This is a genomic window from Tistrella bauzanensis, from assembly GCF_014636235.1.
GTDB classification, from domain to species: Bacteria; Pseudomonadota; Alphaproteobacteria; order Tistrellales; family Tistrellaceae; genus Tistrella; species Tistrella bauzanensis.
In genome coordinates this window covers 1-96251 of sequence record NZ_BMDZ01000013.1, presented here as the reverse complement: position 1 = coordinate 96251, position 96251 = coordinate 1, and the positions used below count along the sequence as shown (strand labels likewise).

85 protein-coding genes, 1 tRNA gene and 3 pseudogenes are annotated in these 96251 nt (G+C 67.5%); 45 read left to right on the top strand and 44 right to left on the bottom strand.

Going from position 1 to position 96251, the window contains the following annotated elements:
* The first annotated feature begins 181 nt into the window (after positions 1 to 181).
* Positions 182 to 892: a CoA transferase subunit A gene (locus IEW15_RS08075; protein WP_188576610.1), complete on the top strand. Its 711-nt coding sequence runs from the start codon at positions 182 to 184 to the stop codon at positions 890 to 892.
* Between the two features lie 2 nt (positions 893 to 894).
* Positions 895 to 1536, top strand: coding sequence for a CoA transferase subunit B (locus tag IEW15_RS08070; protein WP_188576608.1), 642 nt, complete (start codon positions 895 to 897; stop codon positions 1534 to 1536).
* Between the two features lie 93 nt (positions 1537 to 1629).
* Here the strand turns inward: IEW15_RS08070 and hpt are convergent, their stop codons facing one another.
* The 3 genes and pseudogenes from hpt to IEW15_RS26745 all read right to left on the bottom strand — a co-directional run.
* Complete coding sequence (gene hpt, locus IEW15_RS08065; protein WP_188576606.1) at positions 1630 to 2172, bottom strand: hypoxanthine phosphoribosyltransferase; 543 nt, start codon at positions 2170 to 2172, stop codon at positions 1630 to 1632.
* Between the two features lie 100 nt (positions 2173 to 2272).
* Positions 2273 to 2806, bottom strand: coding sequence for a hypothetical protein (locus IEW15_RS08060; protein WP_229707921.1), 534 nt, complete (start codon positions 2804 to 2806; stop codon positions 2273 to 2275).
* A 30-nt stretch (positions 2807 to 2836) separates the two neighbouring features.
* Positions 2837 to 2932, bottom strand: a pseudogene (locus tag IEW15_RS26745) (zinc-ribbon domain-containing protein); the annotation flags it as partial.
* A gap of 314 nt (positions 2933 to 3246) precedes the next feature.
* Here IEW15_RS26745 and IEW15_RS08055 point away from each other — a divergent pair.
* From IEW15_RS08055 to IEW15_RS08040, 4 genes are read left to right on the top strand one after another with little or no spacing between them, the layout of a single operon-like run.
* The gene (locus IEW15_RS08055; protein ID WP_188576601.1) at positions 3247 to 4071 is read left to right on the top strand and encodes a cell division ATP-binding protein FtsE; all 825 of its coding nucleotides are present in this window, start codon (positions 3247 to 3249) and stop codon (positions 4069 to 4071) included.
* Positions 4068 to 4955, top strand: coding sequence for a cell division protein FtsX (locus tag IEW15_RS08050; RefSeq protein ID WP_188576599.1), 888 nt, complete (start codon positions 4068 to 4070; stop codon positions 4953 to 4955). Before IEW15_RS08055 ends, IEW15_RS08050 begins: the two co-directional genes overlap by 4 nt.
* Positions 4952 to 5650, top strand: coding sequence for a YdcF family protein (locus tag IEW15_RS08045; protein ID WP_229707920.1), 699 nt, complete (start codon positions 4952 to 4954; stop codon positions 5648 to 5650). The genes IEW15_RS08050 and IEW15_RS08045 overlap by 4 nt, the downstream gene beginning before the upstream one ends.
* On the top strand, positions 5647 to 6372 hold the full coding sequence (locus IEW15_RS08040) for a lysophospholipid acyltransferase family protein (protein WP_188576596.1): 726 nt from the start codon (positions 5647 to 5649) through the stop codon (positions 6370 to 6372). Before IEW15_RS08045 ends, IEW15_RS08040 begins: the two co-directional genes overlap by 4 nt.
* Before the next feature lie 321 nt (positions 6373 to 6693).
* On the opposite strand, the gene IEW15_RS08035 is transcribed toward IEW15_RS08040, so the two are convergent.
* From IEW15_RS08035 to IEW15_RS08025, 3 genes are read right to left on the bottom strand one after another with little or no spacing between them, the layout of a single operon-like run.
* A complete protein-coding gene (locus IEW15_RS08035; RefSeq protein ID WP_188576594.1) occupies positions 6694 to 7128 on the bottom strand; it encodes a PaaI family thioesterase in 435 nt (144 codons plus the stop codon).
* Positions 7125 to 7583: a PaaI family thioesterase gene (locus IEW15_RS08030; protein ID WP_188576592.1), complete on the bottom strand. Its 459-nt coding sequence runs from the start codon at positions 7581 to 7583 to the stop codon at positions 7125 to 7127. Before IEW15_RS08030 ends, IEW15_RS08035 begins: the two co-directional genes overlap by 4 nt.
* A gap of 22 nt (positions 7584 to 7605) precedes the next feature.
* A complete protein-coding gene (locus IEW15_RS08025) occupies positions 7606 to 8247 on the bottom strand; it encodes a gamma-glutamylcyclotransferase (RefSeq protein ID WP_188576590.1) in 642 nt (213 codons plus the stop codon).
* Between the two features lie 211 nt (positions 8248 to 8458).
* On the opposite strand from IEW15_RS08025, the gene IEW15_RS08020 reads away from it, so the two are divergent.
* Positions 8459 to 9472, top strand: coding sequence for a DUF2125 domain-containing protein (locus IEW15_RS08020; RefSeq protein ID WP_188576588.1), 1014 nt, complete (start codon positions 8459 to 8461; stop codon positions 9470 to 9472).
* A 41-nt stretch (positions 9473 to 9513) separates the two neighbouring features.
* Here the strand turns inward: IEW15_RS08020 and IEW15_RS08015 are convergent, their stop codons facing one another.
* The 3 genes from IEW15_RS08015 to IEW15_RS08005 form a co-directional block, all read right to left on the bottom strand.
* The gene (locus IEW15_RS08015) at positions 9514 to 10404 is read right to left on the bottom strand and encodes a prephenate/arogenate dehydrogenase family protein (RefSeq protein ID WP_188576586.1); all 891 of its coding nucleotides are present in this window, start codon (positions 10402 to 10404) and stop codon (positions 9514 to 9516) included.
* Positions 10405 to 10481: 77 nt separating this feature from the next.
* Positions 10482 to 11579, bottom strand: coding sequence for a histidinol-phosphate transaminase (gene hisC, locus IEW15_RS08010; RefSeq protein ID WP_188576584.1), 1098 nt, complete (start codon positions 11577 to 11579; stop codon positions 10482 to 10484).
* Between the two features lie 218 nt (positions 11580 to 11797).
* Positions 11798 to 12718 (bottom strand): chorismate mutase, encoded by a 921-nt coding sequence (locus IEW15_RS08005; RefSeq protein ID WP_188576582.1) that lies wholly within the window; start codon positions 12716 to 12718, stop codon positions 11798 to 11800.
* Positions 12719 to 12967: 249 nt separating this feature from the next.
* Here IEW15_RS08005 and metX point away from each other — a divergent pair, with 249 nt between their 5' ends.
* Positions 12968 to 14113: a homoserine O-acetyltransferase MetX gene (gene metX / locus IEW15_RS08000; RefSeq protein ID WP_188576580.1), complete on the top strand. Its 1146-nt coding sequence runs from the start codon at positions 12968 to 12970 to the stop codon at positions 14111 to 14113.
* An 86-nt stretch (positions 14114 to 14199) separates the two neighbouring features.
* Positions 14200 to 14877, top strand: a complete 678-nt coding sequence (metW, locus tag IEW15_RS07995) for a methionine biosynthesis protein MetW (protein WP_188576637.1) — start codon at positions 14200 to 14202, stop codon at positions 14875 to 14877.
* Positions 14878 to 14896: 19 nt separating this feature from the next.
* Here the strand turns inward: metW and IEW15_RS07990 are convergent, their stop codons facing one another.
* Positions 14897 to 16258, bottom strand: coding sequence for a sensor histidine kinase (locus tag IEW15_RS07990; RefSeq protein WP_188576577.1), 1362 nt, complete (start codon positions 16256 to 16258; stop codon positions 14897 to 14899).
* A 369-nt stretch (positions 16259 to 16627) separates the two neighbouring features.
* Between IEW15_RS07990 and IEW15_RS07985 the strand changes: the two genes are divergently transcribed.
* From IEW15_RS07985 to IEW15_RS07975, 3 genes are all read left to right on the top strand, one after another.
* Positions 16628 to 17635 carry a TRAP transporter substrate-binding protein gene (locus IEW15_RS07985; RefSeq protein WP_188576575.1) on the top strand — a complete coding sequence of 336 codons (1008 nt, stop codon included), beginning with the start codon at positions 16628 to 16630 and terminating at the stop codon, positions 17633 to 17635.
* A 114-nt stretch (positions 17636 to 17749) separates the two neighbouring features.
* On the top strand, positions 17750 to 18265 hold the full coding sequence (locus IEW15_RS07980) for a TRAP transporter small permease (RefSeq protein ID WP_188576572.1): 516 nt from the start codon (positions 17750 to 17752) through the stop codon (positions 18263 to 18265).
* Positions 18266 to 18368: 103 nt separating this feature from the next.
* Positions 18369 to 19646: a TRAP transporter large permease gene (locus IEW15_RS07975; RefSeq protein ID WP_188576570.1), complete on the top strand. Its 1278-nt coding sequence runs from the start codon at positions 18369 to 18371 to the stop codon at positions 19644 to 19646.
* Here the strand turns inward: IEW15_RS07975 and IEW15_RS07970 are convergent.
* On the bottom strand, positions 19643 to 20458 hold the full coding sequence (locus tag IEW15_RS07970; RefSeq protein WP_188576568.1) for a methyltransferase domain-containing protein: 816 nt from the start codon (positions 20456 to 20458) through the stop codon (positions 19643 to 19645). The genes IEW15_RS07975 and IEW15_RS07970 overlap by 4 nt on opposite strands.
* 179 nt (positions 20459 to 20637) lie before the next feature.
* Between IEW15_RS07970 and gloB the strand changes: the two genes are divergently transcribed.
* Both gloB and IEW15_RS07960 read left to right on the top strand, forming a co-directional pair.
* Positions 20638 to 21417 carry a hydroxyacylglutathione hydrolase gene (gloB, locus tag IEW15_RS07965; RefSeq protein ID WP_188576566.1) on the top strand — a complete coding sequence of 260 codons (780 nt, stop codon included), beginning with the start codon at positions 20638 to 20640 and terminating at the stop codon, positions 21415 to 21417.
* A 96-nt stretch (positions 21418 to 21513) separates the two neighbouring features.
* Positions 21514 to 22119, top strand: coding sequence for a glutathione S-transferase family protein (locus IEW15_RS07960; protein ID WP_188576564.1), 606 nt, complete (start codon positions 21514 to 21516; stop codon positions 22117 to 22119).
* A 119-nt stretch (positions 22120 to 22238) separates the two neighbouring features.
* On the opposite strand, the gene IEW15_RS07955 is transcribed toward IEW15_RS07960, so the two are convergent.
* The 4 genes from IEW15_RS07955 to IEW15_RS07940 form a co-directional block, all read right to left on the bottom strand.
* On the bottom strand, positions 22239 to 22997 hold the full coding sequence (locus IEW15_RS07955) for an SIMPL domain-containing protein (RefSeq protein WP_188576562.1): 759 nt from the start codon (positions 22995 to 22997) through the stop codon (positions 22239 to 22241).
* A gap of 131 nt (positions 22998 to 23128) precedes the next feature.
* A complete protein-coding gene (phbB, locus tag IEW15_RS07950; RefSeq protein ID WP_188576560.1) occupies positions 23129 to 23854 on the bottom strand; it encodes an acetoacetyl-CoA reductase in 726 nt (241 codons plus the stop codon).
* A 249-nt stretch (positions 23855 to 24103) separates the two neighbouring features.
* On the bottom strand, positions 24104 to 25276 hold the full coding sequence (locus IEW15_RS07945; protein ID WP_188576558.1) for an acetyl-CoA C-acetyltransferase: 1173 nt from the start codon (positions 25274 to 25276) through the stop codon (positions 24104 to 24106).
* 132 nt (positions 25277 to 25408) lie between these two features.
* Positions 25409 to 26893 carry an alpha/beta fold hydrolase gene (locus IEW15_RS07940; protein ID WP_229707919.1) on the bottom strand — a complete coding sequence of 495 codons (1485 nt, stop codon included), beginning with the start codon at positions 26891 to 26893 and terminating at the stop codon, positions 25409 to 25411.
* Positions 26894 to 27449: 556 nt separating this feature from the next.
* Between IEW15_RS07940 and phaR the strand changes: the two genes are divergently transcribed.
* Positions 27450 to 28082, top strand: coding sequence for a polyhydroxyalkanoate synthesis repressor PhaR (phaR, locus tag IEW15_RS07935; RefSeq protein ID WP_188576556.1), 633 nt, complete (start codon positions 27450 to 27452; stop codon positions 28080 to 28082).
* Positions 28083 to 28340: 258 nt separating this feature from the next.
* On the opposite strand, the gene IEW15_RS07930 is transcribed toward phaR, so the two are convergent.
* Complete coding sequence (locus IEW15_RS07930) at positions 28341 to 29057, bottom strand: hypothetical protein (protein ID WP_188576554.1); 717 nt, start codon at positions 29055 to 29057, stop codon at positions 28341 to 28343.
* A 156-nt stretch (positions 29058 to 29213) separates the two neighbouring features.
* Positions 29214 to 33362 (bottom strand): PAS-domain containing protein, encoded by a 4149-nt coding sequence (locus tag IEW15_RS25840; protein WP_188576552.1) that lies wholly within the window; start codon positions 33360 to 33362, stop codon positions 29214 to 29216.
* A 338-nt stretch (positions 33363 to 33700) separates the two neighbouring features.
* Here IEW15_RS25840 and IEW15_RS07920 point away from each other — a divergent pair, with 338 nt between their 5' ends.
* From IEW15_RS07920 to IEW15_RS07895, 6 genes are all read left to right on the top strand, one after another.
* Positions 33701 to 33898: a hypothetical protein gene (locus IEW15_RS07920; RefSeq protein ID WP_188576549.1), complete on the top strand. Its 198-nt coding sequence runs from the start codon at positions 33701 to 33703 to the stop codon at positions 33896 to 33898.
* Between the two features lie 325 nt (positions 33899 to 34223).
* The gene (locus IEW15_RS07915; RefSeq protein ID WP_188576547.1) at positions 34224 to 35222 is read left to right on the top strand and encodes an ABC transporter substrate-binding protein; all 999 of its coding nucleotides are present in this window, start codon (positions 34224 to 34226) and stop codon (positions 35220 to 35222) included.
* Positions 35223 to 35590: 368 nt separating this feature from the next.
* Positions 35591 to 36490: an ABC transporter permease gene (locus IEW15_RS07910; protein WP_188576545.1), complete on the top strand. Its 900-nt coding sequence runs from the start codon at positions 35591 to 35593 to the stop codon at positions 36488 to 36490.
* Positions 36491 to 36492: 2 nt separating this feature from the next.
* Positions 36493 to 37287 (top strand): ABC transporter ATP-binding protein, encoded by a 795-nt coding sequence (locus IEW15_RS07905; protein WP_188576544.1) that lies wholly within the window; start codon positions 36493 to 36495, stop codon positions 37285 to 37287.
* A gap of 81 nt (positions 37288 to 37368) precedes the next feature.
* Entirely contained in the window at positions 37369 to 38004 is a 636-nt protein-coding gene (locus IEW15_RS07900) for an NUDIX hydrolase (protein WP_188576542.1), read from the top strand.
* A 164-nt stretch (positions 38005 to 38168) separates the two neighbouring features.
* A complete protein-coding gene (locus IEW15_RS07895) occupies positions 38169 to 39875 on the top strand; it encodes an NHL repeat-containing protein (RefSeq protein ID WP_188576540.1) in 1707 nt (568 codons plus the stop codon).
* A gap of 37 nt (positions 39876 to 39912) precedes the next feature.
* Here the strand turns inward: IEW15_RS07895 and IEW15_RS07890 are convergent, their stop codons facing one another.
* The 18 genes from IEW15_RS07890 to IEW15_RS07805 all read right to left on the bottom strand — a co-directional run bounded on the left by IEW15_RS07890 (position 39913) and on the right by IEW15_RS07805 (position 57179).
* Positions 39913 to 40521 (bottom strand): septation protein A, encoded by a 609-nt coding sequence (locus tag IEW15_RS07890; RefSeq protein ID WP_188576538.1) that lies wholly within the window; start codon positions 40519 to 40521, stop codon positions 39913 to 39915.
* Positions 40518 to 41471, bottom strand: coding sequence for a signal recognition particle-docking protein FtsY (gene ftsY / locus IEW15_RS07885; protein WP_188576536.1), 954 nt, complete (start codon positions 41469 to 41471; stop codon positions 40518 to 40520). Before ftsY ends, IEW15_RS07890 begins: the two co-directional genes overlap by 4 nt.
* Positions 41468 to 42928 carry a tRNA (N(6)-L-threonylcarbamoyladenosine(37)-C(2))-methylthiotransferase MtaB gene (mtaB, locus tag IEW15_RS07880; protein WP_188576534.1) on the bottom strand — a complete coding sequence of 487 codons (1461 nt, stop codon included), beginning with the start codon at positions 42926 to 42928 and terminating at the stop codon, positions 41468 to 41470. Before mtaB ends, ftsY begins: the two co-directional genes overlap by 4 nt.
* Before the next feature lie 49 nt (positions 42929 to 42977).
* Complete coding sequence (dapF, locus tag IEW15_RS07875; protein ID WP_188576533.1) at positions 42978 to 43886, bottom strand: diaminopimelate epimerase; 909 nt, start codon at positions 43884 to 43886, stop codon at positions 42978 to 42980.
* Between the two features lie 39 nt (positions 43887 to 43925).
* Entirely contained in the window at positions 43926 to 46004 is a 2079-nt protein-coding gene (locus tag IEW15_RS07870) for a sensor histidine kinase (protein WP_188576530.1), read from the bottom strand.
* A 241-nt stretch (positions 46005 to 46245) separates the two neighbouring features.
* Positions 46246 to 47541 carry an adenosylhomocysteinase gene (ahcY, locus tag IEW15_RS07865; RefSeq protein WP_188576528.1) on the bottom strand — a complete coding sequence of 432 codons (1296 nt, stop codon included), beginning with the start codon at positions 47539 to 47541 and terminating at the stop codon, positions 46246 to 46248.
* A 240-nt stretch (positions 47542 to 47781) separates the two neighbouring features.
* Positions 47782 to 48117 (bottom strand): HPr family phosphocarrier protein, encoded by a 336-nt coding sequence (locus tag IEW15_RS07860; protein ID WP_188576526.1) that lies wholly within the window; start codon positions 48115 to 48117, stop codon positions 47782 to 47784.
* Positions 48118 to 48120: 3 nt separating this feature from the next.
* On the bottom strand, positions 48121 to 48528 hold the full coding sequence (locus IEW15_RS07855) for a PTS sugar transporter subunit IIA (RefSeq protein WP_188576524.1): 408 nt from the start codon (positions 48526 to 48528) through the stop codon (positions 48121 to 48123).
* 85 nt (positions 48529 to 48613) lie between these two features.
* A complete protein-coding gene (rapZ, locus tag IEW15_RS07850) occupies positions 48614 to 49570 on the bottom strand; it encodes an RNase adapter RapZ (protein ID WP_188576522.1) in 957 nt (318 codons plus the stop codon).
* Positions 49567 to 50007, bottom strand: a complete 441-nt coding sequence (locus tag IEW15_RS07845; RefSeq protein WP_229707918.1) for an HPr kinase/phosphorylase — start codon at positions 50005 to 50007, stop codon at positions 49567 to 49569. The genes rapZ and IEW15_RS07845 overlap by 4 nt, the downstream gene beginning before the upstream one ends.
* Before the next feature lie 116 nt (positions 50008 to 50123).
* The gene (ptsN, locus tag IEW15_RS07840; protein ID WP_188576518.1) at positions 50124 to 50588 is read right to left on the bottom strand and encodes a PTS IIA-like nitrogen regulatory protein PtsN; all 465 of its coding nucleotides are present in this window, start codon (positions 50586 to 50588) and stop codon (positions 50124 to 50126) included.
* Between the two features lie 170 nt (positions 50589 to 50758).
* Positions 50759 to 51358 (bottom strand): ribosome hibernation-promoting factor, HPF/YfiA family, encoded by a 600-nt coding sequence (hpf, locus tag IEW15_RS07835; protein ID WP_188576516.1) that lies wholly within the window; start codon positions 51356 to 51358, stop codon positions 50759 to 50761.
* 161 nt (positions 51359 to 51519) lie between these two features.
* Positions 51520 to 53169 (bottom strand): RNA polymerase factor sigma-54, encoded by a 1650-nt coding sequence (gene rpoN, locus IEW15_RS07830; protein ID WP_188576514.1) that lies wholly within the window; start codon positions 53167 to 53169, stop codon positions 51520 to 51522.
* 13 nt (positions 53170 to 53182) lie between these two features.
* Positions 53183 to 53941: an LPS export ABC transporter ATP-binding protein gene (gene lptB / locus IEW15_RS07825; protein ID WP_188576635.1), complete on the bottom strand. Its 759-nt coding sequence runs from the start codon at positions 53939 to 53941 to the stop codon at positions 53183 to 53185.
* Positions 53942 to 54051: 110 nt separating this feature from the next.
* Positions 54052 to 54714, bottom strand: a complete 663-nt coding sequence (locus IEW15_RS07820) for an LptA/OstA family protein (RefSeq protein ID WP_188576512.1) — start codon at positions 54712 to 54714, stop codon at positions 54052 to 54054.
* A 14-nt stretch (positions 54715 to 54728) separates the two neighbouring features.
* A complete protein-coding gene (gene lptC / locus IEW15_RS07815; protein ID WP_188576511.1) occupies positions 54729 to 55418 on the bottom strand; it encodes an LPS export ABC transporter periplasmic protein LptC in 690 nt (229 codons plus the stop codon).
* A 3-nt stretch (positions 55419 to 55421) separates the two neighbouring features.
* Positions 55422 to 56426 (bottom strand): KpsF/GutQ family sugar-phosphate isomerase, encoded by a 1005-nt coding sequence (locus IEW15_RS07810; RefSeq protein WP_372402870.1) that lies wholly within the window; start codon positions 56424 to 56426, stop codon positions 55422 to 55424.
* Between the two features lie 141 nt (positions 56427 to 56567).
* The gene (locus tag IEW15_RS07805) at positions 56568 to 57179 is read right to left on the bottom strand and encodes a ribonuclease D (protein WP_188576509.1); all 612 of its coding nucleotides are present in this window, start codon (positions 57177 to 57179) and stop codon (positions 56568 to 56570) included.
* A 330-nt stretch (positions 57180 to 57509) separates the two neighbouring features.
* Between IEW15_RS07805 and IEW15_RS07800 the strand changes: the two genes are divergently transcribed.
* A complete protein-coding gene (locus tag IEW15_RS07800) occupies positions 57510 to 58472 on the top strand; it encodes a complex I NDUFA9 subunit family protein (RefSeq protein WP_188576507.1) in 963 nt (320 codons plus the stop codon).
* Positions 58473 to 58605: 133 nt separating this feature from the next.
* Here the strand turns inward: IEW15_RS07800 and IEW15_RS07795 are convergent, their stop codons facing one another.
* Entirely contained in the window at positions 58606 to 59421 is an 816-nt protein-coding gene (locus tag IEW15_RS07795; protein WP_188576505.1) for an undecaprenyl-diphosphate phosphatase, read from the bottom strand.
* Between the two features lie 816 nt (positions 59422 to 60237).
* Between IEW15_RS07795 and IEW15_RS07790 the strand changes: the two genes are divergently transcribed.
* From IEW15_RS07790 to IEW15_RS07750, 9 genes are all read left to right on the top strand, one after another.
* Positions 60238 to 61683 (top strand): NAD(P)-dependent oxidoreductase, encoded by a 1446-nt coding sequence (locus IEW15_RS07790; RefSeq protein ID WP_188576503.1) that lies wholly within the window; start codon positions 60238 to 60240, stop codon positions 61681 to 61683.
* Between the two features lie 23 nt (positions 61684 to 61706).
* The gene (gene gltB, locus IEW15_RS07785) at positions 61707 to 66257 is read left to right on the top strand and encodes a glutamate synthase large subunit (RefSeq protein WP_188576501.1); all 4551 of its coding nucleotides are present in this window, start codon (positions 61707 to 61709) and stop codon (positions 66255 to 66257) included.
* Positions 66258 to 66548: 291 nt separating this feature from the next.
* Positions 66549 to 67487 carry an EamA family transporter RarD gene (rarD, locus tag IEW15_RS07780; protein ID WP_188576499.1) on the top strand — a complete coding sequence of 313 codons (939 nt, stop codon included), beginning with the start codon at positions 66549 to 66551 and terminating at the stop codon, positions 67485 to 67487.
* Between the two features lie 10 nt (positions 67488 to 67497).
* Positions 67498 to 68166, top strand: coding sequence for an FtsZ-binding protein FzlA (gene fzlA / locus IEW15_RS07775; RefSeq protein WP_188576497.1), 669 nt, complete (start codon positions 67498 to 67500; stop codon positions 68164 to 68166).
* Positions 68147 to 69361 (top strand): tRNA epoxyqueuosine(34) reductase QueG, encoded by a 1215-nt coding sequence (queG, locus tag IEW15_RS07770; protein ID WP_188576495.1) that lies wholly within the window; start codon positions 68147 to 68149, stop codon positions 69359 to 69361. The genes fzlA and queG overlap by 20 nt, the downstream gene beginning before the upstream one ends.
* Positions 69358 to 70380: an NAD-dependent epimerase/dehydratase family protein gene (locus IEW15_RS07765; protein ID WP_322111487.1), complete on the top strand. Its 1023-nt coding sequence runs from the start codon at positions 69358 to 69360 to the stop codon at positions 70378 to 70380. Before queG ends, IEW15_RS07765 begins: the two co-directional genes overlap by 4 nt.
* 56 nt (positions 70381 to 70436) lie before the next feature.
* Positions 70437 to 71222, top strand: a complete 786-nt coding sequence (locus IEW15_RS07760) for a response regulator (RefSeq protein ID WP_188576492.1) — start codon at positions 70437 to 70439, stop codon at positions 71220 to 71222.
* Positions 71223 to 71293: 71 nt separating this feature from the next.
* Complete coding sequence (locus tag IEW15_RS07755) at positions 71294 to 72607, top strand: ATP-binding protein (protein WP_188576490.1); 1314 nt, start codon at positions 71294 to 71296, stop codon at positions 72605 to 72607.
* Positions 72608 to 72691: 84 nt separating this feature from the next.
* The gene (locus tag IEW15_RS07750) at positions 72692 to 73516 is read left to right on the top strand and encodes a MipA/OmpV family protein (protein WP_188576488.1); all 825 of its coding nucleotides are present in this window, start codon (positions 72692 to 72694) and stop codon (positions 73514 to 73516) included.
* 17 nt (positions 73517 to 73533) lie between these two features.
* Here the strand turns inward: IEW15_RS07750 and IEW15_RS07745 are convergent, their stop codons facing one another.
* Positions 73534 to 74376 carry an alpha/beta hydrolase family protein gene (locus IEW15_RS07745; protein WP_229707917.1) on the bottom strand — a complete coding sequence of 281 codons (843 nt, stop codon included), beginning with the start codon at positions 74374 to 74376 and terminating at the stop codon, positions 73534 to 73536.
* 225 nt (positions 74377 to 74601) lie between these two features.
* Here IEW15_RS07745 and IEW15_RS07740 point away from each other — a divergent pair, with 225 nt between their 5' ends.
* From IEW15_RS07740 to lepA, 9 genes are all read left to right on the top strand, one after another.
* On the top strand, positions 74602 to 75852 hold the full coding sequence (locus IEW15_RS07740) for a glycosyltransferase family 4 protein (RefSeq protein ID WP_188576486.1): 1251 nt from the start codon (positions 74602 to 74604) through the stop codon (positions 75850 to 75852).
* On the top strand, positions 75849 to 76847 hold the full coding sequence (locus tag IEW15_RS07735) for a glycosyltransferase family 9 protein (protein WP_229707916.1): 999 nt from the start codon (positions 75849 to 75851) through the stop codon (positions 76845 to 76847). The genes IEW15_RS07740 and IEW15_RS07735 overlap by 4 nt, the downstream gene beginning before the upstream one ends.
* A 269-nt stretch (positions 76848 to 77116) precedes the next feature.
* Entirely contained in the window at positions 77117 to 77695 is a 579-nt protein-coding gene (infC, locus tag IEW15_RS07730; protein WP_188576484.1) for a translation initiation factor IF-3, read from the top strand.
* Between the two features lie 328 nt (positions 77696 to 78023).
* Positions 78024 to 78221 carry a 50S ribosomal protein L35 gene (gene rpmI, locus IEW15_RS07725; protein ID WP_188576482.1) on the top strand — a complete coding sequence of 66 codons (198 nt, stop codon included), beginning with the start codon at positions 78024 to 78026 and terminating at the stop codon, positions 78219 to 78221.
* 105 nt (positions 78222 to 78326) lie between these two features.
* Positions 78327 to 78695: a 50S ribosomal protein L20 gene (gene rplT, locus IEW15_RS07720; RefSeq protein ID WP_188576479.1), complete on the top strand. Its 369-nt coding sequence runs from the start codon at positions 78327 to 78329 to the stop codon at positions 78693 to 78695.
* A gap of 260 nt (positions 78696 to 78955) precedes the next feature.
* Positions 78956 to 80035 (top strand): phenylalanine--tRNA ligase subunit alpha, encoded by a 1080-nt coding sequence (gene pheS / locus IEW15_RS07715; RefSeq protein WP_188576477.1) that lies wholly within the window; start codon positions 78956 to 78958, stop codon positions 80033 to 80035.
* A 19-nt stretch (positions 80036 to 80054) separates the two neighbouring features.
* Positions 80055 to 82460, top strand: coding sequence for a phenylalanine--tRNA ligase subunit beta (gene pheT / locus IEW15_RS07710; RefSeq protein ID WP_188576475.1), 2406 nt, complete (start codon positions 80055 to 80057; stop codon positions 82458 to 82460).
* A 260-nt stretch (positions 82461 to 82720) separates the two neighbouring features.
* Positions 82721 to 84160: an adenylate/guanylate cyclase domain-containing protein gene (locus tag IEW15_RS07705; RefSeq protein ID WP_188576473.1), complete on the top strand. Its 1440-nt coding sequence runs from the start codon at positions 82721 to 82723 to the stop codon at positions 84158 to 84160.
* 94 nt (positions 84161 to 84254) lie between these two features.
* Entirely contained in the window at positions 84255 to 86054 is a 1800-nt protein-coding gene (gene lepA, locus IEW15_RS07700) for a translation elongation factor 4 (protein ID WP_188576470.1), read from the top strand.
* Between the two features lie 30 nt (positions 86055 to 86084).
* On the opposite strand, the gene IEW15_RS07695 is transcribed toward lepA, so the two are convergent.
* Positions 86085 to 86408 carry a hypothetical protein gene (locus IEW15_RS07695; RefSeq protein ID WP_188576468.1) on the bottom strand — a complete coding sequence of 108 codons (324 nt, stop codon included), beginning with the start codon at positions 86406 to 86408 and terminating at the stop codon, positions 86085 to 86087.
* Positions 86409 to 86668: 260 nt separating this feature from the next.
* On the opposite strand from IEW15_RS07695, the gene IEW15_RS07690 reads away from it, so the two are divergent.
* Positions 86669 to 86758: transfer RNA gene (locus IEW15_RS07690), tRNA-Ser, on the top strand.
* Here the strand turns inward: IEW15_RS07690 and IEW15_RS26580 are convergent.
* The 6 genes and pseudogenes from IEW15_RS26580 to mobQ form a co-directional block, all read right to left on the bottom strand.
* Positions 86729 to 88348 (bottom strand): annotated as a pseudogene (locus IEW15_RS26580) (recombinase family protein); the annotation flags it as partial. The gene IEW15_RS07690 and the pseudogene IEW15_RS26580 overlap by 30 nt on opposite strands.
* 61 nt (positions 88349 to 88409) lie before the next feature.
* Positions 88410 to 88718, bottom strand: a complete 309-nt coding sequence (locus IEW15_RS07680; RefSeq protein ID WP_038313315.1) for a HigA family addiction module antitoxin — start codon at positions 88716 to 88718, stop codon at positions 88410 to 88412.
* A 14-nt stretch (positions 88719 to 88732) separates the two neighbouring features.
* Positions 88733 to 89029, bottom strand: coding sequence for a type II toxin-antitoxin system RelE/ParE family toxin (locus IEW15_RS07675; RefSeq protein WP_188576466.1), 297 nt, complete (start codon positions 89027 to 89029; stop codon positions 88733 to 88735).
* Positions 89030 to 89089: 60 nt separating this feature from the next.
* A complete protein-coding gene (locus tag IEW15_RS07670; RefSeq protein ID WP_188576641.1) occupies positions 89090 to 89335 on the bottom strand; it encodes a hypothetical protein in 246 nt (81 codons plus the stop codon).
* Positions 89325 to 89543 carry a helix-turn-helix transcriptional regulator gene (locus IEW15_RS07665; RefSeq protein ID WP_188576464.1) on the bottom strand — a complete coding sequence of 73 codons (219 nt, stop codon included), beginning with the start codon at positions 89541 to 89543 and terminating at the stop codon, positions 89325 to 89327. The genes IEW15_RS07670 and IEW15_RS07665 overlap by 11 nt, the downstream gene beginning before the upstream one ends.
* Before the next feature lie 129 nt (positions 89544 to 89672).
* Positions 89673 to 92497: pseudogene (gene mobQ / locus IEW15_RS07660) on the bottom strand (MobQ family relaxase).
* Positions 92498 to 92678: 181 nt separating this feature from the next.
* On the opposite strand from mobQ, the gene IEW15_RS07655 reads away from it, so the two are divergent.
* The 4 genes from IEW15_RS07655 (at position 92679) to IEW15_RS07640 (ending at position 96148) form a co-directional block, all read left to right on the top strand.
* Positions 92679 to 93005 carry a conjugal transfer protein TraD gene (locus tag IEW15_RS07655; RefSeq protein WP_188576624.1) on the top strand — a complete coding sequence of 109 codons (327 nt, stop codon included), beginning with the start codon at positions 92679 to 92681 and terminating at the stop codon, positions 93003 to 93005.
* Position 93006: 1 nt separating this feature from the next.
* Positions 93007 to 93273: a conjugal transfer protein TraD gene (locus IEW15_RS07650; RefSeq protein WP_188576462.1), complete on the top strand. Its 267-nt coding sequence runs from the start codon at positions 93007 to 93009 to the stop codon at positions 93271 to 93273.
* A 223-nt stretch (positions 93274 to 93496) separates the two neighbouring features.
* Positions 93497 to 95158 carry an enterochelin esterase gene (gene fes / locus IEW15_RS07645; RefSeq protein ID WP_188576460.1) on the top strand — a complete coding sequence of 554 codons (1662 nt, stop codon included), beginning with the start codon at positions 93497 to 93499 and terminating at the stop codon, positions 95156 to 95158.
* A gap of 102 nt (positions 95159 to 95260) precedes the next feature.
* A complete protein-coding gene (locus tag IEW15_RS07640; RefSeq protein ID WP_188576458.1) occupies positions 95261 to 96148 on the top strand; it encodes an NAD-dependent epimerase/dehydratase family protein in 888 nt (295 codons plus the stop codon).
* Positions 96149 to 96251 lie beyond the last annotated feature (103 nt).

The following is a 96251-nucleotide window of genomic DNA, read 5'->3' as shown; positions in this document are numbered from 1 at the left end:
CGATCAGCCGCAAGCGAAAACGGGCCGGATGGTCCGATGAATTCGCAAGGTCGATCATTGGGCAAATGCGATAGCCCTGGGCCGGATGGCGGCATCGATTGACAGCGCTTCACGTGCCGCTTATCAAACACGGACCGGGGGTATCATCGGGGGGAAACCCTCGCGAGAAAAGGCGGTATGCATGAGCAAGAAAGTCTACCCTGACGCGGCGACGGCGCTGGCCGACCTGCTCAGGGACGGCATGACCATCATGTCCGGCGGCTTCGGACTGTGCGGCATTCCGGAAAACCTGATCCTTGCGATCCGCGAATCGGGCGTGCGCGATCTGACGGTCATCTCGAACAATGCGGGCATCGACGGCTTCGGCCTGGGCATCCTGCTTGAGACCCGTCAGGTGCGGCGCATGGTGTCGTCCTATGTGGGCGAGAACAAGACCTTCGAGAAGCAGTATCTCGCGGGCGAACTGGAGCTGGAATTCAATCCGCAGGGCACGCTGGCCGAACGCATCCGCGCGGGCGGCGCCGGCATCCCGGCCTTCTTCACCAAGACCGGCGTCGGCACCATCGTCGCCGACGGCAAGGAGGTCCGCGAGTTCGATGGCGAGGAATACGTCATGGAACGCGGCCTGGTCGCCGATCTGTCGATCGTGAAGGCGTGGAAGGGCGATATCGAGGGCAATCTGATCTATCGGATGACCGCGCGCAACTTCAACCCGATGATGGCGACCGCCGGTCGCATGACCGTGGCGGAAGTGGAGCATCTGGTGCCGGCGGGTGAGCTTGGCGCCGACGCGATCCACACGCCCGGCATTTTCGTGAAGCGGATCGTGGCCGGCCGCGACTACGAGAAGCGCATCGAACAGCGCACGACGCGTGCCCGTGGGGAGGCGTGACCATGGCTTGGACTCGCGAAGACATGTGCCGCCGCGCGGCGAAGGAGCTGAAGGACGGCTTCTACGCCAATCTGGGCATCGGCATTCCGACGCTGGTTGCCAATTATATCCCCGAGGGCGTGCATGTGGTGCTGCACTCGGAAAACGGCATGCTGGGCATGGGACCGTTTCCCTATGACGACCAGGTCGACGCCGACCTGATCAATGCCGGCAAGCAGACCATCACCGAACTGCCCTATTCCAGCTATTTCGACAGCGCCGCCAGCTTCGGCATGGTGCGTGGCGGGCATATCAACCTGTCGATCCTGGGCGCCCTGCAGGTGTCGGAAACCGGCGATCTGGCCAACTGGATGATCCCGGGCAAGATGGTCAAGGGCATGGGCGGCGCCATGGACCTGGTGGCCGGCGTGCAGCGCGTGGTGGTGATCATGGACCACAACGCCAAGGATGGATCGGCCAAGCTGGTTCGTGAATGCTCGCTGCCGCTGACCGGTAAGGCGTGCGTCGACCTGCTGATCAGCGAGGTCGGCGTGTTCAGTTTCGATGACGGGCTGACCCTGATCGAACTGGCGCCGGGCCTGACGGTCGAGGACGTGAAGGCCCGTACCGAGGCGCCGTTCAAGGTTGCTGAAGGCGTCGCCTGACCGTTCGACGTCGGATGACGGAATGGCCGGCATCGCTGCTGAAGCGGTGCCGGCCATTTTTGTGATGGTGCCGCCCTGACGGTTCGCCCGCCCCTAGCCCTGCCGGGGCTCCAGCACGCCGATATAGGGCAACTCGCGGAAGTAATGGGCATAGTCGAGCCCATAGCCGATGACGAACAGGTCGTCGACGGTGAAGCCGACATGATCGGCGTGGAATTCGACCTTGGCCTTGCCGGGCTTGTGCAGCAGCACGCAGGACTTGACCTCGGCGGCGCCACGGGCCAGCAGATGGTCGCGGGCGAAGCGCAGGGTGCGGCCGCTTTCCAGAATGTCGTCGATCAGCAGGATCTGACGGCCCTCGACCGAATCGGTCACGTCCTTGCGGATTTCCACCGTGCCCGAACTGGTGGTGCTGCGGCCATAGCTGGACAGCATCATGAAATCGACCTGCGGCTGCATGCCGGCACCATGCAGGCCCCGGATCAGATCGGCGGTGAACACGAAGCTGCCCTTCAGAATCGCGACCAGCAGCGGCTCGGCACCCATGCAGGACGAGATTTCGGTGGCAAGCCCGTCGACCCGGCGGTCGATCTCGTCGCGGCTGATCAGGGTGCGGATATCGCCTTCCGGACGCATGAGGCAGGTCACTCCGTGAGGGTTGAGGCTTGTGCGATATGGGGGTCAACAGATCGGGGCCGGCGCCTCTGGCGGCCGGCCCCGGATCGGTATCGGGTCTTCATGGTGTCTGCGCGAAGCCGACATCGAAGCGGGTGGCGGCGCGCGGCGGGTTTTCCAGCCGTTCGCTGAAGCGCAGCACCTCGCCCGGCAGCATGCGGTTCGACGAGACGTCGATCACCGACCGGCCCAGTTGCTGGCGGTCGTTGCCGATGAACAGCACCTCGACCGGCGGCACCGCGCGCACCCCGTCGGACAGGTTGTAGATCTCGCCATCCACCACCAGCACCGGGCGGCCGTCGACCACCTCGCCACGGGCGGTGAGGTTGCGGATTTCCAGGCCCAGCACCTCGCCACCAACCCCCAGCCCCAGCATGGCATAGGCGCCGCTGGTGAAGGGCAGGGCGCGCACCACCTGTTCACGGCCGACGATCAACCCGCCGATCATGGCGGCGATGACGATCGCGAGTGCCGTGAAGGCGGGCCAGCGCGGGCTGGCCCGCGCAGGTTCGATCATCACCGCATTGCGGCGGTCGAACAGGGCGGCGGGCTCGTCGGGATCCTCGCCGCGCGGCAGCGGCAAGGGCCGCGGCATGTCCGCCGGGGGATCCTGCTGCCAGACGTGGCCACACTGCGTGCAGCGCACTTTCCGGCCGTCGGGTCCAAGCGACTGCGGGTCGAGCGTGTAGCGGGTTGAACAGGCCGGACAGGTCAGTATCATCGCTCGGAACCGAGGGGGTGTGCAGACGGCAGGACGCGCATTCAGCCGGGCCGCTCCGGACTGATATCGGGCGGAACCGTGGCATACAAAGTATAGGCTCCGCCGTGGCACGCAAGCACGCAGGCACCGAAACACCCGACATCCCTGGGTCCGGACGACCATCCCTGGGTCCGGACGACGGTTGTGCCATGCCCTGGGACCGGTTATAGGCTCCGCCCGGTGCCGGTTGCAAGGTTGCCGGCCCCGTGCGATGCTTCCCGCGGCGCGACATGAGGATAACCCCCTCCGGAACCCCCTCGCAACAGGCAGGATCGATGGCCGACGACACGGCTCTTGTCCGGTTCGACGCCGTCGGTATGCAGTACGACGGCGCCGCCGAGGTCTTGCGCGATATCAGCTTCGCACTCGACCCCGGTTCATACCATTTTCTCACCGGGCCCAGCGGTGCCGGCAAATCGACCATGATGCGGCTGCTGTATCTGGCCCAGCGCCCCAGCGCCGGCCGCATCAGCCTGTTCGGTCGCGAGGCCGACGGCCTTGGCCGGTCGGACCGCGCGCGCATGCGCCAGCGGATCGGGGTCGTGTTTCAGGATTTCCGGCTGTTGCCGCATCTGAGCGCGTTCGACAATGCCGCCCTGCCGCTGCGCATCCTGAAGACCCCGGAAGCGGAGCTGCGCCGCGACGTGATGGAACTGCTGGCCTGGGTGGGGCTGGGCGATCAGGCCGATGCCTCACCCGCGACCCTGTCGGGTGGCCAGCAGCAGCGGCTGGCGATCGCGCGCGCCGTGGTGGTGCGTCCGCGCCTGCTGCTTGCGGACGAACCGACCGGCAATCTCGATGCCGAGATGGGCCTGAAACTGATGCATCTGTTCGAAGAGCTGAACAAGCTCGGCACCACGATCGTGGTTGCAACCCATGACACCACCCTGCTTGCCCGGTTCCGACACCCACGGCTGGTGCTGGCCGATGGCACCGTGCGGCTGATGCCGCCGGCACCGCCGCTGCGCATCGGCCCGGCACCGCGGCTGTCAGCCGCCGAAGCCTTGCGTGGCGCCGCGCGGACCGATGCGGCGGCGGCCCCTGGGACCAACGCTGGCACCGACCCTGGCGCCCCTCCCCGGCCCGAGGTGACGCGATGATCGGGCGCCGCGCGGCCGGCCTGCCGCTGGGGCGCGACCTTTCCGCCCGCTTCCTGCCCTGGCTGCTGGCGCCGATGGCGGCGCTGCTGGCGCTGGCGCTGGTGGCGGTGGGTACGGTGGACCGGGCGATCGACCGCTGGGCGGCGGCGCTGGGCGACAGCGCCACCATCTGGCTGCCGGCGCCCGAGGATGTCGACCACGGCCCCGACCCCCGGCTGATGCCGCTGATCGCGCAGCTTGAAGCCGAGCCCCTGATCCGCGAGATCCGCCCGGTGCCGCGCGCCGAGGCGCAGGCGCTGGTGGCCCCCTGGGTGGGCGCCGAGCTTGCCGCCGGTGACCTGCCGCTGCCGACCCTGGTGGATCTGCGCCTGGCCCCGGCACAGCCGGGCGAGATGGCGGCACTGACCGAGCGGGTGGCACAGACGGTCGATGGCGCGCGTCTGGAACAGCCGGGTGACTGGGTGGAACGGCTGGCCCGCATCGGGCGCGCGGTGCAGGCCGGCGCCGTGGGGCTTGGCGTGCTGTTCGCGCTGGCGGCAGCGCTGGCGGTGGTGTTCGCGGTGAAGACCGCGCTCGCCATCCATCGCGACACCATCGACATTCTGCATGTGATGGGGGCACCCGATGACTACGTCGCCCGCCAGTTCGCCATGCAGGGCCTGCGGGTGGGATTGATCGGCGGTGCCGCGGGCAGCATCGTCGCCGCCCTGCTGGTGACGGGGGCGGGGGCGGCACTGCCCGACACCACGGCCCCGCTGCTGCCCCGGCTGGATCCGGGGCCGATCGGCTGGGGCGGGCTGGTGCTGGTGACACCGGCTCTGGCGGTGGCGGCGGCGCTGGTCGCCCGCATCACCGTGATCCGCCGTTTGAGGGCGATGCCGTGACCCGCGGACGGCGGCAGCAGATCGGGCGCCCGCGACGGCAGCCCTGGCGGCTGCGTGTGCTGATCGCGCGGCTGGTGCTGTTGGTGGTGGTGGCCTGGGCCGCGGGCTTCGTGATCTTCGCCGAAACCCTGCCGGCGCGGACGCCGCCGATTTCCGAGCGCACCGACGCGGTGGTGGTGCTGACCGGCGGCGCCGACCGGCTGGATGCCGGGCTGGATCTGCTGGATGACGGCGCGGCCCCCCTGCTGTTCATCTCAGGGGTCGATCAGCGTGTCGACCTGCCCGATCTGCTGCGCGCCAGCGGCCGCGATATCGGTGCCTATGGTGACCGGGTGGTGCTGGGGTTTTCGGCCGGAGACACGGTGGGCAATGCGCGCGAGACCTATGCCTGGGCGCAGGCGCGCGGGGTGCGGTCGATCCGGCTGGTGACGGCGGCTTATCACCTGCCGCGGGCGCTGATCGAGTTTCGACGCGCCATGCCGGGCGTGGCGATCCTGCCCCACCCGATCATCCCTGAACATGTGAAGCAGGATCGGTGGTGGCGCTGGCCCGGCACGGCGGCCCTGTTCCTGGCCGAGTATCAGAAATATCTGCTGGCCTGGGTGCGGGACTGGCTGCTGCGCAAGCTGCTGCCCCTGCCGCATCCCCCTCTGGCACACCCCTTGGCCGCCCTGCCCGTGGAGCGCGCTGCATGACCCGGATCAGGGCGCTTGCCTTCAATATCCTGTTCTTTCCCTGGTCGGTGCTGGTGATGCTGGCGGCGCTGCCCTTCGTTGCCAGCACCGGCATGCTGTGGCGGCTGCGGCGGGTGTGGCTGGGCGGCATTCTGTGGCTGTTGCGGGTGGTGGTCGGCCTGCGGGTGGAGATCCGCGGCCGGGCGCATCTGCCGCCGGCGCCCTATATTCTGGCCGCCAAGCATCAATCGATGCTGGAAACCTTCGTGCTGGGCAATCTGCTGGATCGGCCGGCCTTCGTGCTGAAGCGCGAACTGACCTTGATTCCGGTTCTGGGCTGGTATCTGAAGCGGGTGGGCATGGTACCGATCGACCGGGCGCGCGGACCGTCGGCGCTCAGGCGCATGCAGGCGGCGGCGCGCGCCTGCGCCGCCGAGGCGCGCCCGCTGGTGATCTTTCCCGAAGGCACCCGCCGTGCACCGGGGGCGGCACCCGATTACAAGCGTGGCCTGACCCTGGTCGCCAGGGCAACCCCGTCGCTGCCGGTGGTGCCGGTGGCGCTGGATACCGGCCTGTTCTGGGGCCGGGGGCTGCTGGAACGGCGGCCAGGGGTGACGGTGATCGAGATCCTGCCGCCTCTGGCGCCGGGGCTGCAGGGCGATGCCCTGCTGGCGGCAGTGCAGGCCGCGATCGAGCCGGCAGCGGCCCGGCTGGCGGCCGAGGCGCCGTCACGGCTGGCCTGACCGGCGACGACACCGGGCCGCGCGGCTTTGCACAGCCTGTGGATATCCGTTCTGTGGATAACTCTGTGCATGATCTGGGGGTGATCGCGGATATCCCGTCAGTCAGCCGCGCGAAAATCCGTGGAAATCGTTGAAATTTTGAGGAGTCACAGGCGCCTTCCACATGTTCTGCAAAATGTGGATGAATTTCGCAAGCGCGTGACGGCGGCGGGGCATGCGAGCGGAAATGCCGTGGCAGCCGGGCGGTCTGGCCAGGGAGCGCTGGCCAAGGAGCGCTGGCCAAGGAGCGCTGGCCAAGGAGCGCTGGCCAGGGGCCGCTGGTCAGTCGATCAGGAAATGGGCGATGGCCGATGCAATCGGCTTCGACCGGTCATCCTGCCAGGCGGTGGTGTGGACGTTCACCACCCGCCGACCCATCTTGGTGATCCGGCTGGCGGCGAAGGTATCCACCGGCCGGCCCGAGCGCAGGTAATCGATGGTGATGGTGATGGTCTTGGGCACGCGGACCTGCTCCATCTCCCAGATCACATGCGAGAGGGCGGCGGTTTCCAGCAGCGAGCCGATAATGCCGCCATGCAGCGCCCGCAGAACCTGATTGCCGATATGCTCGGGCCGATAGCCCATGCGGAAGATCAACTCGCCCTCGCCCTCTTCGGCGGCGAGGTTCAGGAAGCGGGTATAGGGCACCGCGTCGTTCAGCGCGGTGAAGTCGCCATTGCTGCGCGACCGTTCGATGGCGTCCTTCAGGCTGATCATGCGGCGTCCTCGCGGTGGGTCAGCTTGGTGCCGATCATGAAGCTTCCGGCGGCGGTAGCGACCGGCCCGTCCTCACCCTCATGCCATGCCTCGGCGACCACGAAGGCGACATTGGGGGTGACGCGGGTGACCTTGGCCCGGGCCATCAGCCATTTATGTGGGGTGGATGGCCGCATATAGTCGATCCGCAGGTCCAGGGTCGCGATGGGTTGCAGGCGCGGCAGGGCGGTGAACACGGCGATGCCGCAGGCGCTGTCGATCAGCGTGGTCATCACCCCGCCATGCAGAACCCCGGTTTCCGGATTGCCGACCATGAAGCCGCGATAGGGCAGACGCACCACCGCCAGGCCCTTGTCGATCTCCATCACCTCCATGCCGAAATGGCTGATCAGGGGGTGATCCTCGCCAAAGATCGATTTCAGCGCCGGATTGTTGTCGGTATTCATCGGGGTCATCTGATCGCGTCCTGAACCTGTTCTACACGTGATTACCCGACCCGGCCCCGGAAGGCAAATCTGTTGCGGATTCCGGATGCGTCGTGGTGCCATCCACCAGGTCCGCCGCCGGGGCCGGATCACGGCCCACGGACGCCGCCTCCAGCACATGGCGCAGCGGCCCGCCATGCAGGCCCAGCGCCGCCATCCGCTCCAGGGTCTGCGACAGATAGTCGTGGGCGGTGCCCATCATGCCGCTGCCGGCGCGCACCAGCGTCGCCATATTCTCGAAACCCAGCCTTCCTGTGTAACGGGCGCCATTGCGATCCGCGACATAGGTGACGGCCGTGACCCGGCGGCCGTCATCCAGTTGAATTCTCAGAAGGCGGCGCAGATAGACCGTGTCGTCCTGGCCCATCTCGCGCTCGTCAAGATAGGCCAGAACCTGACGGGTCCGGGCGGCGGCGATACGGAAGGCGATGCCCCGGCAGGCCCCGCCCCGGTCCAGCCCCAGAACCAGCCCCGGCCGGTCGGGCGTGCCGCGATAGCGGGTGGAATAGATGCACAACGACCGGTGATAGCCGCGCAACAGGGCCGTGCGGCTCTCCACCGGCTCGAACCCCGGTCGCCACATCAGCGAGCCATAGCCGAACACCCAGACATCCGCGCCATCATCGGCCGGCATGCGAAGATCTCCCTTTGCGAACGGTCGTCCATCCGGGGATCGACTTTACCCCCGCGGGGGCCCGTGCGCAAAGCCTGTCCCCCCGGGCGGCAGGTCGCATGCCGACAAGCCCGGGCACCGCCGCTCGACCCGGAGCCGGGCGGGCGCTATATAGACGTCAGTCCCTTCGTCTCCGCCGACCGGAGCCCTCTGTCATGAAGATCCGCCGCCCATGAAACTGAAGCGCGTTCTGATACTGCTCGCCGTTCCCGTGGTGCTGCTGGCGGTGTGGACGATCTATTGGTTCCGGCTGGCCGACGAGGTCGCCGCCGGAGTCGACCGCTTCGCCGCCGACCAGCAGGTGGCGGGGCACGATTTCAGCCACGGTCCGGTGGTGGTGAACGGCTGGCCGTTCCGGCTGGAGGCGACCGTGCCTGCGCCGGTGCTGACGGCGGGCGGCACGGCGGACCCCGCACGTGTGGCGGCGGAACAGGTGGTGGTGTTCATGCAGCCCCTGCGCCCGACCCATCTGGTGGCGGTGATCACCGGCCCGGTGATGCTGTCGAGCGCCGGCAGCGGGATCACGCTTACCCCCACCCATGCGGCGGCAAGCGTGGTGTTCGACGATCAGGGCCGGCTGCAGCGGTCGGCGCTGGACATGACAGAGGTGACCGGCCGCTTCACGCCCGCGACCGGCCGGCCCGCCGGTTTCACCATGGCCCGCGCGCAGCTGCATCAGCGTCGCGAGGCCGAGGGCGGCATGCGCGGGGCACTGGAGATCGACGGGATGGACCCTGAGGCCGCCGATCTGCCGACCCTGTCGCGGCTGTTCGTCGACCTGACCCGGAGCGGCCCGGTGGCGGAGCCGGTGACGCGTGCGGCGCTGGAGCGGTGGCGTGATGACGGCGGCGTGGTGGAGATGACCCGGTTCGAGGCGATCGCCGACGACGTCACCATGACCGGCGACGGCACCTTCGCGCTGGATGCGGCGCTGCGGCCTGAGGGGGCCGCCGCCTTCCGCATCGCCGGCGCCGAAACCGTGCTGGCGCGGCTGGAAGCCTCGGGCGATATCAAGCCGGCGATGCGGGCTGTGCTCGACCAGATGCTGGGCCTGTTCGAGCGTGTCGACGACGAGGGCCGCGCCGCCGTGCGGGTGCCGCTGACCATCCAGTCGGGCGTGTTGAGCGTGGCCGGCCTGCCGCTGGTGCCGGTGGAACCGGTGCTGCCGCCCGAGACCGCCTCGTGAGCGATCCCGCCCGAGGTCGTCCACAACGAGATCAGGTCTGATCAGGCCTGGCGTGCCTCGATGATCTGACGGCGGGCATCGCGGGTGCGGGTGAACAGCGCCTCAAGCTTTTCGGCATCGCCCCAGCGGATCGCCCGCTGCAGGGCCTGAAGGTCTTCGGTGAACCGGCCGAGCATTTCCAGCACCGCATCGCGGTTGTTCAGGAACACGTCACGCCACATCACCGGGTCCGAGCCGGCGAGACGCGAGAAGTCACGGAAGCCGCCGGCGGCATATTTGAACACCTCCCAGTGATGGTGCTCCTCCAGATCCATCACCGTGCCAACAATGGTGTAGGAAATCAGATGCGGCAGATGCGAGGTGATCGCCAGCACCGTGTCGTGATGCTCCGGCGTCATCACGTCGACATTGCTGCCCAGCGCCCGCCAGAAGGCGGCACAGAGATCGACCGCGGCGGTGTCGGCGCCCTCAGGGGGCGTGAGAATGCACCAGCGGCCGTCGAACAGGGTGGCGAAGCCGTTCTCAGGGCCTGATTTCTCGGTGCCGGCGACCGGATGCGCGGGGATGAAATGGACGCCTTGGTGCAGCACCGGCAGCACATCCGCCACCACCGAGGTCTTGGTCGAGCCGACATCCGACAGGATGGCGCCGGCCCGCATGGCCGGCGCCGCCTGGCGCGCGATCGCCCCCATGGCGCCGACGGGGGCACACATCACCACCATATCGGCATCGGTCACCGCGTCTTCCAGACTGGCGGCGGCATCGTCGATGGCCCCCAGTGCCAGCGCCCGCGCCAGCCGATCGCCATCGGTGTCATAGGCGACCACCCGGGCCGCCGCGCCATACTGGCGCGCGGCACGCGAGACGGAGCTGCCGATGAGGCCGATGCCGAGAATGGCGAGACGGTTGATGACCGGGGGGTTCTTGACCATGACAGAGACGGTTTCCGGGAGAGGGAGGACGTCGGGACGACAAGGATGCCGGCCGGCGCGATACCGGCCGGGCCGGATCAGCCGTTGCGGCCGAGGATGGTGTTCAGGCTTGCGACCAGGGCATCCAGGCTTTCCGGGGCGCCGATAGTGATGCGCAGGGCATTGGGCAGGCCATAGCCGCCCATGGCCCGCAGGATGATGCCATCGGCCATCAACTGGTCGTAGACCGCGGCGGCGGTGTGGGGCCCATCGGCCGGGAAGTCGACCAGAAGGAAATTGCCGTGGCTGGGATGGACCACCAGCCCCATCGCCGTCAGCTCGCCGGCCAGCCAGGCGCGCTTCTCCACCGTATAGGCGCGCACCCGGGCGACATGCTCCTGATCGCGCACCGCGGCGGTGGCGGCGACCTGCGCCGGCAGCGGCACGTTGAACGGGTTGCGGATGCGGTTCAGCACATCGGCGACCGGGCCTGAGCAATAGGCCCAGCCGACCCGCAGCGCCGCCAGCCCGTAGATCTTCGAGAAGGTGCGTGCCATCACCACATTCTGGGCCGCGTCGACCAGATCGACACCGGGGCTGTAATCGGGATCGGTGACGTATTCGGCATAGGCCGCGTCCAGCACCAGCAGCGTCGACGGCGACAGGCCGGCATGCAGGCGACGCACCTCCGATGCCGGCAGCAGGCTGCCGGTCGGGTTGTTCGGATTGGCCAGGAACACGATCCGGGTGCGATCGGTGACATGGGCCAGCATCTGATCGACATCGGCGATCAGCGCCGATTCCGGGGCCTGCATCGGCCGCGCGGCCACGGCCTTGGCGTTGATCGGGTACATCAGGAAGCCGTACTGGCTGTACAGCACGTGATCATCGGGGCCGGCATAGGCGCGCGACAACAGGGTGAGGATCTCGTCGGAGCCGCAGCCGGTGACGATCCGGGCGGGATCCAGCCCATGGACCTCGCCGATCGCCTGGCGCAGATCGTCGGCGCCACCCTCAGGATAGCGGTGCAGCATGCTGGCGCAGGACAGATACGCCTCGACCGCCTTGGGGCTGGGGCCGAGATCGTTTTCGTTCGAGGCGAGCTTGATCACCCGCCCGGCGCCGTCGGCACTGTTCTTGCCGCCGACATAGGGCTTGATGTCCATGATACCCGGACGGGGGGTAAGCGCGGTCATGCTGGTCTCCATTGAGGACACGTCCGCCGGCGCCGGCCGTGCGGGTTGGGGGCGAAAGGGGGCGATGAGCGGGATCGCGGCGACGGGCGTGGTGAGGCGCCTCGCGCGGGGCTGGCGGGCCGCGGCATCCGGTGTCCGCGAGCGCCGCGCCGAAACCCAGGGGGGCAACCGGCGGAACGGGGCGGGCAGGGCGCGAGAAGCGGGTGCTGCCGCCGGCCTCAACTGGCCGGCGGCGCGGGGTATCGCAACTCGTCGAGGGTCAGCGGCGTGGCATAGCCGCCGATCGCGATCACCCGGGCCGCGACATCGGGAAAGCTGTTGCGCAGCCGGCCCAGACGCTCATCATCGGCGGCGACGAATTCAGGCACCTCCAGAAGATGGGTGCGCAGATTGGCGGGGCCGCCGGTGACGTGGCTGTCGATCCAGCGTGCCCGCAGGCCGGCCCGTTCAAAGCCTTCGAACAGGCGGTCGCGGCTGATTTCCGAGCCCTCCAGCTCAACCGCGATCAGGCTGCGGTCGTCGCCGGTGGGCTCGGGGTCCAGCGCCGAGATCACCAGCCCGTCCAGATCCTGCGCGCGGCTGTTGGGCATGCGCACGAAGGGCAGGCGCGCGATCACCTTGGGCGTGCCGGGGCGTTCGCTGAACAGCGCCCGCCACCAATGAGCGTCGTCATTGGCGTGATGGCTGCCGGGCACCGGCAGCACACCGACGGTGGCGCTGCCGGCGCTGATTTCGGTCACGACCTCGGTGGCGCTGCGGTGGGCACGCATCGGCGCGAACGACCCGAAATGGTCGCGTGACAGATCCCAGAACTCGCCATCGCCGCGGCCATCGAACACCGCGACGGAAAACGGCCCTTCCAGGCACAGCGAGCCGATGATCATCTCGCGCCACAGCCGGAGCAGCACCGGGCGCGGGAAACGGCCGCGATGCTGGGCATTGAGCCGGCGGAGCATGCGCGCCTCGCGGCCGGGGCGGATAAAGCTGACCTGCCCCCAGGCATCGCGCTTGATCTCGCCCACCCGCTCGACGAGTTCGGTACGGCGCACGATCAGATCGTGCAACTCGTCGTCGATGGTGTCGATCTGCTGGCGCAGCACGTCGAGGCGTTCGTCTGGCGTCGGTTCCGGGCTGGACATGGTCGGCACGATCTCCAGGAACGCGCCGAGGGCTTGCGGCCGGCGCGGTCGATCCGGGGAAGGGGATGGGCGGGGCAGGGTGGTCGGCAGACGCCGCGGACATGATCCGCAGCGAACGGACGGAACCCGGCGACCATTGATAGTCGCCGTCCCGGCCAAAATCAAAGAAAACGTTGACACGATCCGGGCACGGCTTCTAGCTACGTTGCCTGATCGTTCTGCCACATCCCCCTGGAGAGGGAGGTTCCGATGGGCCCGGATGCCGGGGGTGCCAGCCATATCGCGCGTCTGGCGGTGGACGAGGCCATGCCGCTGGACTGCGGCCGCAGCCTGGGGCCGATCGATATCGCCTATACCACCCATGGCCGGATGAATGCCGATCGCAGCAATGCGGTGCTGATCTGCCACGCGCTGACCGGCGATCAGCATGTGGTGGGCACGCACCCGGTTACCGGCAGGGCCGGCTGGTGGGAGACCCTGGTCGGGCCGGGCAGGCCGATCGACACCGACCGCATGTTCGTGATCTGCGCCAATATTCTGGGCGGCTGTATGGGGTCGACCGGGCCCGCCAGTATCAACCCGCAGACCGGCACGGTCTGGGGCACCGATTTTCCGCTGGTGACGATCGCCGATATGGTGCGGGCGCAGAAGCTGCTGATCGACCATCTGGGCATCGACCGGCTGTTCGCGGTGGTCGGCGGGTCGATGGGCGGCATGCAGGTGCTGCAATGGGCGGTCAGCTATCCCGACCGGGTGTTCGCGGCAGTGCCGATCGCCACGGCGGCCCGCCACTCCGCGCAGAACATCGCCTTTCACGAGGTCGGCCGTCAGGCGATCATCGCCGACCCGCAATGGCATCAGGGCCGTTATGCCGACCACGACACCCGCCCGACCAAGGGGCTGGCGGTGGCGCGGATGACCGCGCATATCACCTATCTGTCGGAAATGGCGCTGCACACCAAGTTCGGCCGCAGGCTGCAGGACCGCCAGCGGATGTCGTATGGCTTCGAGGCGGATTTTCAGGTGGAAAGCTATCTGCGCCATCAGGGCATCAGCTTCGTCGACCGCTTCGACGCCAACAGCTATCTGTATATCACCAGGGCGATGGATTATTTCGACATCGCGGCCGATCATGGCGGCGTGCTGGCCAATGCCTTCCGTGGCAGCCGGGTGCGGTTCTGCCTGATCTCGTTCTCGTCGGACTGGTTGTTCCCGACGGTGGAAAGCCGCACCATCGCCCGCGCGATCAACGCCGTGGCCGGCAATGTCAGCTTCACCGAGATCGACACCGATCGCGGCCACGACGCCTTCCTGCTGGACGAGCCGGTGTTCGCGCGCATCGTCTCTGGCTTCATGGACGGCGCCGCCGCCCATGCCGGGCTGGTGCGGCCATGAGCTGGCGTGCCACCGACCGGCATGGCACGGACGGGCGTGGCACAGATGGGCATGGCACGGATGGGCGCGATCGGCGCATCCGGCCGATGGGGCCGGCGGTGATCCACGATGCCCACGGCTATCCGGCGCTGCGCCCCGATCTGGACCTGCTGGCCGGGATGGTGGAGCCGCATGCGCGGGTTCTGGATATCGGCTGCGGCGACGGCGTGCTGCTGCATTATCTGGACCGGGTGAAGGGCTGCGACGCCCGCGGCATCGAGTTGAGCCAGCAGGGTGTGCAGGAATGCGTGGCCCGCGGCCTGTCGGTCATTCAGGGCGATGTCGATCACGATCTGGATTATTTCCCCGATGATGCCTTCGACGTGGTGGTGTTGAGCCAGACCCTTCAGGCCACCCGCCGGCCGGATCTGGTGATCCGCAACCTGGTGCGGATCGGGCGGCGGGCGATCGTGTCGTTTCCCAATTTCGCCTATTGGCGCTGCCGGGCCTATCTGCTGCTGCGCGGCCGGATGCCGCGCACGGAAGGCCTGCCCTATGCCTGGTACGACACGCCGAACATTCATCTGTGCACGATCACCGATTTCGTGCGGCTGTGTGCGGCATCGGATGTGCGGATCAAGACCGCGCTGGCGCTGGACAGCCATGGCCGGGTGGTGCGGCGCGACGCCCCCGGCGCCTATGCCAATCTGATGGGTGAAATCGGCATGTTCGTTCTGGAACGCGCGCCGCGCATCTCGGGCGGGCTGGACGACACGGACGCTTAGATTCAGAGGACGCTTAGATTCAGAGACCGGCGCCCGACGATGCCGCCGCGTCATTGTCCAGGCGCCGGGCGGGCACCAGCCGGTCGGCGGGCAGAAGCACGCGGACCGTGGTGCCGGCCGTCTCCCGGCTTTCGATCTCGAAGCTGCCGCCATGCAGGTCGACCAGGCTGCGCGAGATATACAAGCCCATGCCGGTGCCGCGGCGCTCGCGGGAATAGACGTTTTCGATCTGCACGAAGGGCCGGCACAGATCGGCCAGCCGGTCGGCGGGAATGCCGATGCCGGTATCCGTCACCTCGAAGCCCGGCCGGCCGTCCTGTGTCAGCAGAAGCCGCACAGTGACGCGGCCATCGGCGCCGGTGAATTTGGTCGCATTGCCGATCAGGTTGATCAGCACCTGAACCAGGGCCCGGCGGTCGGCCTCGACCACCAGCGGGCCGGCGGCGAGATCGGCGACGACGCCGGGGGCATCGACCGGCCCGGGCTGGCCTGCCATCGACAGCGCGTCGCGGACCACCAGCCCCAGATCGACCGGCTCCCGCATCAGCGTCACCCGGCCGGCCTCCAGCTTCGACAGGTCGAGCAGGTCGTCGATCAGGGCCAGAAGATGGCGGCCGCTGGTGGCGATGATCTTGGCATAGTCCAGATAGCGCGGCGACCCGACCGGCCCGTGCATCTCGGTGGCCATGATTTCCGCAAAGCCGATGATGGCATTCAGCGGCGTGCGCAATTCATGGCTCATGCCGGCAAGGAAGGTGGTCTTGGCGGTGTTGGCGTCTTCCGCCCGTCCCTTTGCCTCCAGCAGCGCATCCTCGGCGCGCCGGCGGCCGATGGCGACGGCGGCGAGGGTCGCCATATGGGCGGCGGTGCGCAGATCCCGGCGCAGAGGGCCGCGCGGCTGGTGAAAATAGACCGCGAAGGTGCCGAGGACGCAGCCTTTCGGGCTGCGGATCGGGGTCGACCAGCAGGCCCGCAGGCCCGCGGCATCGGCTGCGTCGCGGAAGTCGACCCAGAGGGGGCTGGAGCGGATATCCTCGACGATGACCTGACGGCCTAAATAGGCGGCCGTGCCACAGGAACCGACGGTGGGGCCGATCTCGGTGTTGTTGATCGCAGCGATATAGGTCTGCGGCAGCCTTGGCGCGGCACCATGCACCAGCCGGCGGCCGTCGGGGGTCAGCAACAGCACCGAGCAGGCGGCATCGTCGATCAGCCGCTCCAGAGCATTGCAGACGATGTTGAGAACGTTTTCCAGCGGACGGCCGCGCGCCAGTGCCCGCAGGGCCGCGCGATCGGCGGCAGCAAGGGTGCGGCGCCAGCGCTGGTCCGCATCAATCGCCGGTCTGGCCGGCGGCGGCGGATCGACCGGAAGACGGGGCATGCCTGCATCCCTCGGGAAATCATGCCTGATCATTGCGCCGGGGCTGTGTGATTGCAATCTTCCGTGCGTGATTGCGGCCTTTTGCACCAAAGATGGCATCCCGGCCGGCCGTCGGATTGACAGGATTGGGGAAGATGGGCGCTCGATCATGATCAAAGGCGCGGATCGACAGAAGACAGGCGAGCCTTAACCGGTTAAAAGGAAAGAGATGGATGCGACGACATGGGCGGGGACGCCCGGTCGGATGCGCCGACCGGAACCAGCCGCGGAGAACGGCGGCACGGTGATGCGGCAGGGGCAGTCTGGACGGCCCCGACCGACCGATCACCGACCGGTCTTGAAGAACCGAGGGAGAGGGAGGAGACCCCGATGAACCTGTCGCTGATCAGGACGGCCGCGACCGCCGTGCTGGGAACGGGCCTGCTGGCCGTGGCGCTGCTGGGTGGCGGTGCCGCCATCGCCGCCGATCCGATCACCCTGAAGCTTGGCTACAGCCTGCCGCCGACCTCGCATTACGGCGTCGGTGCCGATGCCTTCGCCAAGGCGCTGGCCGAGAAGACCGACGGCAAATATGTGGTCGAGATGTTCCCGTCCAATGCGCTGGGCGGTGAGCGCGAGATGATCGAGGGCGCGCAGTTCGGCACCATCGATCTGGTCGTCACCTCGACCGGCCCGGTCGGCAACTTCGTACCCGATACCCTCACTTTCGACATCCCGTTCCTGTTCCGCGACTATGCCCATGCCCGTGGCGTTCTGGACGGCGAGATCGGCCAGGCAGTGCTGGACAAGTTCCCTGAGCGCGGCCTGATCGCCCTGGCCTGGGGCGAGAACGGCTTCCGGCACCTGACCAACAACAAGGTCGCGGTGACGGAGCCCGAGGACGTCAAGGGCCTGAAGATCCGCACCATGCAGAACGACGTGCATATGCGTGCCTTCACCACGCTGGGTGCGCTGCCGACCCCGATGGCCTTCCCCGAAGTGTTCACGGCCATGCAGCAGGGCACCATCGACGGCCAGGAAAACCCGATCCCGGTGATCGTGTCGGGCAATTTCGCCCAGGTGCAGAAGTATCTGTCGCTGACCGGCCATGTCTATTCGCCGGCCCTGTTCATCATGGCGCCGTCGCGCTGGGATGAACTGTCGGATGCCGAGAAGACCGCCTTCAAGGAAGCGGCCAAGATCGGTGCCGATGCCATGCGCAAACAGGTCGAGACCTTCGAGGCCGACGGTATCGCCAAGCTGGAAGCGGCCGGCATGACCGTGGTGGAGCATCCCGACAGCGCGCGCTTCGCCGAAGCCCTGGCGCCGGCCTATGCCGAATACGAGAAGCGCTTCGATCCGGAGTTGATCAAGCGCATCCGCGCGTGGCAGCCGTAATCGCCGACCGATGATCCGGACGGTGTGGACGCCCTGCCTGCCAACGAGGCCTGCGGGTGGACATGCCGTCCATGATCTGTGTCGGAGACCTTCTTTCTGGAAACGGTGCGCCTGATGATCGTCCGCCTCATTCTTGCCGCGGACCGGTTTCTGACCGGACTGGCGGTGCTGGCTGCGATGCTGGCACTGGGGGCCGCGGTCGCGATCGGCTTCTGGCAGATCGTCGCCCGCTTCGTGCTGGCCCAGCCCAGCCCGTGGTCGGAAGTGGCGATCCAGCTGCTGATCGCCTGGATGGTGTTTCTCGGCGCCGCCGGTGCCTTCCGCACCGGTGCGGCGGTGTCGGTCGATCTGGCGCGCCGGGCCTCATCCGGCGTGACCCGGCTGGTGCTGGACGGGCTGATCGCGGTGTCGAGCTTCGCGTTTCTGGGGCTGATGGTCTGGCAGGGCATCATCATCGCCCAGCGGGTCCGGTTCCAGAATCTCGCCGGGCTCGATATTCCGGTCAGCGTCGCCTATGCGGCCCTGCCGGCGGGGGCGGCCTTCTGCATGCTGGCGGTTCTGGCGCGGCTGGTCGATCCGCAGACCCGCCGGGACGAGGCGGACCGGGCCCAGTTGGACGCCCAGGTCTGATGCCGGCGGCCAGCGGCGCGCGTATCGCCCGGTCGTCACGCAAGTCGTCACGCAAGATGTTGCCACCATCACGCAAGATGTCGCCACGGAAACGGGAACACCCATGACCGCCGCCATGCTGCTCGCCATGCTGGTGCTGCTGGGGCTGTCGGTGCCGGTCGGCATTGCCGTCGGCCTGGCCAGCGCCTTCGGCGTCTATGCCTTCACCAAGCTGCCACTGCTGATCGTGGTGCAGCAGTTGTTCATCGCGATCGACAAATTTCCGCTGGTCGCGGTGCCGTTCTTCATTCTGGCCGGCAATATCATGGAGCGGGCCGGTATCTCCTATCGGCTGGTCGACTTCGCCAAATCGCTGGTCGGCGGCATGCGCGGCGGGCTGGCCGTCACCTGCGTGCTGACCTGCATGATCTTCGCCGCCGTGTCCGGCTCGTCGGTTGCCACCACCTTCGCGATCGGCGCCATCCTGATCCCGGCGCTGGCGAAGCATGGCTATCCCCGGCCCTATGCCGCATCGGTGCAGGCGGTGTCGGCGGAACTGGGCGTGATCGTGCCGCCATCGATCCCGCTGATCCTGTATGGCGTGTCGGCGGAAGTGTCGATCGGCGAGCTGTTCATCGCCGGTTTCGGCCCCGGTCTGCTGATCGCCGGCGCGCTGGCGGTGACGGTCGTGGTCTGGTCGCGGATGACCGGCTGGGGGGCGGGAGACGGCCTGGACCGCCTGCCGGTGCTGACCGCCACCCGCCGCGCCTTCGCGTCGCTGATGCTGCCGGTGGTGGTGCTGGGCGGGATCTATGGCGGCGTCTTCACCCCCACCGAAGCCTCGGTCGTGGCAGTGGTGGCGGCGCTGATGATCGGCTTCGGCGTTCATCGCGAACTGAAGCTGCGCGACCTGCCGGTGATCTTCCGCAAATCGGTGATCTCGTCGGCGGTGATCATGTTCATCATCGCCGCGGCGGGGCTGTTTTCCTATCTGATCACACAGGCCGGGGTACCGGCGGCACTGGGCCGGTTCCTGGCCGATACCTTCGCCGGGCCGCTGGGCTTTCTGGTGGCGGTGAACATCGTGCTGTTCCTGGTGGGGATGTTCATCGAAACCTCGGCCTCGATCATCGTGCTGGCGCCGATCCTGGCGCCGGTGGCGATCGGCTTCGGCATTGATCCGGTACATTTCGGCATCATCATGGTGGTCAATCTGGCCATGGGCATGTTCACCCCGCCCTTCGGCGTGAACCTGTTCGCGGCCAGTGCCGTGGCGCAGGTGCCGCTGAACCGGATGGTGCGCTATCTGCTGCCGTTCATCGCCGTGGTCATCGCCTGCCAGATGCTGATCACCTATTGGTCGCCGCTGGCATTGACCCTGCGCGACCTGATCTATCGCTAGTCGGGCCCGGTATCGCCGGCATCGGCCGGTGGCGCACTGGCGACCCCCGCCACACCGCGACCCGGCGCCCAGGCCGGGCGGCGGCGGCCGGATGGCGCCAGGCGGCCGGCCACGGCCACCCGCGCCGGCACCCGCCGGCCGCCGGGCGGCGTTGCCGCATAGACCTGCTTCTGCGCCTCGATGATCACCACACCGCCGACGGCCGGCAGCCAGCGCCGGCCAAAGCGTTCCAGTGGCCCGGCGACCCGCAGACCCAGCCCGCGTTCGGCCGGCGGCGCGAACAGCGCGGTTTCGGCGGTGCCGGTCACGAACATCGACCGGTGCAGCAGGCGGGTGATCTGACCGGCGCTGTAGGGATTGCCATGGCCGAAAGGCGTGCGGTCGACCCGCGCCCAGATGCCCCGTCGATTGGGCACCACCACCACCATCCGGCCGCTGGGCCGCAGCACTCGCCAGCATTCGCGCAGCAGGGTCTGGGCGGCGGGGGCGAATTCCAGCGCATGCACCATCACCAGCCGGTCGATGCTCTGGTCGGGATAGGGCAGTTCGAATTCCTCGACCAGCGCCACCAGATTGGGGCCCTCGGGCGGCCAGACATGGCCACCCTGGGGGGCGGGCATCGCCGCGACCACGCGCCCCGCCTCGCCCAGAAACGGCCGCAGGAACGGCGTGGCATAGCCAAGCCCCAACAGGGTTTCGCCGGGGCCGACCCTTGGCCAGATCCGCCGCAGATCGCGGCGCAGAAGGCGCTGCGCGATCCGGCCGCTGCGCGACTGATAGAAGTTCCGCAGCTCGATGATGTCATGCCACATGGGCGGTCGCGGCTCCTGGGGCGGTCGCGGCTCATGATCGAACCCGAGGGCAGAGATGGGGGCGGCGGTCGCCGCCTGCAAGCGCGGCGCGGCGTCGCGGCGGCGGTCAGCGCGGCACCCCGCACCAGCGCCGTCTGTGATAGAATGACCCTACCGATCGCCAGCTTGAGGACCGCCAGATGATCCGTTTCACCGTCGAACGCGTTGCGTGCCTGTCGGACAATTATGTCTTCCTGATCCTGGTCGACGACGCCGATGGACCGACGGCGACGGCGATCGTCGACCCGGCCGAGGTGGAGCCGGTGGTGGCGGCGCTGGACCGGCTGGGCCGCACCCCCACCCATATTCTGAACACCCATCATCATGGCGATCATGTCGGCGGCAATCTGGCGCTGAAGGCGCGGTACGGGCTGACCATCGTCGGCCCGGCGGCCGACCGGTCGCGCATCCCCGGCATTGATCTGGCGCTGGGTCAGGACGACAGCTATGACCTGGGTGGCGCCATTGCGCGGGTGATCGACGTGCCCGGCCATACCAGCGGCCATATCGCCTTCCATTTCGAACGCCATGGCGCGTTGTTCTGCGGCGACACGCTGTTCGCGCTGGGTTGCGGGCGGGTGTTCGAGGGCACGATGCCGCAGATGTGGCAGTCGCTGCTGAAGCTGCGCGAACTGCCCGACGACACCATGGTCTATTGCGCCCATGAGTACACCGCATCGAATGCCCGCTTCGCCCGGGCCATCGATCCGTCGAACCCGGCGCTGGCGGCACGGGCCGAGGATGTCGCCCGCGCCTGCGCGGCCGATATCCCGACCGTGCCCTCGCGGCTGGGCGACGAGAAGCTGACCAACCCGTTCCTGCGCGCCGACGATCCGGTGCTGGCCGCGACCATGGGGCTGGCCGGGCGGGCGCCCGAGGATGTGTTCGCGGCGGTGCGCAGCGCCAAGGACCGGGCGTGAGCGTGGCGGGTTGAGGGCGCTTGCGGCGGGGGCCGCACCCGCCTAGGGTTTCGTCCGGGAGACGCCCCAACAGCCCAGAACGGGAGACCGCGGACGATGAAGCTGTACTATACCCCCACCTCACCCTTCGCACGGATCGTGCGGCTGGCGATCCTGGAACTGGACATCGCCGACCGGGTGGAGACCACGGTCAGCGATCCCTGGACCGAGACCTCGGGGCTGGCCGCGGTGAACCCGCTTGAGAAGGTGCCGGCGCTGGAACTGGATGACGGCCGGGTGCTGGTGGAAAGCCTGCTGATCGCCGACTATCTGGACCGCAGCCTGGGCGGCAGCCGGCTGGTGCCGCAGGACGATTCCGGCTGGGTGTCGGAGCGCCGGCTGGCGGCGCTGGGACATGGCGTGATCGATGCCGGCGTCGCCCGGCTGATCGAGCGCCTGCGCCGGCCTGAACCCTATCGCTGGGCCGGCTGGGATGCCCGCCAGAAGGCCAAGATGGTGCGGACACTGGACCTGCTGGAACAGGAGGCCGATACGGTTCTGGGCGACACCCCCAGCCTGGGCCGGCTGGCGGTCGCGGCGGCGCTGGGCTATATGGATTTCCGCTTCGCAGACGATGCCTGGCGTGATGGCCGGCCGAAGCTGGCGGCGTGGTTCGCGGTCTTCGGTGCCCGGCCGTCGATGCAGGCGACTATGCCGGGCTGAACCACCGGGTTGAACCACCGGGTATCCCGACGCCTCCATCCGCCTTTGAGCCAGACATGAAACCGCCGCCCGTGACGTCTGTCCCGGGCGGCGGTTTCATGTCCGGCTGTGGCCTGCGATCAGGGCTCCAGCAGCAGCTCGGCCTGAACGGTGAGACGCAGCGTGCGCTCGCCCGGCTCGATCGAGGGGGCGGCCATGTCGGCGCTGGCGGACATGGCTTCCATCCGCTGGACCTTGAACGGGATCGGCTGTGGATTGCCCGGGCCGCTGCCGGGTGCGATGGAGCGGATCTTGACCGTGCGGGTGCCGATCTCGCGGCCGATCAGATCGGCGCGGGCACGGATCTGCCGGATGGCGTCGAGCGTCAGCCGGTCGCTTTCGGCGCGGGCGCGGTCGTCCGAGACATAGGTGTTCAGATCCTGCAACACCAGCCCCATGGCCTGAAGACGCCCGGCCAGATCGGCCAGCGCCACCATGTCGCCGCTGTCGAGCTCGATGGACTGGCGGCCGTTCCAGGCACGGGCCTTGCCCTCTTCGAGATCGACCGGATAGACGCCGTAGCCGCCGGTTTCGACCTTCACCGCCGACACCTCGCGCGCGACTTTCAATGCCGCCTCGATCTTGCGGTTGATCTCGCCCTGAACCTTGACGGCATCGGGGCCGCGCTCCTCGGCGGCGAGCGTGGCGCGGGCACGATCGGCGGCAACCACGGTGGTGGCGGTTTCAGACAGCGACAGCACGGTGGCGCCATCGGGAATATCGCGCTCGGCCCGGGCGCTGCCGGGGGCGGCGGCCACGGCCAGTACCATCAGGGCGGCGCCGGCCAGCAGGGGAGAGAGGGAGAACGCGGCGGTGCGCGAAGAACGGCTGCGAAGCATGGGTGATGTCACCTCGGATCGGGGGATGTCGGTGTTGACCTCCGGCCGGCCCGCGTGAGGTGCCGGGGTGGTTCTCCGCGCCGGCACCACCTGATGGCGATGCCGGCGCGGAGACCGTCCCCGGATGCGGGTCAGCCGGCGATGTACTGAGCGCCGTTGACGGTAAGGGTGGCGCCGGTGATGAAGCCGGCGTCCTCGGCTGCCAGGAAGCTCACCGTGCGGGCGATCTCCTCGGCCTTGCCAAGCCGGCCGACCGGAATGGTCCCGATAATCTTCTGCAACACCGGCTCGGGAACCGCCGCAACCATTTCTGTGTCAACATAGCCGGGCGCGATCACGTTGACGGTGATGCCCTTGGATGCGGCTTCCTGGGCCAGCGCCTTGGTGAAGCCGATCATGCCGGCCTTGGCGGCGGAATAATTGGTCTGGCCGATCTGGCCCTTCTGGCCGTTGATCGAGCTGATATTGATGATCCGGCCATAAGACCGGGCGCGCATGCCCTCGATCACCAGTCGTGACATGTTGAACACCGAGGTCAGGTCGGTGCGGATGACCTCGTCCCACTGGGCATGGGTCATCTTGTGCAGGGTGGCGTCGCGGGTGATGCCGGCATTGTTCACCACCACGTCGACCGGCCCCAGCTCGGCCTCGACCTTGGCGACACCGGCGGTGCAGGCGTCGAAATCACCCACGTCCCATTTGTAGACGGCGATGCCGGTCTCCGACGAGAACGCCTGTGCCGCGGCATCATTGCCGCCGTAATTGGCGGCGACAGTGAAGCCGTCCGCCTTCAGGCGTTCCGAAATCGCGCGACCGATGCCGCGCGTGCCGCCGGTGACGATTGCCACTCGTGCCATCTTCCCTGGCCTCCTGGATCTGTAAGGCTTTTTGATTGCGTCAAATCGCATGACCGCCCGATGGCGGACATGTTCGGCTTCCCCGCCGGCGCGTCGATCGCCATATGACCGACGCGCCGGCGCCCTGGGAAACGATGCTACGTTACGCAGACCAATCACGAAATAAAATGACTTTTTCATGATCATGGTCAACGAATCTGCAAACTACCGAGGAAACCGGGGGTTAGCCCGGTCCCGCCGGTGCCGGTATCAGCGCTCGACGCAGAGCGCGATGCCCTGGCCGCCACCGATGCACAGGGTCGCAAGCCCGCGATGGGCGTCGCGCTTCTGCATCTCATAGAGCAGGGTGGTGAGGATGCGGGTGCCGCTGGCGCCGATCGGGTGACCGATGGCGATGGCGCCGCCATTGACGTTCAGCTTTTCCGGGTCGAAGCCCAGATCCTTGCCAACCGCCAGCGCCTGGGCGGCGAAGGCCTCGTTGGCCTCGATCAGATCCAGATCGTCGACCGTCCAGCCCGCCTTGGCGAGGGCCGCACGCGTCGCCGGGATCGGGCCCGAGCCCATGATCGCCGGATCGACGCCGGCCTGCGCCCACGACACGATCCGGGCCAGCGGCTTCAGGCCACGGCGTTCGGCCTCGTCAGCACTCATGATCACCATGGCGGCGGCGCCGTCATTGATGCCCGATGCCGAGCCGGCGGTGACGGTGCCGGCCTTGTCGAAGGCCGGCTTCAGCTTGGCCAGCATGTCGATAGTGGTGCCATGACGGGGATACTCGTCGGTGTCGATCACCACATCGCCCTTGCGGCCGGCAATGGTGACGCTGACGATCTCGTCACTGAACCGGCCGGCCTTCATGGCGGCCTCGGCCTTGTTCTGCGAGGCGAGGGCGAAGTTGTCCTGCTCCTCACGCGTGATCTGCCACTTGTTGGCGACGTTCTCGGCGGTGTTGCCCATGTGATAGCCGTTGAAGGCGCACCACAGGCCGTCCTTGATCATGGTGTCGACCAGGGCCAGGTCGCCCATCTTCTTGCCCTGGCGCAGCGGTGCGGCATGGGGGGCGTTCGACATGCTTTCCTGGCCGCCGGCAACCACGATGGTGCTGTCGCCGGTCATGATCGCCTGAGCGGCGAGGGCGATGGTCTTGAGGCCCGAGCCGCAGACATGGTTGACGGTATAGGCCGGCACCTCGTTGGGCAGGCCGGCATGCAGCGCCGCCTGACGTGCCGGGTTCTGGCCGACCGCGGCGGTCAGCACCTGACCCATGATCACTTCCGACACATCGGCGGCATCAACACCGGCACGCTTAAGTGCGCCGCGGATGGCGATGGTGCCGAGTTCGGCGGCGGAGAGCGGCGCGAGGGCGCCGTTGAATGCGCCAACCGGCGTGCGGGCGGCGGCGACGATGACGGCGTCGGTCATGGACGAAGATCTCCTGTTCGGTCGCGCGGCTTGGTGGCGCGCAGGGCGCGCGTGCACGGCACAGGATGCGGTCAGCCGAAGCCGGCTGGCCAGATCCGTGTCGGTACTTACTATAGCGACGATTTCTCGCCGTTAAAGCGTGGCGGCTGGTCGCGGGCTACGACTTTTGGCGGGGGTGGCCGCCTTCGCCCGGGTGGCGCGGCGGCGTGGGGCGCCACCCGGGGCGGCCGGAGCCGGCACCGGTTCCTCGCGCAGCCAGTGCGCGAGCGGCTCCCACAATTCGCGCGCGGAGCGGCTGCCGACCATCATGCCGATATGGCCCGCCGCCGGCCGGATCAGCCGGGCCCGGGGCAGGCGCTCGGCCAGGGCGGCGGCGGTGGGCGGCGGCACGATCCGGTCGCGTTCCGGCACCGCGATCAGCACCGGCATGTCGCCCAGCGCCGCCGGATCGATGATCTGGCCATCGACCCGCCATTTGCCATCGGCCGGCTGGTTGGTGCCATACCAGTCATGCACCACGGTGCGGGCGACCGGCCCTGCCAGCGGCACGCCATCGTTCAACCAGTCTTCCAGCGCCACGAAATCACAGGCGGCGGTCGATGCCGGATCGAGGGCGGCGAAATCGCGGAATTTTCGTGGCACCATCGCAGGGTCGGTCGCCACGAACAGGATCTGGAGCATGTCGACCGGCATCGATCCGGTCTGTTCCACGGTTTTCAGCATCGACCGGCCCAGCACCCGGATCAGCCGGCGTTCGGCGGTGTCGCCGGCGGCGAAATCCCAGGGCGTCGCCATCAGCGCCATGCGTGAGACGGCATTGCGGGCAAGCTGGACGCCGGCGATGGTGAGCAGCCCCCCCATGCAATACCCCACCACCGGCACCGGCCCGCCCGCCAGGGTGTTGGCGAGCGCGATCATCCGGCCCAGGCGACTGGCCACGTAATCCTCGACCGCAAGGTCGAGTTCGGCGCCTTCGGGCACGCCCCAATCGACCAGCAAGGGCCGGAAGCCCCGCACCGACAGCCAGCGCATGAGGCTGCGCCGGCGCGACAGATCCATCACATAATGGCGGTTGACCAGCGATGGCACGAACAGCGCCACCCGGCCCTCGCCACGGATGCCATCCTCGCCCGGCGTGAAGCCGGCCGGATCGGCGGCGCCGTAATCGAGCAGGCGGGTCGCCCCCTCCTGCCAGATCACCGGTGGATCGGGCAGGTCGCGGACATAAGGGTGGTCGCGATAGCGGGCGACGCCGGCGAGCAGCGCTTCCAGGCGGCGCTTGGCCTCGGCGGCGACGTAGCCGCCGATGATCGCGGGTTCAAGCCCCTGCATCACCTGGGTCAGATGGGCTCCCCGCTCCGCCAGGTGCGGCGCCCAGGGCAGCGAGCCGTCGCGCAGCATCGGCAAGGCCGCGACGGAGCTCGTCAACAAGGCGCTGGTCATCCCCAGATGATAATGCATCGGCCGCGGCCCCCGGCGCTGCGGGCGCGTCGCCGCCGCCTGTGGGGTCGGGCCGTCCGGTGTCGCGGCCGCGGGCTTGCGCCTGACGGCGCGGCTTGCGGGCTTTTCCGGCGACGGGGCTGGCTGGTCGTCCGTCGTGCTGGCGGCTCGGCTCATCGGCGGGAGATGTCCTCGACGGGTCTGCTGAGCGGGTGGCGCCGGTGCGGGCGGCAGCCGCCGCGGCATCGATCGCCTTGACGAGATTGATGTCGGTCACCATCGCCGACGCCTGGCGTTCCCAGAGGTCGAGAAAGGCGGCGGCGGTTGCCGGTATGTCAGGGGGCATCGACATGGCGCCACTATACCGGTCAACATCGCCGTATGAAAGCGCCGCCCGGGGCCTTGCGGCGTGATGTCGCCGGCACGCGTCACCGCCGATTTGTTGCGGTGCGGATCAACCCTGTGATCTAATGACCCATGCTGCGTTCCTTGCCTCTATTGCCATGCAACATGGGCAGGTTCGGGGGCGTGGCACCCGGTCGGCGCTGGACGGCAGCCGGCCCGGTCCCTTGGCAGATGTCTCCGGAGCCCGGCCCATCGGGCGGGTGGAACCGTCGGCGGCGGACATGATCGGCCGCCGTGGTGAGCACCGGACGGAAGGCGTGGGATCGTCAATGGTGGAGAGAGGCGCGCTTGATCGCCCTGCTTCGCCCGATAAATGCGCGGGGAGAGAATGACCGAGAAGTCGGAAGCGAGCGCCGGGCGGACCGAGAAGGTCAAGGTCAAGATCAAGAAGTACGCAAACCGGCGACTGTACAATACGGCAACCAGCAGCTACGTCACCCTGGACCATCTGTCGCAGATGGTGAAGGACGATGTCGACTTCATTGTCAATGACGCCAAGACCGGTGACGACATCACCCATCAGGTGCTGACGCAGATCATCGTTGAAGAAGAGGGCAAGGGTCGCAGCCTGCTGCCGACCGGCTTCCTGCGGCAACTGATTTCCTTCTATGGCGACAGCATGCAGTCTTTCGTGCCGCGCTATCTGGAAATGTCGATGGAAGCGCTGGCCCGCAATCAGGAACAGGTGCGCCGGACCTTCGGCCCCATATTCCCCTTCCCCTCGATCGAGGAGATGAGCAAGCAGAACCTGCAGATGATGGAGCAGGCGATGCGGATGTTCGCCGGCGGTCTGCGCATGCCCGATGGCAGTGCCATGGCCGGTGACGAACGTCCGGCCGCGCCGCCACCCCCACCGGCCGCCGCCGCATCCGGCGGTGGCGAGGACATCAAGCTGCTGGCCGACCGCCTGAACGATCTTCAGAAGCAGATCGAGGCGCTGACCCGCAACCGCGACAGCTGACCGGCGCCTGCGCCGTCCCTGACTGTCGCGTACAAAACGGACTGTCAGGCCTGAAATTGACCGTCGGGCACGAAAACAGGGCGGCATCGCTTGCGATGCCGCCCTGTCTTGTATGGGGTGCCGGCTTGTATGGGGTGCCGGCTTGTATGGGGTGCCGGCTTGTATGGGGTGCCGGCTGTACGGGATGCCAGTCTGGTGCGGGGCGTCGATCTGAGGGAATTCGCCGGCGGCATGCGCGCCGTGCCGCTCAGCCGATGATCAATAGCGGCCGAGCGAGATGGTCGCCTGCGCCAGCACATCTTCCGGCATGATCTGCACGGTGCCGGACGGGCCGGGCGGCGGCGTGCGGACCGCCTGGACGACGGCGGAATAGTGATTGCCGGCACCACCGGAACAGGGTGGCAGATAGGCGGTGCCCGTGTGCAGGGCGCCGCGATGCGGCTTCACCATGATGATATCGGCCGGCAGTTGGTGGCTTTCACCGGCGACCGGCGGTATCGCCACCCAGGATTGTTCGGTCGGCACCGGCATGGCGATGGTGCCATGGCCACCATCGGTGGACAGGCGCTGATAGCTGTCGTCGTTGAAGGCGATGACCACCATGCGGGTGTCTGCCGGAAGACCGCTGACCGCCAGCCCCGGCGATTTGCCGGCGGGGCCATAGCGGCTGCACAGGGCGTTGGCGGGCACGGTGCGGCCATCCCAGGCCGGGTCGGTGAAGCGGATGTCGAGGCCCTGCATACCGGCCGACGCACTGGCGCCACTGCCGGACATCGACCGGTTGTTGCCGGTCATCAGATTGCCGGCAACCAGAAGGCCGGCGGTGAGCGCACCGAACGACACCGCCAGGATGGTGAAGGCCCATTTCCCCGGCCCATCGGCATCCGTCAGCGTCGCCAGTCGCACGGCATCATCATCGTCATGGCGTTCCGCCATGGATGGTGCTGATTTCGCACGGTGACGATCCATGGTCATGCAGCCACCATATGTCCGCTCATTCCGGTTTCCGGTCATTCAGGATGTGGGGTGCAACAGTGCCGGCCGCCTGCCGACGCGGTTCGTGTTTCAGTGTGGATGATACCATTTTGCGCAATAAGGGGGAGTTAATCTTGCGCCCCACGCGATATTCATTCAACCGCTGCGTCCATCGCCGACAGAGGGCCGCTTCAGCCAGCGGTGGACCATTGCGACCAACTCGTCACGGCGGAAGGGTTTCGACAGATGATCGTCCATCCCGGCGGCACGGCAGACATCCTCGGCCTCGCGACCGGCATTGGCGGTCAGCGCCACGATCGGCATCAGGCCATGGCCATCAGGCAGCGCCCGGATGCGGCGGGTGGCCTCCAGCCCGCTCAACCCCGGCATCTGGACATCCATCAGGATCAGGTCATAGCGCGTACCGGCGGCGGCGTCGACCGCGGCCATGCCCTCGCCGACCGTATCGACCCGATATCCGGCGCGGTCGAGGGCGCGGGCGGTAAGCATCTGGTTCATCGCATTGTCTTCGGCGAGCAGGATGCGGACGGATCCGGGGGCCGGTGCCGCATCTGTGTCGACGTCTCGGGACATGATCTCCGGTCCTGACTGAACGCGCGGGAGGCTGTCGGTGTCGACCGGCGCACGACCGCCGGGCAGGGTGCGCAGGCTGGCCGCGCCAATTGGGGCCGCATCGGCTGGCGCCGGTGGCCGGTTACCCGCAAGCACCTGTGCCGCCGGCACCTCGAACCAGAACCGGCTGCCTTCGCCGGGAACGCTGTCGCACCCGATGCAGCCGCCGAGCAGCTCGGTCAGCCGGCGGACGATGGCCAGGCCCAGCCCGGCGCCACCGCCCAACCCGGCCAGCCGGCCCACGGGCCGGCCGGTGTCGATCTCTTGCCCGATCCCCTGTCCGGAGTCGCTTCCCTGGCGGGCGTCGTTCCCCTGATCTGCCTCGGCGTCCCGGCCGCGGGTCATAGTGTCGGCGCGGGCCTGAAAATATTCCTCGAACAGCTGCCGGGTCTGTTCGGCGGGAATACCGATGCCGGTGTCGATCACCTCGAAGCGCAGCACCGGCAAATGGCTGGTCGTGCCCGGCCCGCCATCGCCGGTTCCGGGGCGCAGCGTCACGGCGATGGTGACCCGTCCCTGATCGGTGAACTTGATGGCATTACCGGTCAGATTGACCAGAATCTGGCGCAGGCGGCGATGATCGCCCACCAGCCGCGCCGGCAGGTCGCTGGCGGCGGCGGCCACGTCCAGCACCAGCCCCTTGCGGCGCGCCTGCGGGTCGAACAGCGCCTTCACGTCGCTGACCAGCGCCAGCGGATCGAAGGGGCGCGGGTCGATCACCAGCTTGCCCGCCTCGATCCGCGACAGATCGAGCACGTCGTCGAGCAGGTCGAGCAGCAGTTCCGAGGCCCGGCGCATGATCTGGGCCAGCCCCGCCTGTTCGGCATCGAGGTCGGTATCCTCGATGAAATGCAGGGCGTTCAGGATCGAGTTCAGCGGGTTGCGGATTTCATGCGAGACGGTGGCCAGAAACCGCGCGCGGGCATCGGCCGCGTCCAGCGCCCGTTCACGCGCGGTTTCCAGCGCATCCTGCACCCGCCGGCGGTCGGTGACATCGGTGTAGATGCTCAACATCCCGCCATCATCGACCGGTAGCCGGATAATTTCCAGCAGCCGGCCGTTGGGGCGGGGATGCTCGACCGGCTGGCCGATCAGCGCCGGATCGCGCATCCGCGCCATCCACGCCGCGGCCAGCCGGTCGGGGTCGCCAGGGCCGAATTCGCCACGCCGGGCGGTGAAGCGGATAACCTCCGCCACCGGATTGCCCGGCCGCGCGATACCGGCGGGGATCTCCAGCAGATCCTGATAGCGGCGATTGACCACCACGATGTTGAAATCGCGATCCGACAGCATCAGCCCCTGATCCATCGCGTCGATGGTGACGCGCAGCACCTCGCCCTGCCGGGCGAGCGCCTGTTCGGCCTGCCGGCGGTTGGTGACGTCGGCAAAGGTCATCACCAGCCCGCCGCCGGGAAAGGGCGCGCTCGCCACCTCGATCACCGTGCCGTCGGGCCGGCGGCGCTCCCAACTCTGCGGCCAGGGCCGGCGCAGAGCCTGCATCCGGCGCGCCACGTCGCGGAAGGCGGGGTCGTCGCCGAATTCACCGCGACCGGCCATCAGGTGCATGATCTGTTCGAAATCGGCCAGGGGCGGACATTCTTCGGGTTGCAGGCCGTTCATGTCCAGGAAGCGGCGATTGTGCAGCACCACCCGGAAACTGCCGTCTATCAGGCACAGCCCCTGGCGCATGCTGTCGAGCGTGGTGCTCAGCAGCCGGGCATTCTCGGCCAGCGCCCGGTCGGCGGCCACCCGCTCGCCCACATCGCGCAGGCTGGCATGCAATTCGCTGGGCGCGCCGGTGCGGGCATGGCGGATCATGCGCGCCCCTGCCTCGACCCAGACCGGCCGCCCGGTCGCATGGCGCAGGCGCAGCGTCGCCCGGTGCCGCCCCTGATCGTCCAGCGCCGTCATATGCTGGGCCAGAATGCCGCTGTCCTCAGGAACGACCAGATCGGCCAGCCTGCGGCCGATCAATGTGTCCGGCTCCATCCCCAGCAGGCCATGGGCCGCGGGCGAGGCATACAGAATGGTGCCGTCGGGGCTCTGGCGCAGGATCAGATCGCCGGCGTTCTCGGCCAGCAGGCGATAGCGCCACTCGCTGTCGCGCAAGGCCTTCTCGATCTGCTGGGCCTCGGTCACGTCCTTGTAGATCGCGACCGATCCGCCATCGGGGATCGGGTTGTGGGCGATCTCGATCACCCGGCCGCTGGCCGTGCGCTCCATCAGGCTGGCCGGCGCGCGATTGCGGGCAAGCTCCAGCCGGCGGGCGATCCGTGGTGCCCGTGCCTCGTCGGGCAGGGTCTCGGGCAGGGCGGCGGCGGCGATGGCGGCCAGCGGCGTGCCCGGGCGCGCGGCATCGGGAGGCAGCCCCAGCAGGTCCAGATATTGGCGGTTGCAGGCGATCAGGAACAGGTCCGGGTCGAAGATCGCGATGCCCTGACCCAGTGCCGAAAACGCACTGTCGAGCAGCGCGCCGCGGGCGGTGGCCTCGGCGGTGCGCAGCGCGACTTTGTCTTCCAGGCTGCGGGTGTTGCGATCGAGTGCCGCGCGCATCGCCTCGATGCCCGCGGCCAGTTCCACGATCTCACGCGCGCCCCCCACCACGGGCAGGGGGGCGGTGATCCGCCCCGGCCCCAGATCGGCGACCGCCGCATGCAATCGCGCGACCGGCGCCACGATGCGCGTGCGGAGGAAGGCGAGCGTCAGCGCCAGCACCAGAACCATCGCCGCCAGCAGGGCAAGGTCGGTTGCCCGCCCGGCCGCCCAGTCGGTGCGGATGTCGGCGACGCTCAGGCCCGCCGCCACCACCAGCGGCCGCCCGGGCACATCGGCGGTGCCATAGATCCGTGCCACCCCGTCATCGGGATCGGTCATCGCCAGGCCTGGGTCGATGCGTGCCGGATCGACCCAGGCGCGCCCAAGGCCGGCGGGATTGGCCGCCACCACCGGCGGGGCGCCGCTGGCCGGGATCGCGTCGGGGGCGAGCGGCAGGTCCTCGTCGGCGCGCGGCGGACGCCCGTCGGGCACGGCACCCAGCTTGCGGCCGTCGCCATCCAGCAGCAGCAGCCGGCCGGCATCGCCCACATCGACCGAGCGATAGACCCGGATGAAATAGGCGGGATCGACCGCCGCCCCGACCACACCGATCAGCCGGCCATCCGTGCCTCGAACCGCGCGGGCCGTCGGCACATACCAGGCCCCGGTGACCTCCCCCAGAACCGGCGGATCCATCAGCAGCCCGCCGGTGCCGGCAATGGCGCGGGCGAAATAGGTGCGGTCGGCGACCGAAATCACGGGTGCCGGAAAGCCATGGGTGAGCTGGACGACCTGGCCTGCGGGATCGACCAGCCACAAGGCCTTGATCTGCGGCGTGTCGGCGGCGATGCGGGTCAGCCGGTCGAACCATGCCCGATTCAGACGGTCGGGCAGGCTGTCCTGCGCCCGGATCTGGTCTTCCACCCGCGCCATTTCGATGTCCACGGCATCCATGGAGCGGGCGGCATGTTCGGCCAGCAGCAGGGCCAGCCCGGTGGCGCGTCGGCCGGCATCATGCATCGCGGCGGTGTGCGAGCGCCATCCCTGGATCACCACCAACCCCGCCAGGATCACCCCCACCACCACGGCCGCGACGGTCAGCGATCGAACAAGGGTTGCCGGGCGGTCCTGATGCATGGCGGGTTCGGGGTCCGATGGCGGATGAGCGGTGGCACGGGTGAGCGGTGGCACGGGGCGGTTGCGGGCGGTTCCGGGGTGGCTCTGTCACGCGACAAGTGTGGCATGTAAAATCGCGGGGCGCGAGTGGCGGCAACGTCACACGGCGGCCCTGCCCTGCCGGGATGGCGTCAGCCTGTCGGGACCGGGCGTCGGGGCGGGCCGCTCGCCACAGCGCGGGAGGTCAATGCATGCAGGCACTTGACCCGGAGGCGCCGGCACACGATATGTGAAGCCAGAAGCCTGAGAACGCGCCGGGCATTGATTGAGCGCGTCCCGTTGACGGGAGGTCGATCGCCATGCAGGTGTCGCCGAACGCCGCCTTTCTGAACGCCCAGACCGTGGCGCCGATGCAGGTCGCGGGCTATGCCGATCGCGATGGCCGCCAGACGATCGAGGCTGTCCCCGCCGCGGGCAAGGTTGAGGCCGATGCCGAGCGCAATCGCCCGCCGCTGCCAACCAGCGGCCGCGGGCAGGTGGTCGATATCATCGCCTGATCAGCCCCGCTGCACCCTGACGGGCCGGCCATGGCCGGCCCGGTCCACGCATGTCGACAACGCCGCCATCCATCCGGATGGCGGCGTTGTCGTGTGACGCGCATGGCCGCCTCTGGCGCTGTCGCGGGCGGGATCATGCCGGGTGCGCTTGACCGGCCGCGCGGGCCGTGGTCATCCTTGTGCCAGCACGCGCGTGGCCGGCTGTGGCCCCGCGCCCGCCATGCCGGCGCCCATCGCGGGGAGACCTATCGCGGGGAGAGTGGGGCGACCGGCCGAACCGTCACCGGATGGCGGCATCAACGATATCAGGGAAGGGCGTCAGTTCATGACCAGTCTCACTCGTCTGCGCAGCCTGCGCGGCACCCGTGTCGCGGCATCGCTTGCCGCGCTGGCCATTGCGGGTCTGGCCGCCGGCTCCGGCGTCGCCGCCGAGACCAAATCGGTCGCGATCACGCAGATCGTCGAGCATCCGGCGCTGGATGCGACCCGCCAGGGTGTGCAGGACGCGCTGAAGGCGGCCGGCTGGGAGGTCGGCAAAAACCTGGAATGGGACTATCAGAACGCCCAGGGCAATGTAGCGACCGCCGGCCAGATCGCGCGCAAATTCGTGGGCGACGGCCCGGACGCCATCGTTGCCATCGCAACCCCCTCGGCCCAGGCGGTGGCGGCCGCCACCCGCGACATCCCGCTGGTGTTCTCGGCCGTGACCGACCCGGTCGGCGCCAAGCTGATCAGCAACATGGAGAAGCCCGGCGGCAATGTCACCGGCGTCTCCGACCTGTCGCCGATGGGCAAGCATCTGGAACTGATCACCCGCATCACCCCCGACGCGAAGCGGCTGGGCGTGATCTACAACCCCGGCGAAGCCAATGCCGTGGCGCTGGTGGATCTGATCGAGAAGACCGCCGGCGATTACGGCATGACCGTGTCGAAGGCCGCCGCGACCAAGTCGAGTGACGTGCTGACCGCAGCGCGCTCGCTGGTCGGCAAGGTCGACGTCATCTATGTGCCCACCGACAACACCGTGGTCTCGGCGATCGAGAGTGTGGTGAAGGTGGGCCAGGATGCCGACATCCCGGTCTATGCCGGCGATACCAATTCGGTCGGTCGTGGCGCCATCGCGGCGGTGGGCTTCAACTATTACGACGTCGGCTATCAGACCGGCGAGATGGTTGCGAAGATCCTGGGCGGCGCCAATCCTGGCGACATTCCAGCCTCGACGGTCGAGAAGCTGGAACTGTACCTGAACCCCGGTTCGGCCAAGGAGATGGGTGTCACCATCCCCGAGGCGGTGATCGCCGATGCCAAGGAAGTCGTGAAGTAAGCGGCGTCCGACAACAGGCATGCCAGCCGAACGCCGCCATGGAGCCTCCATGGCGGCGTTCGCGGTTGGGGCTCCGCTATGGCAGCGGCAATCGCAGAGGTTTCATCATTGGATGACGCATCGGCGAATTGGTTTCATTTGTTCTACAGCTCTGGTATGGGTTTCGCGGACGGCTTGCGGTGGTTCGGGGGATCGGCTACCACTGCCTGAAGCGCCGCCCCGGATCGGAGCGAGACGCGGAGATCGGGGGATATCCGCGCCGGGGCGTGTTCTGTTCCGGAAAACATGGCAGACGGGAATGCCTGCAACATGGTGCATGTGAGCCATCCGGTGCGGATCTGCGCCGGCAGCCCCGGGGGAGGGGTGCTATGAGCATGATCGCCTGGATGGGCGCGATCGAGACCGGCTTCGTCTATGGGCTGGTCGCGCTGGGCGTCTATCTGTCGTTCCGCATCCTGGATTTTCCCGACCTGACGGTCGACGGCAGTTTTCCGCTGGGTGCGGCGGTTTCGGCGACGGCGATCGTCAATGGCTGGGATCCGTTTCTGGCGACGGCGGTGGCGTTTCTGGCCGGCTGCGTCGCGGGGTCGATCACCGCCTGGCTGAACGTCAGGCTGAAGATCCTGAACCTGCTGGCCAGCATCCTGATGATGATCGCGCTGTATTCGATCAATCTCAGGATCATGGGCCGGCCGAATGTGGCGCTGCTGGGCGAGACCACGGTGCTGACGCCGTTCGAGGCGCTGGGCCTGCCCTATTACCTGATGACACCGCTGGTCTTCGGCGTGGTGGTGATCATCGCCATGCTGCTGCTGGTGCGGTTCCTGAACAGCGAGATGGGTCTGGCGATGCGCGCCACCGGCGCCAATGCCCGCATGGCCCGTGCCCAGGGCATCAACACCGCCGCCATGACCCTGACCGGCATGGCGCTGTCGAACGGGCTGGTCGCCGTGGGCGGGGCACTGTTCGCCCAGTCGCAGGGCAGCGCCGACGTCACCATGGGTGTCGGCACCATCGTGGTCGGGCTGGCATCGGTGATCGGCGGCGAGGCGGTGATGTCGACCCGCACCATCGGCCGGGCGGTGCTGGCCTGCATCGTCGGCGCCATCCTGTATCGGGTGGCGGTGGCGCTGGCGCTGAATGCGGGCTTCCTGGGGCTGACCGCATCGGACCTCAATCTGGTCACCGCCGTGCTGGTGGCCGCGGCCATGGTGCTGCCACGGATGCTGGCCCAGCGCCGGCGCCCGGCCGCGCGCGGGAGATCCTGATCATGATCGAGGCACGCAGCCTGCACGTGACCTTCAACCCCGGCACGCCGCTGGAAACCCGCGCTCTGCGCGGGCTGGACCTGACCATGGCCGAGGGCGAGTTCGTCTGCGTGATCGGATCGAACGGCGCCGGCAAGTCCACTTTCCTGAACGCGCTGTCGGGCGAGGCCTCGGTCGATGAGGGCCGGATCGTCATCGATGGCACCGATGTCACCCGCTGGCCCGCACGGCGCCGCGCCGGGCTGATGGCGCGGGTGTTCCAGGATCCGATGGCCGGCACCTGCGAAAAGCTGTCGATCGAGGAGAACCTGGCGCTGGCCTTCGCGCGCGGCACGACGCGGGGGCTTGGCCGGGCGGTGCGCGCCGACCGCCGCGACCGGTTCCGGGCCGCCCTGAAGCGGCTGGACCTTGGGCTCGACAAGCGGCTTGGCGACAGGATGGGCCTGCTGTCGGGCGGTCAACGCCAGGCGGTGAGCCTGCTGATGGCGACCTTGCAGCCGATGAAGATCCTGCTGCTGGACGAACACACCGCGGCGCTCGACCCGCGCACCGCCGATTTCGTGCTGGAGTTGACCCGCGACATTGTGGCGGAGGGCCGGTTGACCACGCTGATGGTGACCCACAGCATGAAACAGGCGCTGGAGATCGGCTCACGCACCGTGATGCTGCATGAGGGCCGGGTGGTGTTCGACGTCTCAGGCCCCGAGCGCGAGGGGCTGAAGGTCGAGGATCTTCTGGCGATGTTCAAACGCGTGCGCGGCGAGGAGTTGTCGGACGACGCGCTGCTGCTGGGCTGAACACTTGAACCGCCCCGGCGGCGCTGTCACTGTTGTTGCCTGATCGTCCGTTACTGTTCCGCCCGCCGGAGGCATCGTCCCTTGGAATTCTGCTCAGCCTGCGGCGGCCGCATCGCCCGACGTATCCCGCAGGGCGACAGCCGCCCGCGCCATGTCTGCACCGCATGTGGCACGATCCATTACCGCAACCCCAACATGGTGGTGGGGGCGGTGTGCGTCTGGGAAGACCGGGTGCTGCTAGCGCGCCGGTCGATCGCCCCGCGCGAGGGTTTCTGGACCGTGCCGGCGGGCTTTCTGGAGCTTGAGGAAAGCACCGCAGATGGCGCGCTGCGCGAGGTGTTCGAGGAAGCCGGCGCCCGCTGCACGGTCGACCGGCTGCTGGCGGTGTATGACATCCCGGAAATCCATCAGGTTCAGATCTTCTATCTGGCGACCATGACCCGCCCTGAGATTTCGGCCGGGATCGAGAGCGTCGAGGTGGGGCTGTTCACCTGGGACGAGATCCCGTGGGGCGAGTTGGCCTTCCCGACGGTGAAGGCGGTGCTGAAGGACTGGCAGCGCCTGCGCGATGGCGAGGCGGTTTCCCGCCGCGACTTCATCCGCCCGAAGCCGCCGGTGACCCTGCCCGACGACCAGAAAACCCCCGAGCAGGCCACCGACCCCGAACGCCCCAGCGAGCCGGTCGCTGAGACCGAGACGCCGCCGGCGATGGCCTGAACCGCCCGCCGTTGAAACACCACATCAATCGAACGCTTTATCAAAACGCCGTTTCAGACAACCCACTGTCTGGCCGGGTGAGACAAATCCTGTGCATGATCCAGGTGTGGAGAAGCGGGTGGCATTGACCGCCCGCCCCGGATCACCCGCGGAGGAAATGTCTGATGTCTTGTTATACGAAACAGTTGCGGCGGCTTGGCTGCGGCGTGTCGCTGGCCGTGCTTGCCCTGGCGGCACCTGAGCTGGCGGCGCCGGCCTTGGCGCAGGGCAGTGCGGCGCCGATCGCCGAATGGCAACTTGATACCGTCATCCAGCCCTCGCCCTTCCGGGGCGTGCACGGGCTGGCGGTGGCGCCCGACGGATCGGTGCTGGGTGGCAGCGTCGTGGGGCAGCAGATCATTGCCATCGACCCCAAGACCGGCGCCAGCCGGGTGATCGTCGACCGGCCGGCCGGCCAGGCCGACGACATCGTGATCGCGCCCGACGGCCGGATCGTGTGGACCGCTTTCCTGTCGGGCGAGGTGCGCGCGACGCCGGGCTCGGCGCTCACCGGCGGCGGCGCGCCGATCCAGGTGCTGGCGACCGGCCTGCCGGGCATCAACTCGCTGGATTTCGATGATGGCGGGCGGCTGTATGCGACCCGGGTGTTCCTGGGCGATGCGCTGTACGAGATCGACCCGACCGGCGCCACCCCCGCGAAACAGCTTCTGGAGGGCATGGGCGGGCTGAACGGCTTCGAAATCCAGGGTCGCACCCTGCGTGGGCCGCTGTGGTTCAAGGGCGATCTGGCGGAAGTGAACCTGGACGCACCGGCGGTGAAGGTCATCGCCAGCGGCTTCAAGGTGCCGGCGGCGGCCAATCTGGAGGCCGACGGCCATCTTCTGGCGCTGGACACGGTGACCGGCGAGGTGAAGCGGGTCGACCCGGCGACCGGCAGCGCCACCGTGCTGACCACGCTGAACCCGGCGCTGGACAATCTGGCGGTGGCGCCCGACGGCACGATCTATGTGTCGAACATGGCCGAAGGCGTGATCTATGCGGTCGATCCCAAGACCGGCAACCACAAGCCGATCAACACCGGCGGTCTGGCGGTGCCCGGCGGTCTGGTGGCCGTGACCACGCCCGGTGGCGGCACGGTGCTGCATCTGGCCGATCTGTTCGCCTATCGGACCATCGATGGCGACAGCGGCGAAGTGGCCGATGTGGCGCGCGCCTATGCCAGCAATCTTGAAAACCCGATGAACGCCAATGCCGATCTGGGCCGCATTCTACTGACCAGTTGGTTCGCCGGCGGCGTGCAGATGTTCGACCCCGCGACCGGGGCGGAGCTTGGCCATGTCAACGGGCTGGCGGCGCCGATGGACGCGCTGATGGCTGATGATGGCCATCTGCTGGTGGTGACCGCCGGCGGCACCATTCAGCGCGTGGCTCTGGATGGCGGCGCAGCACCAGCCGGTCAGGCGCCGGTGGTGGAGCATCTGGCGATGCCGACCCGGATGATCTGGTCCGGTCCGGAGCGCAGATCGGTCTATGTGGTGGAAACCGGGGCCGGACGGATCGTGGAAGTGCCGGTCGACGGGCAGGCGCTGCGGGTGGTGGCCGGTGGGCTGGATGCGCCCGAGGGTCTGGCCATGTTGCCCGATGGCCGGCTGGTGACGGTGGAAACCACCACCGGCCGGGTGCTGGCGCTGGACCCGGCCACCGCCACCGGCGAGCTGATCTCGACCGGATTGAAGGGCCGCGTGGGGCTGATGGGCACCGCCGGCATGCCGCCCGCCTATATCCCCACCGGCATCGCGGTGGACGACAAGGGCCGGGTGTTCATCGCCGGTGACAATGACGGCAGCCTGACACGCCTGACGCCGCGCTGATCGCGGCCGGCATCGACGAACGACACGAACGTGATGCTCAGTCCTGGCCGTCGGCGATATCGCCGGCGGCCAGGCTGTGCCGCTGGATCAGCGGCACCTGCGACATGCTGAACACCAGCGTCAGCGGCATGATGCCGAACAGCTTGAACCCGACCCAGAAATCGGTGGAGTAATTCCGCCACACGACTTCATTGATGATCGCCAGCAGCAGGAAGAACAGCCCCCAGTTGCGGGTGATCTTCAGCCAGCCGGCATGATCGAGCAGGAAAGCCCAGCCGACCAGCGGCTTCAACAGCGGCCGGCCGAAGGCGAGCCCACCCAGCAGGATCACGCCGAACAGGGTGTTGACCACAGTCGGCTTGATCTTGATGAACAACTCGTCGTCGAAGGCCAGCGCCAGACCGCCGAAGCCCAGCACGAACACGCCCGAGACCAGCGGCAGGATCGGCACCCGCCGCTCGCGCAGCCACGAGACGGTCAGCGCGATGGCGGTGGCGGCCATCCAGCCGGCGGTGCCATACATCAATCCGAAGCGGGCATTGAGCACGAAGAACACCACCAGCGGCCCGGCTTCCAGCACCAGCCGGGCGAGCCCGGTACCGGCGCTGGCCGGCGCTTGCTGCTGCGTTGTCTTAGGCTCGGTCATCGCTCCGGTCCTTCCAGTCCGACCAGGGCGCGCGCGAAGGCCCGGGCCTCGAACGGCTTCAGGTCATCGATGCCCTCACCGACACCCACGGCATGCACCGGCAGGCCGAAACGGTCGGCCAGCGCTACCAGAACGCCGCCCTTGGCGGTACCGTCCAGCTTGGTCAGCACCAGCCCCGACAGCGGCACCATCGACTTGAAGGTTTCGACCTGATTGATCGCGTTCTGGCCGGTGGTGGCATCCAGCGCCAGCACGATATCGTGCGGCGCACTGGCGTCGACCTTGCCGATCACCCGGATGATCTTCTGCAACTCGGCCATCAGCCCGGCCTTGTTGTGCAGCCGGCCGGCGGTGTCGATGAATACGATGTCGGCACCCTCGCGCCGGGCACGCTCCACGGCATCATAGGCAAGCCCGGCCGCATCGGCGCCGGTCTCACGCTTGAACACCGGCACCCCGGCGCGCTGACCCCAGATTTCAAGCTGTTCGACCGCAGCGGCACGGAAGGTGTCACCGGCGGCCAGCAGCACGCGGCGCCGGTCGGCGGCCGCGGCGGCGGCCATCTTGCCCAGCGTGGTGGTCTTGCCGGTGCCGTTGACGCCCACCATCACCACCACCCGCGGCCCGCTTTCGGCCCGGCTGAAGGCCAGCGGTATGGCCACCGGTTCCAGGATCCTGGCGATCTCGTCGGCGAGCAGCCCCTTGATCTCGTCGAGCCCCAGATCCTGGCCATAGCGACCCTTGCCCATCGCCGCCGTGACCTTGGCGGCGGTGACGGGGCCCAGATCGGCCTGGATCAGCAGCTCTTCCAGCTCTTCCAGGGTCTCGGCGTCGAGCTTGCGCTTGGTGAAGATCCCGGCGAGACCGTCGCCGATCCTGCTGCTGGTCTTGCGCAAGCCCGCCTTCAGGCGCGAAAGCCAGCCGCCCTTGCCCGTCTGCTCCTCGCTCAAGCAGTAGCCCTCCCTGGGATGTGCCGGTCCGCGGCATGGTGGTGGTCGGGGTGGCCGGCGCCAAGGATGTCACCGGCCAGGGTTTCGGTATCGGCGCCGGTGACGCGGATGGTGGTGATGCTGCCGGCCAGTGCCGGGTCGACCGGCTGGTTCAGCCGCACCAGGGCGAAGCCCTCGCTACGGGCGGTGACCGGGGTTTCGATCAGCACCGGCAGATCGCGGCCGATCTGGCCGCCCAGCCAGCGGGCAAGGCCCCGGGCACCGGCTTCGCGCAGCAGGCGGGCGCGCTCACGCCGGATGGCCACCGGCACCTGCGGCATGCGCGCGGCCGGGGTGCCGTTGCGGGCGGAATAGGGGAAGACGTGCAGATGCACCAGCCCCATATCGTCGATCAGCGTCAGGCTGTTCTCGAACATGGCGTCGGTTTCGGTGGGGAAGCCGGCGATCAGGTCGGCGCCGAACACGGCATCGGGGCGGATGCGGCGGACAGCCTCGGCGAAGGCGACCGCCTGGGCACGGCTGTGGCGGCGCTTCATCCGCTTCAGGATCATGTCGTCGCCAGCCTGCAGCGACAGATGCAGATGCGGCATCAGCCGGGGTTCTTCGGCCAGCGCCTGCATCAGTTCCGGGTCGATCTCGGCTGAATCGATCGACGACAGCCTGAGCCGGGCCAGATCGGGCACCAGCCGCAATACCCGGCGCACCAGATTGCCCAGGCTGGGCCGCCCCGGCAGATCGGCACCATAGGAGGTGATGTCGACCCCGGTCAGCACGATTTCGGCATAGCCGCGCGCCACCAGCTCGCGCACCTGCGCGACCACCTCGCCCACAGCCACCGAGCGGCTGTTGCCGCGGCCATAGGGGATGATGCAGAAGGTGCAGCGATGATCGCAGCCGTTCTGAACCTGCACGAAGGCCCGCGCGCGGCCGTCCAGCCCCTCGACCAGATGGCCGGCGGTGTCGCGCACCGCCATGATGTCGTCGACGAAGATCCGGGCCGGCTCGGTGCGGCCGATAAAGGCCGGCACCGGCGTGGCCGTGGCGCCGGGAATGGCGGCGGCTGTGGGCACAGGGGCCGCGCCGGCAGCCGTCAGGGCCTGATTGAACCGCTCGGGCTTCAGCTTGTCGTCATTGCCGAGCACGGCGTCGACCTCGGGCATGCCGGCCCAGGCGTCGGGGGCGATCTGGGCGGCGCAGCCGGTGACGATGATCCGGGCATCCGGATCGTCGCGGCGCGCGCGGCGGATCGCCTGTCGGGCCTGACGCTCGGCCTCGGCGGTGACCGCACAGGTGTTGAACACGATCGTCCGCCGCCCATCGGCCGCGTCGTCACCGGTGGCGGCACTGCCATCCTCTGCCGATATCCGGGCATGACCGCGCATCACCTCGCTTTCATAAGCGTTGAGGCGGCAGCCGAAGGTGATGATCCGCAGCGGATCGTCGGTCTGGTCGGTCATGACGGCATGCGATCGGAAGCGTGTGAGGGATCGGCAAGGTGTGCGGGGATCAGGCAAGCAGCGACGGGTCGAGTGTCCCCTCGAAGCTGGTCGCGACCGGCCCCGACATCAAGACGCGATTGTCATCGGTCCAGGTGATGGAAAGCGGGCCTCCATCCAGCACCACCTGAACCGTGCGGCCGGTGAGGCCGCGGCGGATGGCGGCGATGGCCGCGGCACAGGCGCCGGTACCGCAGGCGGCGGTGATGCCGACGCCGCGTTCCCACACCCGCATGCGGATGCGGTCGGGGCCGATCAGGTGCACCACCTCGACATTGGTGCGCCGGGGGAAAGCCGGGTGATGTTCCAATGGCGGGCCCAGCCGTTCAAGATCGACGGCTTCGGCATCGTCGACGAAGAACACCACATGCGGATTGCCGACATTCACCGCCACCGGATCGGTCAGCGGGCCTTCCGACACCCCATCCAGACGCAGGGTATCGGCCAGACGCAGGGTATCGGCCAGATGCAGAGTATCGGCCGGACCGGACAACGGGATCTGCTGCCAGTCGAGCCGCGCCGGGCCCATATCGACCGTGATCAGCCCCGCCGCGGTACCCTCGCCGTCGGCACTGGCCAGAAGATGGCCGGCGGCGGTGGCGATGGTGGTGCGGGCGAGCCCGGTTTCGGCCATCAGCAGAAAGCCCACGCAGCGCGTGGCATTGCCGCAGGCCTCGACCTCGCCGCCATCGGCATTGTGGATGCGCATCACCGCATCGGCACCACCCGCGGCGAGCGGGTCGTCCTCGGCCGGATCGATCAGGATGAACTGGTCGCAGCCGACCCCCAGCCGCCGATCGCTGATCCGGCGGATCTGGCGGGCGTCGAGCGCCAGGCCGCGGGCGGGGCCGCTCCGCCGGTCGATGACCACGAAGTCGTTGCCGAGCCCGTGCATCTTGAGGAACGGGATCCTGTTCATGACTGCGATCTTATAGGACCGCCCCGAAAGCGCGTCCAATCAATTCGGGCCATGGATTTCAGCCGCTTGACCGGTGATTTCATCGGGAACGGTACCGGCATGCGGCTCCACCAGCGCCTCGGCCGGCAGCAGGCAGGTGACTTCGGCGCCGCCACCCGCGGCATCGCCGATCAGGATATGGCCGCCGTGAAGCTCGATCAGGCTGCGCGCCAGCGGCAGGCCCAGCCCGACGCCTGCCTTGCGCTCGCCCCGCCGCCGGCGCCAGAAGCGCTCGAACACCTGCTCGCGCTCGTTCTCCGGGATACCCGGCCCTTCATCGGCGATGGTGATGGCAACCATCACGGGCGCATCGGTGTCGGCAACCGCGCCGGCAACGGCTGCCGCAACGGAACCGGGCGCCGGTTCGGCGCCGGGGGTGACGAGCCGGGCCTGTATCCGCACATGGCTGTCGGATGGCGTGAAACGCAGGGCGTTGCCCAGCAGATTGTACAGCGCCTGACGCAGCCGGAGCCCGTCGGCCATGATGACACCGGTCTGCGCCGGACAATCGAGGTCGATGGCGACCGAGGCGGCGCGGGCGCGCTGGCGGGCCAGATCGGCCACCGATCGCAGCAACTGGCAGACATCGACCGGGCGGCGGGTGAGAGTGACGTCGCCGGCATCGATCGAGGCCAGATCGATCATGTCGTTGATCAGCACCAGCAGGTGTTCCGAGGCATGAACGATGTCTTCGGCATAGCCGCGCTGGCGCAGGTTCAGGGTGCCGGCCATCTCGCTGGCCAGAAGCTGGGCGAAGCCGATCACCGAATTCAATGGTGTGCGCAACTCGTAAGAGACATGGGCCACGAATTCCGATTTCAGCCGGTCGGCTTCCGCAAGGGCCGTGGCCCGATCCCGCAATGCCCGTTCCACCCGGATGGTATCGGTGACATCGGCGATCGAGATCAGCGCCGCGCCATCGGGTAGCGGCGTCCCGGCGACCAGGAAGAAGCGGTCGTCCTGGAGTTCCAGCATGACCTCGCCACGCTTGCGTTCAGCCAGGGCATCGGTGACCACGCCGCGCAGCAGGCCCACATCTTCCGCGCGCGCCATCAGCGGCCGCGCCGCCTGGGCCACCCGTTCCAGCGGCGCCTCGGCCAGCCCGCGCCCGGGATCCAGCCCGCGCCCGGGGTCAAGATCCAGCAGCCGGCTGAAGGTGGAGTTGACCAGACCCAGCCTGCCATCGGCACCGATCACCGCCAGACCTTCGGCCAGACTGTCGATGGTGGCGCGCTGGACCGCGATCAGGGTGTTGTACGATCGCTCCAGCGCCAGCCGGTCGCTGACATCCTCGTAGATGTGCACCAGCCCGCCCTGGCGATGGGGTGCGATGATCACATGCAGGGTGCGGCCGTCGGGCAGATGGACCAGTTCCTCCATCGGCGCGAACAGGCTGGTATAGAAGGCCAGACGGTCGCGTTTCCAGGCGGGGAAATTGACCACTTCCGGCAGGCGCCGGGCTTCCCGCAGCCGCTCCAGCACCTCGGCCTCGCGCGGGCGCTGGTCCAGGAAGGCGGCATCCAGCTGCCACAGCCGGGCAAAGGCGCCGTTCCAGAAATTCAGCCGGGTGTCGGCACCATAGACGGCGATCCCGCTGGTGACGCTTTCGAAGGCCTCGATATAGCCGGCCTCGGCGCGTTCGAGCTCGGCTTCGGCTTCGGCGAGGGCGGTGGTGTCGAGGGCGAGACCCACGGCCGGACGCTCGCCCGCAGGCGGCAGTTCGATCACCTCGAACACCCGGCGGTTGCCATGGGTGACCAGGGCACGACGTTCGCGCAGTGGCGTGCCGCGATCGCGGGCGTTGCGTGCCAGGGCGCGGGCCTGGCCGATCAGGGCGCGGGTGGCAAGCTCGGGCCCGCCGCCATCATCGTCCATCGGCCCCAGGCTGTTGAACGCGGCGTTATGTCCGGCGATCTCGTTGCCGACCCCGCGCCACCAGACCGGCAGCGGCAGCGCATCGAAGACATGGGTCAGCAATTCTGCGCGGGTCGACGCGGCGTGGGATTCAAGCCGGGTGGTCGAATGCAGCCGGCGCTCCGCGGCGAGTTCTGCCTCGGCGCGGTGGGCCCGGTCAGACATCTGGCGGAAGCGGGCCCGGGTTCTGAACACGATCATGACGAGACCGGCACAGAGGACGACGAGCGGTGCTATGACGATCAGATCCATGGGCCAGAGTGTAGGCCATGCGCGCGCACGGCCGCAATCACGGCCACGATGGCCATGGCAGATCGGGAACCTGAACGCAGATCGCCGCCGCGGGGGTGATCCCTGCGGCGGCGATATGGCTTGAGTGACGGGTGTCAGACCCGGGCTGTGGCGGTCAGTAGCGATAATATTCCGGCTTGAACGGGCCCTCGGCGGGGATGCCGATATAGGCGGCCTGTTCGGCCGACAGCTTGGTCAGCTTCACGCCCAGCTTTTCCAGATGCAGCGCCGCGACCTTCTCGTCGAGATGCTTGGGCAGGGTGTAGACCTTCCTGTCATAGGCGGCGGCGTTGGTCCACAGCTCGATCTGGGCCAGCACCTGATTGGTGAAGGACGCGCTCATCACGAAGCTGGGATGGCCGGTGGCGCAGCCCAGGTTGACCAGCCGGCCCTTGGCCAGCAGGATCAGGCGCTTGCCATTGGGGAAGCTGATCTCGTCGACCTGCGGCTTGATCTCGTTCCACTCGTAATTCCGCAGCGCCGCGACCTGAATCTCGCTGTCGAAATGACCGATATTGCAGACGATCGCCCGATCCTTCATGTCACGCATGTGATCGAGGGTGATGATGTCGACATTGCCGGTGGCGGTGACGAAGATGTCGCCCTGAGGGGCCGCCTCTTCCATGGTGGTGACCTGATAGCCGTCCATGGCGGCCTGGAGCGCGCAGATCGGGTCGATCTCGGTGATCAGCACCCGGGCGCCCTGGCCGCTGAGTGCCTCGGCCGAGCCCTTGCCGACATCGCCATAGCCGGCGACGACCGCGACCTTGCCGGCCAGCATCACGTCGGTGGCGCGCTTGATGCCGTCGATCAGGCTTTCGCGGCAGCCATAGAGGTTGTCGAATTTCGACTTGGTGACGCTGTCATTCACGTTGATCGCCGGGCAGGCCAGCTTGCCCTGCTTGGCCATCTCATAGAGCCGCAGCACACCGGTGGTGGTCTCTTCCGAGATGCCGCGGACATCCTTGATCAGATCGGGATACTTGTTGTGCATGATCAGGGTCAGGTCGCCGCCATCGTCCAGGATCATGTTGGGCGTCCAGCCATCGGGCCCCTGAATGGTCTGCTCGACGCACCATTCATACTCCTCCTCGGTCTCTCCCTTCCAGGCGAAGACCGGGATGCCGGCGGCGGCGATGGCGGCCGCGGCCTGATCCTGGGTCGAGAAGATGTTGCACGACGACCAGCGGATCTCGGCGCCCAGCGCGATCAGGGTCTCGATCAGCACGGCGGTCTGGATGGTCATGTGCAGGCAGCCGGCGATGCGGGCACCGGCCAGTGGCTTGGCCGCACCGTATTCGTCGCGCAGCGCCATCAGGCCCGGCATCTCGGTTTCGGCCAGCGAGATTTCCTTGCGGCCCCACTCGGCGAGGCTGATGTCCTTGACCTTGTAGTCGGTGAACGTGGTCATCGAGGGCGCTCCATAAATGCGGGCGGTGCAAAGGTCATTCGGGCGGTGCCAGGGCCAGATGCGGCTGCGGGCAAACCGAAATCCGGACGCACGGAGCCTCCCGCACGACCATCAGGTGCATCCGTTATAGCCCCGACCGCCGCCCGGCGGCAAGGGAATATAAAGCTATCTTTATATGGTAATATGCAGAGCGTGCGGTTGCATGCGGTGGGTGCCGTTGCCACCCACTGCGGCATAAGGTTATTCGTCTTCCTCGAACCGCGCGGCGACCAGGGCGACCAGGGTGTCCATGGCACGGGCGGCGTCGGGGCCGCTGATCGCGATGTCGATGGTGCAGCCGGGGCTGGCGGCCAGCATCATCAGGCCCATGATCGACCGGCCCGACACGGTCTGGCCGCTGCGGGTGACCTGGATGTCGGAGGTAAAGCTGTCGGCGGTCTTGACGAATTTGGCCGCGGCGCGGGCGTGCAGCCCGCGGCGGTTGACGATTTCAACCGTGCGGGTCAGCGGTGCACCGACGCTTTCCGCCGGCGCGCCGGACCCATCTGTCCCCTGTCCCCCGATCCCCACCCGCATGGCTCAGCGACCATCGCCGGCGAGCAGGGTGCTCGCGACATTGATGTATTTGCGCCCGGCATCCTGGGCGCTGACCACGGCCTTGGCCAGCGGCTCGGTCTCGCGGACGCTGGCGAGCTTGATCAGCATCGGCAGGTTCACACCCGCGATCACCTCGACATGCGCCCGGTCCAGGATCGAGATCGCGAGGTTCGATGGCGTGCCACCGAACATGTCGGTCAGCACGATCACCCCGTCACCGCCATCCACTGCCGCCACGGCATCGATGATGTCCTGGCGGCGCTTCTCCATGTCGTCATCGGGGCCGATGCAGATGGCACGCATGGCTTTCTGATGGCCGACAACATGTTCAGTGGCGGCCACGAACTCATCCGCAAGCCGGCCATGCGTCACCAGTACCAGACCGATCATCGGTTCTGTCGTCACCTTGGTTGCGGAGGGTGCTGTGGCGGGGATCCCCCCGGCGCCTGACGGCCCCGGGCCACGGCCCCTCGTTTCAGGATCGATGCTGCGTCCCAGGCGGCACCGGCCGCAATCCGCCGGGTTCCGGCAGGTCGCGATGGCGTACTGTAACCCGCCACCCGTCCCGCCTCAATTGCTCTGCGAGACGTTCGGTCACGAACACTGATCTATGCTGGCCGCCGGTGCAACCAATGGCGATGGTGAGATAGGATTTACCCTCGCGGGCATAGGCTGGCAGCAGCAGGCGGATCAGATCGAGGCTGCGATCAAAAAACGCCCCGAACAGCGGATCGGCCGCCACATGGGCACCGACGGCGGCATCGAGGCCGGTGAGCGGGCGGAGCAACGGATCGTAATGCGGATTGGACAGAAACCGCACGTCGAGCACCAGATCGGCATCGCGGGGCAGGCCGCGACGGAAGCCGAACGAGGTGACGGCAAGCTGCAGACCGGGCGAGCCGCCGAAGGCGAACAGTTCCGCCGCCCGGCGCCGGAGGTCGGTGAGGCTGAATTCGCTGGTATCGAGCACGACATCGGCGCGATCGCGCAAGGGCTGGATCAGCGCGCGCTCGTCGCGGATGCCATCCTCGACCGGCCGGTCATCGGCCGCCGACAGTGGATGCCGGCGGCGGGTTTCGGTATAGCGGCGATAGAGCACCTCGTCGTCGCAGTCCAGATAGACCATGGTGGTGACGAGGCCCGGCACACGGGCGATCTGCGCCAGCGACTGTTCGACCGCCGCCACATCGAAGCCGCGGGTGCGGACATCGATGCCGATGGCCAGCGCATCGCCCGGGGCCATCGCCTCCACCGCCGGCGCCACCAGCCGCACCGGCATGTTGTCGATGGTCTCGTAGCCCAGATCCTCGACCGATTTCAGCAGCGAGGTGCGCCCGGCGCCCGACAGGCCGGTGATGATCAGCAGCCGGGCCGTGGAGGCCGCTGCAAAGGCGGATGAGGCGGCAGGATCCGGACGGCTGTCGATGGTCATGCATGCCTCCGCGCGGGCTCGATCTCGGCCGAGAGTGCCGCGCGCAACCGGGCGGGGGCCGATGCCTCCACCGCCACCAGGTCGATCACCGGCACCGCGATGCCGGCCAGATCCAGATGGCGCCGGCCGGGCAGGCGCTCGATCGGGTGGCCGGGCGGTCGCAGTTGCGCCACCAGCCGCACCGGTGCCTGATCGGCAGCACCGACCCTGAGGATGCCGACGCCCCGGACCTCGATCAACCCGAAAAGCGCACGTGGCGCGCGCGCGACCGGCCAGCGGTCATCATCCGTCGCGGGCGGGCTGATGATCACGCGGTCGTCGGCGACGAGCTCGGCGCCGGCATCGATCAGCCGCAGGGCCAGATCGGATTTGCCGACACCACTGTCGCCGATCAGCAGCACACCGGCGCCGGCGATCCGCACGCAGGTGGCGTGCATGCTGGGAAGGGGTGCCTCTGGCGGGACGGCTGCGGGGGGGCCGGTTCCGGTCGACATAGGCGGCGCTGTCCAATATGGATGGGCCGATGCGGGGGGCGATCCGCCCGGAGCCGGGATCAGGCGGCCTTGCTGGAAGCGTCGTCGATCAGCAGTGCATAGAGGGCATCGGCGGTGTCGGAGCCGCGCAGCTTGTCGCAGACCCGCTCGTCGCGCAGCAGCCGCGATACCCGCGCCAGCGCTTTCAGATGATCGGCCCCGGCCGATTCCGGGGCCAGCAACAGAAAGATCAGGTCGACCGGCTGGTCGTCGACGGCATCGAAATCGATCGGCCGTTCCAGCCGGGCGAACAACCCCTGAACCCGCTCCAGCCCGGCAAGCCGGCCATGCGGAATCGCGACGCCGTTGCCGACGCCGGTGGTTCCCAGCCGCTCGCGTTCGAGCAGGGTTTCAAAGATGGTTCGCTCGTCGATGCCGGTAAGTTCCGCCGCACGCTGCGACAGATCCTGAAGAACCTGCTTCTTGCTGCTGGACTTCAGGGATGCGAAGACCCCTTCGGCGCGCAGCAGATCCGCGATCTCCATGACAACAACCTCTTGTCGGAAAGCCCGTGGCCCTGGTCTGAAGATGCGCCAGGGCTCAACAGTGCCGGGGCTCCGAAGTGATTGGCGCCGGGGAACGGTCCCATGTCTGGTCCCTGCCCCCCGGTTGCCGCGCTCCGGGGCAACCGGCCCCGAAGCGGTGGCCGGGACGGTCAATCCGGAATGCGCGGATCCACCCAGCCGATATTCCCGTCGTCGCGCCGATATACAAGATTGAGGCCGCCATGTGCCTTGTTCCGGAACAGCAGCGCGCTCTGATCGGCGAGGTCCATGTGCATCACCGCCTCGCCCACCGTCAGCGACAGGATCGCGGTGTCGGTTTCGGCGATGACCACCGGGTGGCCGGTGGTCGCGTCCTCACGCTCGACCGGCTCGTCCTCCTCGGCGGCCAGAACGTAGGCGCGGGCCGGGATGGATGCAAATGAATTCTGTGCAGCCTCGGCCCGGCCGTCGTTGCGGTGATGATCCCTGAGCCGGCGCTTATAGCGTCGAAGCTGCTTTTCTGCGCGATTCAGCGCCTGATCGAAGGCGACATAGATCTCGTCGGATTGACCCGATGCCTTCATCATCACGCCACGCCGGGCATGAACGGAAATATCGCAACGGAACAGGTGCGCATCGCGACCGAAGGCGACCTGGGCATCGATGGCGTCGTCGAAATACTTGCTGACACCGCGATCCAGTTCTTCGGCAACGTGGCTGCGCAAGGCATCGCCGACGTCGATCTGCTTGCCTGAAACGGTAAGCTGCATGGTCCCTCGCCTGTCGCTTGTCCGCGGGCCGGCCACGGGGGGCCATGACGGATGGCAGGCTGCCGACCGTTGTGGCCGATCCGGCGCGGATCGTTGACGGAGGTCCGCGGCCGGTCTCCCCTCCGGACGCGGCCCCTTCCATGGGGGCGGCGGCGATCGGCTCAGCGCTTGGCCATCTTGGCGCGACGGCGCTGGACCGACGATCCGATCCCCATCCCCTCCCGATACTTTGCGACAGTTCTGCGCGCGATGTCGATGCCATCCGCCGACAGAAGCTCAACGAGCTTGTCGTCGGACAGGATCGCAGTGCCGCTTTCGCTGTCGATCATTTCCTTGATCCGGTGGCGCACCGCCTCGGCCGACACCGATCCCTGGCCGTCGGCGGTGGCGATGGCGGCGGTGAAGAAGAATTTCAGCTCGAACAGCCCGCGTGGGGTGGTCATGTACTTGTTCGCGGTCACCCGGCTGACGGTGCTCTCATGCATGCCGATCGCGTCGGCGATGTCACGCAGGGTCAGCGGCCGGAGATGGCGGATGCCATGGGCGAAGAACCCGTCCTGCTGACGGACCAGTTCGCCCGCCACCTTCAGGATGGTGCGCGCCCGCTGGTCCAGCGCCTTGACCAGCCAGCTCGCGGTCTGCATCCGTTCCGAAACGTAATCGCGCTCCACCTTCGACTTCACCTGCGATGAGATGACGGTCGCATAGGCATGGTCGATCAGCACCCGTGGCAGGGTCTCGGGGTTCAACTCGATCTGCCAGCCGCCATCCGGGCGCGGTTTCAGCAGGATATCGGGCACCACGGTCTGCATCGGCTCGGCGCCATAGCAAAGCCCCGGGCGCGGGTCCAGGGCCCGGATCTCGCGGACCATGTCGTCGAGGTCGTCGTCATCGACCCCGGTCACCCGCCTGAGCCGCGCGCGGTCGCCCTGGGCCAGCAGGTCCAGATGCGCGAGCAGGGCCTGCATCGCCGGGTCCAGGCGGTCGCGCTCGGCAAGCTGCAGCGCCAGACATTCGGCCAGATCGCGGGCGAAAACCCCGGTCGGGTCCAGCCCTTTCAGCCGGACAAGCACCGCCTCCACCCGCTCGGGCTCGACGCCCATCATCTGAGCGGCCTCGGCGGGGGTGGCGGTCAGATAGCCGTTCTCGTCCAGCAGGCCGATCAGCACGATGGCGATCGCCCGGTCGATGCCGGTCGGGATCTCAACCGCGACCTGGTCTTCCAGATGACGCGACAGGGTGATCGACTGGCTGGTGCGGGCCTCGAAGCCTTCGTCGTCGCCATCGAAGTTCATGTCGCCGCCGCGACCGGCCGGGCCGCCGGCATCGAAGCCCAGCCCGGGATCCATGTCCATCTCGCGCTGGGCGGCGGTTTCCTGCCCCGGCGGCGGGCCGTCGCTTTCGAACATGCCGGACAGGTCGGTGTCGAGCGGCGCGTGATCGGCGTCGGGCATCATCCCGCTTGCCACCAGATCGCTGATATCGGTGCGGTCCTCGGCATTGAAGACGGTGTCGAAATCATCGCCGCCGACCGGTGTTCCATCGCCACCCGCGCCATCACCACCCGCGCCATCACCACCCGCGCCGTCGCCGCCAAAGCGCTCGCCCCCGGGATCGCCCCCCACCGTGATGGCGGCGGGCTCGTCGCGATCATCGGCGCGCACCAGCAGCGGGTTCTGGAGCAACTCATCGTCAACGAAAGCAGTCAGTTCAATATTATTCAACTGCAACAGCTTGATGGCCTGCTGCAGCTGGGGTGTCATCACCAGCGCCTGAGAGAGCTTTATGTCCAGTCTCTGGCTGAGCGCCATGCGCGTGTGATCCCTAGAGGCTGAAACGGTCGCCGAGATAGACCCGACGCACGTCGTCATTGGCGACGATGTCCTCGGGCGACCCCTCCATCAGCACCGTTCCGTCGTGCAGGATGTAGGCACGATCGATGATGTCGAGGGTTTCGCGGACATTGTGGTCGGTGATCAGCACGCCGATGCCGCGATGTTTCAGATGCGACACCAGTTCGCGGATGTCCGACACGGCGATCGGATCGATACCGGCCAGCGGCTCGTCGAGCAGGATGAAGCCGGGGTTGGTGGCGAGCGCCCGGGCAATCTCCACCCGCCGCCGTTCACCGCCCGACAGCGCGATGGCCGGCGTGCGTCTGAGATGGCTGATCGAGAACTCGGCCAGAAGCTCGTCGAGCATGGTCTCGCGCTTGTCGCGCACCGGCTCGGCGACTTCGAGGGTTGCCCGGATGTTGTCTTCCACCGTCAGTCCCCGGAAGATCGAGGCCTCCTGTGGCAGATAGCCGATGCCGAGCCGCGCGCGGCGATACATCGGCAGGGCGGTCATGTCGTCGCCATCGAGCAGGATGCGGCCGTAATCGGCCGAAATCAGCCCGGTGATGATGTAGAAGCAGGTGGTCTTGCCGGCGCCGTTGGGGCCAAGCAGCCCCACCGCCTCGCCGCGTGCCACGTTGAGCGACACGTCGCGCAGGACCGGACGCTTCTTGTAATGCTTGCCCAGCGATTGCGCGACCAGCCCCGGCGGTACGGGGGCGGCCGGGTTGATCGGTGTGACGGGCATGGGCGCGGTCTGGCTGGAGGCGGTCACGATGTCGCGGCTCTCGATCCGTGGATGGCAAGGGTGGCAACGGATGCGCCGCCCGTGCGGGCGGCGTTCCGGCCCGTTTGGTTTCAGTTCCTCTTCTCGGGCACGAACAGGCCGCGGACCGGGCCCTTGCGGCCGCTTTCCAGCGTGCTGTTGCCCTTGTTCAGGTCCAGCACCAGCCGCTCGCCTTCAAGCTGGCTGCGGCCCTGGGTCAGCTTGACCGCGCCGGTGAGGGTGACGACGCCGCGTGATACGTCATAGATTCCCAGGCCGCCCCGGGCGCTTTCATTCGGGGTGATGATCTGGACGTTGCCCTCGGCCTCGATCTTCGAGATCTCGCCCGCGGCATCGGCCAGACCGCCACCGCCGGACGAGGCGGGGGCATCCGACCCGCCGGTGCCTGCAGTGTCGGCGGGCGGCGCCTGATTGGTCTCGCCGGACACATGGACCTTCAGCACGTCGGCATAGAGCGTCATGGTGCCCTGGACCGCCTTCACATCGCCGCGGAAGGTGGCGACCCGGTCGGCATCCGACCATTCCAGCGACTGCTGGGCGGTGATCTCGATCGGCTGGGTGGTGTCGATGCTGGTGGTGCGCAGCGCGCTCTGTGCCCGGGCGATACCGGGGGCCAGGGTGGTGCCGGCCGTGAGCGCGATCATGGCGGCCAGCGCCGCCATGATCAGGGGCAGAGGCCGCCTGCCGGCGCGGTGGGGCGCCGGGCCGGTTTCGGCCGGAAGGCTCAACGTCATGCTCGCTCTCAAGGTCATCTGTCCACGCCTGGGTAGCCCGTGACCCGCACGGGGCCGTCGAAGGTGATGGTCTCATGTTCCCGCCGGACGGTGAAGCCGGCGGCGTCGATCGTGCCCACGGGGCCGTGGGCCACCACCGCATGGTCGCCACGGATCGTGCCGCTGTCGAGATCGGCGGCCACATGTTCCGTCTGCATCGCATAGCCGGTCTCGGCGATCACCTCGACCTGGCCTTCCAGTTCCAGCCGCTCGTCGTCGCGGTTGAACGTGCCGCTTTTCGCCCGGATCGCGAGCCAGGTGCCGTCGGAGGCGGTCATATCGGCACGGATGACCTTCAGCGTCACCTCCGGGCTGTCGACCTCCGGCTGTGTCGCCTCGTCGGCCTCGACCCGGAACGGTTTGCCCTCGCCATCGACACCGGTGAACCGGGGCGCGATCATCCGCAGGGCGTCGACATCGTCGCGGATGATTCCGGAATATCCTATACGGCTGTCGCCGCCGACGCCCGTCAATTGCGACCACACGAGCACGAGCACGATCAACCCGCCGCCCAGCGCCGGCAGCAGGATGCGCGACAGGCGCACGAACCGGCTGTAGCGGCTGCGCCGGCGCGGACCCGCGGGTGCCGCCGGTGGCGTCATGGTCTTGCGGGACTGTGCCGGATCAGGCGCGGGCAGGGTGTGGCGGAGATCGTCACCGGCCATGGCTCAGGCCACCCCGGCGCGCAGGCAGTCGTGGACATGCAGGATGCCGGCCGGGCGGCCCTCGTCATCAACCGCGAACAGGGCGGTGATCTTGAAGTCGTTCATGATCGCCAGCGCTTCGGCGGCCAGCGCACGCACCCGGATGGTTTTCGGATCGGCGGTCATCACCTCGCCCACCGGCCGCGCGGTCAGGTCGGGGCCCATATGGCGGCGCAGATCGCCGTCGGTGACGATGCCGGCAAGCCGCCCCTGGCCGTCGACCACCCCGACGCAGCCGAAGCTTCTGGCGCTGATCTCGATCAGGGCTTCAGACATCGGCCGGTCGGGGGTGATCAGCGGCAGCGCCTCGGGTCCGTGCATGATGTCGGCGACCTTGATCAGCCGCGCGCCCAGCTTGCCGCCCGGATGAAACACCCGGAAATCCTCGGCGGTGAAGCCGCGCCGGTCGAGCAGCGCCATCGCCAGCGCATCGCCCAGCGCCAGCGTCATGGTCGTCGATGTGGTGGGTGCCAGCCTGAGCGGGCAGGCCTCGGGCACCGCCGGCAGGATCAGCGCCACATCGGCTGCTTCGGCAAGCGGGCTGCCGGCGCGGGCGGTGATCCCGACCAGCGGAATTGCGAAGCGCCGGGTATGGGCCAGGATGTCGGATAACTCGGGCGTCGCCCCGGAATTCGACAGCGCCAGCACCGCATCGCTGCGGGTGATCATGCCCAGATCGCCATGGCTGGCCTCGGCTGGGTGCACGAACTGCGCCGGTGTGCCGGTGGAGGCGAGGGTGGCGGCGATCTTGGCCCCGACATGGCCGCTCTTGCCCATGCCGGTGACGATCACCCGGCCGGTGGTGGCGTGGAGCCGGTCGACCGCGCGGCCGAATTCCACGCCCAGCCCCGCGCGCAACGCCTCAAGCCCGGCCGCTTCCAGCGCCAGGGTCTGCTCACCGGCGGCGATCGCCCGGCGGGTCGCATCGGCCATCGGCTCGGTATCGGCTGTCCGCTCGGTATCGGGCATGGGCTCGGCGTCGGTCATGGAAGCGGCTTCCGGATGTGGCGACGGACGGGGGCGGGGCGTTTCGACACCCAATATGGCGCCGCCGGCCCGGCCATACCAGTCCGGCCCCTGCTGTGCACCTGGTTCAGGATGAGCCGGGCTTCAGTGCGAGAAGATGTCGGGCTCGTCCCAGCCCATCAGGTCCAGGCGCGCGCGGGCGGGCAGGAAATCGAAGCAGGCCTGGGCCAGCCCGGTGCGCCCCTCGCGCGCAAGCATGTCGTCCAGCACCCGCTTCACCGCATGCAGGTGCAGCACGTCGCCGGCGGCATAGGTCTGCTGTTCCGGGGTCAGCGTGTCGGCGCCCCAGTCGGATGACTGCTGCTGCTTGGAAATCTCGGCGCCGATGGTCTCGCGCAGCAGGTCGCGCAGACCGTGGCGGTCGGTATAGGTGCGGATCAGCTTCGAGGCGATCTTGGTGCAATAGACCGGGCGGCAGTCGATGCCGAGCCGTTCATGCAGCACCGCCAGATCGAAGCGCGCGAAATGGAAGATCTTCAGCACGTCGGGCGATGACAGCAGGGCCGCCAGCCGCGGCGCCGTGGTCTGGCCGCGGGCGATGCGCACCAGATGGGCATCGCCGTCGCCCACCGACAATTGCACCAGACACAGCCGGTCGCGACGCGGTTTCAGGCCCATGGTCTCGGTATCGATGGCAACCGATGCCGGCAGCCCGAACCCCTCGGGCAGATCGCCCTCGTGCAGATGGATGGTCATCCGGCCGTCGCTCCTTCAGATGGCTGTCGCACGGGGCAGGTGGCTGTCGCACCGGGTGGCCGTGCCGCGTGGTGTTGCAGGGTTTTAGCGCATGCGCCCCCCATGCGCCAAGCCCGCAGGCCATCCGACCGCCCTGCTGCGTTTTTGTCACCGGCCGGCATGGGGCGGCCGGTTTCCCCGGCGGCTGCGCGGTTGCGGCGTTGCGTCATCGGCGCCCGCGGATTATGTGTAAGCCAGCATTGACGTGTCCGGCCATGGGACACGGAGGCCCACGGATTGCCGGCGCCCCTCGACGCCGCCGGACCAGACAGGGAGAGGGGTTGAGAGCCCATGAAAGATCGTCTCGTCACGGTATTCGGCGGCTCGGGCTTTCTTGGCCGCTATGTGGTCCGCCGGCTGGCGCAGACCGGCGTGCGGCTGCGCGTTGCGGTGCGGGATGCCGACCGCGCCCTGTTCCTGAAGCCGGCCGGCGATATCGGCCAGATCGCCATCGTCACCTGCGACGTCACCGATCCGGCGCAGGTGCGCGCGGCGCTGGCCGATGCGACCGATGCGGTCAACCTGGTCGGCATCCTGGCGGAAGGCGGCGGTGCCCGCTTCGACCGGGTGCATGCGGAAGGTGCCGGCACCATCGCGCGGGCTGCGGCCGATCTGGGGCTCGCCTCGCTGGTTCATGTCTCGGCGATCGGTGCCGACCCCGACAGCCCATCGGCCTATGGCCGCAGCAAGGCGGCGGGCGAGGCGGCGGTGCGAGCGGCTTTCCCCAAGGCCGTGATCCTGCGGCCCAGCATCATTTTCGGCCCCGAGGATGATTTCTTCAACCGCTTCGCCGGCATGACCCGGATCTCGCCGGCGCTGCCGCTGATCGGCGGCGGCACCAGCCGCTTTCAGCCGGTCTGGGTGGTGGATGTGGCCGAGGTGGTCGGGCGCGGTGTGGAAGAGCCGGCTCTGGCCGGGCGCACTTTCGAACTGGGCGGCCCCCGGGTCTATACCTTCGGCCAGATCCTGGAATACATCCTGACCGTGATCCGCAAGCATCGGGGGCTGATCCCGATGCCCTGGCCGCTGGCGGGGCTGGTGGCGAAATTGGGCGACCTGCTGCCGGCCGGCATCGCGCCGCTGACCACCGACCAGTTGAAGATGCTGAAGCGGGACAATGTGGTGGCCGAGGGTGCCGAGGGCTTCGCCGCCCTGGGCATCCGCCCGACCCCGATCGAGGCGATCGTGCCCGAATATCTGATCCGCTATCGCGCCTGGATCCACCGCCCGCGCGATGGTGCCGCCGAGAACTGAGACCGCGGTAGCCGGTGTGAGCCGGCCGCCAGGCATGTCCAGCACGCAGAACCGGCCGGCCCCGCATGGGGACCGGCCGGTTTTTTTATGGGGGATTTTCGTAAGGACGCGCGCGCAGGCCGGCTTCGTCGGATCAGGCCGCCAGCGACACCCCGACCAGGATCACGCCCAGGACCACGCGATAGACCACGAAGATGGTGAAGCTGGCCCGTTTCAGCCAGCCCATCAGGGCGGCGATGGCGACCAGGGCCGTGACGCAGGCAAGCAGGGCGGCCAGACCGGTATCGGCGGTGAGCACCGGCACCTTGGCCTCGGCGATTTCCAGGCCCAGCAGCAGGCCGGCGGCCAGGATGGTCGGGATCGAGATCAGCATCGAGAACCGGGCCGAGGCCTCGCGGTCGAAGCCGAGCAGGCGGCCGGCGGTCATGGTGATGCCTGAACGGCTGGTGCCGGGAATGATGGCGATGATCTGTGCCAGCCCGAAGATCAGCGCGTCGCGGAAACCGAGGCCTCGGCCGTCGGTGCCCATGGCGCGGGCCTGCGGGCAGCGCTGGTCGACGACATAGAGCGCCACGCCCCAGATGATCGACGACAGGCCCAGCACCATCAGCGATCGGCCGCCATGTTCCACCCAATCCTTCAGGAAGGGGGCGACGATCACGATCGGGATGGTGGCGATGATCACGTTCAGCGTCATCCGCGCCCCCGGGTCGGCGATGTCACCGCGCACCAGCCGGGCCAGACCGCCCAGCATCAGGACGACGTCCGCGCGGAAATAGATCATCACCGCGACCAGCGTGCCGATATGGACCGCGATATCGGCCGCCAGCCCCTGATCGGGCACGTCCAGCACCAGCGGCACCAGGATCAGATGCGCCGATGACGAGATCGGCAGGAATTCTGTGATGCCCTGGACGACCGCCAGAACGATGATGTGAAGAAGGGTCACGGGCGAGCCTCGGTCCTCTGCGAACGGATAAGAGCCGGCATATAATGGGCGGGTCGTCGTCGACATGGCGGCGGCCACGCCTCATATACCATGGCAGAGATGGCTGCGGCCAGATGCCGCGCTGCAACAGTCGGGCGGGTGCTGTGCGAGTAGAATTCCGCAATAGCAAGAGCTTGTCGGCATATAGGTCAGGAAATGCGACCATTATTCCGTCATTCGCCCGCTGACTACCTGCGAGTCGCTCGCAATTGGCCGACGGCATCATAAAAATAGTATCACATCGGACCTATTGGTCGGTTTTTGCTCGCCAGCCGGTTTCGGATGGCGTATATGACCTACGAAGGCCTCTGTGTGCGCGGGGCCGGGGCATCGCCATGTTCGGTCCGCCCCGCCAGCGCGCCCGGCGTCTTCCGTCCGCCCCCGGGGCGGACCCTGACGCCGCGGCTAAGAGCGACCCCGCTGCCGGAGCATGGTTCTCCGTCCAGCCAGTCGACCGGACGACGCCGCTGTCAGGGTCGGCACCGGGACGCCCGCCACCGGCACCGTTTCCGTCACCGGCGCCACGCCATCTGTGGATCAAGGCCACTGGGGCGGAGGGTCGCCTGTCGCGGATGCGTCGACAGCGCGGACGACTTCTGAACGACAGGCTGCAGAACCACCCACCGGGTGCATGGCACGGATCCTTGAGGGAGCGTGCCCGCATCCCAATGGACTTGCTTCACGAGCCGCACACCCGCGCCATCCGGGCGGAGCAGTGCGGACACCCGAACCCCTGCCGGGCCCGATGGCCCGGCCCACGGTCGAAGGACGAGGACCATGGCGCGCAAGCTGATGCAGTTCACCCGTATCGAGCAGAAAATGCCCGAGAAGCGGACCGCACAAACCCGCGCCCAAGATTTCGACGAGATCTACAAGGGTTTCGTGCCGGAACAGGCGGCGACGCAGGCGTCGCGATGCTCGCAGTGCGGCATTCCGTTCTGTCAGATCCACTGCCCGCTGCAGAACAACATCCCCGACTGGCTGAAGCTGACCGCCGAAGGCCGGCTTGAGGAAGCCTATGCCATCTCGTCGGCGACCAACACCTTCCCCGAGATCTGCGGCCGCATCTGCCCGCAGGACCGGCTGTGCGAAGGCAATTGCGTCATCGAGAAGGGCTTCAACTCGGTCACCATCGGCTCGGTCGAGAAGTACATCACCGAAACCGCGTTCGAGAATGGCTGGGTCAAGGCGCCGGCGCCGGCGCGCGAGCTTGGCTTGTCGGTCGGCATCATCGGCGCCGGCCCCGCCGGGCTCGCCGCCGCGGAGGCGCTGCGCAGCCGTGGCTATCAGATCCATGTCTATGACCGCTATGACCGCGCCGGCGGGCTGATGATCTATGGCATCCCGAATTTCAAGCTCGACAAATCGGTGGTGATGCGGCGCTGGAAACTGTTCGAAGAGGGCGGCATCCAGTTCCATATGGGCGTGGATATCGGCCGCGACGTGACCATCGCCGAGCTGCGCCAGCGCCATGACGCGGTGCTGATCGCGACCGGCGTCTATCACTCGCGCGAGATCAAGGTGCCGGGCGTGGGGCTGGACGGTGTGGTCAAGGCGCTGGATTTCCTGACCGCGTCCGACCGCATTCATCTGGGTGATGACCTTCCTGCGTCCGACCGTCAGGCGCTGACCGCGAAGGACAAGCATGTGGTGGTGGTGGGTGGCGGCGACACCGCCATGGACTGCGTGCGCACCTCGATCCGCCAGGGTGCCGCCTCGGTGACCTGCCTCTATCGCCGCAACCGGCAGAACATGCCCGGTTCGCAGCGCGAGGTGGCGAATGCGACCGAAGAGGGCGTCACCTTCGAATGGCTGTCGAACCCCGAGGCCTTCCTCGGCAATGAGCGGGTCGAGACGGTGCGCGCGGTGCGCATGCGCCTGGGCGCGCCCGACCCGTCGGGCCGGCAGTCGCCGGTGGTGGTCGAGGGCAGCCAGTTCACGCTGAAGGCCGATCTTGTGATCAAGGCGCTGGGCTTCGACCCTGAGGATCTGCCGGTGCTGTTCAACACGCCCGAGCTTGCCACCACCCGCTGGGGCACGCTGAAGACCGACATCCGCAGCTTCATGACCAATCTGGAGGGCGTGTTCGCCGCCGGCGACATCGTGCGCGGCGCCTCTCTGGTGGTCTGGGCGATCCGCGACGGCCGCGACGCCGCCGAGCAGGTCGACCGCTATATCCGCAACCGCATCACCGCCGCCGAACAGTCGGCAGCGGCGAGCTGAGCGCCTTGACGGGAGTCCGAGACATGTCCGAGATCAACCGTTCCTCCGCCGAGGCCTTCGTCGCCGATTATCGCCGCAACAAGGCGATGCTGGAAGCGGCCCATGCCTATAACCCCGCCGACGAGCACGATGCCTGCGGCGTCGGTCTGGTCGCGTCGATCGACGGCACGCCGCAGCGGCGCGTGGTCGAGGCCGGCATCACCGCGCTGTCGAACCTGATGCATCGCGGTGCGGTGGACGCCGACGGCAAGACCGGCGATGGCGCCGGCATCCATCTGCAGATCCCCAAGGATTTCTTCCGCGAGCATATCGAGCGCACCGGGCACAAGATGCGCGAGGGCAGCGAACTGGCCGTGGGCCAGGTGTTCCTGCCGCGCAACGACTTCGCCGCTCAGGAACTGTGCCGGACGATCGTTGAAAGCGAGATCCTGGAGCTCGGCTACACGATCTATGGCTGGCGCCAGGTGCCGGTGAACACCCGCGCGATCGGCGAGAAGGCAGCGGCGACGCGGCCCGAGATCGAGCAGATCATGATCGCCAACGACAAGGGCAATGACGTCGACGCCTTCGAGCGCGACCTCTATGTCATCCGGCGGCGGGTCGAGAAGAAGGCGCGCGAGGCCAGTGTCGCCGACTTCTATATGTGCTCGCTGTCCAGCCGCTCGATCATCTACAAGGGCATGTTCCTGGGCGAACAGCTGACGGTGTTCTATCCCGATCTGCTCGACGAGCGGTTCGTGTCGAATTTCGTGGTCTATCACCAGCGCTATTCGACCAACACTTTCCCGACCTGGTCGCTGGCCCAGCCCTTCCGGATGCTCGCCCATAATGGCGAGATCAACACGGTGCGTGGCAACAGCAACTGGATGAAGAGCCACGAGACGCTGATGGTCTCGGAGACCTTCGGTGCCGCGGGCGAGGACATCAAGCCGCTGATCCCGCAGGGCAGCTCCGACTCGGCCGCGTTGGATGCGGTGTTCGAGGCGCTGTGCCGTGCCGGTCGCTCGGCGCCGCTGGTGAAGCTGATGCTGGTGCCGCCGGCATGGTCGAAGGTGCCGGATGTGCCGGAGGCGCACCGCTCCCTCTATGCCTATCTGAACACCGTGATGGAGCCCTGGGACGGCCCGGCGGCGCTGGCGGTCTATGACGGCCGCTGGGTCGCGGCGGGCATGGACCGCAACGGCCTGCGCCCGATGCGCTATGCGATCACCGGCGACGGGCTGCTGGTGGTGGGCTCGGAAGCCGGCATGGTGCCGATCACCGATCAGGAGATCGTGCAGAAGGGCCGCGTCGGCCCCGGCGAGATCCTGGGCGTGGATCTTCAGGAGGGGCGGCTGTATCACGACCGCGCGCTGAAGGACAAGCTGGCGGGCGAGCATGATTATGCGTCCTGGGTGGGCAAGACCACCCGGCTCAACAGCCTGATCGATCAGGTGCCGGTGCCGCAGCCACGGTTCACGGCCGATGAGCTGCGCCGCCGGCAGCTGGCGGTGGGGCTGACCATCGAGGATCTGGAACTGATCCTTCATCCGATGGTGGAAGAGGGCAAGGAGGCCGTGGGTTCCATGGGCGACGACGCGCCGATCGCGGTGCTGTCGAGCCATTACCGTGGCCTGCACAACTTCTTCCGGCAGGAATTCAGCCAGGTCACCAACCCGCCGATCGACCCGCTCCGCGAGGAGATGGTCATGACGCTGGACACGCGCCTTGGCAATCTGAGCAACGTCTTCGCCCATGACGAAAGCCAGATGAAGATCCTGCTGCTCGACAGCCCGGTGGTGACCAACCGCGCCTATGCGGCCATGCGCCGCTACATGAAGGACCGCGCGGTCGAGATCGACTGCACCATGCCCGCCGAGGGCGGCGAGGGCGTGCTGAAGAAGGCGTTGGAGCGGATCCGCCGCGAGGCGGAGGATGCCGTGCGCGGTGGTGCCGAGCATGTGATCCTGACCGACGAACGCATGGACGACGCCAATGTCGCGGTGCCGATGATCCTGGCCGCCGGCGGGGTGCATACCCATCTGGTTCGCCAGAAGCTGCGGACCTTCTGCGCGGTGAACATCCGTTCGGCCGAATGCCTTGATGTGCATTACATGGCGGTGCTGATCGGCGTTGGCGCCACCACGGTCAATGCCTATCTGGCGGAAGAGGCGATCTATGACCGCCATCGCCGGGGCCTGTTCGGCGACATGTCGCTGGATCAGGCGCTGGAGAACTTCAAGCATGCCGCCGATCTGGGCCTGCTGAAGGTGCTGTCGAAGATGGGCATCTCGGTGATCAGCAGCTATCGCGGCGCCTATAACTTCGAGGCGGTGGGGCTGTCGCGGTCGCTGGTGGCCGAATTCTTCCCCGGCATGTCGTCGCGCGTCTCAGGGATCGGGCTTGCCGGTATCGAACGCAAGACCCTGCGCCAGCATGGCCGCGGCTTCACCGGCAGCACGTCGATCCTGCCGATCGGCGGCTTCTATCGCTATCGGGCCAAGGGCGAGGCTCATGGTCATGACGGCCGGCTGATCCACATGCTGCAGACGGCGGTCGCGAGCGACAGCTATACCCTCTACAAGAAGTACAGCGACGGCGTGCATGCGCTGGCGCCGATCCATCTGCGCGACCTGCTGGACTTCAAGACCAACCGCAAGCCGGTGCCGCTGGACGATGTCGAGAGCATCACCTCGATCCGCAAGCGCTTCGAGACCCCGGCCATGTCGCTGGGCGCGCTGAGCCCCGAGGCGCATGAGACGCTGACCATCGCCATGAACCGGATCGGCGCGCATTCCAACTCGGGCGAGGGCGGCGAGAGCCGCGACCGCTTCCAGCCGCGCCCCAATGGCGACAACGCCAATTCCGGCACCAAGCAGGTGGCCTCCGGCCGGTTCGGTGTGACCGCCGAGTATCTGAACAACTGCCGCGAAATCCAGATCAAGGTGGCGCAGGGTGCCAAGCCCGGCGAAGGCGGGCAGCTTCCCGGCTTCAAGGTGACGGTCGAGATCGCCAAGCTCCGGCATTCCACGCCCGGTGTGATGCTGATCTCGCCGCCGCCGCATCACGATATCTATTCGATCGAGGATCTGGCCCAGCTCATCTATGACCTGAAGCAGATCAACCCGGATGCCGAGGTGTCGGTCAAGCTGGTGGCCAAGTCGGGCATCGGCACGATCGCCGCCGGCGTCGCCAAGGCCAATGCCGATGTGATCGTGATTTCGGGCCACAATGGCGGCACCGGCGCCTCGCCCCAGACCTCGATCAAATATGCCGGTGTGCCTTGGGAAATGGGCCTGTCGGAAGCCAACCAGGTGCTGACGCTGAACCGTCTGCGTCATCGGGTGCGGCTGCGCACCGATGGCGGCATCAAGACCGGCCGGGACGTGGTGATCGCGGCCATGCTGGGCGCCGAGGAATTCGGCATCGGCACCACCTCGCTGGTGGCGATGGGCTGCATCATGGTCCGCCAGTGCCACAGCAACACCTGCCCGGTGGGCGTGTGCACGCAGGATCCGGCACTGCGCGCCAAATTCGACGGCAGCCCTGAGAAGGTCGTGAACCTGTTCACCTTCATTGCCGAGGAGGTGCGCGAGATTCTGGCGCAGCTGGGCGCGCGGTCGCTGAACGACATCATCGGCCGTTCGGATCTGCTGTCGCAGGTCAGTCGTGGCAGTGCTCATCTGGACGATCTGGACCTGAATCCGATTCTGGCCCAGGCCGATCCCGGTGAGCTGCCGCGCTATTTCTCGCTGCCCGGCCGCAACCCGGTGCCCGATACGCTGGACGCGCAGATGATCGTCGATGCCGCCCCGGCATTGAACGAGGGTGAGAAGATGCAGCTCACCTATAACGTCCGGAACACCCACCGCTCTGTCGGCACGCGGCTGACCTCGAAGATCGTGCGCCGCTTCGGCATGGACGGGTTGCAGCCCGGCCATATCACCGTGCGGCTGCGCGGCTCCGCCGGCCAGTCGCTGGGCGCCTTCGCGGTGCAGGGCCTGAAGCTGGAAGTGATCGGCGATTCGAACGACTATGTCGGCAAGGGCCTGTCGGGTGGCACCATCGTGGTGCGCCCGCCCTTCGTGACCAACCGCAAGAGCAACGAGAACGTCATCATCGGCAACACCGTGCTGTATGGGGCGACCTCGGGCGAGCTGTTCGCGGGCGGTCAGGCTGGTGAACGCTTCTGCGTGCGCAATTCGGGCGCGGAAGCGGTGGTCGAGGGCTGCGGCGCCAATGGTTGCGAGTACATGACCGGCGGCACGGTGGTCATCCTGGGGGCCGTGGGCCACAATTTCGGCGCCGGCATGACCGGCGGCATGGCCTTCATCCTGGATCGCGACGGCTCGTTCGAGCGGCGGGTGAATCCGGAAACCCTGGTCTGGCAGCGCATCGCCACGCCCCATTGGGAAACCGTGCTGCGCCGGCTGATCGAACGCCATGTCGAGGAAACCAAGTCGGCTTTCGCCCAGAACCTGCTGGACGACTGGGACCGCACGCTGGACCGGCTCTGGCAGGTGGTGCCGAAGGAGATGGTCTCGCGCCTGGAACACCCGCTGAACCCGGAAGAGGTGGAGGCGGTGACCGCCTGAGCGGGTGCCCGTCAAGGGCGCGTGATCTGACGCGTGTGGCCTTGAGGACGAGGCCGGACGACGGAACGGGAAGCGGCGGGCATCGGCAACGGTGCCCGCCGTTTTTGTGTATTGTGCCGGATGTCTGCGCCACGGGCCTCTCGATATCGACGATGGCCGCAGGCCATCGTCGACGCCGCGCGAACAGCCACTGGCGGTGGCGGGCAGGCGGGTCTAGGATCGCGCTGACGCCCGCCGCCGCCGATATCCGGGCGTCGACCATTTCCCCCCGCCGCCGGACCCCGCCGCCTCATGTCGTCTCGCCTGTCGGACCAGACCGTCTCGATAACCACGCCCTCGGCAACGCCGGCCAGCCTGGGGCGGCCGATCGCGGCGGCGCTGGGTGCCTATGTCACCTGGGGGCTGTTTCCGCTGTACTTCGCGGTGCTGTCGATGGTGCCGGCATCGGAGGTGCTGGCCAACCGCATCCTGTGGTCGCTGCTTCTGGTGGGGCTGATCGCCATGGCCGGCCGCCACCGGGCCGAAATCCGCTCGATCATCATCCGGCGGCGCATATTGGGATTGCTGTGCCTGAGCGCGCTGGCGATCGCCTGCAACTGGCTGGTCTATATCCATGCGGCGCAAAGCGGTCATGCGGTGGATGGCAGCCTGGGCTATTACATCAACCCGCTGGTCTCGGTGGTGCTGGGGGTGGTGTTTCTGGGCGAACGGCCGCGCGCCGCCCAGATCGTGGCCTTCCTGCTGGCGCTGGCCGGCGTCGTCTGGATTGCCGCCGCCGGCCAGGGGCTGCCCTGGATCGCGATCGCGCTGGCCTTGAGCTTCGGCGCCTATGGCCTGTTGCGCAAGATCGCGGCGGTGGGCGCCCTGGCCGGGCTGCTGATCGAAACCCTGGTGCTGGCGCCGCTGGCGCTGATCTGGCTGGCGGTGCTGTGGGGGCGAAGCGAGATGGCGATGCCCGCAGCCGATCCGGTCGTGGTGGTGCTGCTGGTCGCGACCGGCGCCGTCACGGCGGTGCCGCTGCTAATGTTCGGCTTTGCGGCCCCGCGTCTGCCACTGGGCTTGCTGGGCTTTCTGCAGTATGTAAACCCCACCTGCCAGCTAGCCGTCGCCGTTTTCCTGCTGGGGGAAACGGTCTCCGACGCCCATGGCGTCGCCTTCGTGCTGATCTGGATCGCACTCGCCTTGTATACCGGCGACGCGGTTCTGGCCCGGCGCCGATCTCTGCGCTAAAGTCCGCCCCATGCGCACACTGTATCATCACTGGCTGAACCCTGGTTGCCGCGCCGTTCGACTGGCGCTTGGCGAAAAGCAGCTCGACCACGACCTGCAGCTTGAAAAGGCGTGGGAACGCCGGACCGAGTTTCTGAGGTTGAACCCGGCCGGGGTGCTGCCGGTGCTGGTCGAGGCCGACGATACGGTTGTCGCCGGCCATCGCACCGTGCTGGAATATCTGGAAGAGGCCTATCCCGACCTGCCCCTGCTGCCCCGGCGGCCGGCCGAGCGGGCGGAGGTGCGCCGGCTGATCGACTGGTTCGATTACAAGTTCTCGGACGAGGTGACCCGCAACCTGGTGGGCGAGAAGGTCGACAAGCGGCTGGCGGGGCTGGGGCAGCCGACCTCGGCCGCGATCCGTGCCGGGCTCGCCAATATCAATTACCACCTGGAATATGTGGCCTATCTGACCGAGCGCCGCCGCTGGCTGGCCGGCGACCAGCTGTCGCTGGCCGATATCGCCGCCGCCGCCCATCTGTCGGCGATCGATTATCTGGGCGACGTGCCCTGGGTCCGCCATCCGGTGGCCAAGGAATGGTATGTCCGCATCAAGTCGCGCCCCGGCTTCCGGTCGATGCTGAAGGACCGGATCATCGGGATCGCGCCCTCGGCGCATTATGGTGACCTCGACTTCTGATCAGCCGCGGCCGCGCCGCAAGGGGCCGCCGCGCGACCTGGATACCGCCGGCTGGAGCGCCGCGATCCGGGCCGAGGCGCTGGCCCTGGGCTTCGATGCCGTGGGCTTTGCGCCGGCGCGCCTGCCCGATGCGGCCGGGGCGGCGCTGGACCGGTTCATCGATCTGGGCCGCCATGGCGAGATGGGCTGGCTGGCCGATCGCCGGGCGTGGCGGCGTGACCCGACCGCGATGTGGCCCGATGCCCGAAGCGCCATCGTGGTGGCGCAGGCCTATACCCCGGCACTCGACCCCGATGCCGCACCGCTTGCCAATCTGGCGCGGCCCGATCGGGGCAACATCTCGGTCTATGCCCGTGGCGACGATTATCACGCGGTGGTCAAGGCGCGGATGAAGCGGCTGGGTCGCTGGCTGTGGGACGAAAGCGCCATGCCGCTGAAGGTGTTCGTCGATACGGCACCGGTGATGGAAAAGCCGCTGGCGGCGCTGGCCGGGCTGGGCTGGCAGGGCCGGCATACCAATCTGGTCTCGCGGCGGCTGGGATCGTGGAGCTTCCTCGGCGTGGTGCTGACCGCGCTGGACGTGGCTCATGACCAGCCCCATGCCGATCGCTGCGGCAGTTGCCATGCCTGCCTGGATGCCTGCCCGACCGGCGCCTTTCCGGCGCCCTATCAGATCGATGCCCGGCGCTGCATCTCCTATCTGACCATCGAACTGGACGGGCCGCTGCCGGTGGAATTCCGCGGCGCCATGGGCAATCGGATCTATGGCTGCGATGATTGCCTGGCGGTCTGCCCCTGGAACAAGTTCGCGGCAGCGTCATCCGAAATGCGCTTGCAGGCGCGCCCGGCCCTGACCGCGCCGGCGCTGGCCGATCTGGCCGGGCTGGACGATGCGGCCTTCCGCGCCCTGTTCGCGAAGACCGCCATCAAGCGCATCGGCCGCGACCGCTTCGTGCGCAACGTGGCCATCGCCATCGGCAACAGCGGTGATCCGGCCCTGGTGCCGGCGCTGATGGCGTTGCTGGATGATCCGGCGGCGCAGGTGCGGGCGATGGCGGTCTGGGCGGCGGCACGGCTGCTGCCGGCGCCGGCCCTGCGGGCCGAGGCCGCGCGCCGCGCCCCCGCCGAAACCGATGAGGACGTGCTGGCTGAATGGCGCCGCGCCGTCGCCGCTGACAAGGAGCCTGATGCATGACGACCGACGAGCCGATGGGTGGGCCGACCGATCCTGTGGCCCTGCTGGCCCCTGTGGCGCGCGGCGGCGCCCTGCTGTTCTGCTTCGGGCTGGGGTTTTCGGCGCGGGCGCTGGCGGCTGCCTGGATGGCGGCGGGGGGGCGGGTTGCCGGCACCTGCCGGGGGGCGGAGAAGCAGGCGCTGCTGCGGGGGCAGGGCATTGCCGCCCATCTGATGACCGGCGACCGGCCGATGGATGCGGCGGGCCTGGCCGATCTGGGCCGGGCCGTGGCGATCCTGTCGTCGGTGGGGCCCTCATCGGTGATGCAGGCGCGGGAGGATGGCGGCCCAGCTGACGGCGCGGCCGACCCGGTGCTGCGGCTGCATGGCGCCGATATCGCGGCGGCGGCCGCGGCGGGTCTGGCACGGGGGGCGGCACCCTGGATCGGCTATCTGTCGACGACGGGCGTCTATGGCGATCATGGCGGCGGCTGGGTGGACGAGAGCACGCCCACGGTCGATGCGGGCGGGCGCGGTGGCCGGCGGGTGGCGGCGGAACGGGCATGGGTGGCGCTGGCCCCGGCGGCCCCGGCGCATCTGTTCCGGCTGGCCGGGATCTATGGTCCCGGCCGCTCGGCGCTGGATACTGTGCGCGCAGGCCGCGCCCATCGCGTGGTCAAGCCCGGTCAGGTGTTCTCGCGCATTCATGTCGACGACATCGCAGCCGTGCTGGCGGCATCGATCGCGGCCCCGGCGCCGGGGCGCGCGTATAATGTCTGCGACAACGAGGCGGCACCACCGCAGGACGTGATCCTGCATGCCTGCCAGCTTCTGGGAGTGACGCCACCGCCGGAGGTGCCGTTCGAACAGGCAGCCCTGTCGCCGATGGCGCGCAGTTTCTATGCCGACAACAAACGGGTCCGCAACACCCGCATCCGCGAGGAGCTGGGCGTGCGGCTGCGCTATCCGGACTATCGCGCGGGGCTGGCCGCACAGCTTGCGGCCGAACGGTCGCAGACAACCGGGCCAGCGCGGGCTTAACAAAACGACATCTTTTCGGGCGAGACCGCGATTGCCGGCTTGTGCAGGATAGCGGTATGTCGATCATCCATGACCCCGCAGATCCGGCCCCGCACGCTCCTCTGCCGGATGCCCCTGAACCGGGCATCCTGCTGGTTGAGGACGATCCGGGTATCGCGCGGCTTCTGGTCGAGATGCTGGCCGGGCAGGGGCTGCGGGCCAGAGCGGTGGGATCGGCCACGGCGATGGATGCGGTTCTGGCCGGGGGCGGCATCGATCTGATCGTGCTGGATGTGATGCTGCCGGGGGAAGACGGGTTCAGCATCTGCGCGCGGTTGCGCGCGCAGTCGGCGATGCCGATCATCATGGTGACCGCGCGTGGCGAAGATGGCGACCGCATCGCCGGGCTGGATATCGGCGCCGATGACTATGTCACCAAGCCGTTCAATTCCGGCGAGTTGGTGGCGCGGATCCGCGCCTTGCTGCGCCGCAGCCGGATGACCGCGGCGATGGCGGCGGCGCAGACGGCGGCACCTTTGCGCCCGCCGCCGCTCGGCTTCGCCGGCTGGCGGATCGACCTCGTCGCCCGGGTGCTGGAAGACCCCGATGGCGTGCGGGTGGCGCTGACCAGCGTCGAATTCGACATCCTGGCCGCCTTCTGCCGTCATCCAGGGCAGGTGTTGTCGCGCGATTTCCTGATCGAGCGGGCCAATGGCCGGCTGGCCGGAGCCGAGACCCGGACCGTCGACGTTCATGTCAGCCGCATCCGGCAGAAGATCGAGCCGGTGCCGCATGAGCCTGAATTTATCCGCACCGTGCGGCTGGGCGGATATGTGTTCACGCCGATGGTGCGACCGTGTTGAGCCGCCGGCCGGCCTGGTCTCTGGCCCGCCCTCTGGCCCGCCCTCTGGCCCGATATCTGGTGCCGCGCGGCATGACCACGCAGATCACCGCGATCGTGACACTGGCGGTGATGCTGGGGGCCGTGCTGACGGTGATCGCCATCACGTTGTTGTCGGATAGCGGCCAGAAATCGAGTCCGTCAGTGATCGCCGCGCGGGCTGCGATGATCGTTCAACTGGTCGATGCCTCGGCGCATCACGGGGACGTGGTCAGGATTGTCGAGACAGCCCGTGCTCAGGGCATCGACGTGGCATTGGTCGACGGGCCGCCGCCTGCGAGGCGCGCCGACGGCGATGACGCACCGCTGCGCTCCGTGAGCTTCCGGCTGGAGGCTGGCTGGGGGGTGGATGTGGCGATGTGGGAGCGGTCGTGGGATCAGGATATCGAGACCGTGGTGGTGCCGGTGGCGCGCGATGCGCATCTGGTGTTTCGGATGCCGCTGCAAATGGGGGTGTGGCGCGGGATCGTCAGGATCGGTGGCGGCACCCTGGTCATCGTGACGCTGTTCGTGGTTTTGCTGTCGGTCTATGCCCGCCGCTGGATCGCGAGACCTCTGGATGCGCTGGCCGATGCGGCGGTGTCGTTCGGGCAGTCGCCATCGGATGACCGCCTGCTGAGCCGGCCGGCCCCGCGCGAGATCGTGAGGGTCGCGGCGGCGCTCGACGGGATGCGCACGCGCATCCGGAACCTGATCGATGATCGCACCCGCATGCTGGTGGCGATCAGCCACGACCTGCGGACACCGTTGACCCGGCTGGGCCTGCGGGCCGAGCGGATCGCCGATCCGGCGATCCGCTCGGCTATGCAGACCGATCTGGACCAGATCGGCCGGATGTTGAACGAGACCCTGGATTATCTGCGGGATGATGCCCGGACCGGCCAGATGATCCGCTGCGACCTGCCGAGCCTGATCACGACCACCTGTTCGGGCTTCGCCGATGTCGGCCATGGCGTGCGCTATGACGGGCCGGCCCGCCTGACCTGGACCTGCCGCCCCGGCGCCGTCGCCCGCGCGATCGGCAATCTGGTCGAGAACGGCGTGAAACACGGTGGCAAGACCGTGGTGGTCGGCCTGCACAGCGTGGATGGCGGGATCGAGATCGTGGTCGCCGATGACGGGCCGGGCATTCCGGCGGATCTGCGCGAGCGGGTGTTCGAGCCATTCTTCAAGGGCAACAGTGCCCGGGGCGGTGCCGGCCAGGCCGGCTTCGGCCTGGGCTTGTCGATCGCCCGCGATGCGGCGAGGCTGCATGGCGGCGACATCGCCCTGAACGACCGGCCGGAAGGCGGGCTGGTGGCGAGGCTGTTTCTGCCGGCCGCAGCGCAACATCTCTTAACATCATAGCAAGGTGCGAATGACCTTGATTCGGTCGTATTCTGAAGATCCTTCCTGCAGGACATGGAGCTTCAGATGAACGAGACCCTGCCCATGGTTGTGACAACCATCACGCGCCGCGGTTCCGGGCAGAATTATTTACGCGGTGCTGTGGTTCCAGCCCTGCTGGTGATGGCGGTGCCGATGTGCGCCGCCGGAGCGGAGCCTGAGCGGCGCGGCAATTGGAGTGTCACTCTTGGCGCCGGTGCGCTGCTGACGCCCGAATATGAGGGCAGCGATGAGATGACGGTGGAGCCGATCCCTTTCGTCTCGGTGGAGTGGAAGGACCGGGTGTTCTTCGACGTCCGGCGCGGGCTCGGCGTCAACGTCGTCCGCACCGACCGGTTCACCATGGGGCTGTCGCTGGGCTATCGTCCGGGCCGGGACGAGGATGACAACGACCGGCTGCGCGGGCTGGGCGACATCGACGATGCCGCCCAGGGCCATCTTTTCGCGAGCTATGAACTGGGGCGGTACCGTGGCCTGGGCACGGTCAGCCTTGGCGCCGAACTGGAGCAGGATTTCGGTGGCGGCGACGGCATGACCATCAGCCCCGGCATCGCGTTCGAGCATCAGCTCTCGAACAGCGTGAGCCTGTCGACGGAGCTGTCGGCGACCTGGGCCGGTGACGACGAGATGTCGACCTATTTCGGCATCTCGCCCGAACAGGCCGCCCGGTCCGGTCTGCAGGCCTATGAGGCCGAATCCGGCTTCAAGCGCGCCGACCTCGATCTGGCGCTGACCTGGCAGATCTCGGACCGCTGGTTCACCCGAACCCATGCCGGGGTAGGATATCTGATGGGCGATGCCGCCGACAGCCCGATCACCGTGGAAAAGGTGCAGCCGCAAGTCGGCTTCTTCGTCGGCTATCGGTTCTGACGTCCCGGCGGCATCGCTCAGTCGGCCTCCACCACCAGGCGGGCGACCTCGTCGATGGTGCGGGTCAGCATGGCGATGTCACCGGGTTCCGACAGGCGGTGATCGCCGCCCTTGACCAGCTCGACCCGGACATCGCGCGCGGTCAGCGCCTGGGCCGTATCCAGCGACAGCCGCCAGGGCACGTCCGGGTCGTCGAGGCCGTGAAGCAGGCGCACCGGGCCGTCGAAGCGGATCGGGTCATCGAGCAGCAGGTTGTCGCGGCCGTTCTCGATCAGCCGCCGGGTGATGACGGTCGGCTCGGGATCATAGGCCGACGGGATCTCGATCCGGCCATCTCGGAGCAGGGCCGCCTGCTGGTCGGCGGTCATGTCGGGCCACATAAGGCGCTGGGTGAAATCGGGGGCGGCGGCGATGCCGATCAGCGCCTTGACCCGATCGGGCCGGGCCAGCGCCACGCGCAGCATGATCCAGCCGCCCATGCTGGAGCCCACCAGCACCAGCGGCCCGTCGGTCAGCCGGTCGATCATCACCAGCGCGTCATCGACCCAGCGGCTGATGCAGCCATCCTCGAAAGCGCCGTCCGACGCGCCGTGGCCGGAATAGTCGAAGCGCAGATAGGGCCGGCCGGTGCGGGCGCAGAAGGTGTCGAGCGCCATGGCCTTGGTACCGGTCATGTCCGAGCGGAAGCCGCCCAGGAAGACGATGCCGGGGCCGGGCGCCCACATCTTGGGCAGATGGCGGTGATAGGCCAGGGCGACGCCGTCGCCGCGATCGATGCGGCCGTCGTCCTGGCCGGCGGGATGAGGCGCGGCGCCGGCCGGTGTGGCGGGCCAGGTGGCGGGGGGCAGTCTGTCGGGCACGCTATCCTCCGTGACGGTGTTGGCGGCGTGACGGGTGGGCGGCGGATGAGCGCAGGTGCCGCGCATGTGATGCGATGTCATGCCATGCTTCTGCCGGCCGGCCGCCTCGTGTAGTCTGTGAGCGCGGTGGGCGATGACGGCCACCGGCCAGCCCATGGAGACTGTGATCCGGTGCAATCGGACGATCCTAGCAGCAAGAGCGCCCCAATCCCAAACGACCGTCCGATGACGGTGCCCGATCCTGCGGTAACGCCAGCCATTGCCGGCATCCCCGGCGGGGGGCGATTGCCACGGACCGTGCTGCAGGTTCTGCCGGCACTGGGGCCGGGGGGCGTGGAACGGGGGACGGTCGATATCGCGGCCGGGCTGGTGGCGTCGGGCTGGCGGGCGATCGTGGCCTCGGAGGGCGGGCCGCTTGTGGCGGAACTCGAACGGCTGGGCGGCCGGCATGTCACCCTGCCGCTGGCGTCGAAGCGTCCCTGGACGATCCGCGCCAATGCCGCCCGGCTGGCGGCGCTGGCGGCGGCGGAAGGGGTGGACATCATCCATGCCCGGTCACGCGCGCCGGCCTGGAGCGCCGAGATGGCGGCGGCGCGGATGGGCGCCGCCTTCGTCACGACCTTTCACGGCACCTATGGCCATGGCAGCTGGCTGAAGCGCCGCTATAACGCGGTGATGACCCGTGGCCGGCCGCTGATCGCGATTTCAGGCTTCATCGCCGATCATCTGCGCCAGGTTTATGACGTCGACCCGGCGGTGATCCGCACCGTTCCGCGCGGTGTGGACATCGCCCGCTTTCATCCGGCGTCGGTGCCGGCCGACCGGATCATCGCGCTCGCCCGCCGCTGGCGGTTGGACGAGACCCGCGCCCTGGTGCTGATGCCCGGCCGGCTGAGCCGCTGGAAGGGGCATATGGTGATGCTGGACGCGCTGGCGGCGCTGGGCCGGCGCGACATTCAATGCGTGATGGTGGGAGCGGCCCCAGGCACCGAAAGCTATCGTGCCGAGATCGAGCAGGCGATCCGCGCCCGCGGGCTTCAGGATGTGGTGGGCATCGCCGAGGCTGAACGCGACATGCCGGCGGCCTATATGCTGGCCGATGTGGTGGTGTCGCCGGCCACCGAGCCGGAAGCGTTCGGCCGCATTCCGGTGGAGGCCCAGGCGATGGGCCGCTGGATCATCGCCACCGATCATGGCGGTGCGCGTGAAACCGTTGATGCGCGCAATGTCGGTGGCGCGCTGGTGCCGCCGGGCGATGCCGGTGCGCTGGCCCAGGCACTGGCGGCGGCGCTGGACATGCCCGGCGAGGTGCGCGCGCGCGCCGCGCGTGCCATGATCGCCCATGTCGACCGCCACTTCACCCTGGCGCGGATGCAGGCGGCAACACGGGCCGTGTATGACGAGGCGCTGCTGACACGTGCCGCCGTACCACGGATCGCCGGCGTAGCACGGATCGAAGAGGCGGCCGGACGATGACCATGACCAGCGGGCCTGAAACGCCGGTGGCCCAGCCGGTGCTGCCGGCGCTGCCCGGCATCGACCCGGCGGCGCGGGTGCTGGTGATCAAGCATTCGGCCTTTGGCGACGTGATCCTGGCGCTGGGGCCGATGAAGGCCATCCGGCTGGCGCATCCGCTGGGCCGCGTCACCCTGCTGACGACGAAACCCTATGCCGGGCTGCTGGAGGCGAGCGGCCTGTTCGACGAGATCTGGATCGACGACCGGCCGCGCCTGTTTCAACTGGGCGCGATCGGGCGCTTGCGCCGGCGCCTGAACGATGCCGGCTTCGACCGCGTCTATGACCTTCAGACCAGCGATCGCAGCAGCCGCTATTACCGGCTGTTCCGCAAGCCACAGCCCGACTGGTCGGGCATCGCCCCGGGCTGTTCCCACCCCCATGCCAACCCCGGCCGCGACCACATGCACACGGTGGAGCGGCAGGCGGAACAACTGGCCATGGCCGGCATTCCACGGGTGCCGGCGCCGGACCTGTCGTTCCTGCGGGCCGATCTGACGTCGTTCGACCTGCCGATGCGCTTCGCGCTGCTGGTGCCGGGCGGTGCCGCCCACCGCCCCGGCAAGCGCTGGCCGCCACAGCAATACGCCGAAACCGCGCGCCTGCTTGCAGATCAGGGGATCGTCCCCATCTTGTTAGGCACGCGGGCGGAAGCCGACGCGATCAGGGCCGTGACCGCGGCCGAGCCCCGGGCCATGTCGTTTGAAGGCCGGACCAGCTTCGCCGAAATCGCGGCACTTGCGCGGCGGGCGGCGGTGGCCGTGGGCAACGACACCGGCCCGATGCACCTGATCGCGGCGGTCGGCTGCCCGTCGCTCAGCCTGTTCTCGGCGGAAAGCGACCCGGTCCTCACCCGGCCACGGGGGCCGCGGGCATCGTGGCTGCGGGCCGATCGGCTTGCCGATCTGCCGGTCAGCGACGTCTCGAAGGCGATCCGCCGCCTGCTTGACCTGTGATGGTCGGAAGTCGTCCGCGAAGAAAGACTTGCGCGACATCCGACCGTGACTATCCTTCTGTCATATCGGCGACGCGCCGGTGCGCGTCGACCCCGCACCAGACCCCGTGACCTGCCTCCCCCCGGCAGTCCGTTTTCCGTTATCCGCATCGGTGGCCCGCCACCTGCTGGTGACGCATCGGATGAAGGGGGGGAGCGACGGCTCACCCGGGTCACGCGGGATACATCCGGTCGGCAATCGAAAGGGGACTGACCATCGCTAGAAGACCAATGCCGGTGGCGCCGAACGCGAATCGCGACGCCCATCGCATCAATGAAGCCATCCGCGTGCCGCAAGTGCGTCTGGTCGACGCCGACGGCACCATGATCGGAATCGTCACCCGTGACGAGGCCCTGACCCGAGCTGCTGACTCAGGTCTGGATCTTGTCGAGGTTGCGGCGACGGCCGAGCCTCCGGTGTGCAAACTTCTCGACTACGGCAAGTTCAAGTACGAGTCGCAGAAGAAGGCACAGGAAGCCCGGAAGAAGCACAAGACGATCGAGATCAAGGAACTCAAGTTCCGGCCGAACATCGACGACAATGACTACAACGTCAAGATGAAGCATGCCGTGAAGTTCCTGACCGAGGGCGACAAGGTGAAAATCACCATGCGCTTCCGTGGTCGTGAGGTGACTCACCAGGATCTTGGCATGCGGGTTCTGATGCGGGTGTCGGGTGATCTTGTCGAATTGGGCAAGATCGAACAGCGCCCGACCCTGGAAGGTCGTCAGATGACCATGGTGCTCGCACCGCTCGTCCAGCCGGGCGAGAAGGCCGAAACTGCGGAGAAGACCGCGGAGAAGGCATGAACTGACCGATTTTCCGGAGACATCCGGCTTGCGCCGGCATCGGGACCATGATGGCCCCGGTGCCGGCCCGCGCGTGTTTTTGCGACCCATGCCCGGAAGATTGGCATGCGGCCGCCGTGGCGCTTGCCAAGTGCCGGCCACGTCGCTATAAAGCCGGCTTCGATCACGCGGCCGGACCGGTCTCTGTACCGGTTCGACGTGTCGTGGTGGCCGTGGCTTCTGGCATGCCCGTCCGCCACCCCTGCTCCGCCTTGCCGCCGGCCGGTCCTTCGTTCCTTGAGGGATCCGGGCGCGATCGGCATCGCGACCTGACCCCACGGAGAGCAAAATGCCAAAGATGAAGACCAAGAGCGGCGCCAAGAAGCGGTTCCGCCTGACGGCGTCCGGCAAGGTCCGTCACTCCAGCGCCTTCCATCGTCACTGCATGTCGTCGAAGACGCAGAAGCAGAAGCGCAACAGCCGCAAGACCCAGATCCTGACGGCGGCCGATGCGCGGATTGTGAAGCAGTTCCTGCCCTATGCCTGAGTATTCGGGCGCCTGATCATTCGGGCAGCAGCGAATTCCGACGAGAGCAGCCGGTCCCGCAGTGATGCGGCCGGCCCCCATGATTTCCATCGGGAGTAATTGACGATGGCCCGTGTAAAGCGCGGCGTGACGTCTCATGCACGCCACAAGAAGGTTCTGAAGCTTGCCGAGGGCGCCCGCGGCCGCTCGTCCAAGACGATCCGCGCCGCGAAGCAGCGCGTCGACAAGAACCTGCAATACGCCTATCGCGACCGCCGCGTCCGCAAGCGCCAGTTCCGCGCGCTGTGGATTCAGCGGATCAACGCAGGCGCCCGCGAACTGGGTGTGACCTACAGCCAGTTCATCGCCGGCCTGAAGGCCGCCGAGATCGAGATGGACCGCAAGGTGCTGTCGGATCTGGCGGTCAATGAGCCTGCGGCGTTTAAGAGCCTTGTCGAGCAGGCGCAGAGCGCTCTCGCCAAGGCCGCTGCCTGAGACCAGAACCCCGCCCGGCGCCATTGTCCGGGCGCGGGTGACCGGTTCCAGGTCATCACGCAGCCGATCGAAGCGAGGGGGCCCGCGTCTGCGGGGCCCCTCGTTTTGCGTTCAGCCCCAGGCGTGAACGGCGTGAACCGGCGCCTGTGTCATTGAACCGCAACCGGTCATCGCGCATGCTGCCGCCGGCCGGAGGCAAACATGCCCGCGACCCATCCGCCGCCCCCCTGGCCCAGAGACCCACGACTTCCGAGGCATCCATGACCGATATCGACCGCCTGAAGGACGAGATCGGCGCGCGCATCGCCGCTGCCGCCGATCTTGACGCGCTGGAAGAGGTGCGCGTCCAGGCTTTCGGCCGCAAGGGCCGCATCACCGAGATGCTGAAGGGCCTGGGTGCCCTGGAGCCCGAGGCGCGCAAGGCGGCGGGGCAGGCATTGAACCAGTTGCGCGACGCCCTGCAGGGCGAGCTGGATGCACGCCGCGACGGGCTGAAGGCGGCGGCACTGGATGCGCGCCTGGCCGCCGAGCGGATCGATGTGACCCTGCCCGCGCGCCCCGAGCCGCGGGGCCGCATCCATCCGATCTCGCAGGTGATCGACGAGCTGACCGCGATTTTTGCCGATATGGGCTTCCAGGTCGCCGAAGGTCCGCAGATCGAGACCGATTATTACAACTTCACCGCGCTGAATATTCCGCCGGAGCATCCCGCGCGGCAGATGCACGATACCTTCTATGTGCGCGGCACGGCCGATGACGGTGCCAATCTGGTGCTGCGCACCCATACCTCGCCGGTACAGATCCGGACCATGGAGGGCGGGCGCCCGCCTTATCGGATCATCGCCCCGGGGCGGACCTATCGCAGCGACAGCGACATGACCCATACCCCGATGTTCCATCAGGTCGAAGGGCTGGTGATCGATCGCGGCATCACCATGGCGCATCTGAAGGGCTGCCTGATCGAGTTCGCCAAGGCGTTCTTCGAGGTCGACGATCTGCCGGTGCGCTTCCGCCCCAGCTATTTCCCGTTCACGGAACCCTCGGCCGAGATGGATATCGGCTGCGGGCGCGGCGGCGGCGAGCTGAAGATCGGCAATTTCGGCGACTGGCTGGAAATCCTGGGCTGCGGCATGGTGCATCCCAAGGTGCTGACCATGGCCGGCATCGACCCGGCCGAATATCAGGGCTTCGCCTTCGGCATGGGGATCGAGCGCATCGCGATGCTGAAATACGGGGTGCCGGATCTGCGCACCTTCTTCGACAGCGATCCGCGCTGGCTGAAGCATTACGGCTTCGCCGCCGCCGATCTGCCGACGCTTGCCGGCGGGCTGACGCGCTAATTCAGAGGGGCACCCCGCGATGAAATTCACCCTGTCCTGGTTGAAGGACCATCTCGACACCGATGCCGATCTGGACCGGATCGCGCTGGCGCTGACCGCGGTCGGCCTGGAGGTGGAAGAGATCACCGATCGTGGCGCGGCGCTGGCGCCGTTCACGGTCGCCCATGTGATATCGGCCGAACCCCACCCCGATGCCGACAAGCTGCGCGTCTGCCGGGTTGACACGGGCGACGGTGAGCCGCAGCAGGTTGTCTGCGGCGCGCCCAACGCCCGCACCGGCATGAAGGCGGTGTTCGCGCGCTCGGGCCTGACGGTGCCTGGCACCGGTCTGGTGCTGAAGCCGTCGAAGATCCGCGGCGTCGAGAGCAACGGCATGCTGGTGTCGATGCGCGAGATGGGCCTGTCGGACGAGCATGACGGCATCATCGAGATGCCGGCCGACGCACCGGTGGGCGTGCCCTTCGCATCGCTGATGGGCCTGGACGATCCGGTCATCGAGATCGCGATCACGCCAAATCGTGGCGACTGCCTGGGTGTGCGTGGTGTTGCCCGCGACCTCGCCGCCGCCGGCCTTGGCACCCTGAAGCCGCTGACGGTCGATCCGGTGCCCGGCGCCTTCCCCTGTCCGGTCGATATCCGGATCGAGGATGGCGATGGCTGCCCGGTCTTCGCCGGCCGGCTGATCCGCGGCGTCACCAATGGCGCGTCGCCCGACTGGATGGTGCGCCGGCTGATGGCGGTGGGTCTGCGGCCGATTTCGGTGCTGGTGGATATCACCAATTACGTGTCGCAGGATCTGGGCCGGCCGCTGCATGTCTTCGATGCGAACAAGCTGGCCGGCAATCTGGTGATCCGCGCCGCCGCGGAAGGCGAGACCCTGGCGGCGCTGGACGAGCGCAGCTATACGCTCGCCGCCGGCCGCGACGTGGTGATCGCCGATGACGCCGGCGTGCAGAGCCTGGGCGGCATCATGGGCGGCGCGCTGTCGGGCGTGGACGAGACCACGACCGACGTGCTGCTGGAATGCGCCTGGTTCGACCCGAAGCGGGTGGCGGAAACCGGCCGCGCGCTGAGCATCCTGAGCGACGCCCGTTATCGGTTCGAGCGCTGGGTCGACCCGGCATCGGTGCTGCCCGGCACCGAGATCGCGACCGCGATGATCCTGACCCTGGCCGGCGGCACGGCAAGCGAGATCCGGCTGGCCGGCACCGTGCCGGCCTTTGATCGGGTGATCGGCTATCGCCCGGCGCGGGTGAGCTCGCTTGGCGGCCTCAACGTGGCCGCGGACCAGCAGGCGGCGATTCTGGACAAGCTGGGCTTCGCCGTCGACCGCAGCGCTGGTGATGTCTGGCAGGTGACCGTGCCGGGCTGGCGCCAGGATGTGGAAGGCGAGGCCGATCTGGTCGAGGAGGTGCTGCGCATCACCGGCTATGACAGCGTGCCGGCGCTGCCGCTGCCGCGCACCGATGTCGTGACCCGCACCGCCGCATCAGGCCGGCGCCTGCGCGCCGGCTGGGTGCGGCGCGATCTGGCGGCGCGCGGCCTGACCGAGACCGTGAACTATTCCTTCCTGACCGAAGCCGATGCCCGCCGTTTCGGTGGCGGCGACGACGCCCTGTTCCTGTTGAACCCGATTTCGGCCGATCTGGCGGTGATGCGGCCGACGCCGCTGGCCTCGCTGGTGATGGCGGCGGGGCGTGCGGCGGCACGCGGCGAGACCGACAGCCGCTGGTTCGAAGTGGGGCCGGGCTGGCGCGGTGTCGCACCCGACGACCAGCGGACCATGGCCTGTGGTCTGCGCACCGGCCGCACCGGCCCGCGCAACTGGGCCGAGCGGCCGCGGGCCGTGGACGTGTTCGACGCCAAGGCCGATATCCTGGCGGCGCTGGCCGCCGCCGGGCTGGATGCCGACAAGGTGCAGGTGGTGCAGGGGCAGACGCCGGCTCATTACCATCCGGGCCGGTCTGCCGTGATCCGGCTGGGGCCCAAGCTGACGCTGGGCGCCTTTGGCGAGTTGCATCCGCTGATCCTGGACGCTCATGACATCAAGGGCGCGGCGGTCGGGTTCGAGCTGGACCTGGACGCGCTGCCCGAGCCGAAGCGCAAGCCCGGCCGGGCGCGGCCGGCGCTGGTGTTGCACGACTTCCAGGCTGTCGAGCGCGACTTCGCCTTCGTGGTTGACGAGGGGGTTGCCGCCGACCAGCTGGTCAAGGCGGTGCGGGGCGCCGACCGCAAGCTGATCAGCGATGTTGCGGTGTTCGACCGCTTCGCGGGCGAACGGCTTGGCGCCGGCAAGGTGTCGCTGGCGGTCTCGGTCACGCTCCAGCCGGCTGACCGCACGCTGACCGATGCCGAGATCCAGGCGGTGTCGGACCGGATCGTGGCGGCGGTGACCAAGGCGACCGGGGCGGCGCTGCGCAGCTAAGCATCGGCAATGGCCATCAATGGCCGGACGGACGCCAAGGGTGAGGCTCTGTGGATCAGGGCCTCACCCTTGCGTTTTTCACGCATCGGAAACCGGCGGCGGTCTCGTATAACGTCATGAACCCGTCATGCATCGGCCATGTGCGGCGCGATGGCGGGATTGATGCCTGCCGTGCCGGCCCCCATATGCCAGTCACCTCCGCCAGTTGGTTCAAGCCGCTGTTTTCCGTTCTGCACCGCCCGGCAAAGGCGTTCCGGCGCATGTCCGAAGTCGATCAACTGCTTCTCGCGCGCGAGAAGCGCGGCGTGCGCTTTGCGCTGGTCGCGCGGCTGGGTATGCTTGCAATCGTGTTCGCGCTACATGTGCTGCTGTATCACTCGGTGCGTGAGCTGGTGATGGTGGCGGCGCTGTGCGGCGGTGCCGCGCTCGGCACGCTGCTGCTGCTGATCCGCCTGGATCGCCACGGTTGTCCGCAGATGACCGGCTATCTGGCGGCGGTGCTGGATGTGCTGGTGCTGAGCGGTCTGCCGGTGATCTGGTATATCGGCACCGGCGCCGATCAGGTGGTGGGGCCGCAATTCTTTCTGCAGACCCGGATGACGGTCGGCGTGCTGATGGTGATGGTGGTCAACGCCCTGGCGTTCCGGCCGGCATATCCGCTGGTGATCGCCGGCGCCTTCACCATCATCTATGGGGTGCTCGCCGGCGCGATTCTCAACGATCCGCGCACGGCCATCACCACCGATCCGCTGGCGGCGATGACCGGTCTGGGCGTGGCCCCACGGCTGGTGACGGCCGATATCGTGATCGTGTTGACCGTGGCGCTGCTGCTGGCGGTGATGACCCGGGTCGCGCGCGGCATGGCGGTGCAGGCCGTGCGCCTGCAACATGCCTCGGATCAGTTGCGGCGCTATTTCTCGCCGGCGGTGGCCGCCCGGATCGCCGAGGGCGGCGATGATTTCTTCCGGCCCGGCGGCGTGGTCCGCGAGGTCGCGATCCTGTTCGCCGACATCCGCGGCTTCACCCGGTTGTCGGCCCAGATGCCACCCGCCGACGTTCTGGACCTGTTGCGCAGCTATCATGCGGAAATGGTGGCGGTGGTCTTCGCCCATGGCGGCACGCTGGATAAATTCATCGGCGACGCGATCATGGTGACCTTCGGTTCGGCCGAGCCGGATGTGAACCCGGCCCGCCGGGCGCTGGAAACCGCCCTTGCCATGCGTGAGGCGCTGGACCGGCTGAATGCCCGCCGCGCGGCCGCGGGCGAAGTGCCGCTGGCCCAGGATATCGGCGTGCATGTCGGCCCCGCGCTGGTCGGCAATATCGGCACCCCTGAGCGGCTTGAACACACCGTGATCGGCGATACCGTCAACACCGCCAGCCGGATCGAGGCCGCCTGCAAGCAGCATGGCCGCGATCTGGTGGTGTCGGACGAAGTGGTGATGCGGGCAGGCGACGGGTTCCTGCTGGAACGGCTGGCGCCGACCTGGCTGGCCGGCAAGTCGGATCCCATGCAGCTCTATGCGGTCACCGGCCATGCGGCCCGGGGTGATGTGACCACCACCACCAGGCCCCTGCGGCCCGCCGCCGACATCGTGACCTTGCCGGAACCGGCTGCGGCTGTCGCCCCGGCTTCCGTTCCGGTTCCTGGGCCGGTTCCTGGGCCGGTGCCGGCACCGGCGGCGGCCACCGCCGCCTGATCGCGGTTGCCAGCACCGTGCGGGCGCCTTATGTTCCGGGCAGCCTCAAACACCTGTGCCGCCCGGCTTTTCGGGCCAGCTCTTCGGGATGTCCATGACCGATCTCGCGAACATCCGCAACTTCTCGATCATCGCCCATATCGACCACGGCAAGTCGACGCTCGCCGACCGCCTGATCGAACGGCTGGGTGGTCTTCAGGACCGCGAGATGAAGCAACAGATCCTCGACTCGATGGATATCGAGCGCGAGCGCGGCATCACGATCAAGGCTCAGACCGTGCGCCTGACCTATAATGCCAAGAACGGCAAGACCTATGAGCTGAACCTGATCGACACCCCCGGTCATGTCGATTTCTCATATGAGGTCAGCCGCTCGCTGTCGGCCTGTGAAGGCTCGCTGCTGCTGGTCGACGCCAGCCAGGGTGTCGAGGCGCAGACGCTCGCCAACGCCTATCTGGCGATCGATAACGACCACGAGATCGTGCCGGTGCTGAACAAGGTCGACCTGCCGGCGGCCGAGCCTGAGCGGATCAAGCAGCAGATCGAGGATGTGATCGGCCTGGATGCCAGCCAGGCGATCCCGATTTCGGCCAAGACCGGCATGGGCATCGAGGACGTGCTGGAAGCGCTGATCCACCGCCTGCCGGCGCCCGCCGGCGACCCTGCGGCGCCGTTGAAGGCGCTGGTGATCGATAGCTGGTATGACCCCTATCTGGGCGTGGTCATTCTGGTGCGGGTGAAGGACGGCACGCTGCGCCGGGGCGTGAAGGTCCGCTTCATGGCCAGCAAGCGCACCCATCCGGTCGACCGGGTGGGCGTGTTCACACCCAAGCCGCTGATGGTCGACGAGCTGGGCTGCGGCTCGATCGGCTTCATCACCGCCGGCATCAAGGACATTGCCGACGCGCAGGTCGGCGACACCATCACCGAGGAAGACCGTCTGGCGGCGGCGGCGCTGCCCGGCTTCAAGCCGACCGTGCCGGTGGTGTTCTGCTCGCTGTTCCCGGTGGATGCGAGCGATTACGAGCATCTGCGCGACAGCCTGGGCAAGCTGCGCCTGAACGATGCCGCCCTGCATTTCGAGCCCGAGACCTCGACCGCGCTGGGGCTGGGCTTCCGCTGCGGTTTCCTGGGCCTGCTGCATCTTGAGATCATCCAGGAGCGTCTGGAACGCGAATTCAACCTGGACCTGATCACCACGGCGCCGAGCGTGGTCTATAAGATCTACAAGACCGACGGCTCGATCATGGAGATGCACAACCCGGCCGACATGCCCGACCCGGTGCAGATCGACCATATCGAAGAGCCGATGATCAACGCCACCATCATGGTGCCCGACGACCATCTGGGTGCGGTGCTGAAGCTGTGCGAGGAAAAGCGCGGCCGTCAGAAGGAGCTGACCTATGTCGGCGGCCGGGCGATGGTGGTTTATGAACTGCCGCTGGCCGAGGTGGTGTTCGATTTCTATGACCGGCTGAAATCGGTCAGCCGCGGCTATGCCAGCTTCGACTATCAGCTTCAGGGCTATGAGGAGAGCGACCTCGTGAAGCTCTCGATCCTGGTCAACAAGGAGCCGGTGGATGCGCTGGCGATCATCGTTCACCGCGCGATGTCGGAAACCCGCGGCCGGGTGATCTGCGAACGGCTGAAGGATCTGATCCCCCGCCAGATGTTCCAGATCGCGGTACAGGCGGCGATCGGCGGCCGGGTGGTGGCGCGCGAGACGGTGAAGGCACTGCGCAAGGACGTGCTGGCCAAGTGCTATGGCGGCGACGTCAGCCGCAAGCGCAAGCTGCTCGACAAGCAGAAGGAAGGCAAGAAGCGGATGCGGACCTATGGCAATGTCGAGATTCCGCAATCGGCCTTCATCGCGGCGCTGAAGATCGACGGCTGACGCGCATCATCGTGGTGTGTGGGCTTCAGGCTATCGCCGCCGGCTGAACCGCCGGCGGCGCTCGGTATCGCCGCGCCCGCCACTCCCTGCCAGCAACACCAGCCCCAGCGCCCCCGCCCAGCCCCACAGCGGCAGGTTCAGCGCCCAGCGCACCGGCGGCCACAGCCCCGGCCACAGTGTGCTCTCGATGGCGGCCTGAAGGCCGATCAGGCTGCCGCGATCGATCGCGGCCCAGAGCGCCGAGAGCGGGATCATCTCCCATGTGCCCTGATACCACCAACCGATGGCTTCAAGGCCGATCAGGACAAGGGCTGCAAGGATCAACAGGCTGGCGAACAGGCGGCGGACCGGCATGCGGACGGATCTCTCCGATTGACGGGTGCGGCGGATAGCTTAGACCATCACCCGCGCCATGCAACATGCAGCCTGTCTGCATCTTCCCGCATGCGACCACGCTCTCACCATCCCGCCGCCGGCCTGCCGCAAATCCGTGTCGTTACCACAGATGGACGGTTGCGCTTGGCCCCAGCCCAGCTATAATGCGCGCCGCCGGTCGACCGGGAAATGCGCCCACCGCACGCATCCCGCCGCATCAATCGACCGCGCACCGAGCCGGAGGGATGGCCGAGCGGTCGAAGGCGCACGCCTGGAAAGTGTGTATACGGTAAAACGTATCGTGGGTTCGAATCCCACTCCCTCCGCCACTTCAGTCCCTGAGTGGGCACTGAGTTTACGCCGTTTTTCGCGGTGAGCGCCTGAAGCAGCCGGGTCTTCGATCCCATGATTCGAACCTCGCCGTCCGCGACCTCGACACGCTGGGCGAGTGCGCGCAGGTGGTCGCGGCGATAGCCGCCGCCTTCAAGGCGGATGCGCTGGCGGGCGGTCCTGGCGAAGGTGCGGACCATCTGCGGGGTGATCGCCTTGGAGCCGGAGTTGTCGAGCATGGCTTGGGCGCGCTCGGCATCGGCTTTTGCCTGATCGCGGATGGCCTTCAGACCGTCGATGCGGTCTTTCAGAGCCGGGTCGTCGATGTCCGCGACACCCGCCTCGATGGCGTCGTAGAGGCGTTTCAGGCGTAGTTCCGATTCGGATGCACGCTTGTTCAGTTCGGCGATGTGGTCCCGGCGACGCTCGGATTGCTCCTGCCGCCGGTCGAGAACGCTGGCGAGGATGGTTTCGAGCCGCTCGGGCTGGAGAAGCTGATCTTCCAGATGGCTGGCGACAAGATCGTCCAGCTTTTCCATCGGCACGGCCATGCCCTCGCAGGCGGTCGGTCCCTGCCGGGCTTTCATGGAGCAAGCATAGTAGCGATAGCGCCCGCCCTTGCCGGTGCGGATAGTCATGGCCCCACCACACTTGGCGCAATGGATCAGGCCCGTCAGCACGGTCGGGCCGCTGATGACGGCGGAAGGGATGACCTTGGGGTTGCGAGCCTTCAAGAGCGCCTGCACCGTGTCGAACGTCTCCCGGTCGATGATCGGCGGCACCGGAACCGTGACGATCTCGCTGACGGGTTTCAGTTCCTTGGTCTTGCTGCGCTTGTTGAACTCGTGCTCGCCCATATAGGTGCGGCGGGTCAGGATGCGGTGAACCTGGCCGATGCCCCAGCGCCCGCCGTCGCGGGTGAAGATGCGGCGGCTGTTGAGGTAGGAGACGATGTTCTTGACGCCCATCTGGCCGGTCGTGCCATCGCCTTCCAGCGCCAGCCGGTAGATCAGCCGCACGGTGTCGGCGTGGAGCGGGTCGATCTCCAGCTTCTTCTTGGTCTTGGCCCCGCGCTGCTCGGCCGCGACGACGCGGTAGCCGATAGGGGGAAGCGAGCCGTTCCAGAAGCCTTGCCGGGCATTCTCCTTCAAGGCCCGCATGACGTGCTTGGCGTTTTCCTTCGACTGGTATTCGTCGAACAGCGCCATGATCTGCCGCATCATGACGTGCATGGGGTCGTCGCCCATCTCCTGCGTGATCGAGACCAGCTTGACGCCGTTCTTCGCCAGCTTCCTGACATAGAACTCAAGCTCGAAATGGTCGCGGAAGAAGCGGCTGAACGAGTGAACCACCACCACGTCGAACGGCGCTGGTTTGCTGGTCCCGGCCTCGATCATGCGTTGGAACTCCGGGCGGCGGTCATTGGTGGCCGACGCGCCCGGCTCCACATAGGTTTCGACGAGATGGTAGCCGCGAGAGGCGCAATAGGCTTCGCCCTGCCGCTTCTGGTCGGGGATGGAAACATCATGTTCGGCCTGCCGCGCCGTCGAAACGCGCAGGTAGAGGGCGGCGCGTAGCGGCACGGTCATGGGCGATGTCTCCTTCTCGAATAATGGTCCCGGCCCGAATCATCGGGCCGCATGGTCCCGCTCAGGCAGCCTTCTTCACGGGACGCGCGCGCTCGACCCGTTCGCGCTCCTTGGGTGTATTCATCACCTCCCAAAGATCGTTACGCCGCTGGACGTTGAGCCAGAAGTCGGGGCTGTTGCCGAATACACGGGCCAGGATCAGCGCCGTCGCGGCCGTCACGTTTCTGCGGTTGCCGCACAGTTCGTTGACGTGTTTGCGCTGGACGCCCATCGCCTCGGCGAGCGCCCCTTGCGTCAGCCCCATCGGCTCCATGAACTCTTCGGTCAGTATCTCGCCGACGCTCGCCGGCTTGCGCTTGGTGGTCAGCATGGTTTGCCTCGCTCTCATCGGTAGCTGTGATCGTCCAGATAGATTCCGTCGGCCTCGCCGCGTTCAGCATCCCAGCGAAAGACCAGCCGGTATTGCTTGTTGACGCGGATCGAGTGGAGACCCGCCAGACTGCCTTTCAGCTTCTCGAAATGGTTGCTGGGTGGCACACGTAAGTCCTGATCGGTCGTGGCGTCGTCAATCATCTGGAGCTTGCGGAACAACCTGGCTTCCAGGTCGGCTGGGATGTTGCGGGAGTGGGCGTCATCCACGAAGAAAGCCCGCAACCATTCATCCCGAAAGCCAACGATCATCCCGCCTCTCCAACTATGAGTATATGTACCGCACTATAACTCATATTGCAATGGGGGAGGTCAGCCCTCGGGGCCGAACAGTTCATCGAACAGGTCGCCGAACCATTGCTCGAACACCTCGATCTCGGCCTCTGTGACCGGAACGGGATGGGGCCAGTCGTCGGTGACGGTCCAGGTGGACAGGTCGTGCTTGGGCGGCCTGCCGGGGAACGGCCACGGATAGCCCAACAGGGCCTCAAGCTGCTCCGACGCCGTGGGCGGCCTGACGCGCCGGGAGCGGGAACGCGCGCCGCGATCAGACGCCATCGAGGCCGCGCCCGCTTCCCGGCCGCCACGCCACGGGATCGGCGACCCAACGGTCGATGTCGGATTCCCGCCAGCCCGCGCCGTTGACGCTGATCCTGATCTGGGGCGGGAACGTGCCCTCGGCGATCTTGCGGTAGATGGTGGACCTTGAGAGACCGGTCCGGTCGCGGACGGTGTCCAGGCGGATGATACGGTCTGGTTGGCGCATGGCCGCGATGCCTCCTGCTGGCTGTTTGTGGGACTGCCAGGACAGGCAAAGGCAAGGATTTGTTGTTGTGCAATAGATAGTTAGTCGTCGTAGGGCTGTGGCGAACAGGCGGCGGTAAATAGGATGGTTCTACAGCCCGAGACCCCGGCCCCGGCCAAGCCCGAACGTGAGGGTGAGGTCTCGACCGACGCCCATTCCTGAATCGAATGAGATGCCGAGTTCCCGCTTGCGGCCCGCCAGAAGGGACTCCATCTGCGGGTCGCGTTCCAGGCTGTGTGCCATGTTCCCCATCTCCGCCCGCGCGGCCCTGTGACCGGCATAGTCGCCCGCCGCATAGCGTTGGTCGCTGGCCCTATGGAGATTTTGCCAGCGCTCCACGAAACGGTCGGCACGCAGGCCGGGATCGGTGCGCAGCTCGGTTTCCAGTTGCAAGGCGCGGATTGCGCGCCGGGCGTCGCCGGACGCCGCCTCCGCCGCAAGCGCCGGGTTCTTCCTGTAGGCGGCTTCGGCGTCGTGCGAGCCGAGGGGGCGCACCCCCTCGAACTGCTGGCGCGCCTCCTGCAATTCCCTGACCTGATCGGGGCTGGCCCTGCCGCCCTGGTCCTGCGCCGCGAAGATCGCATCGACGGCGCGGGCATGGCGGACGAGCGCCCGGCCACGGGCGCGGCGCAACGCCGCTTCCGGGTCTTCCTCCACCTTCCTTTCCGGCCACTGTCCGCCCTCGGCGGGCAGGCGCAGCCCGTCGAACATGCCGCGCACCTTTTCGGGAACTTGGCGCACGATCTCGACAACCCGCTCCACCCGCTCGCGGAAGGTGATGCCGCGCCGTTCGGCATAGTCGCGGGCGGGTTCGTAGTCGCTCGCCATGTCCTTCGCGCGGTCGCGCGACAGGACGCCGACAAGCCGGTCCTGACTGGCGAAGTCGTCGCGGCCATAGTGCAAGTTCATGCCGTCGCGGTGGCGCGAGAGGGCGACATAGCTGCCGTGGGAGTCCATGCCCGGTGTCCCTAGCACATGGGTTCGGTCCACCGTCATGCCCTGCGCCTTGTGGACGGTCGCGGCATAGCCGTGGTCGATCTTGTTATAGTCCTTCAGGTCGAACGCGACATCGCGGCCATCATCGGTGCGCACGGTCATGGATTGCGCGCTGACCTGCTCGATGGTCCCGAGCGTGCCGTTCTTCACGCCAAGCCCGCGTTCGTTTTGCAGGAACATCACGCGGTCGCCGGGGGCGAAGTTCCGCGCGCCACGATCGGCAGCGACATGCACGTCCGCGCCAAGTTCGCCCGCGGCGCGCATCTTCTGGCGGGCCGCCTCGTTCAATTCCCGCACCTCGGCATTGGTGTGGGTGAGGATGATGCGGGTTGCGTCCGGGTTCGCCTGCCGCTCATGGTCCCAACGGTCGATCAACTCGCCACGCGCCTGTTCTCGCGTCGGGGCGGCATGGATCATATCATGCGTGTCATAGGCATGGATCGCATCGCCGGTTCGGCCGGTCGCCAGGTCGCGGGTGGCGGCGCGCTGCCAATCCTCCCGCTGGCGGCGCACCTCGCCGATCTCCGCGCCGCCGTGGCGCTCAAANCGGCATGGGACAGCACGCGCTCCAACTGCCGCGTGCCGACCATGCCCGCCTCGTCGATCACCAGTACGTCGCGGGACGTGAGCATGTCGCGGCCCTGCGCCCAACCATGCTCCATGCTGGCGATGGTGCGGGACACGATGCCCGATCCGACTTCCAGGTTCTCGGCCGCGATGCCGGAGAGCGCCACGCCCCGGACCTCGTAGCCCGCCGCTTCCCAGGCTTCGCGCGCCACACCCAGCATCGCGCTTTTCCCCGTTCCGGCATAGCCGACGACAACACCCAGACCGCGCCGGTCCGTGACATGCGCCAGCGCATCGGCCTGCTCGCCGGACAGGACAAGGCCGCGCTGTTCGGCGCGGGCCAATGCGGCTTCGTGGTCCCTGTCGTTCACCTCATGGCGTTCGCGCTCGGCCAACATCGCGGCGGCGCGGTGCAGGCGCTGTTCGGTCTCGATCATGTCGCGGGTGGTGAAGCGGTCCTGCCCGGCATCGTCCTTGCCGAGTTCGACAAGATCGGGCGCACTGCGCATCGCGCCCATCACCTGGTTGAACTGGTCGATCCCGTCGCTGTGCCGGTGCGCGAACATCGCCATGTCGCGGCTCGTAAACGTCGATTGCTGGTGCGTGATCGCGTCCAGCGCCAGGTTAGGATCGGTGATGATGTGGTCGCCGTTCTCACGGGCGATGCGCCGGTGATCCTCGGCCCGGTCGGCTTCAAGTCCGGCGGCCTCGATGCGCTGCGCGGGTGCGCCGATCTTGGTTTGCGGCTCAAGGTCGATGCCCTGCGCCTCAAGGCTGCGGTGGTCGATCCGCGCGTCGATGTCGAGTTCGGCCAACCTCTCGTTGACGTGATCGGCCCAGCGTTCGCGCCAACGCTCCATCAACTCCGTGCGGTTCCAGTCCCGCACCTTCGGGCCAAAACCGTTTTCGTCCACCGACCGCATCGTCAGCATGACATGGGCATGGGGCTTGGGCTGGCCGTCCGCGCCCATATCCCAATGCACATTGATGTCGGCGATCATGCCCTGATCGACAAACTCCCGCGCCACGAAGTCACGGGCCAGTTCGATGCCCTGCGCCTGCGTCATCTCGCGTGGAAGGGCGAACTCCACCTCTCGGGAGAGTTGGGCGTCCTTCCTCTTCTCGAACGCCTCGACATCATTCCATAGCCGCTCGCGATCGGACCATGTCTTCGGCGCGTGCTCCGGCAACATGACTTCGGAATGGACGACGCCCGGCTTGTTGGAGAAATCGTGGTCGCGGTCCAGCCGGCCATCGCGCAGCCGCGAGGCCGAACGATAGGCGGCGGCAGCGACAGCGCTGCGGCCCGCCGCGCGTCCGATGACCTGAACGGAGAAATGGTAGATCGCCATGGCGACCGACCAGATACTGCCCTCAAGCGCACGTCGGAACGACGTATAAGCGCGCCCTCAAAATGAATTTCTCGGGAACCGTCACCACGTGTCAGGCAATCGCACTGACATTACAGCATTCCGCGACACGCTCAACTATCATGGCTGCATCGGTCACTTACGACTGGAAAGGGAAATGACGATGCGCAGGCCACGCGACTTCGATGCGGAACTGAAAGCGCTGGATGAGAAGGCCAAGGAACTGAAGAGCCGCAAGGTGCAACAACTCGGCGAACTGGTCATCACCACCGGGGCCGACGCACTCACACCCGACGAACTGGCCGGCGCACTGGTCATGCTGGCGGAAGCCACCGATGTCGCGAAACGGGAGGTATGGGCCAAGCGCGGGGCCGCCTTCTTTCGCAGCAAATCACGCCGATCTGCACCAGCAAATGACGGCGACGCAAACAGCGCTCCGTCGCATCAAGGCGGCGCGTCATCGCCATCAGGCGGCACGGGCGCGGACTGACATGCGAACTTGGCAAGTTCAGCGCCGCGCGCGAACGAAACACCTGATCGAACTCGGCGGTCTCGTCGTCAAGGCCGGGGTCGTGGACCTGACCGGCGGTGATCGCGCCACCATCCTCGGCGCGCTGCTCTGGATGGCCGATAAGCTTCGAAGCGATCAGAGTGGACAGGCCCGCACGCTCTGGTCCGAAAAAGGGAAAGAGGCGTTCGCAACGGAATGGAAAGAAGAGACGCCCACCGTCGGGCAAACACACCGAGACCGGGCATGACCGATGGCGGGCGGCGCGGAGGCCCCAAATATCGCAGCGCTGCCCGCCATCGCGCGGCTTGCCGCAAAAATGCTTGCCACTTCATAAATTCTTGATCGCAAACTTTATCGCGGGATTCGGGAGTTTCGTGGCGAGCTTATTTCGGCTCATGACACATAATGGTCGAAGACGTAGACAACAAAGTATCGCCTCGCGCGAACCACAATATCGGAGATCGTCTTCCATGCTGCGCATGTTGGGAGCCGTTGTCACGTCGATGCCGCTCGCGTTCGGCTGTCTGGCGGCGACACCGACACAGAACGTCCTCAAGGCCGGCGAGCCGGTCGAAGCAAACCTGAATGCCGGAAGCACCCTCGCCTATGTGCTGCCGTTGCACGCTGGCGACTATGTGAAGGCGACGATCGAGCAACGGGGCGCCTCGGGTGAAATCTGGATTCTTGCCCCGGACGGCTCGCGGCTGCGCAAGTTCACTGCCGACAGCTGCAAAAAGCAATTTTCCTTCATTGCGGACGTGGCGGGCGATCACACTCTTCGCGTGAAGGCCGGCGAGCAATCCGACGACTTTCGTTTGCGGATCGACCAGATCGAGCCGCTTTCTGAGCGCTTGGCACTCGGGACCAGTCGGCCTCAATATTCCGTTCCGGCAATCGAAGCATTGCAGAAGGAACTCTCGCCGCAGGCGGTCGAACGGTTCTGGCAGCACGTCGCGGAAAGCGGCACGCCACTGGTGACGCCGGTTGCCGGCGACAACCGTCATCAATTGGTGACGTTCCTGTGGCGGGGAAACGCGGACACGAAAAATGTGGTCGTGCTCGGATCGTTTCATACGCGGCCATTGATCGATTATCTGATGGACCAGATCCCCAATACGGACGTGTGGCACCTTACGGTCAAGCTTCCCGCCGGCGCGCGCTTTGTCTACACCCTGTCCGCCAACGATCCTCTCGTGGAAGAGGGGCCGGGACCGCGCGCCGCCGAGCGCATGGCGACGCAGCAGGCCGACCCGCTCAATCCCAAGAAAAGTTGGAATTATACGCGGGGCGCGGGCGTTCACGAATATTCGAGCATGGTCGAACTGCCAGGCGCGCCGCCGCAGCCCTGGATTGTAAAAAAACCGGGCGTTTCAGAAGGAAAGCTTGAGTCCACGACGTTCAAAAGCGATCTGCTCGGCAACGAGCGCAAGATCACGATCTACACACCCCCCGGCTATCGGAAAGATGGAAGCCCCGCCGATCTTGTCGTGCTTTTCGACGAAAACGCCTATATCGATCGCGTTCCGACACCGACCATTCTGGATAACCTCATCGCTGCCGGGAAAATCCGACCGGCCGTCGCCGTCCTGATCGCCAATCCGAGTCAGGACACGCGGATAAAGGAACTGCCCCCCAACGAGAAATTCGCCGATTTCCTCGCCAATGAGCTGTTTCCTTGGGTCCGCTCTCGTTACAACGTCACCGACGATCCGGGCAGGACAGTCGTCGCCGGGTCGAGTTTCGGCGGCATCGCCGCAACGTATGCCGCACTCCGCCACTCCGAAATATTCGGCAATGTGCTCTGCCAATCGGGCTCATTCTGGTGGGCGCCCGATCACAGATATGGGGACGAACCTGTCACCGAGACCGGTTGGCTGGCGAAGGAATTCATCAAAAACCCGAAGTTTCCTATTCGGTTCTACATGGATGCAGGCCTTTTCGAGGTAGATTATCTCGGCAGTGGCGGCGCAATTCTTGAACCGTCCCGCAACATGCGCGATGTTCTTTTGGCCAAGGGCTACGATGTTCACTACAGGGAATTTGCCAGCGGACATGACTACCTGAACTGGCGCGGAACGCTTGCCGATGGGTTGATCACATTGGTCGGCCCGTCACAAAGCGCAAAACGCTGAAGTGCTTGGAAGCCGGGGCCACCGCGTCTTTTGCCCTCGGACCTCTCCTTTCCTCGTCCGCCCTATCGTGTCATAGTTCGGGCGTTTTGCGGACGAATAGCGATGAAGGCTTTGGTGGTCGGCGGCACCCGATTCATCGGCGCGCATGTCGTGCGACGTCTGTATGATGCTGGCGTGCAGGTTACGGCCTTTCATCGGGGCACAAGCTCTAATCCGATCTTGCCGGAGATCGAACACGTTCTGGCCCCCGGAGCGGAATATCCGGTAACGGCCTTTCCGGCCGAATTGCTGCGCGATTGGGATATCGTCATCCACATGGTCGCGATGGGCGAGGCCGATGCGGAGGCCGCCGCCCGCTCATTCGCAGGGCGAACGCGCCGCCTTGTGCTCGTTTCGAGCTGCGATGTCTACCGAGCCTATGGACGCTTGATGAAAACAGAGCCAGGACCGCCAGAGGAGGTGCCCCTGTGCGAGGATGCGCCGCTTCGCTCGGTTCTTTACCCGTATCGCGGCATGGAGGCGCAACTCGGCGCTTACGCCCGCGACTACGACAAGATTCTGGCCGAGCGGATCGTGCAAGGCACGCCTGACTTCGACTGGACCATCCTGCGCCTGCCCAAGGTCTACGGAGCGGAAGACAATGGCGATCTTTCGACCGTGTACCGCTTCGCGGCCGTGCCCGAGTGGCGTTGGACCCATGGCCATGTCGAGAATGTCGCCGCCGCGATCGTGACGGCCGCATCCCGTCCGGAAGCGCGCAACGCGGTTTTCAATGCCGGAGAAGAGGTCACGCCGACCGTGGGCGAGCGGCTGGCGTCATTGCCAGCGCGAGATAATGGGACGCCTGTTCCGCCGCCGTTTGATTATAGGCAGCACGTTGTCCTCGACACGGGGAAAATCCGTGCGGAGCTTCGTTACACCGATGTTGTTGACGAAAGAACAGCCATGGCCAAGCTTGCCGTTGCTTCTGCATCGACGCACAAATCCTGACATTCGACGCAAAGCCCGGTACAGAGGCTGTTGCCGAATGCCCGCTACCCATGGTTTGACGCCGTCTGCTGACGGCTTGGGAGCTTGGCGGGGGTCTCGCGCG

What these genes read in the sequence shown, in the direction of transcription:
- IEW15_RS08075 (WP_188576610.1), top strand. Translation starts at nt 182, where the DNA reads ATGAGCAAGAAAGTCTACCCTGACGCGGCGACGGCGCTGGCCGACCTG.
- IEW15_RS08070 (WP_188576608.1), top strand. Translation starts at nt 895, where the DNA reads ATGGCTTGGACTCGCGAAGACATGTGCCGCCGCGCGGCGAAGGAGCTG.
- hpt (WP_188576606.1), bottom strand. Translation starts at nt 2,172, where the DNA reads ATGCGTCCGGAAGGCGATATCCGCACCCTGATCAGCCGCGACGAGATC.
- IEW15_RS08060 (WP_229707921.1), bottom strand. Translation starts at nt 2,806, where the DNA reads ATGCCGCGGCCCTTGCCGCTGCCGCGCGGCGAGGATCCCGACGAGCCC.
- IEW15_RS08055 (WP_188576601.1), top strand. Translation starts at nt 3,247, where the DNA reads ATGGCCGACGACACGGCTCTTGTCCGGTTCGACGCCGTCGGTATGCAG.
- IEW15_RS08050 (WP_188576599.1), top strand. Translation starts at nt 4,068, where the DNA reads ATGATCGGGCGCCGCGCGGCCGGCCTGCCGCTGGGGCGCGACCTTTCC.
- IEW15_RS08040 (WP_188576596.1), top strand. Translation starts at nt 5,647, where the DNA reads ATGACCCGGATCAGGGCGCTTGCCTTCAATATCCTGTTCTTTCCCTGG.
- IEW15_RS08035 (WP_188576594.1), bottom strand. Translation starts at nt 7,128, where the DNA reads ATGATCAGCCTGAAGGACGCCATCGAACGGTCGCGCAGCAATGGCGAC.
- IEW15_RS08030 (WP_188576592.1), bottom strand. Translation starts at nt 7,583, where the DNA reads ATGACCCCGATGAATACCGACAACAATCCGGCGCTGAAATCGATCTTT.
- IEW15_RS08025 (WP_188576590.1), bottom strand. Translation starts at nt 8,247, where the DNA reads ATGCCGGCCGATGATGGCGCGGATGTCTGGGTGTTCGGCTATGGCTCG.
- IEW15_RS08020 (WP_188576588.1), top strand. Translation starts at nt 8,459, where the DNA reads ATGAAACTGAAGCGCGTTCTGATACTGCTCGCCGTTCCCGTGGTGCTG.
- IEW15_RS08015 (WP_188576586.1), bottom strand. Translation starts at nt 10,404, where the DNA reads ATGGTCAAGAACCCCCCGGTCATCAACCGTCTCGCCATTCTCGGCATC.
- hisC (WP_188576584.1), bottom strand. Translation starts at nt 11,579, where the DNA reads ATGACCGCGCTTACCCCCCGTCCGGGTATCATGGACATCAAGCCCTAT.
- IEW15_RS08005 (WP_188576582.1), bottom strand. Translation starts at nt 12,718, where the DNA reads ATGTCCAGCCCGGAACCGACGCCAGACGAACGCCTCGACGTGCTGCGC.
- metX (WP_188576580.1), top strand. Translation starts at nt 12,968, where the DNA reads ATGGGCCCGGATGCCGGGGGTGCCAGCCATATCGCGCGTCTGGCGGTG.
- metW (WP_188576637.1), top strand. Translation starts at nt 14,200, where the DNA reads ATGGGGCCGGCGGTGATCCACGATGCCCACGGCTATCCGGCGCTGCGC.
- IEW15_RS07990 (WP_188576577.1), bottom strand. Translation starts at nt 16,258, where the DNA reads ATGCCCCGTCTTCCGGTCGATCCGCCGCCGCCGGCCAGACCGGCGATT.
- IEW15_RS07985 (WP_188576575.1), top strand. Translation starts at nt 16,628, where the DNA reads ATGAACCTGTCGCTGATCAGGACGGCCGCGACCGCCGTGCTGGGAACG.
- IEW15_RS07980 (WP_188576572.1), top strand. Translation starts at nt 17,750, where the DNA reads ATGATCGTCCGCCTCATTCTTGCCGCGGACCGGTTTCTGACCGGACTG.
- IEW15_RS07975 (WP_188576570.1), top strand. Translation starts at nt 18,369, where the DNA reads ATGACCGCCGCCATGCTGCTCGCCATGCTGGTGCTGCTGGGGCTGTCG.
- IEW15_RS07970 (WP_188576568.1), bottom strand. Translation starts at nt 20,458, where the DNA reads ATGTGGCATGACATCATCGAGCTGCGGAACTTCTATCAGTCGCGCAGC.
- gloB (WP_188576566.1), top strand. Translation starts at nt 20,638, where the DNA reads ATGATCCGTTTCACCGTCGAACGCGTTGCGTGCCTGTCGGACAATTAT.
- IEW15_RS07960 (WP_188576564.1), top strand. Translation starts at nt 21,514, where the DNA reads ATGAAGCTGTACTATACCCCCACCTCACCCTTCGCACGGATCGTGCGG.
- IEW15_RS07955 (WP_188576562.1), bottom strand. Translation starts at nt 22,997, where the DNA reads ATGCTTCGCAGCCGTTCTTCGCGCACCGCCGCGTTCTCCCTCTCTCCC.
- phbB (WP_188576560.1), bottom strand. Translation starts at nt 23,854, where the DNA reads ATGGCACGAGTGGCAATCGTCACCGGCGGCACGCGCGGCATCGGTCGC.
- IEW15_RS07945 (WP_188576558.1), bottom strand. Translation starts at nt 25,276, where the DNA reads ATGACCGACGCCGTCATCGTCGCCGCCGCCCGCACGCCGGTTGGCGCA.
- IEW15_RS07940 (WP_229707919.1), bottom strand. Translation starts at nt 26,893, where the DNA reads ATGAGCCGAGCCGCCAGCACGACGGACGACCAGCCAGCCCCGTCGCCG.
- phaR (WP_188576556.1), top strand. Translation starts at nt 27,450, where the DNA reads ATGACCGAGAAGTCGGAAGCGAGCGCCGGGCGGACCGAGAAGGTCAAG.
- IEW15_RS07930 (WP_188576554.1), bottom strand. Translation starts at nt 29,057, where the DNA reads ATGACCATGGATCGTCACCGTGCGAAATCAGCACCATCCATGGCGGAA.
- IEW15_RS25840 (WP_188576552.1), bottom strand. Translation starts at nt 33,362, where the DNA reads ATGCATCAGGACCGCCCGGCAACCCTTGTTCGATCGCTGACCGTCGCG.
- IEW15_RS07920 (WP_188576549.1), top strand. Translation starts at nt 33,701, where the DNA reads ATGCAGGTGTCGCCGAACGCCGCCTTTCTGAACGCCCAGACCGTGGCG.
- IEW15_RS07915 (WP_188576547.1), top strand. Translation starts at nt 34,224, where the DNA reads ATGACCAGTCTCACTCGTCTGCGCAGCCTGCGCGGCACCCGTGTCGCG.
- IEW15_RS07910 (WP_188576545.1), top strand. Translation starts at nt 35,591, where the DNA reads ATGAGCATGATCGCCTGGATGGGCGCGATCGAGACCGGCTTCGTCTAT.
- IEW15_RS07905 (WP_188576544.1), top strand. Translation starts at nt 36,493, where the DNA reads ATGATCGAGGCACGCAGCCTGCACGTGACCTTCAACCCCGGCACGCCG.
- IEW15_RS07895 (WP_188576540.1), top strand. Translation starts at nt 38,169, where the DNA reads ATGTCTTGTTATACGAAACAGTTGCGGCGGCTTGGCTGCGGCGTGTCG.
- IEW15_RS07890 (WP_188576538.1), bottom strand. Translation starts at nt 40,521, where the DNA reads ATGACCGAGCCTAAGACAACGCAGCAGCAAGCGCCGGCCAGCGCCGGT.
- mtaB (WP_188576534.1), bottom strand. Translation starts at nt 42,928, where the DNA reads ATGACCGACCAGACCGACGATCCGCTGCGGATCATCACCTTCGGCTGC.
- dapF (WP_188576533.1), bottom strand. Translation starts at nt 43,886, where the DNA reads ATGAACAGGATCCCGTTCCTCAAGATGCACGGGCTCGGCAACGACTTC.
- IEW15_RS07870 (WP_188576530.1), bottom strand. Translation starts at nt 46,004, where the DNA reads ATGTCTGACCGGGCCCACCGCGCCGAGGCAGAACTCGCCGCGGAGCGC.
- ahcY (WP_188576528.1), bottom strand. Translation starts at nt 47,541, where the DNA reads ATGACCACGTTCACCGACTACAAGGTCAAGGACATCAGCCTCGCCGAG.
- IEW15_RS07860 (WP_188576526.1), bottom strand. Translation starts at nt 48,117, where the DNA reads ATGCGGGTGGGGATCGGGGGACAGGGGACAGATGGGTCCGGCGCGCCG.
- IEW15_RS07855 (WP_188576524.1), bottom strand. Translation starts at nt 48,528, where the DNA reads ATGATCGGTCTGGTACTGGTGACGCATGGCCGGCTTGCGGATGAGTTC.
- rapZ (WP_188576522.1), bottom strand. Translation starts at nt 49,570, where the DNA reads ATGACCATCGACAGCCGTCCGGATCCTGCCGCCTCATCCGCCTTTGCA.
- IEW15_RS07845 (WP_229707918.1), bottom strand. Translation starts at nt 50,007, where the DNA reads ATGCACGCCACCTGCGTGCGGATCGCCGGCGCCGGTGTGCTGCTGATC.
- ptsN (WP_188576518.1), bottom strand. Translation starts at nt 50,588, where the DNA reads ATGGAGATCGCGGATCTGCTGCGCGCCGAAGGGGTCTTCGCATCCCTG.
- hpf (WP_188576516.1), bottom strand. Translation starts at nt 51,358, where the DNA reads ATGCAGCTTACCGTTTCAGGCAAGCAGATCGACGTCGGCGATGCCTTG.
- rpoN (WP_188576514.1), bottom strand. Translation starts at nt 53,169, where the DNA reads ATGGCGCTCAGCCAGAGACTGGACATAAAGCTCTCTCAGGCGCTGGTG.
- lptB (WP_188576635.1), bottom strand. Translation starts at nt 53,941, where the DNA reads ATGCCCGTCACACCGATCAACCCGGCCGCCCCCGTACCGCCGGGGCTG.
- IEW15_RS07820 (WP_188576512.1), bottom strand. Translation starts at nt 54,714, where the DNA reads ATGACGTTGAGCCTTCCGGCCGAAACCGGCCCGGCGCCCCACCGCGCC.
- lptC (WP_188576511.1), bottom strand. Translation starts at nt 55,418, where the DNA reads ATGGCCGGTGACGATCTCCGCCACACCCTGCCCGCGCCTGATCCGGCA.
- IEW15_RS07810 (WP_372402870.1), bottom strand. Translation starts at nt 56,426, where the DNA reads ATGCCCGATACCGAGCGGACAGCCGATACCGAGCCGATGGCCGATGCG.
- IEW15_RS07805 (WP_188576509.1), bottom strand. Translation starts at nt 57,179, where the DNA reads ATGACCATCCATCTGCACGAGGGCGATCTGCCCGAGGGGTTCGGGCTG.
- IEW15_RS07800 (WP_188576507.1), top strand. Translation starts at nt 57,510, where the DNA reads ATGAAAGATCGTCTCGTCACGGTATTCGGCGGCTCGGGCTTTCTTGGC.
- IEW15_RS07790 (WP_188576503.1), top strand. Translation starts at nt 60,238, where the DNA reads ATGGCGCGCAAGCTGATGCAGTTCACCCGTATCGAGCAGAAAATGCCC.
- gltB (WP_188576501.1), top strand. Translation starts at nt 61,707, where the DNA reads ATGTCCGAGATCAACCGTTCCTCCGCCGAGGCCTTCGTCGCCGATTAT.
- rarD (WP_188576499.1), top strand. Translation starts at nt 66,549, where the DNA reads ATGTCGTCTCGCCTGTCGGACCAGACCGTCTCGATAACCACGCCCTCG.
- fzlA (WP_188576497.1), top strand. Translation starts at nt 67,498, where the DNA reads ATGCGCACACTGTATCATCACTGGCTGAACCCTGGTTGCCGCGCCGTT.
- queG (WP_188576495.1), top strand. Translation starts at nt 68,147, where the DNA reads ATGGTGACCTCGACTTCTGATCAGCCGCGGCCGCGCCGCAAGGGGCCG.
- IEW15_RS07765 (WP_322111487.1), top strand. Translation starts at nt 69,358, where the DNA reads ATGACGACCGACGAGCCGATGGGTGGGCCGACCGATCCTGTGGCCCTG.
- IEW15_RS07760 (WP_188576492.1), top strand. Translation starts at nt 70,437, where the DNA reads ATGTCGATCATCCATGACCCCGCAGATCCGGCCCCGCACGCTCCTCTG.
- IEW15_RS07755 (WP_188576490.1), top strand. Translation starts at nt 71,294, where the DNA reads ATGACCACGCAGATCACCGCGATCGTGACACTGGCGGTGATGCTGGGG.
- IEW15_RS07750 (WP_188576488.1), top strand. Translation starts at nt 72,692, where the DNA reads ATGGTTGTGACAACCATCACGCGCCGCGGTTCCGGGCAGAATTATTTA.
- IEW15_RS07740 (WP_188576486.1), top strand. Translation starts at nt 74,602, where the DNA reads ATGACGGTGCCCGATCCTGCGGTAACGCCAGCCATTGCCGGCATCCCC.
- IEW15_RS07735 (WP_229707916.1), top strand. Translation starts at nt 75,849, where the DNA reads ATGACCATGACCAGCGGGCCTGAAACGCCGGTGGCCCAGCCGGTGCTG.
- infC (WP_188576484.1), top strand. Translation starts at nt 77,117, where the DNA reads ATGCCGGTGGCGCCGAACGCGAATCGCGACGCCCATCGCATCAATGAA.
- rpmI (WP_188576482.1), top strand. Translation starts at nt 78,024, where the DNA reads ATGCCAAAGATGAAGACCAAGAGCGGCGCCAAGAAGCGGTTCCGCCTG.
- rplT (WP_188576479.1), top strand. Translation starts at nt 78,327, where the DNA reads ATGGCCCGTGTAAAGCGCGGCGTGACGTCTCATGCACGCCACAAGAAG.
- pheS (WP_188576477.1), top strand. Translation starts at nt 78,956, where the DNA reads ATGACCGATATCGACCGCCTGAAGGACGAGATCGGCGCGCGCATCGCC.
- pheT (WP_188576475.1), top strand. Translation starts at nt 80,055, where the DNA reads ATGAAATTCACCCTGTCCTGGTTGAAGGACCATCTCGACACCGATGCC.
- IEW15_RS07705 (WP_188576473.1), top strand. Translation starts at nt 82,721, where the DNA reads ATGTCCGAAGTCGATCAACTGCTTCTCGCGCGCGAGAAGCGCGGCGTG.
- lepA (WP_188576470.1), top strand. Translation starts at nt 84,255, where the DNA reads ATGACCGATCTCGCGAACATCCGCAACTTCTCGATCATCGCCCATATC.
- IEW15_RS07695 (WP_188576468.1), bottom strand. Translation starts at nt 86,408, where the DNA reads ATGCCGGTCCGCCGCCTGTTCGCCAGCCTGTTGATCCTTGCAGCCCTT.
- IEW15_RS07680 (WP_038313315.1), bottom strand. Translation starts at nt 88,718, where the DNA reads ATGCTGACCACCAAGCGCAAGCCGGCGAGCGTCGGCGAGATACTGACC.
- IEW15_RS07675 (WP_188576466.1), bottom strand. Translation starts at nt 89,029, where the DNA reads ATGATCGTTGGCTTTCGGGATGAATGGTTGCGGGCTTTCTTCGTGGAT.
- IEW15_RS07670 (WP_188576641.1), bottom strand. Translation starts at nt 89,335, where the DNA reads ATGGCGTCTGATCGCGGCGCGCGTTCCCGCTCCCGGCGCGTCAGGCCG.
- IEW15_RS07665 (WP_188576464.1), bottom strand. Translation starts at nt 89,543, where the DNA reads ATGCGCCAACCAGACCGTATCATCCGCCTGGACACCGTCCGCGACCGG.
- IEW15_RS07655 (WP_188576624.1), top strand. Translation starts at nt 92,679, where the DNA reads ATGCGCAGGCCACGCGACTTCGATGCGGAACTGAAAGCGCTGGATGAG.
- IEW15_RS07650 (WP_188576462.1), top strand. Translation starts at nt 93,007, where the DNA reads ATGCGAACTTGGCAAGTTCAGCGCCGCGCGCGAACGAAACACCTGATC.
- fes (WP_188576460.1), top strand. Translation starts at nt 93,497, where the DNA reads ATGCTGCGCATGTTGGGAGCCGTTGTCACGTCGATGCCGCTCGCGTTC.
- IEW15_RS07640 (WP_188576458.1), top strand. Translation starts at nt 95,261, where the DNA reads ATGAAGGCTTTGGTGGTCGGCGGCACCCGATTCATCGGCGCGCATGTC.